90 protein-coding genes and 2 pseudogenes (1 of these 92 running past the window's edge) are annotated in these 115343 nt (G+C 44.2%); 41 read left to right on the forward strand and 51 right to left on the reverse strand.

Going from position 1 to position 115343, the window contains the following annotated elements:
• The 3 genes from CWO08_RS12870 to speA all read right to left on the reverse strand — a co-directional run.
• On the reverse strand, positions 1 to 3799 hold a 3799-nt coding region (locus CWO08_RS12870; RefSeq protein WP_146161767.1), incomplete at its 3' end, for a retention module-containing protein.
• A gap of 664 nt (positions 3800 to 4463) precedes the next feature.
• Positions 4464 to 5393: an agmatinase gene (gene speB / locus CWO08_RS12875; RefSeq protein ID WP_108020584.1), complete on the reverse strand. Its 930-nt coding sequence runs from the start codon at positions 5391 to 5393 to the stop codon at positions 4464 to 4466.
• On the reverse strand, positions 5393 to 7300 hold the full coding sequence (speA, locus tag CWO08_RS12880; protein ID WP_108020628.1) for a biosynthetic arginine decarboxylase: 1908 nt from the start codon (positions 7298 to 7300) through the stop codon (positions 5393 to 5395). The genes speB and speA overlap by 1 nt, the downstream gene beginning before the upstream one ends.
• A gap of 561 nt (positions 7301 to 7861) precedes the next feature.
• On the opposite strand from speA, the gene CWO08_RS12885 reads away from it, so the two are divergent.
• From CWO08_RS12885 to CWO08_RS12905, 4 genes are all read left to right on the forward strand, one after another.
• A complete protein-coding gene (locus tag CWO08_RS12885) occupies positions 7862 to 9298 on the forward strand; it encodes a coniferyl aldehyde dehydrogenase (protein WP_108020585.1) in 1437 nt (478 codons plus the stop codon).
• Entirely contained in the window at positions 9295 to 9873 is a 579-nt protein-coding gene (locus CWO08_RS12890; protein WP_048669358.1) for a TetR/AcrR family transcriptional regulator, read from the forward strand. Before CWO08_RS12885 ends, CWO08_RS12890 begins: the two co-directional genes overlap by 4 nt.
• Positions 9874 to 10351: 478 nt before the next feature.
• Positions 10352 to 11926 (forward strand): ABC-F family ATP-binding cassette domain-containing protein, encoded by a 1575-nt coding sequence (locus CWO08_RS12900; RefSeq protein ID WP_108020586.1) that lies wholly within the window; start codon positions 10352 to 10354, stop codon positions 11924 to 11926.
• 114 nt (positions 11927 to 12040) lie between these two features.
• A complete protein-coding gene (locus CWO08_RS12905; RefSeq protein ID WP_108020587.1) occupies positions 12041 to 13279 on the forward strand; it encodes a leucine-rich repeat-containing protein kinase family protein in 1239 nt (412 codons plus the stop codon).
• Positions 13280 to 13383: 104 nt separating this feature from the next.
• Here CWO08_RS12905 and CWO08_RS12910 read toward each other — a convergent pair whose 3' ends face one another.
• The 7 genes from CWO08_RS12910 to CWO08_RS12940 all read right to left on the reverse strand — a co-directional run bounded on the left by CWO08_RS12910 (position 13384) and on the right by CWO08_RS12940 (position 18709).
• A complete protein-coding gene (locus tag CWO08_RS12910) occupies positions 13384 to 13821 on the reverse strand; it encodes a hypothetical protein (RefSeq protein WP_108020588.1) in 438 nt (145 codons plus the stop codon).
• Between the two features lie 40 nt (positions 13822 to 13861).
• The gene (gene yqfB, locus CWO08_RS12915) at positions 13862 to 14179 is read right to left on the reverse strand and encodes a N(4)-acetylcytidine aminohydrolase (protein WP_102480633.1); all 318 of its coding nucleotides are present in this window, start codon (positions 14177 to 14179) and stop codon (positions 13862 to 13864) included.
• A 225-nt stretch (positions 14180 to 14404) separates the two neighbouring features.
• On the reverse strand, positions 14405 to 14758 hold the full coding sequence (gene rplT / locus CWO08_RS12920) for a 50S ribosomal protein L20 (RefSeq protein WP_004733517.1): 354 nt from the start codon (positions 14756 to 14758) through the stop codon (positions 14405 to 14407).
• A gap of 42 nt (positions 14759 to 14800) precedes the next feature.
• Positions 14801 to 14995 (reverse strand): 50S ribosomal protein L35, encoded by a 195-nt coding sequence (gene rpmI, locus CWO08_RS12925; RefSeq protein ID WP_004738430.1) that lies wholly within the window; start codon positions 14993 to 14995, stop codon positions 14801 to 14803.
• Positions 14996 to 15099: 104 nt separating this feature from the next.
• Positions 15100 to 15651, reverse strand: a complete 552-nt coding sequence (infC, locus tag CWO08_RS12930; protein WP_076654893.1) for a translation initiation factor IF-3 — start codon at positions 15649 to 15651, stop codon at positions 15100 to 15102.
• Positions 15652 to 15653: 2 nt separating this feature from the next.
• A complete protein-coding gene (gene thrS / locus CWO08_RS12935; RefSeq protein WP_016768282.1) occupies positions 15654 to 17582 on the reverse strand; it encodes a threonine--tRNA ligase in 1929 nt (642 codons plus the stop codon).
• A 383-nt stretch (positions 17583 to 17965) separates the two neighbouring features.
• Entirely contained in the window at positions 17966 to 18709 is a 744-nt protein-coding gene (locus CWO08_RS12940) for a sporulation protein (protein ID WP_102530446.1), read from the reverse strand.
• 181 nt (positions 18710 to 18890) lie between these two features.
• Between CWO08_RS12940 and hutC the strand changes: the two genes are divergently transcribed.
• From hutC to CWO08_RS12970, 6 genes are all read left to right on the forward strand, one after another.
• Positions 18891 to 19604, forward strand: a complete 714-nt coding sequence (gene hutC / locus CWO08_RS12945; protein WP_048659529.1) for a histidine utilization repressor — start codon at positions 18891 to 18893, stop codon at positions 19602 to 19604.
• A 113-nt stretch (positions 19605 to 19717) separates the two neighbouring features.
• Positions 19718 to 20968, forward strand: coding sequence for an imidazolonepropionase (hutI, locus tag CWO08_RS12950; RefSeq protein ID WP_108020589.1), 1251 nt, complete (start codon positions 19718 to 19720; stop codon positions 20966 to 20968).
• On the forward strand, positions 20955 to 22001 hold the full coding sequence (gene hutG, locus CWO08_RS12955; protein WP_108020590.1) for a formimidoylglutamase: 1047 nt from the start codon (positions 20955 to 20957) through the stop codon (positions 21999 to 22001). The genes hutI and hutG overlap by 14 nt, the downstream gene beginning before the upstream one ends.
• Positions 22002 to 22085: 84 nt before the next feature.
• Entirely contained in the window at positions 22086 to 23780 is a 1695-nt protein-coding gene (gene hutU, locus CWO08_RS12960; protein WP_108020591.1) for a urocanate hydratase, read from the forward strand.
• A gap of 14 nt (positions 23781 to 23794) precedes the next feature.
• Positions 23795 to 25327: a histidine ammonia-lyase gene (gene hutH / locus CWO08_RS12965; RefSeq protein WP_048669282.1), complete on the forward strand. Its 1533-nt coding sequence runs from the start codon at positions 23795 to 23797 to the stop codon at positions 25325 to 25327.
• A gap of 226 nt (positions 25328 to 25553) precedes the next feature.
• Positions 25554 to 26279 (forward strand): DUF3581 domain-containing protein, encoded by a 726-nt coding sequence (locus tag CWO08_RS12970; RefSeq protein WP_108020592.1) that lies wholly within the window; start codon positions 25554 to 25556, stop codon positions 26277 to 26279.
• Positions 26280 to 26372: 93 nt separating this feature from the next.
• Here CWO08_RS12970 and CWO08_RS12975 read toward each other — a convergent pair whose 3' ends face one another.
• The 4 genes from CWO08_RS12975 to CWO08_RS12990 form a co-directional block, all read right to left on the reverse strand.
• Positions 26373 to 28028: a trypsin-like serine protease gene (locus tag CWO08_RS12975; RefSeq protein ID WP_102530450.1), complete on the reverse strand. Its 1656-nt coding sequence runs from the start codon at positions 28026 to 28028 to the stop codon at positions 26373 to 26375.
• A gap of 389 nt (positions 28029 to 28417) precedes the next feature.
• Entirely contained in the window at positions 28418 to 30052 is a 1635-nt protein-coding gene (locus CWO08_RS12980; protein WP_108020593.1) for a trypsin-like serine protease, read from the reverse strand.
• Between the two features lie 153 nt (positions 30053 to 30205).
• On the reverse strand, positions 30206 to 30667 hold the full coding sequence (locus CWO08_RS12985; protein ID WP_108020594.1) for an isoprenylcysteine carboxylmethyltransferase family protein: 462 nt from the start codon (positions 30665 to 30667) through the stop codon (positions 30206 to 30208).
• Between the two features lie 67 nt (positions 30668 to 30734).
• Entirely contained in the window at positions 30735 to 33770 is a 3036-nt protein-coding gene (locus CWO08_RS12990) for an FAD-binding and (Fe-S)-binding domain-containing protein (protein WP_108020595.1), read from the reverse strand.
• A gap of 222 nt (positions 33771 to 33992) precedes the next feature.
• Here CWO08_RS12990 and CWO08_RS12995 point away from each other — a divergent pair, with 222 nt between their 5' ends.
• The 8 genes and pseudogenes from CWO08_RS12995 (at position 33993) to CWO08_RS13025 (ending at position 40052) form a co-directional block, all read left to right on the forward strand.
• Positions 33993 to 34676, forward strand: a complete 684-nt coding sequence (locus CWO08_RS12995) for a DUF3334 family protein (RefSeq protein ID WP_017059770.1) — start codon at positions 33993 to 33995, stop codon at positions 34674 to 34676.
• Between the two features lie 209 nt (positions 34677 to 34885).
• Complete coding sequence (locus tag CWO08_RS13000) at positions 34886 to 35575, forward strand: DUF2786 domain-containing protein (protein ID WP_017059769.1); 690 nt, start codon at positions 34886 to 34888, stop codon at positions 35573 to 35575.
• Between the two features lie 113 nt (positions 35576 to 35688).
• On the forward strand, positions 35689 to 36354 hold the full coding sequence (locus CWO08_RS13005) for an OmpA family protein (RefSeq protein ID WP_108020596.1): 666 nt from the start codon (positions 35689 to 35691) through the stop codon (positions 36352 to 36354).
• A gap of 157 nt (positions 36355 to 36511) precedes the next feature.
• Positions 36512 to 37079 (forward strand): annotated as a pseudogene (locus CWO08_RS24415) (tetratricopeptide repeat protein); the annotation flags it as partial.
• A gap of 83 nt (positions 37080 to 37162) precedes the next feature.
• Positions 37163 to 37597, forward strand: a pseudogene (locus CWO08_RS24420) (hypothetical protein); the annotation flags it as partial.
• 165 nt (positions 37598 to 37762) lie between these two features.
• Positions 37763 to 37951, forward strand: a complete 189-nt coding sequence (locus CWO08_RS13015) for a hypothetical protein (protein WP_004733419.1) — start codon at positions 37763 to 37765, stop codon at positions 37949 to 37951.
• 364 nt (positions 37952 to 38315) lie between these two features.
• Positions 38316 to 38723, forward strand: coding sequence for a SulA-like leucine-rich domain-containing protein (locus CWO08_RS13020; protein WP_017055178.1), 408 nt, complete (start codon positions 38316 to 38318; stop codon positions 38721 to 38723).
• A gap of 225 nt (positions 38724 to 38948) precedes the next feature.
• Positions 38949 to 40052, forward strand: coding sequence for a phosphoribosylaminoimidazolesuccinocarboxamide synthase (locus CWO08_RS13025; RefSeq protein ID WP_108020598.1), 1104 nt, complete (start codon positions 38949 to 38951; stop codon positions 40050 to 40052).
• Positions 40053 to 40192: 140 nt separating this feature from the next.
• On the opposite strand, the gene CWO08_RS13030 is transcribed toward CWO08_RS13025, so the two are convergent.
• A complete protein-coding gene (locus CWO08_RS13030) occupies positions 40193 to 40570 on the reverse strand; it encodes a hypothetical protein (RefSeq protein WP_019821854.1) in 378 nt (125 codons plus the stop codon).
• A gap of 203 nt (positions 40571 to 40773) precedes the next feature.
• A complete protein-coding gene (locus CWO08_RS13035; RefSeq protein ID WP_108020599.1) occupies positions 40774 to 43152 on the reverse strand; it encodes a helicase-related protein in 2379 nt (792 codons plus the stop codon).
• Between the two features lie 184 nt (positions 43153 to 43336).
• Between CWO08_RS13035 and CWO08_RS13040 the strand changes: the two genes are divergently transcribed.
• The 3 genes from CWO08_RS13040 (at position 43337) to CWO08_RS13050 (ending at position 47587) form a co-directional block, all read left to right on the forward strand.
• Positions 43337 to 45025 (forward strand): NAD-dependent malic enzyme, encoded by a 1689-nt coding sequence (locus CWO08_RS13040; RefSeq protein WP_019821850.1) that lies wholly within the window; start codon positions 43337 to 43339, stop codon positions 45023 to 45025.
• Positions 45026 to 45218: 193 nt separating this feature from the next.
• On the forward strand, positions 45219 to 46019 hold the full coding sequence (locus tag CWO08_RS13045) for a vancomycin high temperature exclusion protein (RefSeq protein WP_108020600.1): 801 nt from the start codon (positions 45219 to 45221) through the stop codon (positions 46017 to 46019).
• 197 nt (positions 46020 to 46216) lie between these two features.
• Complete coding sequence (locus tag CWO08_RS13050) at positions 46217 to 47587, forward strand: DASS family sodium-coupled anion symporter (RefSeq protein ID WP_048607137.1); 1371 nt, start codon at positions 46217 to 46219, stop codon at positions 47585 to 47587.
• A 222-nt stretch (positions 47588 to 47809) separates the two neighbouring features.
• Here the strand turns inward: CWO08_RS13050 and CWO08_RS13055 are convergent, their stop codons facing one another.
• Positions 47810 to 48160: a GlpM family protein gene (locus CWO08_RS13055; protein WP_048659546.1), complete on the reverse strand. Its 351-nt coding sequence runs from the start codon at positions 48158 to 48160 to the stop codon at positions 47810 to 47812.
• Positions 48161 to 48283: 123 nt separating this feature from the next.
• Positions 48284 to 49579 (reverse strand): GGDEF domain-containing protein, encoded by a 1296-nt coding sequence (locus tag CWO08_RS13060; RefSeq protein WP_048659547.1) that lies wholly within the window; start codon positions 49577 to 49579, stop codon positions 48284 to 48286.
• 302 nt (positions 49580 to 49881) lie between these two features.
• Here CWO08_RS13060 and CWO08_RS13065 point away from each other — a divergent pair, with 302 nt between their 5' ends.
• Positions 49882 to 50706 carry a DUF2797 domain-containing protein gene (locus CWO08_RS13065; RefSeq protein WP_017063586.1) on the forward strand — a complete coding sequence of 275 codons (825 nt, stop codon included), beginning with the start codon at positions 49882 to 49884 and terminating at the stop codon, positions 50704 to 50706.
• Positions 50707 to 50816: 110 nt separating this feature from the next.
• Here the strand turns inward: CWO08_RS13065 and CWO08_RS13070 are convergent, their stop codons facing one another.
• Together CWO08_RS13070 and CWO08_RS13075 are read right to left on the reverse strand one after the other, a co-directional pair.
• Positions 50817 to 52109, reverse strand: a complete 1293-nt coding sequence (locus CWO08_RS13070; RefSeq protein WP_048669273.1) for a sensor domain-containing diguanylate cyclase — start codon at positions 52107 to 52109, stop codon at positions 50817 to 50819.
• Between the two features lie 309 nt (positions 52110 to 52418).
• Positions 52419 to 53303 (reverse strand): LysR family transcriptional regulator, encoded by an 885-nt coding sequence (locus CWO08_RS13075; RefSeq protein ID WP_107898982.1) that lies wholly within the window; start codon positions 53301 to 53303, stop codon positions 52419 to 52421.
• 211 nt (positions 53304 to 53514) lie between these two features.
• Between CWO08_RS13075 and CWO08_RS13080 the strand changes: the two genes are divergently transcribed.
• Positions 53515 to 54186, forward strand: a complete 672-nt coding sequence (locus tag CWO08_RS13080; RefSeq protein ID WP_108020601.1) for a type 1 glutamine amidotransferase domain-containing protein — start codon at positions 53515 to 53517, stop codon at positions 54184 to 54186.
• A gap of 148 nt (positions 54187 to 54334) precedes the next feature.
• On the opposite strand, the gene CWO08_RS13085 is transcribed toward CWO08_RS13080, so the two are convergent.
• Positions 54335 to 55570 (reverse strand): cysteine desulfurase-like protein, encoded by a 1236-nt coding sequence (locus tag CWO08_RS13085; protein WP_108020602.1) that lies wholly within the window; start codon positions 55568 to 55570, stop codon positions 54335 to 54337.
• Entirely contained in the window at positions 55554 to 56210 is a 657-nt protein-coding gene (locus tag CWO08_RS13090) for a 2OG-Fe dioxygenase family protein (protein WP_029405418.1), read from the reverse strand. Before CWO08_RS13090 ends, CWO08_RS13085 begins: the two co-directional genes overlap by 17 nt.
• Positions 56211 to 57132: 922 nt before the next feature.
• Here CWO08_RS13090 and CWO08_RS13095 point away from each other — a divergent pair.
• The 5 genes from CWO08_RS13095 to CWO08_RS13115 all read left to right on the forward strand — a co-directional run bounded on the left by CWO08_RS13095 (position 57133) and on the right by CWO08_RS13115 (position 66350).
• Entirely contained in the window at positions 57133 to 59772 is a 2640-nt protein-coding gene (locus CWO08_RS13095) for an SIR2 family protein (RefSeq protein WP_108020603.1), read from the forward strand.
• A gap of 306 nt (positions 59773 to 60078) precedes the next feature.
• Positions 60079 to 61038: a thioredoxin-disulfide reductase gene (gene trxB / locus CWO08_RS13100; protein WP_004733400.1), complete on the forward strand. Its 960-nt coding sequence runs from the start codon at positions 60079 to 60081 to the stop codon at positions 61036 to 61038.
• 161 nt (positions 61039 to 61199) lie between these two features.
• On the forward strand, positions 61200 to 62984 hold the full coding sequence (gene cydD / locus CWO08_RS13105; RefSeq protein ID WP_108020604.1) for a cysteine/glutathione ABC transporter permease/ATP-binding protein CydD: 1785 nt from the start codon (positions 61200 to 61202) through the stop codon (positions 62982 to 62984).
• Positions 62977 to 64698 carry a cysteine/glutathione ABC transporter ATP-binding protein/permease CydC gene (gene cydC, locus CWO08_RS13110; protein WP_108020605.1) on the forward strand — a complete coding sequence of 574 codons (1722 nt, stop codon included), beginning with the start codon at positions 62977 to 62979 and terminating at the stop codon, positions 64696 to 64698. Before cydD ends, cydC begins: the two co-directional genes overlap by 8 nt.
• 245 nt (positions 64699 to 64943) lie before the next feature.
• The gene (locus CWO08_RS13115; RefSeq protein WP_102480652.1) at positions 64944 to 66350 is read left to right on the forward strand and encodes a hypothetical protein; all 1407 of its coding nucleotides are present in this window, start codon (positions 64944 to 64946) and stop codon (positions 66348 to 66350) included.
• An 85-nt stretch (positions 66351 to 66435) separates the two neighbouring features.
• Here CWO08_RS13115 and CWO08_RS13120 read toward each other — a convergent pair whose 3' ends face one another.
• The 9 genes from CWO08_RS13120 to CWO08_RS13160 all read right to left on the reverse strand — a co-directional run bounded on the left by CWO08_RS13120 (position 66436) and on the right by CWO08_RS13160 (position 78380).
• Complete coding sequence (locus CWO08_RS13120; protein ID WP_108020606.1) at positions 66436 to 68319, reverse strand: methyl-accepting chemotaxis protein; 1884 nt, start codon at positions 68317 to 68319, stop codon at positions 66436 to 66438.
• A gap of 296 nt (positions 68320 to 68615) precedes the next feature.
• A complete protein-coding gene (locus tag CWO08_RS13125; protein WP_048659559.1) occupies positions 68616 to 70187 on the reverse strand; it encodes a BCCT family transporter in 1572 nt (523 codons plus the stop codon).
• A 256-nt stretch (positions 70188 to 70443) separates the two neighbouring features.
• A complete protein-coding gene (locus CWO08_RS13130) occupies positions 70444 to 72042 on the reverse strand; it encodes a BCCT family transporter (RefSeq protein ID WP_108020607.1) in 1599 nt (532 codons plus the stop codon).
• A 188-nt stretch (positions 72043 to 72230) separates the two neighbouring features.
• On the reverse strand, positions 72231 to 72869 hold the full coding sequence (locus CWO08_RS13135) for a response regulator transcription factor (protein ID WP_108020608.1): 639 nt from the start codon (positions 72867 to 72869) through the stop codon (positions 72231 to 72233).
• Complete coding sequence (locus tag CWO08_RS13140; protein ID WP_048664744.1) at positions 72862 to 74217, reverse strand: cache domain-containing protein; 1356 nt, start codon at positions 74215 to 74217, stop codon at positions 72862 to 72864. The genes CWO08_RS13135 and CWO08_RS13140 overlap by 8 nt, the downstream gene beginning before the upstream one ends.
• Before the next feature lie 104 nt (positions 74218 to 74321).
• Complete coding sequence (locus tag CWO08_RS13145; RefSeq protein WP_029235146.1) at positions 74322 to 75605, reverse strand: TRAP transporter large permease subunit; 1284 nt, start codon at positions 75603 to 75605, stop codon at positions 74322 to 74324.
• 9 nt (positions 75606 to 75614) lie between these two features.
• Entirely contained in the window at positions 75615 to 76145 is a 531-nt protein-coding gene (locus CWO08_RS13150) for a TRAP transporter small permease subunit (RefSeq protein ID WP_048659564.1), read from the reverse strand.
• A 209-nt stretch (positions 76146 to 76354) separates the two neighbouring features.
• On the reverse strand, positions 76355 to 77449 hold the full coding sequence (locus CWO08_RS13155; RefSeq protein WP_017060957.1) for a TRAP transporter substrate-binding protein: 1095 nt from the start codon (positions 77447 to 77449) through the stop codon (positions 76355 to 76357).
• Between the two features lie 538 nt (positions 77450 to 77987).
• Positions 77988 to 78380 carry a hypothetical protein gene (locus tag CWO08_RS13160; protein ID WP_004740184.1) on the reverse strand — a complete coding sequence of 131 codons (393 nt, stop codon included), beginning with the start codon at positions 78378 to 78380 and terminating at the stop codon, positions 77988 to 77990.
• A gap of 220 nt (positions 78381 to 78600) precedes the next feature.
• Here CWO08_RS13160 and CWO08_RS13165 point away from each other — a divergent pair, with 220 nt between their 5' ends.
• On the forward strand, positions 78601 to 79401 hold the full coding sequence (locus tag CWO08_RS13165) for a DUF2982 domain-containing protein (RefSeq protein ID WP_102432396.1): 801 nt from the start codon (positions 78601 to 78603) through the stop codon (positions 79399 to 79401).
• Positions 79402 to 79520: 119 nt separating this feature from the next.
• Here the strand turns inward: CWO08_RS13165 and CWO08_RS13170 are convergent, their stop codons facing one another.
• The 15 genes from CWO08_RS13170 to nrfB form a co-directional block, all read right to left on the reverse strand.
• Positions 79521 to 80174: an MBL fold metallo-hydrolase gene (locus CWO08_RS13170; RefSeq protein WP_102432395.1), complete on the reverse strand. Its 654-nt coding sequence runs from the start codon at positions 80172 to 80174 to the stop codon at positions 79521 to 79523.
• A 100-nt stretch (positions 80175 to 80274) separates the two neighbouring features.
• Positions 80275 to 80823: a YcbK family protein gene (locus CWO08_RS13175; protein WP_102432394.1), complete on the reverse strand. Its 549-nt coding sequence runs from the start codon at positions 80821 to 80823 to the stop codon at positions 80275 to 80277.
• A gap of 197 nt (positions 80824 to 81020) precedes the next feature.
• A complete protein-coding gene (locus tag CWO08_RS13180; RefSeq protein ID WP_102530454.1) occupies positions 81021 to 82559 on the reverse strand; it encodes a murein L,D-transpeptidase in 1539 nt (512 codons plus the stop codon).
• An 80-nt stretch (positions 82560 to 82639) separates the two neighbouring features.
• Positions 82640 to 83728, reverse strand: a complete 1089-nt coding sequence (locus tag CWO08_RS13185; RefSeq protein ID WP_108020609.1) for a DUF1513 domain-containing protein — start codon at positions 83726 to 83728, stop codon at positions 82640 to 82642.
• The gene (locus tag CWO08_RS13190) at positions 83718 to 84779 is read right to left on the reverse strand and encodes an imelysin family protein (protein ID WP_107898972.1); all 1062 of its coding nucleotides are present in this window, start codon (positions 84777 to 84779) and stop codon (positions 83718 to 83720) included. The genes CWO08_RS13185 and CWO08_RS13190 overlap by 11 nt, the downstream gene beginning before the upstream one ends.
• 142 nt (positions 84780 to 84921) lie before the next feature.
• On the reverse strand, positions 84922 to 86310 hold the full coding sequence (locus CWO08_RS13195) for a di-heme oxidoredictase family protein (protein ID WP_108020610.1): 1389 nt from the start codon (positions 86308 to 86310) through the stop codon (positions 84922 to 84924).
• 113 nt (positions 86311 to 86423) lie between these two features.
• Positions 86424 to 87683 (reverse strand): imelysin family protein, encoded by a 1260-nt coding sequence (locus CWO08_RS13200; protein WP_048669253.1) that lies wholly within the window; start codon positions 87681 to 87683, stop codon positions 86424 to 86426.
• 176 nt (positions 87684 to 87859) lie between these two features.
• Positions 87860 to 88456, reverse strand: a complete 597-nt coding sequence (gene ribA, locus CWO08_RS13205) for a GTP cyclohydrolase II (protein WP_009848836.1) — start codon at positions 88454 to 88456, stop codon at positions 87860 to 87862.
• 248 nt (positions 88457 to 88704) lie between these two features.
• Positions 88705 to 88881, reverse strand: a complete 177-nt coding sequence (locus CWO08_RS24005; RefSeq protein ID WP_017063565.1) for a hypothetical protein — start codon at positions 88879 to 88881, stop codon at positions 88705 to 88707.
• 89 nt (positions 88882 to 88970) lie between these two features.
• Positions 88971 to 89411, reverse strand: coding sequence for a heme lyase NrfEFG subunit NrfF (gene nrfF, locus CWO08_RS13210; RefSeq protein WP_048669252.1), 441 nt, complete (start codon positions 89409 to 89411; stop codon positions 88971 to 88973).
• Entirely contained in the window at positions 89408 to 89962 is a 555-nt protein-coding gene (locus CWO08_RS13215) for a DsbE family thiol:disulfide interchange protein (RefSeq protein WP_108020611.1), read from the reverse strand. The genes nrfF and CWO08_RS13215 overlap by 4 nt, the downstream gene beginning before the upstream one ends.
• Positions 89943 to 91865 (reverse strand): heme lyase CcmF/NrfE family subunit, encoded by a 1923-nt coding sequence (locus CWO08_RS13220; protein WP_108020612.1) that lies wholly within the window; start codon positions 91863 to 91865, stop codon positions 89943 to 89945. The genes CWO08_RS13215 and CWO08_RS13220 overlap by 20 nt, the downstream gene beginning before the upstream one ends.
• 124 nt (positions 91866 to 91989) lie before the next feature.
• A complete protein-coding gene (nrfD, locus tag CWO08_RS13225) occupies positions 91990 to 92964 on the reverse strand; it encodes a cytochrome c nitrite reductase subunit NrfD (RefSeq protein ID WP_048607198.1) in 975 nt (324 codons plus the stop codon).
• 2 nt (positions 92965 to 92966) lie between these two features.
• Positions 92967 to 93653 carry a cytochrome c nitrite reductase Fe-S protein gene (gene nrfC, locus CWO08_RS13230; RefSeq protein WP_060982429.1) on the reverse strand — a complete coding sequence of 229 codons (687 nt, stop codon included), beginning with the start codon at positions 93651 to 93653 and terminating at the stop codon, positions 92967 to 92969.
• Positions 93654 to 93656: 3 nt separating this feature from the next.
• A complete protein-coding gene (gene nrfB / locus CWO08_RS13235) occupies positions 93657 to 94241 on the reverse strand; it encodes a cytochrome c nitrite reductase pentaheme subunit (protein WP_017101427.1) in 585 nt (194 codons plus the stop codon).
• A 481-nt stretch (positions 94242 to 94722) separates the two neighbouring features.
• On the opposite strand from nrfB, the gene nrfA reads away from it, so the two are divergent.
• Both nrfA and CWO08_RS13245 read left to right on the forward strand, forming a co-directional pair.
• Positions 94723 to 96153 (forward strand): ammonia-forming nitrite reductase cytochrome c552 subunit, encoded by a 1431-nt coding sequence (gene nrfA, locus CWO08_RS13240; RefSeq protein WP_181360049.1) that lies wholly within the window; start codon positions 94723 to 94725, stop codon positions 96151 to 96153.
• 125 nt (positions 96154 to 96278) lie between these two features.
• Positions 96279 to 96623: a rhodanese-like domain-containing protein gene (locus CWO08_RS13245; protein WP_102431252.1), complete on the forward strand. Its 345-nt coding sequence runs from the start codon at positions 96279 to 96281 to the stop codon at positions 96621 to 96623.
• A gap of 120 nt (positions 96624 to 96743) precedes the next feature.
• Here CWO08_RS13245 and CWO08_RS13250 read toward each other — a convergent pair whose 3' ends face one another.
• Complete coding sequence (locus CWO08_RS13250) at positions 96744 to 97373, reverse strand: tetratricopeptide repeat protein (RefSeq protein ID WP_102480660.1); 630 nt, start codon at positions 97371 to 97373, stop codon at positions 96744 to 96746.
• Between the two features lie 173 nt (positions 97374 to 97546).
• Positions 97547 to 100207 carry a DNA topoisomerase (ATP-hydrolyzing) subunit A gene (gene gyrA / locus CWO08_RS13255; RefSeq protein WP_102431254.1) on the reverse strand — a complete coding sequence of 887 codons (2661 nt, stop codon included), beginning with the start codon at positions 100205 to 100207 and terminating at the stop codon, positions 97547 to 97549.
• A 258-nt stretch (positions 100208 to 100465) separates the two neighbouring features.
• Between gyrA and ubiG the strand changes: the two genes are divergently transcribed.
• The 4 genes from ubiG (at position 100466) to yfaE (ending at position 105515) form a co-directional block, all read left to right on the forward strand.
• Positions 100466 to 101209, forward strand: a complete 744-nt coding sequence (gene ubiG, locus CWO08_RS13260; protein ID WP_181360050.1) for a bifunctional 2-polyprenyl-6-hydroxyphenol methylase/3-demethylubiquinol 3-O-methyltransferase UbiG — start codon at positions 100466 to 100468, stop codon at positions 101207 to 101209.
• Between the two features lie 508 nt (positions 101210 to 101717).
• Positions 101718 to 104000 (forward strand): class 1a ribonucleoside-diphosphate reductase subunit alpha, encoded by a 2283-nt coding sequence (gene nrdA / locus CWO08_RS13265; protein WP_102530465.1) that lies wholly within the window; start codon positions 101718 to 101720, stop codon positions 103998 to 104000.
• A 103-nt stretch (positions 104001 to 104103) separates the two neighbouring features.
• Complete coding sequence (gene nrdB, locus CWO08_RS13270; RefSeq protein WP_048664730.1) at positions 104104 to 105237, forward strand: class Ia ribonucleoside-diphosphate reductase subunit beta; 1134 nt, start codon at positions 104104 to 104106, stop codon at positions 105235 to 105237.
• Positions 105237 to 105515: a class I ribonucleotide reductase maintenance protein YfaE gene (yfaE, locus tag CWO08_RS13275; protein ID WP_048664729.1), complete on the forward strand. Its 279-nt coding sequence runs from the start codon at positions 105237 to 105239 to the stop codon at positions 105513 to 105515. The genes nrdB and yfaE overlap by 1 nt, the downstream gene beginning before the upstream one ends.
• A 125-nt stretch (positions 105516 to 105640) precedes the next feature.
• On the opposite strand, the gene napF is transcribed toward yfaE, so the two are convergent.
• A complete protein-coding gene (napF, locus tag CWO08_RS13280; protein WP_102431256.1) occupies positions 105641 to 106156 on the reverse strand; it encodes a ferredoxin-type protein NapF in 516 nt (171 codons plus the stop codon).
• Positions 106156 to 106722 carry a molecular chaperone TorD family protein gene (locus CWO08_RS13285; RefSeq protein ID WP_107898966.1) on the reverse strand — a complete coding sequence of 189 codons (567 nt, stop codon included), beginning with the start codon at positions 106720 to 106722 and terminating at the stop codon, positions 106156 to 106158. The genes napF and CWO08_RS13285 overlap by 1 nt, the downstream gene beginning before the upstream one ends.
• Positions 106723 to 106921: 199 nt before the next feature.
• Here CWO08_RS13285 and CWO08_RS13290 point away from each other — a divergent pair, with 199 nt between their 5' ends.
• Genes CWO08_RS13290 through CWO08_RS13300 form a run of 3 tightly spaced genes read left to right on the forward strand, consistent with a single transcriptional unit; the run spans position 106922 to position 110839 of the window.
• Positions 106922 to 109360, forward strand: coding sequence for a DmsA/YnfE/YnfF family dimethyl sulfoxide reductase (locus tag CWO08_RS13290; protein ID WP_048659585.1), 2439 nt, complete (start codon positions 106922 to 106924; stop codon positions 109358 to 109360).
• Positions 109361 to 109371: 11 nt separating this feature from the next.
• Complete coding sequence (locus CWO08_RS13295) at positions 109372 to 109992, forward strand: DMSO/selenate family reductase complex B subunit (protein WP_004733360.1); 621 nt, start codon at positions 109372 to 109374, stop codon at positions 109990 to 109992.
• A gap of 1 nt (position 109993) precedes the next feature.
• Entirely contained in the window at positions 109994 to 110839 is an 846-nt protein-coding gene (locus CWO08_RS13300) for a DmsC/YnfH family molybdoenzyme membrane anchor subunit (protein ID WP_108020613.1), read from the forward strand.
• Between the two features lie 161 nt (positions 110840 to 111000).
• Here CWO08_RS13300 and CWO08_RS13305 read toward each other — a convergent pair whose 3' ends face one another.
• The gene (locus CWO08_RS13305) at positions 111001 to 112239 is read right to left on the reverse strand and encodes a CinA family nicotinamide mononucleotide deamidase-related protein (protein ID WP_102432888.1); all 1239 of its coding nucleotides are present in this window, start codon (positions 112237 to 112239) and stop codon (positions 111001 to 111003) included.
• Positions 112240 to 112449: 210 nt separating this feature from the next.
• Here CWO08_RS13305 and CWO08_RS13310 point away from each other — a divergent pair, with 210 nt between their 5' ends.
• The 3 genes from CWO08_RS13310 to CWO08_RS13320 all read left to right on the forward strand — a co-directional run.
• Complete coding sequence (locus CWO08_RS13310) at positions 112450 to 113358, forward strand: DUF3943 domain-containing protein (protein WP_102432889.1); 909 nt, start codon at positions 112450 to 112452, stop codon at positions 113356 to 113358.
• 254 nt (positions 113359 to 113612) lie between these two features.
• Positions 113613 to 114125 (forward strand): glycine cleavage system protein R, encoded by a 513-nt coding sequence (locus tag CWO08_RS13315; RefSeq protein WP_019820630.1) that lies wholly within the window; start codon positions 113613 to 113615, stop codon positions 114123 to 114125.
• Positions 114126 to 114316: 191 nt separating this feature from the next.
• Positions 114317 to 115343 carry the 5' portion of a DUF1566 domain-containing protein gene (locus CWO08_RS13320; RefSeq protein ID WP_108020614.1) on the forward strand. It continues 614 nt past the right edge of the window, so 1027 of the gene's 1641 nt are visible here — the first part of the coding sequence; it begins with the start codon at positions 114317 to 114319; its stop codon lies off the right edge, out of view.

Genomic DNA, 115343 nt, shown 5'->3' on the forward strand with positions numbered 1-115343 from the left:
TGTCTCCACTTGTGTGGTCGAGGTTACGGTTTGGTTCAAAGCGCACATCACCTTGCAGCGTGACATAAAGCGAACCTTCAGCAACCACAAACTTCTGCTCTCCCGTATTGCTCTGGTCAAGCGTAAACACTGTGCCGTTGTCATAATTGATTTGGGTGATGGTCGTGCCGTCCGCCCCTTCTAGATCAAGAACATTCACAGTCGTAGTTGTCGGCGTACCCGCTGCTAAATCAGCCACAGTTGGCTCTTCAATCGTAAACGCGCCATCTACCATGACTTGGATATCATCGGTAATCGTCACAGCAAGTGGCGACATTAGAGAATCATCGCCATCGCTATCAACCGCGTACACTGGCAAGTTGAACGTTAGGTCGTTATTACCTTGAATTGGTGTGTGGTCAATCGCTTCTATAAGCGTGAAGGTGTATTCACCTAAAGTCGTGCTGCTAAATTCAAGCGTGAAGACTGTAGTCTCGACATTTGAAGTATCTGTGGTGAAACCAATGTAGTTACCCGAACCCGAAGGCTCTTCTCGAATCTCAATCACTAAGCCATCAGATTTCAGAGTACCGTCGGTATTAAACTCACTCGGCTCTAAACGGAATTTCTCCACATCATCACTTTGATTGGTGAAAGTGATGGTTTCTGTTTGGCTAACCGCACTGCCGCTTGGAGCAGAGCCATCGCTCAGATTCGTTTCAGAAAGCGAAACGCTCGGAATAACGTCAATCGTAGGGTTATCACCATCGGTAATGGTCAGCGTTACGGTTGAAGTCAGAGAGTCATTATCGAAGTCGTTTGAGGTTATAACAATCGATTTCACGATGTCTTCGCTCACCGAGTGGTCTAAATTTCGGTTTGGCTCAAAGCGCAATTCCCCTTCAAGAGTGATATATAGCTCGCCTTCGGTGAAGCTGAATTGCTGTTCACCTGAAATGCTTTGATCCAGTGTGTTTACGACACCGTCATAAGTAAACTGAGTAATCGTCGCGCCATCAGCACTTTGGTTTGGCATCACATCAATGGTGTTAGTGGTCACCGTGCCATCAGCTAGGTTAGGCTCAACAATATCTAACGTGCCATCTTGCATGATTTGAACATCATCACCGATAGTCACATTCAGTTGGGACACAACAGAATCATCGCCATCGCTGTCTACCGCATAAACTGGAAGATCAAAGCTTAGATCGTTTTTATCTAGGCCATCCACATGGTCCAACGCTTCTAACAAAGTAAAGGTGTATTCGCCTAGTGTGGCTGCCGAGAAACTAATGGTGAACACTGAAATTTCAGCATTCGAGCCATCAGTGATAAAACCGATATAAATGCCCGGATTAGCAGAGTCTTCTTTAATCTCTACCGTAAACCCATTGGACGTCAGAGCACCACCGACATTGAACTCGGTTGGTTCAATACGGAAATTCGCCACGTCATCACTACCAGAAGTAAAAGTGATCGTGTTGGTTGCACTTACTGCACTTCCACTTGGTGCAGAGCCATCAGCTAGGTTGGTTTCAGATAAAGTAACAGGTGGAATCAGATTGATTGCCGGGTTTTGACCATCGGTAATACTTAACTCAAGCGTTGATGTATCAGTGTCGCCATCACCGTCTTCGGCTAAGAATGAAAACTGTTTGATGATAGTTTCGCTACTTGAATGATCGATATCACGAGCAACTTCAAAACTGAAATCACCGTTTAGCGAGATAGTAACCACACCCTCAGTAAAACTGAAGGTTTGTGGGGCATCAGGCAGTAAGCTTTGATCTAATGAATAATCAGAACCACCGTAGTTGAATGATTGAATTGTCGAACCATCCGCGCCTTCGAAATTAAACAGGTTATACGAAACCACGGTATCGCCCGCTAGAGTCGGCTCAGTGACAGATTCAACCTTATCGACTAACTCAACAACATCATCTGTGACATTAACGAGAATCTCAGCAGCTTCTGGTGTGTTCGAACCTCCAGATAGTGCAGAGCGGTCGCCATCTGCATCAACGGCATAAATTGGCAATGCAAAGGTCAACAACGCGTCTTCAGCGCCTTGATGAGAAAGCTCTTCATACAGATTAAATTCGTAGCTGCCTAATGAAGGGCTATCGACTTTAACGTCAAAGACTGTAATTCTCGAACCATTGACCTCAACATAACCTTCGTAAGTTCTTACACCGTTGGTTTCATCAATCAACTCAAGTAGCACAGCCTCGCCATTTGAAACCAAGCTGCCACCAGTATTAAACTCTGCTGGTTCAAGTTCATAATGGTCAATGATATCACTTTCAAAAATGTCCGCGGTGATACTGCCGCTGCCTGAAACTGGCGCCGTGCCCTCTTGTGAGCCGCCAACAATGCCCGCTTCATCAACATCAATACTGTCAACATTAGTGATAACAGGGCTATCACCATCAGTGATGGCAATGTTGATGGTATTGGTTACAACATCTTGGTCAAAATCGGTAACCGTGATTGGTAATGCAAACAAAAGAGTGTCGGAGCTCACTTCTTCGATTGGCTTAAACTGTTGGAAATTGTACGTGCCATCGGTATCAAGCGAGATAGTGAGAACAACCTCACCTCGGCCTTGGATGGACAGAGTAATCGTTGTTCCATCATCAGAAAGTCTGGCAAGCGTGTTTTGATTATCACTAAGCAACCCATCAAACTGGTCCAGAGCACTAGCATCAAAGACTGCCGATTGAAGATGATCACTTCCAATAATCGAAAAGGTCCCTTCGATAGCTGCACTACTAGTTTCAACGTTAGTGATAGTCACGCTTTCTGCTGACGGGTCCTCCCAGTCAAACACCGTAACTTGTGCGCTGATTGGTGCTGCTATCGGGTTTCCTGCGGAATCTTCACCTTGAACATCAAAGGCAATATTAATTTGATCGCCAGTATAAGAAACCTGGCCACCACCAATAGAAGGCACATGGTCAATAGGTTGAGAAACTGTTGTGGTCAGCGATAGTTCAATGTTATTTCCAACACTGATAGCTTCAATATCAATGCGTAGTACTTCGTCCGAACCTAGAACACCGACGATAGAATTGGTCGCCGCATCATAAGTGAACGTAACGGGCTGACCACTTGAGGTAATATCACTGTTTAGTTCATTGAGTAGTGAAGCAAGGGATAGTGCTTCTGGAGCGAAGGAATCAGGAGAGAGAGCCAAACTACCAGCAACAATCGTTTCGATAATCGTTAAGGATTGAGGATAGGTATTGCCTGATATCGAGCCTTCATGGAGCTCTTCACTAATAGATTGACCACCAGCTGAACGGGTTATCGTTCTGAACTCTTCTCTGTCTTCATCAACGGTTTGTTCTGCTAGACCAGCGGTCTCAAAGAATGTCGATGGCTGAGTTTCGGTGTAGTTATAATCAATCGTCACAAAGCCAGCATTTGCAGAACCTAATCCGCCACCAGCAGCCGTTGCCTCTAAGATTTGAGTCGGATCCGCACCACCTAAAATGGCTTCTTGAATTGCAGCAAAGTCGTCTTCGGTGAAGGTTTCTGCGTCTGTTTGCTGTAAGTCAAAATTAACCTCACCGGCGACTGGAGCGTCTACCCATGCGGCAGTCTCATCAACACAGCCAACACAATTCTCTCCAACCGGAATCGAATCATTCTGAACGCCTAATACAAGCTCTGACTTGTTGGCCGTAATCACGATCTCATTTTCACGGATGATATCGCCAACTGAAATCTTTCTTGCGCTGCCGTCAGGCTTAACTACGACGACATCTCCACTAGTTGCTTCAACTACCGCAACCTGGCGCGAAACTTCGATATCCATATATCCCCCGTTGTCACAAAGCACTATTCTCTAGAGCTGTGAAAATTATTTGTAATAGCAATTTCAGGTTTTAATTAAACACATATTTAGCTCTCATCAATGGCAATCCATTGTTATGCCCAATCGGCTTGAAAAGAGAGAAGTATTTCACCTGTTTTTTTATAGTTTACTTACCCTTAAGCCTAGTCTTCCCCATAAAAAATGCCATGTCTGTGCGACGAGACATCTTTTCACAAATCTAGGTATTGTGGCTGGGATTTGAAAACCTGAGTTAAAAGTTAGTAGGATGCTGATTTATATGCAAATAAACGCACAATGTAATTGCACCTCTTCGTTTTATAAATATATACAGTAATAAGGTTGATAAATCATTAGCGAATATGGGGTATTAATAGAGGTGAGATATGCGTTAACAGCAAAGCAGAGGTAAGTCCCACATTTGAGACAGCAACCAGAGTAAAGATGATGTATTTCTATCCAGAGTCAATTAAACGACTTGCATAAGGCACACCTGATAGCGCATTAGTTCATAACAGGGAGAAACTGCTCATTTCCAACGATGAGTTACTCTATTTGTCCACCACCAAAAACAAAAAGCCCACTAAGTTGAACCTTAGTGGGCTTTAAAATCAGTATGTAGCGTTACGATTTTAACAATCAAACACTATGATTTAGCAATGCGATTTGCCGTCCAAACATAAAGCAGCTCAAGTGCGATAGTTGCACCTGCTAGAGCGGTAATTTCGCTTTGGTCATAGGCTGGAGACACTTCTACCACATCCATACCAACCATGTTGATACCTTGTAAGCCACGGATGATTTTGAGCACTTTATCTGAATTCAAACCACCACACACTGGCGTGCCGGTACCCGGTGCAAATGCAGGGTCCAGACAGTCAATATCAAACGTTAGGTAAACTGGCTTATCACCAACAATGCCTTTCACTTGAGCAATTATCTCGTCCACACTCATGTCATTCGCTTGCATCGCATTGATTACGTTGAAGCCGTGACCTTCCTGTTTATACTCAGTACGGATACCAATTTGCACTGAATGCTCAGGCGAGATTAAACCTTCATTTGGCGCATGGTAGAACATGGTACCGTGATCGTAGCGGCTACCTTGGTTGTACGTGTCAGTATGAGCATCGAAGTGAATCAACGCCATCTCACCGTACTTCTTACCATACGCTCTTAGCAAAGGCAGTGTAATGAAGTGATCGCCCCCTAAACCTAGCAATGTTTTACCACTGCTTAAGATCGCATCAGCCGCCGCTTCTAAACGCTGAGTTAGGTCTTCTGCATCACCACAATCAAACACAAGATCGCCAGCATCAATTACCGAGGTGTGTTCAAATACATTGAAGTCCCAAGGGAATTTTTTGCCTTCCCACGCCAGGTTCACAGAAGCACGACGAATCGCATCAGGGCCCATGCGAGCACCCGGACGACCAGATGTCGCCATATCTAATGGCGCACCTAATACAACCACATCAGCATCGTTGTCGATTGGGTTTTGCACCAAAGGACGACGCATAAACGTCATCGCATTGGAGTACAGCGAGTAATCTGGTTTCGTAAATAGATCGTTCATTAAAAATCCTCAAGATAGGTGTAACCCATCAAGCCTTGCTCTAACTCTTCAAGTACGCTTTGCTGCTCTTGCGCTGGTACTTTCGCCGTTACCAATTCTTTGTAGTTTTGACGAATTAGGTCCATATCAATGTGAACGTAACGCATCATGTCTTCAACTGTGTCGCCTTCGTTGATGTAGTCAATGTTCGCTTCTCCGCTCTCATCAACATTCACCACAACACTGTGCGTATCACCAAATAGGTTATGCATATCGCCCAAGATCTCTTGGTACGCCCCTACTAGGAAGAAGCCCATTAGGTATGGTTCATCAGGGTTCCACGCTGGCACTGGCAATGTTGTTTCAATGCCTTGACCATCAACATACTGGTCAATCGTACCGTCAGAGTCACAGGTGATGTCCAACACTACAGCACGACGCTCATCCGCATTGTCTAAACCGCTCAGTGGCAATACAGGGAACACCTGATCAATACCCCATGCGTCTGGCAATGACTGGAACAGTGAGAAGTTCACGAAGAACTTGTCCGCTAAACGCTCGCTCAACTCATCCAAAATTGGACGGTGGTAACGGTTCTTTGTGCTCATACGAGTGCTTAGCTCGTAGTTGATGCGCAAAGACATCTGCTCAGCCCAAGCACGGTGCTGAAGGTTCAGCATGCCTGTGGCAAATTGGTTGTGTGCTTCTGCGATATCACTTTGCGTATCGTTGTAGATCTCGATCAACGCGCGGTCATCATTGCCTGCATCTAACTCCAAGAAGTTCTTCCACATGTTGTTTAGCAACAGTGGTGCGTCGGCTTCTGGTGCTGCCATGTCTTCCGGCGAGTAGCTTTCAGTACCAATCACGTTGGTGATTAGCACGGCATGGTGCGCAGTCAGTGAGCGACCAGACTCCGAAATGATCACAGGTTGTGGCTGATTGTAGAGCTTACAAATGTCCCCTACTGTCATCACGATGTTACGAGCGTACTCAAGCAAGCTGTAGTTCATTGAGTTTGAAGACTGACTGCGTGTGCCGTCGTAATCCACCGCCAAACCACCACCAACATCTAAGTACTTCAATTGAGCACCGATATCGCGCAGTTCACAGTAGAAACGAGCCGCTTCGCTCACACCATTTCGTACATCACGAATATTGGCCATTTGTGAGCCAAGATGGAAATGCACTAACTCTAGAACATCGAGTTGGTCTTCTGTTTTTAAACGTTCAATAACAGTCAGCACTTGTGATGCAGACAAACCGAACTTCGACTTCTCACCACCACTTGCTTGCCATTTTCCTGCACCTTGAGAAGCAAGGCGAATACGCAAACCTAAACGAGGTTTAACGCCAAGCGCTTTCGCTTCAGAAAGAACAAGATCAAGCTCAGACAATTTCTCTAGAACGATAAATACTTTGTGGCCTAGCTTTTCGCCAATAAGCGCAAGACGGATGTATTCTCTGTCTTTGTAACCATTACATACGATCACAGAGCTCGCTTTTTGAGCCAGCGCCAATACCGCTAATAGTTCTGGTTTGCTGCCCGCCTCTAGACCTAGTTGCTTCTGCTCTAATTGAGCTTGGCTCGCTAAGATCTCGTCAACCACTTCTTTTTGTTGATTAACTTTAATCGGGTAAACAAGTAGGTAACGGTTGTCGTACTGATATTCGTCGATCGCTTGGTTAAATGCGTTACAGATATTGTGCACACGTTGATGCACTATTTGAGGAAAACGCACAAGAGCAGGTAAACCAATATTTCTTTGCTCTAACTGTTTTACGATCTTACTTAGGGGAACTTGATGATCCGTTTCGCTCGGTGAAACATACACTTCACCGTTGTCATCAATTCCATAAAAACCTTGGCTCCAGTGCTTTACATTATACTCAGCACGGATGCGTTCCAAATTAACCGAATTTTCCAATTCTAGAGACCTCACACTATAGGGCCATCGACAGAAGATACCTCTTTGGAATAGCGAGGTATAACCCAACAAAAAACGCTCAAAAACGATTTGTTGGCTGCATTAACCGATATTATGAAGAGCGAGTCCAACCATAGATATTTGTGGTTACGATTACGTTTTTTTATCGACCGATCGACTTAAAATGACAGATAAGGAATTACAAGGTTTTAGGGCAAAAAGCAGGCTGAAGCGCATTAAATATAAAGCACTTTCTCATAAAAAATTAGGTGAATAAAATAGCATTTGCACCTAAAATTCTTGGCTAATTTGGTGATGTTAAGTCAGGTTTGTGACAAACATGCGCACTTCCCGATCACAACTCTCGCTATCACCAACACGGCTTGTATCCCTCGATTCGATGCCTACTAATACTTCATTCTTCCTACTAAAAATCGCCCAGTTCAATGTTGTAGCCGCTCAATTATTGAACTTTTCTTGCGCGCATCTTGTATTCGGTTGGATATTCTTGTAATTTTAACTGACCAACCAATCGGTCAGCCTTCGAATTTAGGGGATACTATGAGCCATAATCTAGACCTTGAACCAAACACGTCGAGCACCAACGACATGGATCAAATATTCAACCGACAACAAGATCACTACCGTAACAACGTTAATCCAACACTTGAGCAGAGACGAAATGATCTCTCAGTCTTGAAAAAACTATTAATGCGCTACCAAGAGCAGTTAATTGAAGCGGTATCAGAAGATTATGGCCATCGAGCAAAGCACGACAGCTTAATTGCTGACATCACCCCTTCCCTACACCAGATCAATTACAGTGATAAAAACCTTAAGAAGTGGTTGAAGCCTTCACGTCGAAAAGCCGGCTTGATGCTAACCCCAGCCAAGATTACTGTGCATTATCAACCGGTAGGTGTGATTGGCATCATCGTGCCTTGGAACTTCCCAGTTATGCTCTCTTTGGGTCCTCTAATTACAGCATTGGCAGCAGGTAACACAGCAATGCTCAAGATGTCTGAGTTTACTCCTGCAACTAACCGTGTTTTGAAAGCGATGTTGGCCGAAGGTTTCAGTGAAGAACAAGTGGCGATCATCGAAGGTGAAGCCGACGTTTCTGCTAAGTTTAGCCAGCTGCCGTTTGACCATATCCTGTTCACAGGCTCAACCGCTGTTGGTAAGCACGTAATGAAAGCTGCAGCCGCGAACTTAACGCCAGTGACACTTGAGCTAGGCGGCAAGTCTCCAACGATTATTGCCCCAGATTTCGATGTCGCTGACGCCGTTGAACGTATCTTGTTTGCCAAGAGCTTAAACGCAGGTCAAATCTGTGTCGCGCCTGACTACATCTTGCTGCCAAGAGAAAAAGTCGATGCATTTATCACGGCTTATAAACGCTACTTCAAGAAGCTGTATAAAGCGGGAATTGAGAGCAAAGACTTAACCTCAGTGGTTAACATGCGTCAGTACAATCGATTAAAAGGTGTGGTTGAAGATGCGCAGTCAAAAGGTGCTGTAGTACATACTGTCACCGAACAAGCGCAAGACGACGTGAACCACAGAATGACGCCACACCTTCTCACCGAAGTGAATGACGACATGGTGGCAATGCAAGAAGAGTTGTTTGGTCCTGTGCTTCCTATCGTGCCTTATGATTCTATTGAAGAAGCAATCAGCTACATCACAACAAGAGAACGTCCACTTGCCCTGTACCTAATGAGTCACGACAAACAGACTCAAGACCGATTCCTATCGGACACTCATTCAGGGGGTGTTTGTATTAACGACTCTCTAGTACATGTCGCAGCAGAAGACGCGCCGTTTGGTGGTATTGGTCCGTCAGGCATGGGACACTACCACGGTATTGAAGGCTTCAGAACCTTCAGCCATGCGAAAACCGTATTGACTCGAGGCAAAATCAATTTCACTAAGTTGATGCACCCTCCATATAACAACCCAATCAAAAAAATGATGTTCAAAGTACTGAATCGATGATTACAAAAAGGCAAAAAATCCTAGATGCTGCGCTCCTACTCTTCTCTCAACAAGGGTTAGAGGGCACATCTACAGGTCAAATAGCGAAAACCGCAGGGGTAGCAAAAGCCACGCTGTTTCATCACTTTGAGAACAAATCTCTACTGATTGATGAACTGTTTCGTGAACTGAAAATAGAGCTATTTTCTACCCTTGTTCAGCACACAGAAATCGCTGAACAAAATCGCTATCAAGCCTTTAAATTCATGTGGATGACAGGGATTGAGTGGGCATTAGAAAACCCAGTCGCCATGAAGTTTTTCACCAATGTGCATTTTGACCCAACGACTCAAACTCGCGAAGTCATTGTCTCGCAGATGTTCGCATCACTCGATGATATCATTTTGAAAGGACAGGAAGCCGGTGAGTTAATGGTGTTAGACATTAATCTCGTTAGGCACTTCATCCACAGCCACTTTTTGATCTGCGCGAACTGGCTTGTTGATCAACAAGAGCCCCAGCCAGAACAATCAGAAAAGTACATTAATGATAGCTTTGATATGTGTTGGCGAGCTATCGGCGGACAAAACCTGTAATTTCCACATTATTTAAAGCTCTTGCTTTCAAAGAACACTCTAAAGCGCCTCATGGTTATATAGGCGCTCTAATTATTTGGATACATTTTAATCAGGTCATCATATTGACTTTAAGCACTCTCTTTCAGTAACATCACTCCATCATTTCAAAAGAGAATAACGCCATAATGAAGTACTAACATCCTGACATCCGATTTATTTTTATAAAAATCATTTGGACACTCGGGGTTAGTGGGCGTTACTTCGTCATCTATTTTCGCTACAAATCAAGTTCTTAAAGATCCGTCTTTTGACAACATGAGTCTTGCAGAACTGTACCTCAAAGACAGAATTCATCTCATCACAGATTTTCTATCTTTGATTGGTCATCTACCTAAGTAACGTCTTTGGCGATTTATTGTTAGAGTCCTGCATTGGAGTCTATGTAGAAAAGCGCCTCACCCCTTTTACTCGTTTACACGTAAAGGGAGGTATTCTTATGCCTACTATATTAGCCAATAATCTCTCATTTCAGCTTGATACTGGCGAGTGGTTATTCAAAGACATCACCTTTAATTTGAGCACGCGCCTTACAGGACTAGTTGGGAGAAATGGGGCTGGAAAGTCATTGCTACTTTCGTTACTCACAGGGCAAACACAGCCAACATCAGGTAGTGTTTCCAGACAAGGTTCGATCGGCTTTTACTCACAATTACCTTCAGAGCTTTTGGATAACGAAATCAACATTGCTGACTTCTTAGGTATCAACGAAAAGCTTAATGCCTTGCGAGCTATCGAACAAGGTAGCTGCGAACTTGAGCACTTCAATATCGTTGGCGACGATTGGGGTTTGCAAGAAAGCACTGAACAGCTTTTAGCTACATTGAAAATAACCAGTGAGTTAACCACACCGTGCAACACATTAAGCGGTGGCCAACTTGCCCTCTTGCAACTTCATCGCTTATTTACATCAAATAACGACATACTGATTCTCGATGAGCCGTCGAATCATTTAGACAATGACGGGCGTAGCTGGTTAATAGAACAGTGCCAACAATTTGAAGGCAAAATACTGATGGTTAGCCATGACCGAAACCTGTTGAGGCACATGGAAGGGATCTACCACCTCCACAGTTTGGGGTTACGTTTCTATAAAGGAAACTACGATGACTACTTCAAACAAATGTCGAGCCAAAATGAAGCATTGGACAAGCAGATTACGCATCACCAATCCGAAAAGAGACGACTTGAACGCCAAGCTCAAGCCAATAGAGAAAAAGCACAACAGCGAGAGGCGCAAGGAAACCGACTGCGAAAGTCAGGCAGCCAACCCAAGATATTATTGGATGCGATGAAAGATAAAGCCGGACGAACGCAAGGAGCATCAGCCATTAGTCAAAATAACTTAAAGGAGCAAAATCAAGATAAGCTTCAATCTCTTAAAGAACAAAAAGAGCAACTGAAACCGCAGGCCTTGTATCTCCAACAGAGTAATAGCAAGAAAAAGAACGCGCTATTAACAGTTGAAGATTGCCGACTTGAGTATGGGGCTGGTACTACTATCCACTTTTCTCTGTCACAAGGTGAACGCTGTTATCTAACCGGTGCAAACGGTTGTGGTAAGTCGACACTGTTGAAAGCGATTCACAACGAGCACTCGAACTACACTGGCACCATCAAACGCTTAGGATCTACGGTGTACCTTGATCAACACTTTGGTTTGTTGGACACCAATGACACCATGTTCGATAGCCTGATGGCACATAGCTGTAGCATGACGGAAAGTAACGCACGCACCTTGTTAGCTGGCATTGGATTTAGGCGTGACTCCGTGTACCGCAAAGTAGCTCACCTAAGTGGTGGAGAGAAAATGAAACTGGCGATGTTGATCGTCAGCCATAAACAGGATTCGCCATTACTGCTGCTCGATGAACCAGACAATCACCTAGACATCGACTCAAAGCAAATATTGGCGTCGGCTTTACGTGACTATCAAGGTGCGTTCATCCTAGTCAGTCATGATACCGATTTTGTTGAGGAGGTTGGCGTAAGCCAAAATCACATACAACTTTAAGCTTCGTAAATTCATTCGCTAAGCTTAGTTAAACGAGCATCGTTCCGGTGCTCGCCTTTCTCACTTGAGACAAGTACACTACGCGCCTCGAACATCTATTCATAAGGCTAAGGTTTGCATACTCTAGAACAATTAAAATCAGGGCAACTAAAAGGTATTAAGCGCTTAAAACTGTCAGAAGGTCTCACCGAGTTTCCATTAGAGATCTTAGAGCTCTCCGATTCGCTAGAGATTCTGGATCTTTCAGGGAATCAGTTATCGGAGCTTCCACAAGAGTTAACACAGCTAACTAATCTACGTATTATCTTTGCGTCGAATAACCTATTTACGCACCTTCCTGATGTTCTTGGGTCACTTCCTAAGCTTGAAATGATCGGTTTCAAGACCAACCAAATCAAAACAGTGAGTGAAGAGTCCCTACCCGCTCAATTGCGCTGGTTAATTCTGACAGATAATGCCATCGAAGTTCTGCCTAACTCACTGGGTGAAAGACCAAGACTGCAAAAGCTAGCACTCGCAGGCAACCAGCTTCGCGCTTTACCTGAGAGTATGGAAGACCTATCCAACCTCGAACTGGTCCGCTTGTCTGCAAACCAACTGACTGAATTCCCTGAGTTCCTTATTAAGCTACCAAAACTTGCTTGGTTAGCCTTTGCGGGCAATCCATTTTGCAAACACCCGAGCAGCTTAGATAGCGTGCCTGCAGTAAGCTCGCAATGCTACTCATTGAATCAAGTGCTTGGTCAAGGTGCATCAGGCGTGATATCTCATGCTAATTGGTTAAACAGTGATTTTGATTTCCCTCAAGAAGTGGCGGTTAAAGTATTCAAAGGCGAAGTGACAAGCGACGGTTACCCACATGATGAACTAGAAGCGTGTCTTCAAGCTGGTCACCATAGCAACTTAGTGAAGTCTATCGCGCAAGTGGACGAACAAGATTACCTTGCGTTGGTAATGGAGCTTATCCCAAGCTGCCATTACAACCTAGGCTTGCCACCGACACTCGATACTTGCACGCGTGATACTTTCCCAGAAGGTTTCGAACTTCCAATCGCGCAAATCGACAACATCGTTACTCAAATGATTGATGTATTTAATCACCTGCATGACAACAAGGTTTGCCACGGTGACTTGTATGCGCACAACACCTTGGTTAATGAACAAGGTCAAATGATCTTTGGTGATTTTGGCGCGGCGACTATCTACGGTTACCTGACTGAAGAGCAGCAACAGGGTATTCGACGCATCGAAGCTCGCGCTCTCAAGTGTTTTATTGAAGATCTATTGACAGTTTGCTCTACTGACGAGATAGATTCAGAGCTGTACAAGAAACTTGAAAACTATCACGCATAAGGGCTACCAAGCCTAAGTAGCCAATCAAGGTTCGATAGAAATGCAAAAAGCTAACGTTTGACGTTAGCTTTTTTGCTTTTGGAGCTTGATGAGTCAAATCCGAGTTAACTAGCTTCCACATGAACAAGCTTAAGGTAGGAGTGAAGCTCTTGGTTTTTATATTCCACCGCCGAGTGGATATTCAAGTCTTTACACGCAACCGCATCAAACTGGTAACGATTGTCACCTTTACTGATTTCAACTTGCAGCAACCCGCTTTTCAACAGCCAATGACCTTGAGTTTCAAACCGATCAAACAAGCGGTATTCCGTTAGACTGCCATCCGAATGAAAGTGAACCTCAGTAATATACCCTGCTGGGCAACTTTTTACCCAAGTACGCCCTAAGACATCTTCTTCAACAAAGTTTCTTTTGCTCTCGCACCACTTTAAATAATCGGCACTCTCGCTCAGTTCACTATCAAGGTCATTCTTAGACAGTAACGTTTGGTCTTGCTGTTCACGACAGTAAAGCTGAAGTAGTGTCTGCTGGTTATTACTCATAAATCGCCATCCCTAGCTAGTCAATCTAATCCAATCTGGCTTAAGCTACCAACTCATAAGAGACAACATACAGCTGAGAAATACCTGGGTAGATGTCTTGAATCACATCTTTCAGAACTTGCAGCGACATGTTCTCTTGCTGAGCATGGAACTCACCTAAGTCATCAAACAGGATTGGTTCAACGCTAATGATCTTAAGATTACAGAATACACGTCCCTGCTCTAGCGTGGATACTTCTACAACACTGCCCGGCTGGTAATCGCGCTCAGATTCATCGCGAATAGTAATGGTCTTTTTGCCTGAAAGGATATCGGTTTCAAAACGTTCGAAGAACGTCATGGTAGTAGGTGCGGTCATTTATCTCGGTCGCTTAACATTTAAAGGTTAGGTAAATGTTTATATATCAGAATGCTTGTTCAAGCGAATAAAAAATTAGATGCGAGATGCGAGATGCGAGATGCGAGATGCGAGATGCGAGATGCGAGATGCGAGATGCGAGAAAATATGGCAAAGCTAAATTACAGGCAATAAAAAAGGAGAACCGAAGTTCTCCTTTTCTTAAACCTTTAAGCTAACTCTAAATTATAGAGATGCTTTCGCTTTTTCAACTAGAACAGCAAATGCTGCTTTGTCGAATACTGCGATGTCAGCAAGAATCTTACGGTCGATCTCGATAGATGCTTTCTTAAGGCCATTGATGAAACGGCTGTAAGATAGACCATTTTGACGAGATGCCGCGTTGATACGTGCAATCCAAAGTTGACGGAATTGACGTTTCTTGTTGCGACGGTCACGGTAAGCGTATTGACCAGCTTTGGTAACTGCTTGGAAAGCTACGCGGTAAACACGTGAACGTGCTCCGTAGTAACCTTTAGCTTGTTTTAGAACTTTCTTATGACGTGCACGAGCTTGTACACCACGTTTTACGCGAGGCATTATGCTTCTCCTAAACTAAACGAATTTATAAACTAAAAAGAATTAAGCGTATGGCATCATACGTAGAACTTGAGCAACTTCACATTTAGGAAGGATCGAGTTCGGACGTAGCTGACGCTTGTTCTTAGTAGTACGCTTAGTCAGGATGTGACGTTTACCAGCGTGCTTAAACTTAATACCACCAGCAGTTTTCTGGAAACGCTTAGCAGCACCTTTGTTGGTTTTCATCTTAGGCATGATGAATAACTCCGCATTGTTGAGTTGTTAATAACATAGTAATTAGGGCGAATAAAACCCCGCAACCTGAGGCTGCAGGGTTCAATTACTTGCAAAGCCGTTAATTACTTCTTTTTAGGGGCCAACACCATGATCATCTGGCGACCTTCAATTCTCGTTGGGAAAGATTCGACTACTGCAAATTCTTCAGTATCCGCTTTCAAACGATTAAGAACGTCAACACCGATTTCTTGGTGAGCCATTTCGCGGCCACGGAAGCGAATTGTTACCTTCACTTTGTTGCCGTCTTCTAGGAAACCAGTCAGGTTGCGTAGTTTTACCTGATAGTCTCCAATATCAGTTCCAGGTCGGAATTTAATTTCCTTGATCTGAACCTGCTTTTGCTTCTTCTTCTGCTCTTTCGCAGCTTTGCTCTTCTCGAAGAGGAACTTACCGTAGTCCATCACACGACAAACTGGCGGCTCGGCGTTAGGGCTGATCTCTACAAGATCCATACCAGCTTCATTTGCAGCTTCCATCGCTTCAGCGATTGATACTACACCAACAGCTTCGCCGTCTGCGCCAGTTAGACGCACTTCACGAACGCCACGAATGTCACCGTTTAAACGGTGCTGGTTTTGTTTGGCCGGTTGTTGGCCACGTCTTCCGCCTTTAATAGCTATTCCTCCAGATTGAGCTTACGGCTTGAAACCTCGGCTTGGATGTATGAAATAAAGTCATCCACTTTAAATTTGCCAAGGTCCTTACCTTTACGTGTACGTACTGCAATTTCGCCGGCTTCCATTTCTTGGTCACCACACACAAGCATGAACGGTACACGTTTCAAAGTATGTTCGCGGATTTTAAAGCCAATCTTCTCATTTCTCAAGTCTGCTTTGACTCTAAATCCACTTTTTTGCAGTTTTTTCGTAATTTCTTGTACATATTCAGACTGTTTGTCTGTAATGCCCATTACAACTGCTTGTTCTGGCGCCAACCACGTTGGGAAGAAGCCAGCGTATTCTTCAATAAGAATACCGATGAAGCGTTCTAGTGAACCTAAAATCGCGCGGTGGATCATAACTGGCGTGTGACGCTCGTTATCTTCACCTACGTAAGTCGCACCTAAACGTTCTGGTAATGCAAAATCGAGCTGCACTGTACCACATTGCCAAGCGCGGTCCAAACAATCATGCAAAGTAAATTCAATCTTAGGTCCGTAGAACGCACCCTCGCCTTCTTGAATCTCGTATGCAATGTCCATTGCCTCTAGCGCTTGCTTAAGGTCAGCCTCTGCACGGTCCCACATTTCGTCTGAACCTACACGCTGTTCTGGACGAGTAGATAGCTTAACAACGATGCTTTCGAAGCCGAAAGTTGTGTAAGTATCGTAAACCATTTCAATACAAGCTTTCACTTCTTGTTGAACTTGGTCTTCAGTACAGAATACGTGAGCATCATCTTGAGTGAAGCCACGAACACGCATAATACCGTGAAGTGCGCCAGACGGCTCGTTACGGTGACATGAGCCGAACTCAGCCATACGTAGCGGTAGATCACGGTAAGATTTCAAACCTTGGTTGAAGATTTGAACGTGACCAGGACAGTTCATTGGCTTGATAGCGTATTCACGGTTCTCAGAAGAAGTTGTGAACATCGCTTCAGCGTACTTATCCCAGTGACCAGAGCGTTCCCAAAGAACACGGTCCATCATTAATGGGCCTTTAACTTCTTGGTAATCGTACTCAGTCAGCTTCTGACGAATAAATACTTCTAGCTCACGGAAGATAGTCCAACCGTTATGGTGCCAGAACACCATGCCTGGTGCTTCTTGCTGCATGTGGAATAGGTCAAGCGCTTTACCGATTTTACGGTGGTCACGTTTAGCCGCTTCTTCTAGGCGCACAAGGTGAGCTTTAAGCGCCTTCTTGTCGTGGAATGCAGTGCCGTAGATACGTTGAAGCATCTTGTTGTCACTGTTACCACGCCAGTATGCACCTGCTACGTTAAGTAGAGTGAAGTGCTGGCAGAAGCTCATGTTAGGCACGTGTGGACCACGACACATATCGATGTATTCTTCGTGATGGTACAGGCCTGGACGATCGTCTTTAGAAACGTTCTCGTCCAAGATTTCAATCTTGTAAGTCTCGCCGCGAGCTTCGAATGCGTCGCGCGCTTCCTGCCAGCTAACTTTCTTCTTAACAACCTGGTACTTGGTCTTCGCTAGCTCTTTCATGCGCTTTTCAATCTTTTCTAGATCTTCTTGCGTTAGAGAGTGCTCAAGGTCGATATCGTAGTAGAAGCCGTTATCGATAGTAGGACCGATCGCCATTTTCGCTTCTGGAAAAAGCTGCTTAACCGCGTGGCCTAAAAGGTGAGCACAAGAGTGACGAACGATCTCAAGGCCATCAACTTCATCTTTAGCTGTGATGATTTCTAGGCTTGCATCGTTTTCGATAAGATCACAAGCATCAACACGCTCGCCATCTACACGACCAGCAATGGTTGCTTTCGCAAGACCAGGACCGATTGATAGGGCAACATCTAGAGTTGATACAGGGTTGTCAAATTGACGCTGACTACCGTCAGGAAGAGTAATAATTGGCATTATTTGTCCTTTACAGTGGTGTTGCACACCAAGCAACACATGAAAATGTTTAATATATGTCTTTCAATCAACTAGTACGCTGATTGGGGATATATGCATAATAAATATACCCACATAGAAGCAAATACAGATGCCCCATTTGTGAGTAGCCGAACATTGTAACGAAATAATATGAAATGACAATGTTAGTCCCGCAGCACCACAAAACTATATGACTGAAATGTCTCTTCTATATAGATCCTTCTAACGCCTAACCCATAGCTCAATCAGTAATTCGTTGGCTTTATCTACAATACAAAAAAGCCGAACGGATAAGTTCGGCTATAGAAATCGTACTGTCTTGTCTCTATTAATAGAAAAAGCGACTACTAACAGAAAGGGAACTATGCACTCATGATTCTTGATACAGCGTTGCGAATGTCTGAGTCTGCCGCGTTTGCAGGCAAGCTGAATGAGATGTATTGGTCGCCACGAAAGCTCATTGAGCGGTCGATTTCTGCTAAGCAGTGAACCATAGAACCATCTACGATGAATGACAGCTCGATCTCTTTGTTGTTCATGAAGCCGCCGCTGCGAAATTCAATCTCTTGGTAACAGCCAGAGCGTGAAGCAAAGCTATTGCCTTTTAAGAAGCCTTTCTCTACGTCTGCTTTCACCATTGCCATGCCCGATGCTTCTATACCTTGGATGATTTTAGCGACCGTTGGCAGTGGGTGTACGGAGATGAAGTCGCGGTCTTTAGGATCAATCGCGAAGCCGATATCTAGATTGGTTTCGACCCACACATGGCATTGGTTCATTTGTGCGTTCAACGCGGTGACTGGCGTTTCATCATTCAGTTTAAGACGGAATGGAACCAGTTTGGCTTCGCCCGGTTGGATAACGAAAGGCTCTACGGCTTGAATACGACCGAGTGAAAAAGTTTCATAGCTAGTGCTGTCTTCTGTTTCGACTTTTACTTCTGTGTTGAGAACCAAGTTAATCAGGTCGATTTGTTGCTCAACGTCGCCACCAACAATGTGAACATTGCCTGACAACTCGCCACCTTGGAAAACTTCAATATTATCTAAGACGGTATCAACCTTTGCTGCACCAATGCCCAACGAGGCCTTTAATTTCTTAAACATATTATTTCTCTTTCTAATTATCTGATTTACGAATAGTTATTGCGTGACAATTTGCGACACTTACCTCACAGAATCAAGCAATTTGCCCCATCTATGTTGAATAAGGTCACATTGCCCGAGGAAATGTTGAAATCGTGAAAAATTCCGTTACTCTATTTGTATAGTCAAATAAGGTTTCATTATGTCGAAAGCGCCGCTCTACCTTCAGATAAAACAGTTCATAGATGACAAAATTACCAATGGTCACTGGCCGGTGGGTTATCAAATTACCACCGAACTCGAACTCACAGAACAGTTCAACGTGAGTAGAATGACGGTGAATAAAGCCATTCGAGATCTTGTGTCTGAAGGCAAGCTCATCAGGAAGCCAAGGCTCGGTACTTTTGTTTGTGAGCCCGACGAAAAAGCACAATCTCCGCTACTTGATATCAACAATATCGCGCAAGAGATCAAAGACCGTGGCCAAACGTATACTAGCCAAGTGATCAAACACGATAGCATCAAGGCTGATGAAAGCACCGCCACACGGTTAGGCGTGATGATCAATGCAGAAGTATTCTATAGTGAAATCATCCACTTTGCTGACAATACGCCGATACAACTGGAAGCTCGTTGGGTGAATTCTCAAGCCGCTCCAAAATATCTAGAGCAAGACTTTTCAATCTCTACCCCCAATGAATATCTTTCAAAAAGCTGCCCGCTAAGTGCTATCGAGCACACGGTTGAAGCCATTATTCCAGACTCTCAAATCAGAACATCACTAAAGCTTTCTGAATCAGAGCCTTGCCTTCTTTTGAATAGAAGAACATGGAGCAAAGAACGGCTCATCAGCTTTGCATTGCTCTATCATCCTGGCTCTAAATACAAATTAAGCTCCAAGATACTCCTAGATTAAAGAACATCATCCCGATCGCCGATCACATTTTTGCAACATCAACTTGATTCGGGTCAGCGTTTAGCCTATTTATTTGTATATACATTTAATGTTTAACAAAGATCTAGGTGATTATGAATTTGATCCTCAAAAACGCACGAGTGGTCTCCATGAGTTCGGGAGTCGACGGTTATCAGCCCTCTTCCCCTCGAGATATTGTTATCGAAGACGGTAAGATCGTGTCCATCTCTTGTTCAAACCAAGGCACACTTGCTTCTGAGTTAGAACAAGTAAGTGTTGATGGTTCTTTGGATTACACCACCTATGACTGCAAAAACAAGCTCGTCACCCCAGGGCTAATTGATTGCCACACTCACCTCGTATTTGCAGGTAATCGCGCCAACGAATTTGAACAGCGTTTGAATGGTGTCTCTTACACCGACATCGCCAAACAAGGCGGTGGGATTCTAGCGACAGTCACGGCCACACGTGCAGCGCAAGAATCTGAGCTGGTTGAAATGGCGTTACCGAGACTCGATGGCCTACTAAGAAGTGGCGTAACCAGCATCGAAGTAAAATCTGGCTATGGTTTAACACTTGAAGATGAGCTCAAGATGTTACGTGCTGCTAAAGCGTTAGAGAATCATCGCCGAATTAAGATCAGCACCACTCTCCTTGCAGCACATGCTGTACCACCAGAATATAAAGAACAACCCGATCGTTACATTGATCTGGTTTGCCAAGAGATTATCCCTAAAGCTGCAGAGCAAGGGTTAGCTGATGCAGTTGACGTGTTCTGCGAATCTATCGGCTTCAACCTAGAACAAACCGAACGAGTCTTTGCAGCGGCCAAAGAACATGGGTTAGCGATCAAAGGCCACACAGAACAGCTTTCTAATATGGGTGGTAGCGCGCTTGCAGCGAAGTACGGCGCACTCTCTGTCGACCATGTTGAATACCTTGATGAAGCCGGAGTAAAAGTACTGGCGGAATCAGGCACAGTTGCCACCTTGCTTCCCGGCGCTTTCTACTTCTTAAAAGAGACTCAACAGCCACCTATTGCCCTACTTCGCGAACACAACATTCCGATGGCGATAGCGACCGACTTAAACCCCGGTACTTCTCCTTTTGCTGACCTAACGCTAATGATGAACATGAGCTGCACCCTGTTTGGCACGACGCCTGAAGAAGCGTTGCGCGGTGTGACTTGTCATGCTGCCGCTGCCATTGGCGACTCACAAACCAAAGGCAAAGTCGAAGTGGGTTATGTCGCTGATTTAGCGATCTGGAATATCGAGCACCCTGCCGATCTAAGTTATCAAGTCGGTGTTCCTCATCTGCATAAACGCATTGTTAATGGCGAGGTGTGTCATGACTCAATCTAAATCCAACGGTATTCAAGAAAACGTAGAAACCGTGCATAACTTCGTGTGGACGGGACGCAATGATCTTGAAGATGGCGCACTCGGTACTCGCGTTCATCACATCACCAAGCAAGTGCAAAGTAGTGATCTAAGTGACGAGCTTAAGGACAGCGCTATCGCCTTAGTTGGCTTTGCCAGCGATGCAGGTGTTGCAAGAAATAAAGGACGCGTGGGCGCGAAGCAAGCACCTAACCTGATTCGTCAAGCGTTGGCGAATATGGCTTGGCACAGTGACACTCATATCGCGGACCTTGGTGATATCGAGTGCAATGATGGCCAGCTCGAAGTCAGCCAAAAACAGTGTGCTTCTGTTATTGCTAATGCTTTATCAACAAACAAAGTGATTACCCTTGGCGGTGGTCACGAAGTGGCTTGGGCGTCTTTCCAAGGTCTCGCTGAGCATTTACATAAAGCGGAACACCTAAATAAAATTCAATCAGAGCACAAACCTAAGATAGGCATCGTTAACTTCGATGCTCACTTTGATCTTCGTGAATTTGAAAGCGACATTGCTGATGTTAAACCCAGTTCAGGTACACCTTTTAACCAGATAAGTGACTACTGCCACAAGCATCAGTGGCCGTTTCATTACGCTTGTCTTGGCGTTAGTGCAGCCAGCAATACCAAAGCACTGTTCAACAAAGCCGACCAACTGGGTGTGTGGTATGAACACGACCGCAACATGACCCAAGTAAACCAAATCGCTCAATTGGTTAAGTTGCAAAAATTAATCGCTGAGTGTGATTACCTCTATCTCACCATTGATCTTGATGTATTCCCCGCTGCGACAGCACCGGGTGTAAGTGCACCAGCGGCAAGAGGCGTGAGCTATGAAGCACTCGCTCCTTTTCTAGAACAGATTTTTAAACACAGTGAAAAACTCATTATCGCGGACATTGCGGAATATAACCCAGACTACGACGTCGATGGCCAAACGGCTCGATTGGCGGCTCGTTTGTGTTGGGATATTGCCTCTGCAATGGCCAACGACTAATCCAGATATACCGATAACTACAACTACAACTACAACTACAACTACAACTACAACGATATAACGTGAAACAGAAGGAATTCCAAAATGACGGAACACCACAACAGTGACCCTCGTCTCGACACGACTCGCGAAATTCGCGCACCTCATGGCACCACTTTGCGCGCTAAATCTTGGTTAACAGAAGCACCACTGCGTATGCTAATGAACAACCTAGACCCTGATGTGGCAGAACACCCACATGCACTGGTTGTGTATGGTGGTATTGGTCGCGCAGCGCGTGATTGGAAATGTTATGACAAGATTGTTGAAGTATTAGAGCGTTTAGAAGACGACCAAACGCTGCTTGTTCAATCAGGTAAACCTGTAGGCGTGTTCCCGACTCATAAAAACGCACCTCGCGTGTTGATCGCTAACTCTAACCTTGTTCCACATTGGGCCAACTGGGAGCACTTCAACGAGCTCGATAAAGAAGGCTTGATGATGTACGGTCAAATGACCGCAGGTAGCTGGATCTACATCGGCTCACAAGGCATCGTTCAAGGTACTTATGAAACCTTTGTCGCGATTGCGAAGAAACACTTCCAAGGCGAAGCAAACGGCAAATGGGTACTCACAGGCGGCCTTGGCGGCATGGGCGGCGCTCAACCTCTTGCGGCAACAATGGCTGGTTTCTCAATGATCGCGGTTGAGTGTGATGAATCACGAATCGACTACCGCTTACGTACTGGCTATGTAGACAAAAAAGCCACCAGCTTAGATGAAGCAATGGCTATGATTAAAGAGTCAGACACGCCAATCTCTGTTGGCTTATTAGGTAACGCCGCAGACGTCTTCCCAGAGTTAGTCGAACGTAACATCACGCCTGACGTAGTGACCGACCAAACATCTGCCCACGATCCACTGAACGGTTACTTGCCGCAAGGTTGGACAATGGAAAAAGCAGCGCAAGAGCGCACCATTGATGAAGCAAAAGTGGTGAAAGCCGCGAAACAATCGATGGCGATTCAAGTTCAAGCGATGCTCGACCTACAATATCGAGGTGCTGCGACTGTAGATTACGGTAATAACATTCGCCAAATGGCACAGGAAGAAGGCGTAGAAAACGCATTTGATTTCCCAGGTTTCGTTCCTGCCTATATTCGTCCTTTATTCTGTGAAGGCATCGGTCCGTTCCGTTGGGCAGCCCTATCTGGCGACCCAGAAGACATCTACAAAACAGACCAAAAAGTAAAAGAACTGATTCCAGATAACCCACATCTACATAATTGGCTAGATATGGCGCGTGAACGCATTCAGTTCCAGGGCCTACCAGCTCGTATTTGTTGGGTTGGCTTGAAAGATCGTGAACGTTTGGGCCAAGCATTCAATGAAATGGTTAAGAATGGCGAACTTAAAGCACCCGTTGTTATCGGTCGTGACCACCTAGATTCAGGCTCAGTAGCAAGCCCGAACCGTGAAACAGAAGGCATGATGGATGGATCAGATGCCGTATCAGATTGGCCTCTATTGAACGCCCTTCTAAATACTGCAGGCGGCGCAACATGGGTTTCTTTACACCACGGTGGTGGCGTTGGCATGGGCTTCTCGCAACACTCAGGTATGGTGATTTGTTGTGACGGTAGTGAAGATGCATCACAGCGAATTGCTCGCGTACTTCACAATGATCCTGCAACTGGCGTAATGCGTCATGCTGATGCGGGTTACGATATTGCCAAGCAGTGTGCGAAAGAACAGAAGCTTGATTTACCTATGTTGAACGAAGAACTTCGTCGCCTTTAATGTCTGGAGATAACATGTTGAATTTATTACTTAAGCCAGGACTACTAGGCCTATCTGAACTGCGTAAAATCAGCCGTAGCCCTGTGAACCTGTCACTCGACCCTGCAGCTATCCCTGATATTGAAGCGAGCATGCAGGTTGTCGAGCAAGTGATTGCTGAAGATCGCACGGTATATGGCATCAATACAGGTTTTGGCTTATTAGCGAATACTAAAATAGCCCCTGAAGATTTAGAAGTACTACAGAAAAGTATCGTGCTTTCTCACGCGGCGGGCATTGGTAAATTCATGTCTGATGAAACTGTGCGCTTGATGATGGTGTTAAAAATTAACAGCTTATCTCGCGGTTACTCTGGTATCCGCCTCAAGGTGATCAATGCACTTATCGATCTTGTGAACGCTCAAGTTTACCCATGTGTACCACAGAAAGGCTCAGTAGGTGCATCTGGAGATCTTGCTCCCCTCGCCCACATGAGTACCGTTCTGCTAGGTGAAGGCCAAGCACGCCACAACGGTAAGATCATTACAGGTTTAGAAGCGATGCAGATCGCTGGCCTTGAGCCAATCACACTTGCTCCTAAAGAAGGTTTAGCGCTGTTAAACGGTACTCAAGCATCGACGGCCTTTGCATTAGAAGGTCTATTCGCAGCGGAAGACTTGTTCGCTTCGGCAACCGTGTGTGGTGCAATGTCTGTAGAAGCCGCGCTGGGTAGTCGTCGTCCGTTTGATCCGCGTATTCATCGCGTTCGTGGTCACCGTGGCCAAATGGATGCAGCACTTGCTTACCGTCATCTGCTCGATCAAAAGAGTGAGATTGGTGAATCACACACTTGTTGTGAAAAGGTTCAAGACCCTTACTCACTGCGTTGTCAGCCTCAAGTGATGGGTGCTTGCTTACAGCAGATTCGTAATTCAGCTGAAATTTTAAATGTTGAAGCGAACTCGGTATCGGACAACCCGTTAGTTTTCGCTGACGATGGCGACATTATTTCAGGGGGTAACTTCCACGCAGAACCCGTCGCAATGGCTGCCGATAACCTTGCATTAGCAATAGCTGAAATCGGTAGCTTGTCAGAACGAAGAATGGCGCTGCTGATTGATAGCGCGCTAAGCAAACTACCGCCTTTCTTGGTCGATAACGGCGGCGTAAACTCAGGCTTTATGATTGCTCAAGTAACATCAGCAGCATTAGCAAGTGAGAACAAAACCTTAGCGCATCCTGCGTCAATAGACAGTCTTCCGACATCAGCAAACCAAGAAGACCACGTATCAATGGCAACCTTCGCAGCACGTAGACTTAGATACATGGCTGAAAATACCCGTGGGATATTGGCTGTAGAATATTTAGCAGCAGCACAAGGGCTAGACTTCCGCGCTCCGAATCTATCTTCTCCTCGTGTGGAAGAAGCGAAACAGATTTTGCGTGAAAAAGTCAGCTTCTACGACAAAGACAGATATTTTGCACCGGATATTGAACAAGCGAACTTATTGCTCAAATTATCCGTTCATAATCACCTAATGCCAGAAGGCACTTTGTGTAGCTTTTAAAGCAAAAACATTCTGAACAACACTCATTAGAGTGTCATATAAACAAGGGCTATCGATTAGCCCTTGTTGCATTGAGCCAGAGGCCATATCTCTCTTAAAATCGTCACATACCATCCAATGTATTTATCTAATTAACTGATATATAAGCAAAGTTAACTGGATAGACCATTAGAACGAAGTTAGTTAGCTATAATCCACCCCAGATTTGATGACTAATAGCGATACTATGTTTCTGACACCTTACTTTTCTACTGAAGGCAATCAATTTCAATTCACTCGTGAACAGGCTAGCCACTTTGCTAAAAAAGTAGCCGCTGACTTCAACCCAATTCACGATGAAGACAACAAGCGCTTCTGCGTGCCTGGCGATCTTTTGTTTGCAGTTCTTCTGCAGAAAGAAGGCATCAGCCAAAAAATACGTTTTGATTTTTCAGGTATGGTTGGTAACGGTATTGCGCTTAGCGTTGACAACAAGTGTGAAAAAGAAAGCTCATTGGTTGACGAGAAAGGCAAAGAGTATCTACACATGTCTTGTGAAGGTGAGAAAAGCCACGATCAAGCATTCATCGAACACGTAGTAACAAACTACGTTAAGTTCTCTGGTATGAACTTCCCACACATCATGGTTCCTCTTATGGAAGAGCAACAGATGATGATCAACTGCCAACGCCCTCTTGTTATTTACGAGAGCATGGAAGTTGAATTTACTCGCCTAGACCTATCTCACCCAGAAGTTGAATTCTCTGGTGCGACTTTTGATGTTGAAGGCAAGCGTGGCATCGTGACACTGAACTTCGATTTCAAAGAGGACGGCGAAGTGGTAGGTAAAGGCGTGAAACGCATGGTAGCAAGTGGCCTTAAGCCATACGACCAAGCTTCTGTCGATGACCTAGTAAACCGCTTCAACGAACGTAAAGAGATGTTTCTAGCTCAGTTCGCAGCTGCCGCTTAAGTAAGCCAACACAGAATTAAAAAGCCCAACTTGAGGTATCAAGCTGGGCTTTTTTCATTCTAAACAATAGATATTAATATAAGTCACCGGTATTTACTGAGTACCTTTCCTCTTCAATGACGAAAGTGACTTACGTATCATCGTGCCACCTAACAGCATCGCCAGCCAATACCAACCCATTGAACCACCTGTCTTTTTGATGATTGGGTCTTCAACCAAGCTTAACTCTTTAATCTCATTACTATAAGCAAAGTTCTTAATGGTCACTCTGTCATGCCCTGCGGTCCCCACCTCATCTTTGCTGTACGCAATCATGAAGCTATTGTCTTTAGCTCTCGCCATTGGCAGTTCAACAGTCCCAGATAATTGCCCCGCAAACGCGCCGACTTCAAAGCCGTTAATGTAGATCTCCATATAGTCACGATCTTCTTCAGAAAAGACGGTGAGATCCAAAGACACGGTACCAGCTGGGATTCCGTCAACAATGAATGCGGTGGACTGGCTATTACTAATATCCGGTGAAGCTATCGTATCCCCTTCAACATCCCAAGCTTCTGTGCTGTAAACTGCATTCTTAGGTATCGTGACGAGTGAATTCACTGCATCAGAAACCACATTCGCGCCAATAGCATATGCCTTTGATGTCACCACACCGGCTAATGAGTCGGTTGACAGCTTGATACCAAAATCATGATTACCCACTGAATCTATGTTGTAGCTTACAACCACATCACAGCCTTCATTCGGCGATAGCGTCGTACAACTATTGCTCTTTATGATCGCAGTACCATTGTAGGTTATGGGATCGTCTGTGGCGACAGCTAAAGATACGTTGGTTACTTTAATCTCTTGATCAGATTTGTTCGTAAATTCAAACTTGTGTTCAATTGGGCCCAAAGATCGAGCACCAAGCATCGCTTTAGTTTGGTAACTAAAACCTGCCGTCTTCTTACCTATCCAGTCAGCAAAGTGGCTTATGTTGGTGTAGACACCGTATGCCCTTGGCTGTGCACAACCTTCTCCCCAACTCACAAGACCTAGCTGTTCGTAGTGACCATTGGTGGACAACATGATTGGACCGCCGCTATCCCCGCTACATGAATCGCGTCCGCCTTCTTTGTAACCGGCACAAAAAGCATCAGAGCCAATATCTGAATATCCGTCTCCTTGACCAAGGTTACATTCTCGCTGACTAACTAACGGAACATTCACTTGATGTAACTGACTCGTGGATGAGTATTGCTCTTCTGATGAATTCTGGTTACCCCAACCTATGACAGTTAACATCTGACCTGTATTCAAGTTATCACGAGCATAACCATCGACCAGGTTAACCGCAGACTCCGTGGGCTTATCATTAAGCTCAATAATAGCGATGTCATTACTCGCAGGCTCTTGAGTATAACTTTCATGGGCATAAATTTGCTCAACAGAATAGCGATGCTGCTCTACGTCGGGCGAAGAAAGATCAGAGACACCAATGACAACCTCAAAATCTTGGTTGCTGCTTGCTTCGATACAGTGCGCTGCGGTGAGTACATATCGCTCACCAATGAAACTTGCGCCGCAGAACTGCCCTTCGTAGGCATCCATGTTTTTTGAAACAAGCGCGACCATGAATGGCCAACTACCTTTTGCCGCTTGGTTACCATTGATAATTTGAGGGGAGATATCTGCCAACACCGGCATTGAAGAGAGGCCAACCGCATAAATACTTAATGGCAGCCATTTTGTTTGGATAACTTTCATTACCTAACCTTTCATTTGTTTTAATAATAACGGACAGGTTATTTGATAAAAAATAAATATAAATGGTAAGCACACCAAAATATGGCTTACCTTGAATAGGTTTCAAACATTAGTGAATAGCTAGCTTATTAACTGCATTAACAAATCAAACCTAGCGCCTAACCTTCTGTTTGTAATCAACATATTCAGCACTGAATAATTGCCTAGTACTCGCTCTTCTGGTTTGATTTGGCACTGATTGAAACCAAGTTAGAAACGGAAATCGGAGTTAGCTATAACCGTGAATTCAGATCAATAAAGCCCAGCTGATTTCATCCAGCTGGGCTTTTCTCGTTTAACTAAAGGTGATAGGTTGGCTATCAGTCTTAAGTTAGCGTTAGTGGTATAGCTTACTGATCACCTTTCATCTTCAGTGGTGAAAATGACTTACGTACAGTCGCACCGCCTAAAAGCACAAATAACCAATGCCAAGACAGCGAGCCGCCGCTACCGCCCCCTGAGCTTTTTGCGTTTTGCGTTCCTTCAGACTTAGATATCTTTATCTCATCTGTATAAGAGAAGTTGTTGACCGTAGCTTTGTCATTTCCGGTGGAACCAAACCAATCTTTCACATAGGTAATCATGAAGCTATTATTGGAATCTCTCACCATCGGTAGGTTGACCGAACCAGAAAACTCACCAGAGACACTATCAAGTTTTTGACCATTAATATAAACCTCAACAAAATCATAATCAGCTTCAGACGATGCAGTTAGGTCAAACGAAACTGTACCAGAAGGAATCCCCTCAACAATAAGCGCTGTAGATGTACCGTGGCTAATGGACGGTGAGGACAGCGAATCACCTTCTGTAATCCAAGCTTGTGTGTTGTAGACGCCACTGTTTGGTATGCTTACATATGAACTCACCGTATCCGTTACAGATCTCGCTCCGATTACAGAAGCAGTTGAAGTAACCGTACCTACCAATAAATCAGTGTCAACATTAATACCAAATTCATGTTCACCAATTGAGTTTAGGTCGAAACTAACCACAACTTCACAGCTTTGCCCTGCAGTTAAAATGCTACATCCGTTGTCTGTTATAACAGTATCATTACCTGAAATTGGATAAACACGGTTTACTGCAATGTTTTGATCAGATTTATTTGTGAATTCAAAGGTATGTGAAATAGGCGCCAATAATTTTGCACCAAGCATTTCAATTTGACGGTAACTAAGCCCTGATTGCTGCTCATCAATCCAATCATCAAAGTAGCTAATATTGGTATAGACTCCGTAGGCGTTGGACTGTGCACAGCCTTTACCCCAGCTTACAATGCCCAGTTGCTCATATGTTCCATTTGTCGACACAACGATTGGTCCACCACTGTCACCCTGGCAGGAGTCATAACCACCATCACTGTATCCCGCACAGAATGCATCACTGCCAATTGACGCATAGCCACTGTGAGGAACGCTATTACATTCATACTGATTAACTAAAGGAACGTTGACTTGATATAGTTCACTCTTAGATGCATAACCATCTGATGCGTCCTGATCTCCCCAGCCCATCACCGTTAGCATCTGACCATCATTTAGGTTACCTCGAACATAACCATCAACGAGATTAACCACAGACTCAGCTGGCTTTTCTGCGAGCTCAATAATGGCGATATCATTGCCTGTCGCTGCAGAGTTGTAATATTCATGTACATAAATATTATCAACAGCGTATCTATGTTGTGCGGCTTGAGAGGCAGAAAGGTTTGATACGCCAATCACCACATCTAGATCTTCACGACCATTACCTTCCACACAGTGAGCGGCAGTTAATACATATCGCTCACCAATGAAGCTCGCACCACAAAACTGACCGTCATAAGCGTTCACGTTCCTTGAGACTAGCGCAGCCATAAATGGCCAATTGCCTTGTGTTGCTTCTTTACCGTTGATAATTCGAGCTGAAACATCTGCCAACACCGACGTTGAAGACAGACTCACTGCATAGATACCTAGCGACAACCATTTAGCCTGAACCATTTTTATTACCTAGCCTTTTATATAGTTTAATAATGATGCGCAGGCTATTTTATAAAAACGCAATATGAAACATTGGTTATATTTTTTTGTGATGAAGCTCAAACTAAATGATAATAGTTCTTATCTAATTACTTAATTGTCTTTGAATCCACATCAGATCCAACGCCTAACCTTTTGTTTGTAATCAACATATTCCGCACCGAACAATTGCTCTAGTGCTCGCTCTTCGGGTTTGATTTGGAACTGAGTCATGTACATTACAAATACAAAACTGAGTAAAACGCTGAACAGGTTTTGGAAGAAGTAGCCAAAGCAAAACAGTAGGATGAATAGCCCTAAGTACATTGGGTTACGGGTGTAACCGAAAATACCGCTGTCCACAACTGCCGAGGCGGTTTCGACTTTGATCGGATTAACGGTGGTGTTCTGTTTTCGAAATTCCAATATGCCTGATATTCCAATCACACCACTCAATACAATCCCGATACCGAGTACAACCATTCCATAAGGCAGTGCAATTGCTCCTAGGATCAATTGCTGCGCACAGAAGTACGAGGCTATAAATACAATAATGAAAAGTGCAACGGGTGGTACTTTTAACTCAAGAAATCTCATAGCTTTCCTTATTAACAATTCCATTGTTAGTTTAGAAAAAAGCCCAGCAATTGCTGGGCTAAATGTATTAAATAATTTTTGCGAGCGCTTGTAGTGGGTGGGCAAGCTTCTCACCCTCAAAACGCTTCACTTGGCTTCGACAGGAATAACCCGTCACTAAGCAACGCTCTTTCGGTAAGTCTTGCATCCTTGGCTTCCAACTTAGACCGTATATGTCTTTCGACATTTGCAGCTTATCGACTTCGTGACCGAAAGTACCTGCCATACCACAACAGCCGACAGGAACGCTGGTTAAAGCAGCGCCAAAGTGTTTGAAGATAGCGCCCCACTCTTTTTCAGCGTTTGGCATTTTGGTCTTCTCCGTACAGTGAGCAAACAAGTACCACATTTCTTCGCTTGCAGAACGCGCTTCAAAATCACCGAGCGACGGCATTAACCATTCATGTACGGTAAGCACATCAAAGTCGCCACGCTTGTCACCTAAAATCTCGACGTATTCATCGCGGTAACAAAGCACAAGAGCAGGATCAACACCGACTAAAGGAATACCAATATCAGCCACCATCGATAAGAAATCAGACGTCGATTTCGCCTCACGAGCGAAACGACTTAAGAAGCCTTTTATGTGCAGCGCTTTCCCATTAGGTTTGAACGGCAGTAGTACCGGTGTTTTGCCAAGCTTTTGAGCCAAAGTGACGAAGTCTTCAATCACCTCTGCATCATAGAAGCTAGTAAACGGGTCTTGGACGATCAACACATGCTGTTTCTTCTCTTCAGAAGAGAGCCCTTCTAGATATTGGATATCGAATAGTTGCAGCTCTTTGCTCGCCAGACGATTCTTAAGCGTAGGGACCGACATAAGCGGTGCATCAACATAACCGACTGTTTTCGCTGTTGCGGTTTGTATCCACTTTTGACCCAAGGCAGCATTAACAACCTTTGGCGCTTTCGCCATTAGCGGCAGCATGGTTTCAATGTTGGCGACTAAATAGTCTTTTGCAGGGCGTTGGTAGCGTGAGTAATAAATGTTTAAGAATCGAGAACGGAAGCTCGGAACATCAACTTTAATCGGACACTGGCTCGCACACGCTTTACACGCAAGACAACCGTTCATCGCTTCGTGAACTTCATGCGAGAAATCGTATTCATGGCGTTTGTTCATTGTATTACGAACACGTTCCACCATGGTTTTAACCGGAGTATTGTCCTTCAGCGCTTCTTGCTCTAAATCGAGAATATCGACGCCTTGCTCTGTTAACTGGCGTAACCATTCTCTGACTAAGCCTGCGCGGCCTTTTGGTGAATGACGACGGTCAGCCGTAACTTTCATTGAAGGACACATTGGCGAGCTCGTGTCGTAGTTGAAACATAAGCCGTTGCCGTTACATTCCATCGCTTGCTTGAAGCTGTCACGAACTTGTACTTCGATCTGACGGTCGTAGAAACCACGCTTAGTATCGGTGACTTTCACCAATTCAGCGTCACTTTCTAAAGGCGTACAGATCTTGCTAGGGTTCATCTTGTTATGCGGGTCGAATGCCGCTTTAACGCGTCTTAATTCGGTAAACAGCTCTTCGCCGAAGAAGTCAGGACCATACTCAGAACGGAAGCCTTTACCATGTTCACCCCACATTAAGCCGCCGTATTTCGCCACTAGCTTAACCACTTCATCAGAGACTTCATGCATCAAGGCTTCTTGCATCGGGTCACACAGATCCAATGCTGGACGAACGTGTAATACGCCCGCATCCACGTGACCAAACATGCCGTAATTCAACTCTTTTGAATCGAGTAACACTCTAAATTCAGAGATAAAGTCCGCGAGGTTTTCTGGTGGTACACAAGTATCTTCAGCAAAAGCGACTGGCTTAGCTCGGCCTTTCGCCGCACCTAATAAACCCACCGCTTTCTTACGCATGTTGTAGATTCGGCCAATACTCGCCAAATCGCTACACACTTGGAAACCGATCACACCCGCGTCTTCGGTTTCTACCATGGTTTCAAGTTTTGCGGTCAGCGCTTGAACTTGTTGTTCAACTTCCGCTTCATCTTGGCCTGCAAACTCAACCATGTTGATGCCAAGCATCTCTTTGTTAGGAACATCGGTCAGCAGGTCGCTCACGGTGTGCCAGACGATGTCTTGCTTCGCTAAGTTCAATACTCTTGAATCAACCGTTTCAACAGACAATGCTTTCGCTTCCACCATAAACGGTGCATTACGCAATGCAGAATCAAACGTGTTGTATTTCACGTTAACCAGTGTGCGCGCTTTTGGAATCGGCGTTAGGTTTAGCTTAGCTTCCGTAATGAATGCTAACGAACCTTCAGCGCCACATAGAACGCGAGTCAGGTCAAAGCTATCGTCTTGTTCGTTGATTGCATTCTTTAGATCGTAACCAGTTAAGAAGCGATTCAGCGAAGGGAATTTATCAAGAATTTGAGCGCGCTTGTCTCGACAAACAGCCTCAGTCACCGCAAGGGCATGGTGAGCGAATTCACCTTCAACGGGTAAGCCGTGTGATAAATCAGATTCTAAACATGAACCGTCTGCGAATACCGCTTGTAGCGATAATACATGGTCAGACGTTTTTCCGTACTTCAATGACCCTTGGCCCGAAGCATCGGTATTGATCATGCCACCCAAGGTTGCTCGGTTACTTGTGGAAAGGTCTGGAGAGAAAAAGTAACCATACGGGCGAACAGCGTCGTTCAATTGATCTTTAACGACACCAGACTGAACTCTTACCCAGCCTTCTTTCTCGTTAATCTCAAGAACCTTATTCATGTATCGCGACAGGTCAACCACGACACCTTTTGTTAAAGATTGTCCGTTGGTTCCGGTACCGCCACCACGAGGGGAAAAGGTCACACGTTCGTAAGCAGATTTAGAAACCACTTTACCGATAAGCACAACATCTTGCGTTGTTTTAGGAAGGATGACCGCCTGCGGCAATTGCTGATAGACACTGTTATCAGTCGCCACAGCCAAACGGCTAGAATATTGAGATTCAATGTCGCCAGTAAAGCCCGCTGTTTTTAGTTCATCTAAAAAGCGTACGACAACTGGATCGACATCAGCATTGAGTTGAAGTCTTGGTAACATTTGCTTCCTGCCCCTACTTCGCTGATCCTATCAGCATTGGGTTATCTGAGATTTTTAATAATTTTCTTTGAATTTCGTCACTTTACTACTATTAAGATCATATAAAAAGGTGATCAAATCAGAATCTCAGTGCAAGAATGGAGAAATAGTCACTTTCGTCTTATTTCAGTAGTAATATACTGAATAACATTTTGTTTAAGACATCTCCACGAGCACATCACAATGAAAAAAAACAAAACAGTCACAACTGAAGATATCCTTCTTAAACTATGCCAATCAGTCTCAAGCGTACTTACTTCAGCGACGGCTTCTCAGGTGTCCTATTCAGCCATGGTGCAAAAGATCAACAAAACAAGCCTAAAGCCAGACTTTGGTTGCTTCGTTCTGTTTGACGGCGGCTTTTCTGGTCTTGTTGTTATCAATTTTACGTCCAAAGCAGCGTTAGAGATCTACACCAATTACATGCGCAATATGGGCATGCCTGAAAACGAGCTCGCTGTGCTTCATACTTCAGACGAAGTGGGTGATGTATTGGGTGAGTTGATGAACCAATTGGTTGGTGACTTCACCAATAAAATCCGCAAAGAGCTGCAAACTAACATCACCCAAAACCAACCAAAAATGCTGGCTCTGAACAAGCAAGTAAACCTTTCTGTTGATACCAATCTCGATCGTCCACAAGCTCGTCGTGTGACCTTCTCTACCGCCAATAACAACATCTTCTACCTTGAGCTTGCGATGGATAAGACCGAATTCATTCAATTGGAAGAATTTGAAATCGCAGAAGACGAATGTCCAGATAGCATTCTTGAGGCGACTCAGAAAAAAATGCAAGAAGCGAACAAGCCAGCTCAAAGCTCTGGCAATGACTCTGCAGCAGATCTACTCGATGAACTGGGTATCTAGTTTGCGAAAGCTCTAGTCATTCTAAAAAATCGAGTCACCAACGCCATCAATACTCTTGATGGCGTTTTTGTTTGTGTCACCAAGCCGGCTCGTGCAGTCCAATGTTCACCACCTCACTTGTTCATCAAACCAGTTTTGCCTTTCTGTTACCCGCGAAAACATGTAAAATGTTGGACTTTTAAAAATTTGCGGTACTGATTAAATTGTCGATGGATAAGAAAAAAGCCCTAAAGAAAATTGCCAAGTGTCTTGAGCTTGGAAATTCTGCGAACGTCAATGAAGCTGCCAATGCGATAAAAATGGCGCATAACTTGATGCTGAAATATGGTCTCGAAAAAGACGATATTGAATTTATCAAGATGGGGAAAACTCAGTCCAGTCACCTGTTACCTGCAAATATCAGTTCTACACTGCTGCGCGTTATTCGCGGTATCAACACCAAGTTTGGCGTAGAAGCCGTGTTACTGAATCACAAAGGCCTCAAGCGCGTTGAATTCATTGGTGAAGCCGACCGCGCGATCTTCGCAGCCTTCGCTTTCGATATCATTTATCGCGAGCTGAATGAACACACCGGCCAATTCAGAAATAGCTTTGCTGGCTCTGGCACAGGATCATTAGAAGTAACACGCCGCGTGAACTCGTTTGTTTCAGGCTGGGTTGAAGGTGCACTTGAAAAGCTGCCAACCATTACTCCAGACGACGAATCAAACAACAAGATCAATAACTACATTGATAAAGAATTCAAAAATATCGACCGTGAAACGTTCAAACAGCAACTGAGAGAAGCGATGAAAAACCTCACCGCCGATTATGAAGTTGGTTTGAAGAAAGGTCGTAAATTGTCTGTTAATCGACCAGTTGGCGGTACCCAGGCAGCTAAAAAGATAACTAAATCATAGAGCCACTTTACATTACTTCGGCGTATTGATAAAAACCATCAATAAGATTTACAGGACTATGTTTGTCACTCGGATTCATTCGTTTGATAGAAGTACATGATGGAGAAAATACGTTGAAAAAAATCACACTAGCCCTAGCGCTTACTATCGCTTTAACGGGTTGTCAGGCAACTCAACGCCAAAACGCGACAACTGGCGAATCTGAGACTAACTCTGCAACTCAAGGCGCTCTAATTGGTGCACTTGCTGGTGCCGTTGCTGGTGCAGCTACCGGTGACTCTAAAGACCGTGGTAAACGTGCACTTATTGGTGCGGCAGGTGGTGCGGCTGTTGGTGGTGGTATTGGTTACTATTTTGACCGACAAGAAGCAGCCCTTCGTGAAGAACTAATGAACTCTGGCGTTCAAGTAGAACGTGTTGGTGAGAATCAACTTCTACTTCGTCTGGAAAACGGCATTGGTTTTGATTCTGGTTCTTACGCTTTAGAATCAAGCATTCACAACACACTTCGCGGCGTTGCGCGCATCCTAGTTGAATACCCAGACACAAGCCTAGTGATCGAAGGTCACACGGACAGCACTGGCAGTGAGTCGACTAACCAAATCCTTTCTGAGCGTCGTGCTGAATCTGTTCGTGCATTCTTGATCTCTCAAGATGTAGCAGCAGGCCGTGCCATTGCTCGTGGTAACGGTGAGCGTTACCCTCTATGTGACAACAATACCTCTCAAGGTCGTGCTTGTAACCGTCGTGTAGAAATTCAAATCTTGCCGATTAAGTAGCACGATTAAAGCCCAGTCCGTCTTTATCTATTGAATTAACCTCTATATAGTTGTTTATCAGTTATGTTACTCAATTAACGTAATACTAATAACCAACAACCATAAAGCGTATTCATACTGACATATCGACTCTGGGCTTTTTTACGAGACTTATCTTTTGCTTATCCAATCCAACTTTTTGTCATCGTCACTTCTTAGAACTCTATTTCTAGCCCTCGTTTTTTCCTCGATACTGTTGCCCACCCCACATTTCGTGCACGCAGCAAGTAGTAATGAGTTTTCACTACAATCACAACCTCAAGATCCCATTTCTCAATACCAATTAGCGCAAGCGTATGAATTGGGAACGGATGTGCCTGAAAACATCGACGACGCATTCTATTGGTACTCTCAATCTGCAGATAATGGCAATGCAGATGCACAATTTAAACTCGGCAAGTGGTACTTGGCAGGAACAAGTGTCGAGCAAGATAACAAAATGGCCCTAGAGTGGTTCATCAAAGCTGCACTGCAAGGTAACAAGAGAGCTCCAGTGGAAGTAGCAAAGATCTATGAGTCCTCACTTGAAAAGGAACTACTCCAACCATTAGATGCCGCGCAGCTATGGTATGAAGCTGCCTTAAAAGACAACCCTAATGCAGAAGATGGCTACACCCGTGTTCTACAAGCGCAATTCAACCAGCAGCGCGCAAAGCAGATCTCTTCAATAGAACAGCTCGATGACAGCATCGACTCTGAAATCGACAGCAGTCAGGGGCTATGTCAGCAAGTGCAATCTAGCCAAGCGACACGCTCTAAGCTCTCCAGTTCTAACCTAACCAGCTCTGAATATATGATTGGTGCTGCGTTGGCCGTGTTGATTTCAATCATCAGCATTATTGCGACTCTCGTTATCTCAAGAAAAAGACAAGCTCTAAAGTCGGGTGATTCACGACAGCAACAACAATCACTTGAAGCGCAGCTTAGCTCGAAGGACCTTACGATTAGGCAACAAAAACGCCAGCTGCACACTATGTTTCACGAATTGAAGAAGCAGAAAAACAGCAAAGGTCTGAGTAATTTGCAGGTCGCTTGTGCTCTTTTTGGGTACACACCGAGTTCAATACCTGACCAGAAAAGCATCAAAATTCGATACAAACAACTGTCGAAAATCTATCACCCTGATGGTCATGGATGTGACGAAGAAATGAAACGTTTGAACAATGCGCTAAAAACCATTTTACAAAATGTTACAAAACCGTAAACAAACACACATCTTCATTTTCCTATATCTCAAAGATATCGATTTTATTGGTGTTGCAATCGATCCCCCTCTCAAAAACGGGTAACAAACTATTAACTAATGGGTCTTACTTGTGTCATAATTTGCGCCGAAAATACACCTGACTTAAACAGGTGAGGAGAGAATATGTTCACAATAGAAGGCGTTTGTGATTGGTGCAAAAAGCCAAGCCTAGTTAAAAAACACGACTACCTAGATGGTAAGTGTCATCATGCATGTAAAGAGTGCAATGATATTGCAACCATTGATGTTCGCCAGTTCAATATTGGTGAAATGGAAATGAGAGCAAAACTCTCCCAAGCGACATTGAGATAAGCAACACCGTGAAATATAAGAAAGCGCCTAAGGCGCTTTTTTTGTGCTTGTGGTTTTCTCTCTTCTCTCTTCTCTCTTCTCTCATCTCTCATCTCTCATCTCTCATCTCTCATCTATACAGGTATATACAGTACTTTTCTGTCAAAACCACTGTATACACCTGTGTAAAGCTCACATTTTTTCAACTTATGAGACAAAACAGCAAATTCATTCAAATTTAATTTATCAAATAATTTCAATAACTTAATTACATTTCACCCATAATTCCAGACGAAATCGTCCAATAATCCCGCAAAAAACGCTTGATCTTATAATCAACTAAAACTACTGTATACACATACAGCATGTATATAAGGACAGCAAAATGATTCAAGCACACGTTAAAGCCCAACACTCTAGCCCGCTAGTTCACTGCGCATTTACATCAGTTTCTCGTAAAAGCAAAAATTCAAACGAGGAAGCATTGTTTGCAAGAATGGCGTTGCTGTCCAATCAACACCAGTGGCTACTTTTTACGGCTCAAACACCAAGACCATCGGCTAAGCAGCTTAAGCAACATAATGTTTGCTGCGACCGTGTTATTCATATGAAAGCCTCTCATCAAATGACCGAAGTAGAAACCGTCGAGAAAGCAATCCGCTCTAAGAATGCGAGTGCGATTGTTGCAAGTGCATCGATTGATCAGTTCAGCCAACAGTACCTAAGAACATTAGGATTGCGCTTTCAGTGTGAAGTCTTCTTTATGGATGCAAATTCAGAGCGCATTCACTAATCTAACGTCGCTCAAAAACACAGTCCAAACATACTGCCTTCCCCTGCCCTACAATTCGCCAATTATTCAGCGGATAGTTAGGCGGGGGTTTTTATTTGATCAATAGATTTAGCAATCGTTTGCTTTTTCTCTGGAAGCAAACAGTAGATTGGGTATAATGCCCGTCTAATCATGTGCACACCGCACTTCTCTGTATGACGTTTGATAAAAGATAGGAATGTCTAAATGAGCCTTGCTGATCAAGTTCTTGCCGTAAATGATGACCTACCAATCCGTACTGACAAACCTGTCCACAGTGGCAAGGTTCGCTCAGTCTACTGGTTAACTAAAGAAGATAGCCAACGACTAATTAAAGAGAAAGGCTACGATGTAGCACCAGATGCGCCTTTAGCAATCATGGTGATCAGTGACCGTATCTCTGCATTTGATTGTATCTGGCGTGGTGAAGGGAATCTGAAAGGTGTTCCAGGTAAGGGAGCAGCTCTAAATGCTATCTCTAACCACTGGTTCAAATTGTTTAAAGACAACGGCCTTGCTGACAGTCATATCCTTGATATCCCTCACCCATTCGTATGGATTGTACAAAAAGCTCGCCCAGTCATGATCGAAGCGATTTGTCGTCAATACATCACAGGCTCTATGTGGCGTGCATACGCGAACGGCGAACGTGAATTCTGTGGTATCGAGATGCCTGAAGGCCTAGAGAAAGACAAGAAGCTACCAGAGCTGCTTATCACACCTTCTACTAAAGGGATTTTGAAAGGTATTCCTGGCGTTCCAGAAGCTGATGATGTGAACATCACACGTAACAACATCGAAGACAACTTCGCAGCATTCAACTTCACTCAGGCAAGTGACATCGCGCATTACGAGAAGCTGCTAAAAGAAGGCTTCAACGTGATTAGCCAAGCACTGGCGAAAGTAGACCAAACCTTTGTCGACACTAAGTTTGAATTTGGTTACGTCAACGATGCTCAGGGCAAAGAAAAACTTATCTACATGGACGAAGTTGGTACTCCAGATTCATCTCGCATTTGGGATACTCAGGAATACAACAACGGCAACATCGTTGAGAACTCAAAAGAAGGCTTCCGTCAGTTCCTGCTTAACTACTTCCCTGATGCCGACATTCTATTGAACAAAGAACGTATGCCAGAACGTGAAGCACTAGCTCGTGACAATGAGCTGCCTCTTGATTCGCTAATGTCTCTTTCTCGTACTTACCTTGATATCGCTGCGAAAATCACAGGTGCTGAGATTGTCTTGAGCGAAAATCCTAAGCAAGAGATCATTGATGTTCTGCGCGCTGACTATGGTCTAATCGACTAGTGGCTTAATCGCTTTATCTCAAAGTAGAAAGCTAGAAAGCTCGTAAACACAGGTTTTAGATACTAAAAGGGCCTCAATATTGAGGCCCTTTTTACGTGTGCGTTTTACTAATCCTGAGAGAGGTTATAGGCGAACTGAAGTTACAGCCTAATCGTGAACTCTTCTCCAGAATTACCCGCAATCACTAAATGACTGCGCGATTCAATATACTCGATCTGCTCTTCTTCAAGAGAATATGGCATCACTACTTTGAGCTCATTGATTCCTTCCAGCTTCGCGAGCTTGAGTAAGGTCACAATATTCGACTCATCACTTTTACGCGTCGACATTGATTTCAATGCCATCTGCCATAAACGATCTTCAGGGCTTGCTAGCTCTTTAATGCTATCTCGCCAGACGGTACTGAATACTGGCGCAATTGTGGTGAGTGCTTCCAGAAAAGTCCATTTTTTACTGCATGAGGCGCCAAGAAATGTTGTGTAATCGAACTCTACACGCGTCTCTTCCTGTTTATCCATGATGTCCCCCGACACTTTGGCAACACAATATACTCAATATCTATCAACTCTTTCTTTATAGCAATAGGATATAGAAGAATAGTCTTTTATGACCTTTTGATTGGTTAAAAAGGCATATAAAAATCAAACTTGTAACAAAATAAGCACTGAAAAATCATATATGCACCTATTTGATTAATATTTTAGAGATAAAACTTATCCATCTATTTGATATCAATTATTCGGCTCGCTTTTTTGTACTGAATGCGCCAGCCTGACCATGTCGGTAGCTCCCAACGTTTTGGCGATAACTTTCGACTACCCGATTGATAGTGAACGTAAATCAGCTTTCTCGCGGGCAAGTATTCTACATCGAGTTGCAAGTCGGCAAGGCTCAATGCAAACGGGTATTTTTCCGAAAATTCTGAATAGAGCCAAGTTGGAATGCCATCGAACGGTATGTCTGAGTGGTCAAACATTTCCAATTCGCTGACATCAGTAACCCCTAACACTTCAAGCTGCTCTATAAACCATAGCTCAAAGTTAATGTTCTCAATTTCTGGTGTGTATTGTGTTTGCTCATCGAGACCGAGTTTCACATACAGCTGCCAATGCTTAATCTCTTGAGTGCGAACCTTTGCAAAACCAGGAAGTTGAGCACCACTTACCACGAGATCGACGATAGGCTTTAATGATAGTTGCCCTTCAGCCGCGACAAGCTTGGTTGTAATCGTGCGGCCTGCGTACATCAACGCCATCTCGGTAAAGACGCCATCATCATTCACAACGGTTTCACCTTGCTCCCAATCTCCTAACTCAGCATCAACTATAAGCTCAAGAGGAATAGGTGCAGTGACCGTCGCTAAGGTCAGTGTTTGCTTAACCCCTCTTCCCGGCAAGCTGTGGGTGTCTAGCACCAACATAGCTTGTGCATTGTCCGGGAAACGGTTCTGGCGACCAAGTACCACCTCTAACACTCCATTAGCAAAGGCCTCTTTCCTTTTCAGCCGGCGCACAAACACCAGTTCAGGATGAAGATCCACAATAGTCTTAAGTAGTTCAATGCGTTGAAAACGTGACGCGACTTCTAGCTGAGGAAGTTCAAATACCTCACGCATTTGCTTAGCTAGACCTTGAGCTTCATTCAGTGCCTGTAGGTCTATTTCTAAATGCGGATATTCGCGACCACGCACAATCTGAATTAACAGGCTTAAATCACACCCTTCTTTCTCCTGTTGCGCCAGTGCTTCCAGATGTTCTGCACTGTTCGGTAATTGATACAAGCGAGCAGGCACAGACAACGCCGCTGTGAGATCGACCATCGCTTCTTTGAGTGCTTTGGTTTTGATGCGAGTTACAATGTCTGCATACAAAGCATCAATCGGCAGTGGATACAGCTTTTTGCCGTGCTCGGTAATTTGATGGTCGGCGTTAATCGCTTCCATCGTCAGCAAGATTTGAGTTGCGCTATTTAGCGACTTCTCAGGAATAGGGTCGAGGAAAGATAAACTATCAAGAGTCGCACCACAACATGCCGCCGCCAACATAGGTTCGGTCAGCTCTTCACGCTGCAATTCAGGAGGCGTAACCAATTCTAACGCTGCGTGTTCGCCATACAAACGAACACAAACGCCGTCCATTACCCTACCCGCACGACCCGCGCGTTGTTTGGCACTAGCGCGTGATATGGATTTCAACATTAAGGTGGTTCTGCCGTTGCGTTGAACGGTGCGTCTTTCTAATCCTGAATCTATCACCACACCAATATCAGGAATGGTTAATGAGGTTTCCGCAACGTTTGTAGCAAGGATGACCTTTCTCTGGCCATCACCTTCAGTATTGGTATTCCGACCCGATAACGCTAAATCTCGCTCTTTATCACTCACCGAGGCATGCAATTTAACGACTTGGATATCTGGATTTTTCGCTAAAGCTTGTTCGCATTGCACGATCTCTTTTTTACCCGGCAGAAAAACCAACATATCGCCAGAAGACGCTATCAGTTGATGATTCACCTCTTCCGCGATGCGCTGTTCTAGATGTCGACTATCAGGCAGTGTTCTGGATTCATTCGCTCGGTGTTCAATCTCGACTTGATAAGTTCGCCCTTCACAGCTAATTCGATTCGCATCCAAATAATGAGCAAGGCGTTCACCCTCAATGGTTGCTGATGTGATCACTAAACGATGACTCGCTTTTTGTTTCAGAATCGCCACCAGCAAGTCGATATCCCAGCGCCTCTCGTGAAACTCATCCACCACAACTACATCAAAGCCAGCGAGTCCATCTTCTGATAACCAACGCAGCGCGATACCGGGCGTAACAAAAACAACGTCAGTTTGCTCGTTATATTCCGATTCGAGCTTAATCGCATAGCCCACTTTGCTACCAAGCTTCTCGCCCGATTGTTGTGCGAGATATTTAGCCAGTGAAGTACACGCGATGCGTCTTGGTTCAACCACCAGAACTCGCCCATGTTGGGAAGCCCAAATTGGCAACCGCGTAGATTTACCTGATCCGGTTTCAGCCTCTACTACAAGGTGAGAATTAACGATTTGTTGGTGAAATACATTTTGATAAGCATCGATGGGAAGTAATGACATAAAAAGGGAGCGTCGCGAAAAAGTGTGAGCAAAGTATAACGAATTATCGTGTTGAAATTCGATAAGTGTGGGGCAGAGGTAAGAATATCATTTTGTTTGCTCAGATCGTGGAGAAACTATTTACAATTGAATAACTAAACCGTTATCATTTTTCAGTTACCCTTTCTCCCATATTAGGCATCCAATGAACAACGATAAACGCCCTCTATATATCCCTTATGCAGGTCCTGCTCTACTAAGTACCCCTCTTCTAAACAAAGGCAGCGCATTCTCTGCTGAAGAGCGTAGTTCTTTCAACCTTGAAGGTTTGTTACCGGAAACAACCGAAACAATCCAAGAGCAAGTAGGACGTGCATACAAACAATATTGTAACTTCGAAAGTGATATGGATAAGCATATCTACCTTCGTAACATCCAAGACACTAATGAAACGCTTTTTTATCGTTTAGTTCAAAACCACATCTCTGAAATGATGCCTATCATTTACACGCCAACGGTTGGCGCAGCATGTGAGAACTTCTCAAATATTTACCGTCGTGGTCGTGGTCTGTTTATTTCATACCCGAACCGTGACCGTATCGATGATCTACTGAATAATGCGACAAACCACAACGTTAAAGTTATCGTGGTTACGGATGGTGAGCGCATTCTTGGTTTGGGAGACCAAGGCATCGGTGGCATGGGTATTCCAATTGGTAAGCTAGCACTTTACACAGCGTGTGGCGGCATTAGCCCAGCTTACATGCTACCAATCGTGCTCGATGTGGGTACCAACAACCCTCAACGTCTTGCTGACCCAATGTACATGGGCTGGCGTCACCCTCGTATCACAGGTGCTGACTACGATGCATTCGTTGAAGAGTTCATCCAAGCGGTTCAACGCCGTTGGCCTGATGCATTAGTTCAGTTCGAGGATTTCGCACAAAAGAACGCAATGCCACTGCTTGAGCGTTACAAAGATCGCATCTGTTGTTTCAACGATGACATCCAAGGCACAGCAGCCGTAACGGTTGGCTCTCTACTTGCAGCATGTAAAGCAGCAAACAGCAAACTGTCAGATCAGCGTATTACCTTCTTAGGTGCGGGTTCTGCAGGTTGTGGTATTGCTGAAGCTATCATTGCTCAAATGGTGTCTGAAGGTATCAGCGATGCACAAGCTCGCTCTCAAGTTTACATGGTTGACCGTTGGGGTCTGCTACAGGAAGGCATGCAAAACCTACTTGATTTCCAACAGCGTCTTGTTCAAACCAACGAAAACACTAAAGACTGGGAAAGCGACGGCACTGGTTTCTCTCTACTGGACGTTGTTCGCCACGCGAAGCCAACCGTATTGGTTGGTGTATCTGGTGCTCCAGGTCTATTCAGTAAAGAAGTCATCAAAGAGATGAACCTGCACTGTGAACGCCCTATCGTGTTCCCACTGTCTAACCCAACAAGCCGTGTTGAAGCGACACCAAACGACATTATTCGTTGGACTGATGGCCAAGCACTTGTTGCGACAGGTAGCCCATTTGAGCCAGTAGTTCACAATGGCACGACTTACCCAATCGCTCAGTGTAACAACAGCTACATCTTCCCAGGTATTGGCCTTGGTGTATTAGCTGTGAATGCTTCACGCATCACTGACGAAATGCTAATGGAATCAAGCCGTGCACTTGCAACGTGTTCTCCACTAGCAATCAATGGCACAGGCGCTCTACTTCCACCATTAGAAGAAATCCACACTGTATCGAAGAAGATTGCTCTTGCTGTTGGTAAGAAGGCGATTGAACAGGGCGTTGCTCTAGAGATCACTGAAGAAGCACTGCAACAAGCGATTGACCAGCACTTCTGGCAGCCAGTTTACCGTCGCTACAAGCGCACGGCATTCTAATAAAGCGTGCTGTACTTTGAATAAAGCGTACTGCGCTTGGAATAAAGAGCGTTAACGACTCTTATATGAGCCTCTGCCATTGCAGGGGCTTTTTTCTTTACACTGTCTTGTCTTTTTAACTGATTTTTCTCATTTTTATTTGGTATTATCGAGCACTCAAAAATTAATGCTCAGTCAAAGGACCATACCGAGAGTGAAATTTGATTCTCACATTATCCGTAGCTACTTAAATAAAGCTTACAAAAAACTGCAAGGTTTTCTGTTTGGCGCTTTCCTCGTGTTCTTAGTAGGCAGCGCTGCGGTTATTGCGATCGATTATTGGGTTTCATGGCAAGCGGAAGATCGCATCATCTACGATATTGATGAAGTGCCCGAGCTTGAGGTCGCTGTTGTGCTTGGCACGAGCAAATATTTGGGTCGAACACTCAACGATTATTATAAGCACCGAATCGAAGCCGCGATTGAGCTCTTCGATCGTGAAAAAGTCGACCAGTTTCTGTTAAGTGGTGATAACGCTCATCGCTCTTACAATGAGCCGTGGACGATGAAACGCGACTTGTTGAAAGCTGGCGTCCCCGATGAACGTATCAATCTAGATTATGCTGGTTTCAGAACCTTAGACTCGATTGTTCGCGCCAAAAAGATATTCGATACTGATAACTTTCTGATCATCACCCAAAAGTTCCACTGTGAAAGAGCACTGTTTATCGCCAATTCTTACGATATTCATGCGCAGTGTTTAGCGGTTTCAGGACCGACTCATCACTCGGGAACCTCAATACGTTTACGTGAAGTGTTTGCACGCACAAAAGCATTCCTTGATCTGTATATTATGGGGACAACGCCAAAGTTCCTTGGACCTAAAGAGCCGATTCAACCCAGTCCAAAACCGGAATCATTTCCGATTCCAAATCCTATTACTGATCCCACTATAAACCCTGATGTAGACCCTACAGCAAGCCCGATTACAGGCCCAACAGAGACCGATGTGTAGAAAACTACACATTTTGAATTTGTTGCCTCACACTTCCCCGTTGTTAAGCAAAAACACACCAACACTCCTTTATTAACTTGAGTAACATTCTTCCAACAAAGTCTGACCCTACATCAAGCTATATACCTCGAAAATAATAAGCACGACTCAACGAAGTCGTGCACCAATAAAACGAGGATAAACAAAAGGAGCGTCTTATGACGGCACTTGTTACTACACTGAAACACTGGTTGTTTACCCGCAACAGCATGATATTAATTGGTAATTTCACGCTATTTGCAGTTTTGCTCAATACCCTGCCATTCGAAGCGCAAGTGAATACAGGTTTAAGTATTCTCGTGTTCGTTGCCATTCTATGGTTAACAGAAGCGATTCACGTCAGCATCACCGCTTTGCTCGTTCCCCTATTGGCTGTCTTGTTTGGTGTATTCAACACGCCCGCAGCGCTAGCTAACTTTTCGAACCCAATCATCTTCTTATTCATGGGTGGTTTTGCATTGGCAGCCGCACTGAACAAGCAAGAGCTAGACAAAGCAATTGCTGACAAAGTACTGCTGATAGCAAAAGGCAGAATGTCGGTCGCTGTGTTCATGTTGTTCGGTGTGAGTGCGGGTCTATCCATGTGGATTTCAAACACGGCAACCACTGCAATGATGCTTCCTCTTGTTCTTGGCATCATGAACAAAGTCGACCAAAGTGAAGACCGCAACACCTACGTGTTCGTACTGCTGGGTATCGCTTACTGTGCTTCAATCGGTGGTATCGCAACCTTAGTTGGTAGCCCACCAAACGCAATTGCAGCGGCAGAAGTTGGCTTGAGCTTCACAGAGTGGATGGCACTTGGCCTACCAATCTCAATGATCTTACTGCCAATCGCGATGATTATTCTTTACGTGATGACTAAGCCAAAGCTTGACCACAAATTCGAGCTAGACCACGCTCCCGTTGAGTGGACAAACAGCAAGAAAATCACACTGTCTATCTTCCTTTTAACGGTAACGCTTTGGATATTCGGTAAACCAATCAACGCAATGATCGGTGGCTTCTCGAAGTTTGATAGCTTGGTTGCGATTGGCGCGATTGTATTGCTTGGCGCTTCTAGAGCAGTCGAATGGAAAGATGTTGAGAAGACAACGGATTGGGGCGTATTAATCCTATTCGGTGGCGGTATCTGTTTAAGTAACATTCTTAAAGCAACCGGAACCAGTGTATTCCTAGCACACTCTCTAAGCGGTTTCTTAGAAACAGCAGGCGTACTGCTAACGATTCTAGCGGTAGTAGCGTTCGTCGTATTCCTAACGGAATTCGCAAGTAACACAGCGAGCGCGGCGTTGCTTGTCCCTGTATTTGCGACCATTGCTGAAGCGCTGGGTATGTCGCCGGTTATCTTGTCTGCACTGATTGCGGTTGCAGCATCTTGTGCCTTCATGCTGCCAGTAGCAACACCACCTAACGCAATCGTGTTTGGCTCAGGTCACATCAAGCAGAAAGAGATGATGCGAATCGGTATGGTGTTGAACCTAGTTTGTATCCTAGTTCTGACACTGTTCGCTTGGATTTTCTGGTAAGGATAACGCCTTATAGGTCGTGATCCCCTAGACTGGTTGCAGTTCCCCCGGCTCAACCAGTACAAAAATACCCGCTCAGTGTGAAGCTTTCAGTTACTTGAAGCTATCACTGAGCGGGCATCCAAAAAAACAATAAAACGCTTTTCCCTTTTGGTGGCTCTTCGCCACCTTTTTTGTATCAGCTCGCCATCAACCTATCATTACCGCTCTAAGACCTGGTTCTCACGCCACACTTGGCACCAAACGCGTCCAACCTAGCAGCAACATCGAAGCACACAATACCCACACTACGGTCGCTAACGAGAGTGTCGACACCAAATTGTATCGATAACTAAACACATACACAGCGCCAAGATAAGCCGCGTATGGCACAAGCGAAAACAAGCCAAACAAGGCTGTGGTGCGTAACTCCACCATGGTTTGTTCAGTGCCGACAATGTAGTGAGCAATCAAAGCAAAAGTAGGAAACAGAGGTACAAGACCAGAGATATAAAAGCTCTTACTTTTCGACAACAGCGCAATCAATAAAACAGCCGCAGCACCCAACAAGCATTTAAAGAACAGGGAAATCATTTCAATACGTTATCCAAACAAACCAACAAAAGCTTTAGAGGTTAAACTCATCTAGCGCCCATAAAAACGCCACACGTCACATATGTACGTGTGGCTTATAAACTAATCAAAACAATTTTCAGATTAGTGACTCAAGATCACCTGATTTCGACCTGAATGCTTCGCTTGATATAAAGCTTCATCGGCACGAGCAATGGTCTCAGTCACCCGCTCTTGTTTCATCTCAGCGATACCAATACTGCATGTCAGTGGATCGCCATGAACCCAAAGGTGCTGGCTAACTAAGAGTCGGATTTTCTCAGCCTTTCTTTGTGCTTCGCCAAGATCAGTCTCCGGGCAAAAAACAATAAACTCTTCACCACCCCACCTCACCAACTTGTCGGTAGCGCTAATCGAACTGCCGACCACCATGCTAAACTCGCGTAAAATATGGTCACCCATTTGGTGTCCGTATTTGTCATTCACGCTCTTGAAGTAGTCAATATCGAGATACAACATACTTAGCTTTCCATGCCCCTGCTTAACCTGCTGAGACTGCATTTTTAGCCAATCACGAATCGCGTGTCGGTTTAGTATTCCGGTCAACTCATCACGGTGTGCCATTTCAGAGAATTCAAAGTTTTGCTCTCTCAGTGCTCGGTTGACGTTCTTAAGGTGATGGTGTCTTTTTTCGGCAATCAGCATACGTTTTCTTGAACTGTTTAATTCAGAAAGCAAGAACACCGTGCCGGTTCCGACCCAAACAAACAGTAAAATAAGGAACAAGCTCTCGCCTGTGATGTAAGAGCCTTCAAACTCGATGCTACGGATAACGATTCTATGATGGCCAAGCTTCGCACCAGATGCGGTAGCAAACTCAACCATATTCACATTCGAATACTCGGGTGCTGAGTGCTCTAGCGCAATGTCGTTATCAGCTAACCACCATGTCATTACTTGCAGGTTTTTGATCGGAATCTCAATCACACCACCATCAACGCCCGGAGAAAACTCCATCCCGTTGTACTTATGTGTGTACTCGTTATCCGGAACTGAATAAGCAGGGTTATAGTTACGTAGGTAGGTTCTCAAACGGCCGCTTGAGTCAGCCTCAGCATGGTAATCGATGTTCACTCTAAAAGTGTGATACTGGGAAAGGTCAAGACCTGTGGTTATATCTGGATCGATACGAATCGATAAGCCGCAGTAAGGCCAAGGATACTCTGATTCCTTTAGCTCACAGTTAAGAACATATTGGCCATTTTCATAGGATAATTGAGAGGTACTGACACCCCTGTCAACTTGATCGCTGGTCGCGATAAACTCATATTTATCTGGCGTAATTGCCGTTATCACACGATTTCCGCTCACACGGTAATACTGCACAATGGCAAGTGTTGCGATAACTAGAAAGATAACAATCTTATGGATCCACTTCACGTCTAAGCTTCCGGCTTATATCCCTAGAGTTGGGATTTTACGATATAAAATAAGTTACGTGAATTAGTGAGCTTAATACCAATAATCCACTAAAAAACGTTATATCACGCCTGAACAAAATGTCATACTATATTTTTATGCTTACATTTCATGCTGATTATTTACGCCGAGAATCAAGTATTATTGCGTATAAAAATAGGCTCCATTTGTTATACTCATCGCATAATCATCGTTAACCGAACAGGCTGCTTACAGAGCATTCGAGTCGACGAAATAATAATCAAAATACAACGAGTAATGTCATGTCTTTATTAGCGAAAGGAACACTCAAGAAGATGAGTGCTTCCCTTGATGGTGCGGTAACCTACCGTTTGCCTGTAGGCGAAGAGTTTGTAGAACTAAACCCTCTGATTGGTAAAACCATCAACCTCACTCACACGGGCAATATTTTTTGCTGCTCGTGTGGCAAGAAAACCAAGAAGAGCTACTCTCAAGGCCACTGCTTTGTGTGCATGAAAAAGCTAGCCAGCTGCGATATGTGCATCATGAAACCGGAGACTTGCCACTACGATGAAGGCACATGTCGTGAGCCTCAATGGGGTGAAGAGAACTGCATGGTTGATCACTTCGTTTACCTATCAAATACATCAAGCCTAAAAGTAGGTATCACTCGTCATACACAGATCCCTACCCGTTGGATTGATCAAGGTGCGACTCAAGGCCTACCAATCTTGAAGGTAAAAACGCGTCAGATTTCTGGCCTTATCGAAGTTGAATTAGCAAAACACATCGCCGATAAAACCAACTGGCGCACGCTGCTAAAAGGCGACGGCGACGATATGGAATTGGTAGAGAAAGCAAAAGAGCTGCTACCACTGGTTGAGGATAAAATCCAAGAGATCAGAGCAAAATTTGGTGACGATGCGATCGAAATTCTAAGTGAGAACATCACTTCATTGAGCTACCCCGTTGAACAGCACCCTGTGAAGATTGTATCGCACAACTTTGATAAGAACCCTGAGGTGACCGGTGTACTTCAAGGCATTAAAGGCCAATACCTTATCTTGGATACTGGTGTGATTAACATCCGTAAATTCGGTTCTTACGAAGTTGAGGTTTCTGCTTAATAAGCTGAGCGCCATCACAAGTGAGATACAAAAATGCCCTGACGCTTTAGCTTCAGGGCATTTTTCATTTCAGATGAGACGATCAGCTTTAATAAAGCAACGTACAAATACTAGAGCGCAACCACATCTCCGTCGACACAATTCTTGCCATTGGCTTTCGCGCGATAGAGAGACTGATCGGTTAAATTCACGAGTGCGTCAATAGTGACACCGTCTTCACAAGCTCGACTATCACTGATTCCGATACTGACACTCGAATTAAATCGAACCTGTTCATCAATTTTGAACTCAACGTGATGGAACTGTTGGCGAATCTCTTCTGACACCTCGTATGCTAGTTCAAGAGACGCATTTGGGATAAAGATAATGAACTCTTCACCACCCCAACGGCCTGCGACTCCACCCACTCTATCGGCATTGCGCTTGGCAATATTAGCCAAAGCACAAATGACCTCATCACCGACCATATGACCGTAAGTGTCATTAATCGACTTAAAATCATCGATATCCAACAACATACACACAAGGTAATTTTCAGAGATAATATGCTCTCTTAGCCATTCATAAATAGCCCTACGATTGAGCAAATCCGTCATTTCATCGTAATTAGCTTGGTGAACCAACTGCTTTTCCAACATCACCTTTTGCGTCACATCTTCGAGCACAACCTGAACCGCAGGCTGACCTTTCCACGTAATCGCATTGTCGTAAATATTGAAAAATCGATGCACACCGTCAAACCCAATGTTTTCGACCACAGTGCTCGTTCCAGACAACTCACCAGACATAAGCGCATGATAATGCTTATTGATGCCATCAGTGTTCTGCTTGGGTACCAACTCAAGGATCGAATCCAGCGCTAATACTTGCTCTATGGACGATCCACCTTGTAATTTGACCCACGATTGATTGACCATCAAAGGTTTAAAATCTCGGTGAACCAAGATTCCCTGCCCTGATTGCATGATCATGTCGTGATACATCTTATCTTGCTCACGCACCGCATTTTGCAGCTGAATCGCAGGGGAAAGATCGATAACCGTTACTTGCAGTGCAGGCCTTCCCTGCCACTCCGTCACATGGTCGATAGAAAACACGGTGAACTCTCTGCCATTACGATCAACATTGGTATAGGTATGAACCTGAGGGTCTCGTTGACCACTCACCGTTTCAAGGTAATTTTGATAAGCTAGAACATGGTAATCTTCTGAGATTAAATCTAGAAAGCTATCGATATTAGAAAGTAGTTCTTCGGGCGATTGGTATCCATAGATGCGAGCGTAGTTAGCGTCAACACTAACTACATTCATATCTTGAATAGTTATCACACCGTACGTGGATTCGAAATTTATTGAAGACATTGCCAACTCCGCACTCTCGCTACACTTCATAAACTGGAGCATAACAACACATCCTGCCAACGCTTCCACAGAATCTTTCACGCGTTAGGGACATTAATATGGTATCTAGTATATCGTACTGTTGCGGGCTTCTCTACAATTCAATCACTAACACGAGTTATCAAAAGTAGACAAGCATCTCAATCCTATTACGCGCGTCAAAAAACAAAAAAAGATAACGTATATCTATGTAAGCATTAACTTTTCTGTTTTCGGCTTTAAAGTACGTAGCTAGAGTTAATCACGACTCTTTTCAAATCCCGTTCAGTATTAACTTCTGTCTTGTTGGCTGCCAGCTTGACACCTTGTCGCTTATTCATTCCAATCCGAAAAGTAAGCGACTAAGAAGTCGATCGCCAGTCGTGCTCTTTGGGGTAAAAAACGACGGTTTTGGTATACGACCCAACTGCTGGTTCCTGCTCCCCAATATTCTTCAAGCACCGGGACCAGCTTTCCATTAGTCAGACCGCCATTGAAACTACTTTTAGGAAGATAAACAATCCCAAGTCCCTCTTCACATGCTTTGAGTACTGCGCTCGAATTGTTACTGCGCCAGCGCCCATGTACTCGTACTGCATTTAACGATTTTCCCTCTTTCTCAAATAACCACTGATCACTGTTAGCGATAATACAGCTATGCATTTTCAACTGCTCTGGATGAGTAGGCGAACCAAATTGCTTTATATAGTCTTTACTGGCTGCAGCCGCCATTGGACGATCGACCAACTTTCTTGCCACCAGCCCTGAATCGTCTAATCGACCATAACGAATGGCAAAGTCGATACCATCTTCGATGAAGTTCACCATCTTAGTATTGAAGTTCATTTCTATGGTGAGTTCAGGATGATCTTTGGCAAATTCCATCAGCGCTGTCGCAACATGATTTTCTGCAAATGCACCCGCAGCACTAACACGTAATGTACCGCTAAGCTGAGTTTGTTGAGACGTGACTTGTTCATTCGCTTGTTGCAGCCCAATGACCAAGTCTTTGCACTGCTGATAATAGGTATGACCCGATTCGGTCAGGCTCACCATCCGTGTTGAACGCGCAAGCAACGCCACGCCAACTCTCTCTTCCAACCTTGAAACTTGGCGACTGACATGACTAGTACTGCAACCCAACTGTTTTGCTGCTGCAGAAAAGCCGTGACACTCGGCTACCGCAACAAACTCATTAATACCTTCAAAGCTGTCCATACTTAATCTACCCGTATCTTATCTTTGCTATATAGCAACAATGTTTTGCCTGTTTAGTATATTATCACCTAATTGGTTTGGAACTAGTATTAGATACAACAAGACGGCGATAGCTAAGTAACAACACGATACCTAGCGCTTAACAAAAAGCGTCAGCATCTAACTACAGGCATCGTTTCTAAATAAAAAACAGCAGCTCAAGGGATGAATCATGAAAAAAATACTAATTCCAGTAACGAACCACGCAACACTTGGCGATACAGACCAAGCTAACGGAACTTACGCTCCAGAACTTACCCACGCTCTGAAAGAGATCATGGCTGCTGGATTCGAATACGACATCGCTTCTATCAATGGTGGCAAAGCGCCACTCTACGGAACGGATATTGAGGGAGACGTGGTTAACGCTGATATCTTGGCGGATGATGATTTCCAAAACCGCATTAACAACACGATTCCAGTAAGCCAAATCAATGCAGAAAGCTACGATGCTATCTTCTATCCAGGTGGTTTTGGCTTGCTTTCAGACTTAGCAACCAACGAACAGTTCGCTAGCATCGCAGCAAAGCATTATGAAGATGGTGGTATTGTCGCGGCGGTATGTCACGGCCCTGCAGCCCTACTTCCTATCGTACTGAGCAACGGCGAGAAGCTACTAAGCTCTAAATCAGTGACAGGCTTTACACGTGAAGAAGAGATCGACTTTGGCACCATCAACGACATTCCATTCCTACTGGAAGAGTCGCTTGCTCGTAGCGCAGCGCGTTTCAACAAGGTTCAACCTTGGCAAGAGCTTGTGATTGTTGATGAGCGAGTGATTACAGGCCAAAACCCGACTAGCGCACACGCGGTGGGTGTAGCCATTGTTGAGCAGCTTTCTTGATTAAAAGCGGTCTTAATCGAATCACTGGCGTTACGTAAATAAGTAATAAGCGCTGTGAAACGAAAAAGAGCATACTTCCTACTCAATGTTCATGAGAGAAGTATGCTCTTTTCTAATTCTTTAGCTATTAAGTGCTAGTGACTGCTTGCTAATGGCTTCGCAAGATCCCTTCAAGCACATTGAACAGCAAGTCGATCTCTTCAATCGAGTTGTAATGCATACAACCAATACGCACCACGCCCTGCTCTTCGATACCCAGCTGCTTCACCAAACCTAGCGCGTAGAAGTGTCCATTCCACACACAGATATTATGCTCGCCCAGCTTCTTAGCGATAAACTCTGGAGAGTGATTATCAAAGGTGATGGCAAATGTTGGCGTTCTTAGATTCGAGTCAAACTCTGTTTTCCCGTAAAGCTTTGCCCCTTCGAGATCAGACAAGCGTTTAAGGAAGTACTCACTAAGCTGGCTTTCATGCTTGTTATAAAGCGCGTAGCTTTGCTCTAAACGAGAACGCAGTGAATCTGTTGGCTCACCAAACTGCGCCAAGTAATCAACCGCCGCAATTACACCGGCAAGGCCTTCAAAGCTTTGCGTACCCGTTTCAAATCGGCCTGGGCCAATGTTAGTGGCAGGCTCTACCTTGTATGGCTTTAACGTATGCAGCCATTGAGGTGCAATGTAAGCAATACCTACATGCGGGCCGAAGAACTTATAAGCCGAACACGCTAAGAAGTCACAATTCAGTTGTTGAACATCGATCAAGTGATGAGGAGCGTAATGCACAGCATCAACATAAACCTGCGCACCATGCTGATGTGCAAGCTCAATAATTTTCGCCATATCAACAATCGAACCCGTGGTGTTCGAAGCAAACGTCACCGCGACAAGCTTGGTTTTCTCGTTAAGCAGCGATTCAAAATGCGCCATGTCTAGGCTGCAATCCGACTCGTCGACACGAACTTGTCGAACAATCGCACCTTTGTCGTCTGCCGCTTGCTGCCAGCTCGACACGTTCGAATAATGATCTAAAGCAGTGACGATAACTTCATCGCCCTCTTTCCAATCGCGACTGATCGCTCGGCTCAGTTGGAAGGTCAACGACGTCATATTCGCACCGAACACAACGTTGCCAGAAGACTCAGCATTGAGTAGCGCTTGTGCCGCTTCTCTCGCTTGCTGCATTAAGCTTGTAGTCTTTTGGCTAGAAAAGTAATGACCGCCTAGGTTTGAATTAAAGTGCCCTAGGTATTCCGTCATGGATGCTAAAACATTTTCAGGAACCTGAGAGCCACCCGGCCCATCAAAAAAGGTCACCGGCTTACCGTTATGGTATTGGCCTAGCGCGCTAAACTGCTGGCGCACATTATTAAGAGTGAAGGACATTACGCGCATCCTTAGCCGTTAGAACAAACACATCCATATAGCCCATCTCATCGTGGTCTATGGTACGAATCGGCTGTGCGTTGTGCCAAAGCTTGCTGTCGGCCAGCATTGCGACTTCACCGTCTTCAAGCACTTTTCTAAAGAATGGTGCTTCATGGGAATCTTGGTACAGCATGATCTCGCCACCCACAATGTTATGACGGTTAACACCAATTAAAGCGATGTGGTCGAAGCCGTCTTGGTGAACACCTTCTGGCGCAACCTGCGTCTCTTCAAAAATGGCAGCGATACGGATTTGGTGGATTTCGATTTCTTGTCCGTCTTCAAGCCCATTGGTTTCAATAAACAGTTCACACATCTCTTGCATGCCTTCGCTGCTTAAGATTGGTGCTTCAATTGGCTCGAACTGACGAACAACGTCACCTTGAAAGTGATTAATGTCTTCAGACTGAACAAAGTTATGTTTGTCTAGCTCTACGACTTGTCCATTACTGAATTGAACCACCGAGTACCTTCTCAATCGAAACTGACCATCCGCATGCTCTGTGCTTGGAAGCTTAGAGAATGACGGTGACAACTCCTCAACTGCGTGGTTACTGAGGTGGGTAATATGTAGGGTATTTTCGTGAGCATGTAACATCATCGACTCCTTAATGATTGTTAATTAACTTTCGATATTTAACGTTTTGTTTACATAAAGGATACTTGAAGATCTTGCCAAATCAACATTAAACAATCATTTATCCCGTCAGATTTAATAATTCAGATACTAAATCCAACTTTAAATTCAAAAGCAGTGCATTACACCAGAATGAAAGATGACCAACTCTTAAAACTAGCACACTCCACTAGCTAGTTATAAATCCCTGAAAATTTAAATTTAACGATATCATTAACTAGCAAGTGGTGTTTCATATTGTGTCAGCCCTTTAGCTTCAATACGCCAGCCTCCTTGCATGAGTTCAGGCATTACATTCACCATCATTCATTTCTATACTTTTGCACAGCGAAATACGACCTACCTATCAGTTGGCAAGCTATTGATTATTTACACAACAAACTGAAATTGGTTAATTTATGAGTACGCCAGAAACCAAACGCCTTTGCTTGCGCGTCTGGAACAGGTCGAGTTCGGGGGGAACTCGGCCGCCCCAAATGGTTCATTTCTTTTAAGAGAGCGAGTTGATTGTTCTTTTGGTCCCGAGGTGCTTAAGGTGAAATCACGTGAGAGATAGTTACATAGGTTCTTCGTACTGCTAAAACTTTTTTAAAAGTCACAACAACGGGCGGAACTATAACATCAGGCATTAGTTAAGAAACTCTGGTTTAACACGTGGATACAACGTCATCTATTAAACCTTTTGTTATTCACGTTCTACACCTAAAAGTATCAATAGCTCTAGTACTTTCTTTGTGAGCCAAAGTATTGTGCCTAGAGGAAACTAAACTAATTATCAGACAAGTAGCTCCGATTTCTTTTATATTTTGCGCTTTTGATCTCTATCATATTCACTTAGGCATACAGTATAATATTCCGAGTTATAATAGCCTAGAGATGCATAATGCGATTTGAAGATTTAAGAAAAGAGTTGTCTCATAAAGAACGTAGTGTAAAGGATTTAACTTCATACATAAGTACACGCGTCAGTGATACATGCCCAAATTACAGTTTATTGCTTGGAGCTGGTGCATCAGTCACTTCTGGTATCCGTAGCGGACAAGCTTTGGTTCGAGAGTGGAGGAAAGATTTATTTGAAATGTATAGCAGGCTTCCTTTTGAATCGGATGAAAAAGCAAAAGAATACCTGATATCTAATGAGGGGGCTTGGTATACTGAAGCAAATGAGTACTCTGCTCTATTCGAAAAGAAATTTGACCTTCCTTCACAACGAAGAAGGTTTGTTGAAATGGAAGTAGATAAAGCAACTCCATCAATAGGTTATGCTTATTTAGCTTCTCTAGCTGACAGCAACAATCGTTACTTTGATACAATTTTTACAACTAATTTCGACGACTTAATCAATGAGGCCTTCTATCAATTCTCTCACCACCGGCCTTTAGTTTGCGCGCATGATTCTAGTGTTCAATCATTGAGCATCAGCTCTACTAGACCCAAAATCATCAAATTACATGGTGACTATTTATTCGATGACATTAAAAGCACTTTACGTGAAACTGAGTCATTGGAATCTAACATCAAGAATAAGTTTATAGAATTCTCTAAAGAGTATGGATTAATCGTTATGGGTTATGCTGGCCATGATCGTTCAATCATGGATGTCATCAACCACTTATTGAAATCTGAAGAGTATTTTAAGAACGGTATTTATTGGTGCGTAAGAAAAGGAGATCAAATAAGCCCAGAACTAAGAAAGTTACTGTGGCGAGAGAGAGTTTATTGGGTGGAAATTGAAGGGTTTGACAACATTCTCGCAGAGCTTCATCACAATATTAAAGGGGCGCTACCTATAAAGGATAACCTATCCGAATCTAAGCAAGAGCGCATAGTTGAGAGCTTTACTAAAGATAAATCTGGGTTGGCCGCCTCTTCGGTACACATATCTAAAGACCTCGCTAATTTAAAAAAACACAAGAATGAGCTTGATATATCTAACTCAATAAGGGAGTTAAATAACACTGATGAGAATGATATTGGCCACATCTCAGAGTCCGAGTTTAACTTTCTTCTAAAAATCGATACTTTAGTAAAATCAGAAAAATATGAACACGCAAAATCATTGGCTGAAAGTCACTTATCAAATGCTGATAGTACATATTTAAAAATTAGATACTTGAGAAAGCTTGTCTATATTTGTGATGTAATGAATCATAGAAAGGAGGCTTTAGACTACTGTGACAAGCTCATTGATTTAGATGAGTACAATAGCGAGTACTATATTCTAAAGGGAAGCATTTACGAAGGTGTTAACGAAACCTGTCAGTTCCTGAAACCTTTTCTTGATCGTTTTAAAAACATATCGTCTTTTAACAACCATGTTGTAAGAAGAGCTATAAAAGATATTAATAGCTCTGATGCACCAACATTTAACATTAACGAAGTATTAGACTTAGTTGAGCGAAGCTTAATTCTTAATCCATCTTTAGAAAACAGTGCTTGGTTGTTAAAACTTGATGTGTTGGCAATAAAATATAACAATAAAAACGATCAAAAAGCCGTTAAAGACTTAAAATCTATAGTAAAAGATACTATCGATAAAGCTAAATTGATCAACCCCAATCACATAAGCTGTTATAGGCTAAGAATAAGCTCATTAGCTAAGCGTTTTATTGAGAATTCTCTAAAAGACTCTCTAAATGATATGGTAACTAGTTACTCCTGTTCAAGACTACGTAGGAAGCGAATACTAATTGATTTCATATGCCTAATTTATATTGAGTTATTATCTAAGCCCGATAAAGAAACTGATCACAAGAAAAATCTGTTAGAATTGTTTAACTCCCCCTCAATAGTAGGTTTTGAAGACAAGGAACGAACTGCAAGTTACAGAGTCCTACAAGCAATAATTAGCTTTAATATTGATAGTGATTACAATGCATTTAAAGATCATCTAATTGCAGCTAGCAAGTGTAAAGATGCATATAATTTAGCAAAGAAAATCACTAACATGGGTATAAAACATCTTGGTGACGCAAACTTCTGTAGAGACTTTCTAGAAAGTGTTAAAAGTATGATTTCATCTTCAGAATACCAATCTATCTACTGTGATATTTTAATATATGAGTCCAAGTTAGATGAAGCTCTTGATAGTTGTGATGCAGGGCATAAATCTGGGATGACAACAGATGAATATATTACAAATAAAGCATTCATATTGTTACTACAAGAAGAGTATTCAAAGTTAAATGCTTTTGTCGAAAATCATATCGACAAAATTGATGATCAAGATGATAAACATATTGTTATTGTTAATGCGCAAGCTGGTATAAAGTTCTCAGGAAAAGAAGTAGACAAAGTAAAATTGAGAACCGTTGTGGCAAATGACTCTAGTGACCACGTAAAAATATGCGCATATATTCTACTTGGCCAAGAAACTGACGCTAAAAGAATCATTAAGGCAAATATTGAACATGACCCTATGAAGTTACGACTTTTTAAATCTTGGCCAATCGTTGACTCAAGTTATCTAACCCCGTTTGAAGATATAGCCGAAAAACAAGTAACTCTTACGTCTGTGGCATAAACAATTAGAAACACGTGTTTTTGCCCGTATAACATATCGTTTTTCAAAAATACCACTTCTCCAACGAGCCGGAGAAGTGGTGTAGCAACACTAAAAGACCCTGCACTCCAAAACCCTAAAGCCTAAAGCCTAAAGCCTTTAAGTTTTTTCACTGAACTTCCAGCCACGAAAACGTTTGTCTCGATTAAGTTCTAAACTATAACGATTAATTACACTTCAGCCCTTGTTTACACTTTTATTGCCTCCATATTTTCCATACAATCCTAAGCGATTATAAATAAAAACAATTTCAATTTCGGAGTCCTCATGAGCGACGTAAAGCACTGTAATTTATTGATTCTTGGTTCTGGCCCTGCTGGCTATACAGCTGCAGTTTACGCTGCTCGTGCAAACCTAAACCCAGTACTGGTTACAGGTATGCAGCAAGGTGGTCAGCTTACAACCACAACAGAAGTGGAAAACTGGCCGGGTGATGCTGAAGGTTTAACGGGTCCAGCTCTAATGGATCGCATGAAAGAGCACGCAGAGCGCTTTGAAACAGAGATCCTGTTCGACCACATTAACGAAGTCGACCTTTCAAACCGCCCTTTCCGTCTTAAAGGCGATTCTGGCGAGTACACGTGTGATGCGTTGATCATCTCAACGGGTGCATCAGCTAAGTACTTAGGTTTAGATTCTGAAGAAGCATTCAAAGGCCGCGGCGTTTCTGCTTGTGCAACGTGTGATGGTTTCTTCTACCGCAACCAGAAAGTAGCGGTTGTTGGTGGTGGTAACACAGCAGTTGAAGAAGCACTTTACCTATCTAACATCGCGTCTGAAGTTCACCTAGTTCACCGTCGTGACACGTTCCGCGCTGAAAAGATTCTTGTTAAGCGTTTAATGGACAAAGTCGAGAACGGCAACATTGTTCTTCACACTGACCGCACACTAGACGAAGTTCTAGGCGACGACATGGGCGTAACGGGCGTTCGTATTAAAGATACTCAGTCTGATAAGACAGAAGATATCGAAGTAATGGGCGCGTTCATTGCTATCGGTCACCAGCCAAACACTGAAATCTTCAAAGGCCAAGTCGACATGAAAGATGACTACATCATCGTTCAGTCTGGTCTTGAAGGTAACGCGACACAGACAAGCATCCCTGGCGTATTCGCTGCGGGTGACGTAATGGACCACAACTACCGCCAAGCAATCACTTCTGCTGGTACAGGTTGTATGGCTGCACTGGATGCTGAACGCTTCCTAGATGGCCTTAACGATAAGTAAATCTGAGATTGCAGATTTGATTATCGGTGCTCTCGCCTCAGTAGATGCAGGGCGTCATCACATTTTGTTGTAAATCCCTAGAGCCCAGTGGTATATCCACTGGGCTTTCTTTTGTATACTAGCCGCCCTCAACAAATAATAATTATCATTAAGCCTTCATAATGGATAAGAAAAAACAACGCAGCTTGAACAAGTGGCTTAAGCAACAGAGTAAGTTAGCGAAACGCTGGCTTATGATTGCGATTAGCCTTGGCGTACTTTCAAGCGTGTTTTTAATTGCTCAAGCAGCTCTTCTCGCCTCTATTCTTCACCAGCTTATCATCGAGAATGTCGATAAATCTGAACTGGTTGGTCATTTCGCAGGCTTGGCATTATCGGTCGTTGGCCGTGCTGGCTGTACATGGGGACGTGAAATCGCAGGTTATCGCTGTGGTGAACAAATCCGTGTCTACATCAGGCAACTCATCCTTGATAAGTTACGCGAGTTAGGCCCTGCTTACATTAAAGGTAAACCTGCCGGTACGTGGGCAACGCTGTTGCTAGAGCAAGTAGAAGACATGCAAGACTTCTTCTCTCGTTACTTACCTCAGATGTCTCTGTCGGTAATGATTCCATTCATTATTTTGGTCGTGGTGTTCCCAGTTAACTGGGCAGCAGGTCTGATCTTCTTGATTACTGCGCCACTGGTGCCGATGTTCATGGCATTGGTTGGTATGAAAGCAGCCGATGCAAACCGTAAAAACTTCAAAGCACTGCAACGTCTTTCAGGTCACTTTTACGACCGTTTGCAGTCAATGACAACCATTCGTCTTTTTGACCGCACTAGCTCTGAAACAGAAGTATTGAAAGGTGCATCTGAGGTGTTCAGAACGCGTACCATGGATGTATTGAAGATCGCTTTCTTGTCTTCTGCTGTGCTTGAATTCTTCACGTCTATCTCTATCGCAATGACGGCGGTTTACTTTGGTTTCACCTACATTGGTGAGCTGAACTTTGGCCACTACGGTGCAGGCATTACGCTATTCGCTGGTTTGTTTATCCTTATCTTAGCGCCAGAGTTTTACCAACCTCTGCGTGACTTAGGTACTTTCTACCACGCGAAGCAACAAGCGGTTGGCGCAGCTGAAAGTATTGTCGAGTTCCTAGAAACAGACATCACTAAGGTTAAATCAGGCGACACTCAGCTCGACCCGGCTCAAGGCATCAATATTGAAGCTCAAGATCTCAAAGTGTTAAGCCCTGAAGGTGTTCAATTGGTTGGTCCTATCTCGTTCGCGCTTAACACTCGACAGTCGACTGCGTTAGTTGGCCCAAGTGGTGCGGGTAAAACGAGTTTGATCAACGCTATTCTTGGTTTCATGCCTTATGAAGGAAGCTTGAAAATCAATGGCATTGAACTGCGTGATTTAGACTTGGTATCTTGGCGCAAGACGATCAGCTGGGTTGGTCAAAACCCACTGTTGCTTCACGGCAGCATTCGTGACAACGTCACTCTAGGTAAGCAAGATATCACTGACCAAACTGTTCAAAACGCACTAGAGCAATCTTTTGCTAACGAATTTGTAAACGAGCATGGCTTGGATTACATGATTTCTGATCGTTCAGGTGGCCTATCTGTTGGTCAATCTCAGCGTTTAGCTTTGGCTCGTGCAATGATTCAAGACGGCCAATTCTGGTTATTAGATGAACCTACTGCCAGCCTAGATACTCGCAGTGAACAGCTCGTGATGAAAGGCATTAACAGCAACATCGAAAGTCGCACTGCCCTGCTTGTGACGCACCAACTTGCTCCTCTTCAATCGGTCGATAACATTCTGGTTATGCGCGATGGTGGTCTTGTGGAACAAGGTCATTACTCTCAGCTTTCGACTGCGGGTGGTTTATTCGAAGAGATGCTTAACGCGAACTTAGCTCAACAAGACAATAAGGGTAATTTAGATGCGTGATTTACTGCCTTACCTGAAACTCTATAAAAAGCATTGGTTCGGCCTATCGCTAGGCATGCTATTGGCTTTTGCTACTCTGTCGGCTTCTATCGGCTTGTTAACGCTATCGGGTTGGTTCATTTCAGCTTCTGCGGTTGCTGGCCTTACGATTGCACGTGAAACCTTCAACTACATGCTGCCGGGTGGCGGTGTACGTGGTTTGGCAATGAGCCGTACTGCGGGTCGTTGGGGCGAACGTGTTGTGAGCCACAATGCGACATTCAAGCTACTGACTGATCTGCGTATCTTCTTCTTCAAGAAGCTGGCTCCGCTGATCCCAGGTCGTATTTCAAACCTTCGTGACGCCGACCTACTAAACCGCTTGGTTGCGGATGTCGACGCTATGGACCACGTGTACTTGCGCTTAGTAAGCCCAGTGACGGTTGGTGTGTTGGGTATCTTCTTCCTGACGCTGTTCTTGATGTGGTTCGATAGTTCGCTTGGTTTAATCTTAGGCTCTATCCTTCTGATCATGCTGCTAGTTTGGCCTATCTTGTTCTACAAGTTGGGTAAACGTAACGGTGGTGAGCTGACACAGAACAAAGCAGACCTTCGTGTTACCACTCTGGATTGGATTGAAGGCTACAGCGAACTGACTCTGTTCGGTGCAGAAGAGCGTTACCGTAATGCGATTCTAGAAACACAACACAAGCTAATGGCGAATCAGTTTGTGAACGCTAACCTAACCGGTATGGCTTCAGCTGCGCTCATGCTGTTCAACGGTTTGACGCTGGTTCTTATGCTTTGGCTTGCGGCAGATGGTGTGGGCGGCAATGCTCCAGACCCGTTCATCGCGCTAATGGCGTTCGCTACTATGGCAAGTTTTGAACTATTGATGCCTATTGCAGGCGCGTTCCAGCATTTAGGTCAGACTCTGTCTTCTGCACGTCGTTTGAATGAAGTAATTCTGTCAGAACCTGAAGTTCAGTTCGCGGAAGAGAAACTCGACATCAACAAGCCGCTTGATATTACGTTCTCGAACGTGACGTTCAACTACCCTGACTCTGAGCGCAGTGTTCTGAACGCTGTTGACCTAACTATCCCTGCTACGAATAAAGTCGCAATTGTGGGCCAAACGGGTTCTGGTAAATCGACACTGATTCAGCTTCTAACTCGCTACTGGGACCCGAAAAAGGGTTACATCTCTATCGCGGGTATTGAGCTAACACAATGGAATGAATCACAACTGCGTGAATCGATCAGTGTGGTAAGCCAGCGTGTCGACATCTTAAATGGCACTCTGCGTGACAACTTGCTGATTGCAAAGCCAGATGCCAATGATGATCACCTAGCTAACATTCTTAAAGACGTTGGCCTAGAGAAGCTGCTTGAGAATACTGCACTTGATAGCTGGTTAGGTGACGGTGGTCGTCAACTGTCTGGTGGTGAGAAGCGCCGTATTGGTATTGCACGTGCAATCCTTCATGATGCCCCTATCCTGCTTCTTGATGAGCCAACAGAAGGCTTAGATAAGCAAACTGAGCAGAGCATCATGGCTCTGTTCGAGAAGCACTTTGAAGGCAAGACGGTTATCTTCATTACGCACCGTTTGATTGGTCTGGAGTCGATGGATTCTATCGTTCTGATTGAACAAGGCGAGATTGTTGAAAACGGCTCTCATGAGACACTGTTAAACGAAGAAGGACGTTATTTCCAACTTCGTCAGGCAATCTAGCCCCTTTATAGCTTCTCTTTAAGCTATAAAGAAAACCATTCAAAGCCCGAGTTCATACTCGGGCTTTTTTATGCCTGTAATTCTAGTCCGAACAACCCTCAACCAATAACCTAAACAAATAACAACCCACTAATTTGTAAGTCTTGCTAATACATTGCTTACAAAAGCTTACTAAAGCTTACTAAGAACAAATGCCATTTCTTGTAACATGCAGGCTTTATAGCTTGCAGATAACTTGGTCCCCTATGGTATACAAACTCACAATTCCAACTCTTGTTCTGACTACGATGCTCACTGCATGCGGCGGCAGCGACAGCAATAACACTAGCGCGTCAAAGAATGTAATCGATGCATCAAGCGCTAGCTCAGTGGTTAGTTTAGGAAGCAATTACTCACTACAATTCAGCGTAAAGTCGATTAAAAATGGCGCAGACAAAAACGTGAACGTTGATATTACTCAATACGGTAATAATCTAAAATCAAGCGGCAGTTTTGCTCAAGTTCATGGTGTACCAGAGCGCAACTATAAGACTCAAAATGACGCAGACATTACGTTCACAGTAACAGCAACAAACTCGTCTGGTAAAACGTATGACGTTGAAAACTTTAATATTTACTACGAGAACTTCAACTCAACCACAACACCAGAAAAACTTGCTGTTGCGAAAGTCGAAAACAACATCAAGAACATCATTCTTTGGAAAAAAGCCGACACCGTAACCATCAACAAGCAATTCATCATCGATAGCACTGGCGACAAGTTTAATATCGACCAGATGAGACCGATGAACCTTTACGTTCGCGTGGGTAACACCCTAAGCAACGCTATCCAATTTGTTCCAAGCTTTGCTCAAAGTGCTTCAGAGACGTTCGCTCGTGTACCAACGAGTGATTGTTCTGTTATTTCAGACACAACAGGCGACTTGCTTAACAATGGCATCAAGCAACGCAGTTGCGTAGAAGCTCATGGGTACAAGATCCCGTTACTGATCGAAGACAAAACACAGAATGACGGCACGGCCAAAGTTGCGCACGTTAAGAAGATCATGCAGTACTACCTTGATAACTTCCCAGCTGAAGTGACCAAGGCGATCTACGACAGCAAAGCTGCGATGGCGTTCTTTTACGATGATGATTGGGCTAACAGAGGTGCGGGCGATTACTTAGATGAAAACTACCGCTTCCAAGATCTATTCGCCACTGAGACGACAGATACTACAGCAGGCGAAAACAAGCCGGGCTTAGCAAATCAACGAGACGCTGCGTTTGAAGAGATCATTCACTTTGTACACGACTACGGTGTGATGAATTTAGCGGTGCAATCACCTTCATCAAAGTGGGGTGTGATGCAAAAAGAACTCGATGAGCTGAATGAAAAAGCGATTCTTGCGGGCTCTTACTTTCCAAATGGGAAAGACTCAACGATTGTCGAGGCTGATTTAGATGCTGAGTCATACGATCAAGAGTATTTAGCTTACTCTCTGTATGCCTACTACGACGTGAACTACAAAGGCTATCGTGCTCAAGAGCTAAGTTCTGCAACCTTCACAGAGCTTCAAGCGAACGACCCTGAGATGGTGAAGTTTATGGAGAAATACTTCCCTACTCGCGCGAACCTTAAAGCAAAGTTCCCAGGTTACCCGAACAACTAGTTCTTGGTGCCTAATCCTCTAACGAATAAGCACAAAAAAGCCGAATGTGACAATCACATTCGGCTTTAAATTTACGTTTTAGTGCTTACAGCTTGAAGCGGCTAATTTCACTCTCTAGCTCGTGAGACAGTTCAGACAGCTGAGCTGCTTGCTCTGCCGCTTGGTGTGCTTCGTCTGCTAGCTCGTTAGACACGTCACGGATTCCTTCAGTGTTGCGAGTAATCTCAGACGTTACAGACGCTTGCTCTTCTGCAGCAGAAGCGATCTGTGTTGCCATGTCACTGATGCGCTCAACAGCAGCATGGATTTGCGTTAGGCTTGCAGCCGCTGAGTTAGCATCATCAACACTGGTTTCAGCAAGTGTACGGCTATCGTTCATGATGTTAACCGCTTTGCCTGTTGTACCTTGTAGCAACTCAATTGTTTGTTGAATCTCTTGCGTTGAGCCGTGTGTACGTTGGCTCAGAACACGAACTTCATCCGCTACGACTGCGAAACCACGACCTTGCTCACCAGCACGTGCTGCTTCAATAGCGGCGTTAAGTGCAAGTAGGTTCGTTTGTTCAGCGATACCTTGAATGTTCGACAAGATAGCGTTGATGCTGTTGCCGTGCTCTTCAAGTTCTAGAATCACGTTGGTTGCGATTTGAACTTCTTGAGCAAGGTTTTGGATAGAGCTTTGCGTCTGTGTTACTTGACCAGTACCGTGCTCACACGCGCCAACCGCTTCAGATGAATTCTGTGCCGTGTGGTCTGCGTTACCCGCGATCTCTTGTGTTGCTGCAGCCATTTCGTTAACGGCTGTTGCTACCATGTTGATCTCGTCTTGTTGCATTTGGATACGAGCACTACGTTCTTCAGCTTGAGAAGCCGTTTGACGTGCTTGATTGCCTAGCGCCGCAGATACTTCGCTTAGCTTGATCACCATAGTGTGCATATTGCCCACAAAACGGTTGAAGTTTTCAGCAAGCTTACCGATTTCGTCGTCACTCTTAGGCTCAAGACGTTGAGTAAGGTCGCCCTCACCTGAAGCAATTTCTTCAAGTGCTGCTGAAACGCGGTTTAGGTCGCGGAATAGGAAGCTCACTAACCAAGACACGAGTACGATTACGATTAACGTAATTACGACAGCCGTTGTGATTAGCTGAGTAAGCAGTGTTGAGTGGTTCGCTTCTTCTGTTGCTTTGTCCATTTGAATAGCGAAGATCCAGTTGGTGTTAGGAACCTTCGTGAAGTAAAGCAGCTTCTCAGCACCACGCTCTTTAATGATCTCGATGCTACCAGTACGCACAGCGTTCTCGATAATAGGCATAGAGATGTCATTAGAAAGCTGGCTTACTGGCTTCAGGCTTAGTGCTGAATCTGGGTGCGCTAGGAATGTGCCGTCAGACGCATCGATTAGCATTGCGTGAGCGTTGTCACCCACATCTAGGCTGATAACGTCATTAACCAATTGATCGATAAGTACGTCAGCACCTACCACACCAACAAGTTGACCATTGTGGCGAACTGGCTCTGCAATCGTTACTAGAAGTGCTTTGGTGATTGCATCTTGGTAAGCAGTAGTAATGATTTGCTTACCTGCAGCGTTTGCTTCTTGGTACCAAGGACGTTGACGAGGATCGTAACCAGCACGGTTACGTTCAGGGTGTGAGCGGTACATGCCACCTTCTGGAGTACCTAAAAAGATATCGTCAAAGCCACCCGCTACACGAGCTTGCTTAAGGAAAGGAACAACATCATCCTCTCGTGAAAAGTCGTTGAATGCTGAAGCGATATCCGTACGAATATCAATCCAGTTTTTAATACCTTCAGATGCTGCTTCTGATACGCTTTCAGCTCGTAGGTATACGCCATTACGAGTCTGTTCAAATAACTGGTTTGCTGATAACCAAGTCAGTGCTGTAGCCATAACGACAACAGCAGATAGGCTCGCACCTATTAACTTCTGTTTTAGTGTTAGTTTCATGTCAAAGTTTCACGAGTGGTGGGAAATCCCGCGCATACTACCCAATATCAGTATTAAATTCGAGCGATTTCACAATTTAATATTGGAATATATTTTTATGTAAACCATAGCCTTAGCTTATGCCAATTAGTTGGCATATCGCCAAATTTAAGGCGCTATTTACTATGTGATTATTAGAAATAATGTCAGATTTAGTACGGTAAAAAAACAAAAAGGCAGAAGAGTTTCCTCTTCTGCCTTCATATTATTTACCGCTCTACTGCGTATAAATTGCAGTAGATTTTAGCTTAGAAAGCCTAGCGTTTTTCTGTACGCATACCCATTAGCAAGCTCACACACATCAGTAATAGAATGATGGTGAATGGCAATGCCGTCGAGATTGCACCCGCTTGCAGAGCTTGTACTGCTTCAGTACCACCAACCCACAATAGAGCGACAGCAATCGCACCTTCAAGGAACGCCCAGAACACACGTTGAGGCACAGGCGTATCAACTTTACCACCCGCGGTGATGCTATCGATTACTAGAGAGCCTGAGTCAGACGATGTAATGAAGAAGACTAAAACCAATACAACCGCAATGATTGAAAGCAGAGTACCAAATGGTAATACATCAAACATTTGGAACATCGCTAGCGATACATCGGTTAAACCTTCTTGACCAAGAATACCAATGTTATTCACGATTTGGTCAATCGCCATACCACCAAACACTGACATCCAAATGATAGTCACGGTAGTCGGTACAATCAGTACTGCTGTGATGAACTCACGAACCGTACGACCTTTAGAAACACGAGCGATAAACATACCTACGAATGGTGACCATGAGATCCACCAAGCCCAATAGAATACCGTCCAACCGTGTAGCCAAGCTTCATCTTCACGGCCGTGAGGGTTACTCAGCGGAATGATGTTTTCGATGTATGCCATCAATGTTGTTGGGATTGACCCCAGCGTCACTGCATAACCGATTAGCGCAACTAAGATCAGCAGTAAGAAAGCTACTAGCATATTGATATTACTGATAACTTTAACGCCACCATCAATACCACGAAGTACGGAGACAACCGCTAATAAAGTCACCACTGTAATAACAATGACTTGCAGCCCTAAGCCCGCTTCAATACCGAATACATGCTGAATACCACTTGCCGCTTGTTGTGCACCTAGGCCAAGCGATGTCGCCAAACCGAATAGGGTTGCAAGAACTGCAAGAATATCAACAATGTGACCTGCCCAGCCCCAAGCTCTATCACCTAAGATTGGGTAAAAGATAGAACGAATTGAAAGAGGTAATCCCTTGTTGTAAGAGAAGAAAGCAAGTGACAATGCCACTACACCATAAATCGCCCAAGGGTGCAGTCCCCAGTGATACATGGTTGCACCTAGTGCTAGCTTAGCCGCTTCTGGTGTATTCGCTTCAACACCTAACGGCGTTTCATACCAACCTGTGTAGTAAGCAGCTGGCTCCGCCACACTCCAGAACATCAAACCGATACCCATACCTGCAGCGAACAGCATGGACAACCAAGACATGAATGAGTAATCAGCGGTTGCATCAACGCCACCTAGGCGGATTTTACCAAATGGAGAAACAATCAAGCCCAAGCAAAAAATAACGAAAATGTTACCGGACCAGATGAACAGCCAATCAAATGAATTGATAATTTGCCATTTAACACCATCTAGTGCTGCCTTTGCTGAAGCGGTATCTGTAAGTAGAACACCGATCAAGAATAAGGCGATAAGTCCCGCACTGATACCAAATACTGGGTTATGTACGTCGAAACCCCATTTTTGGACGTTATCCTGACCAACAGTGTAATCGGTACTGTCGATACTGTATTTATCTATACCTTTAGTCATTATCCCTCTCTACGGAATACTACTAATATCCCTTACTTACCTGTGACCCAATCACAAACTCGAACCTACAATCCAAGTAGTACAAGCTGTTGTCACAATAATTCAAATACTTGGATGTCTGAAGTTTAGCAGGTTAAGTTGTTGTTTTCAGTAAACCAGAATCGGTTCGATGAAATTACAAACAAAATCCACGTAATTACTCAAGTTTATGACGAAAAAAAGGTCGACCATGCCGACCTTTTTATCAAAAATACTTTCAACTCAAAGCATTTTGATGCTTAACCAATTGATTTTCAGTTCGTAAACCTAACAATAAGCTTAGGCACATAAGCAATAATATGAAGGCAAATGGTAGCGCCATTGATACCGTTCCAGCTTGTAATGCTTGAATAGATTCCGTACCACCAACCCACAATAGAACCGCTGCAATCGCACCGCCCATCAACGCCCAAAATACGCGTTGTGGAACAGGGGCATCGACTTTACCGCCAGAGGTAATACTATCGATAACCAATGAACCTGAATCAGACGAGGTGATAAAGAACACCATAATCAACCCAATCGATACCACTGAAAGCACAGAGCTCATTGGCAGTGCATCGTAAGTATGGAAAAGAGAAAGTGTAATATCTTGCAGACCATTCACACCAATCTCACCCACCTTGTTCGCCACTTGATCAATCGCGATACCACCAAAAATAGCCATCCAGATGATGATTACGGTCGTTGGGATGAACAATACAGCAACGATGAATTCACGAATCGTACGACCTTTAGAGATACGAGCGATGAACATGCCTACGAATGGAGACCAAGACATCCACCACGCCCAGTAGAATACCGTCCAACCTTGCATCCACGTTTCATCATCACGACCATGAGGATTACTTAAAGGAATGAAGTTTTCAATGTAGCCCATTAGAGCGGTTGGGATAGCTTTAATACCCGCCATGCCACCAGCGATGGTTACGAAGATAAGCAAGCCCAAAGCAACCAGCATGTTGACGTTACTTAGTACTTTTACGCCACCATTGATGCCACGAACAACGGACATTGTAGCTAAGAAAGTGACCACTGCGATAACAACCAGTTGCATTCCAATACCGCCATCGGTACCAAATACATGGTTAATACCACTTGTTGCTTGTTGAGCACCTAAACCCAGTGAAGTTGCAAGACCAAACAGTGTTGCAAGCACAGCAACGATATCAACAATATGACCAAACCAACCCCAAGTTCTATCACCTAAGATAGGGTAGAAAATAGAGCGAATTGATAGAGGTAAACCTTTATTGAAGGTGAAGAAGGCAAGCGCCAAAGCAACAACAGCGTAAATCGCCCAACCGTGAAGACCCCAGTTGTAGATGGTCGCGCCGAGCGCTAACTTCGCCGCTTCAGGAGAGTAAGCTTCAACACCTAATGGCGTTTCATACCAGCCAGTGAAGTAAGCCACTGGTTCAGCAACACCCCAGAACATTAGGCCAATACCCATTCCCGCGGCGAATAACATCGACATCCAAGATAGGTTTGAGTGCTCTGCTTTGGCATCATTGCCACCAATACGTATCTTGCCATACGGGGAGACAATGAGGGCAAAACAGAAAATAACGAAGATGTTTGCTGCCCACATGAAGAAACCATCGAAGTTACCGATGACTTTCCATTTGATTCCATCAAGCGCCGCTTTTGCGGTTTCAGGGTCTGAGACTAGAAGTGCCAACAGGAAGATAATGATCGCCCCTGCACTGATTCCAAATACTGGGTTATGAACATCAAAACCCCATTTCTGAACGTTATCTTGTCCTACTGTATAATCGGTATTTTCAATACTATACCTATCTTTTACAGGCTCCATGCTTCCTCTCTAATTTGCAGCGCACTGTTTGCAACATTGCATTCGGCGCTTAAATTTCGAAATGAAGAATATCAACCTGTCGCAAAAATACTAAAAAACCTCCATAAAGGAGGCCTAAATTGCACATTTAGTAATTAAATTACACATTTAGTAATTAAATTACACATTTAATGTAATTTAGCGTAAGATCAGTCCACAAGCCCGGAGCTGACTGCGTATTTAGCAAGCTCTGCTGTAGAGTGAATGTCCAGCTTATGCTTAATATTCTGCCTATGGGTTTCGACCGTTCGATAGCTGATATTCAGTGCCTTCGCGACCTCTTTACTGCTCTCCCCTTTTGCGACTAATTTCAGCACAGCCTCTTCACGTCTGCTCAATGGATTCTTCATAGATGGCGTCGGAGTAATCGGCTGAGTAAACAAATTCTGCGTTACTTTTTCACAGAAATAGGTTGAGCCTTGATTGACCGTTTTGATTGCCTGCACCATTTTTTCAGCCGAAATCTCTTTCAACATATAGCCGACCGCCCCCGACTGCATCACCTTCATAATGTATTCACGGTTGTTATGCATGGTCAGCATCAACACCTTGGCTTCAGGGTCTTCTTCTTTAATCAGGTGGGTCGCATCAATACCATTCATGATGGGCATGCTGATATCCATCAACACCACATCAGGGCGCAGCGTTTTCACCATCTCAACCGCTTCTAATCCGTTACTGGCTGTGCCTATCACGCTAATATCAGGCTCGAGTTCTAATCTCGCCATAAAGCCATCCAGTACGACTTGGTGATCGTCAGCAATCACAACTCGAATAACTTCACTCATTCACTAATCCTTCTAGTGTCAGTAACACCGTAATTTCCGTTCCGAAACCAATCTCACTCATCAACTCAAAATCACCGCCAATGAACTCCACTCGCTCTCTCATGTTACGCAGCCCGATCCCTCGTTTTTCCATCGCTTTATAGGTATTGAAACCGACACCATTATCTTGGATAAGCAGTTGCAACACGTTACCAATTTGCTGGGCGATAACCGTTACTTTGGTCGCTTGTGCGTGTTTCTCTATGTTATTCAGGGACTCTTGTACCACTCGATACAAGGTCGTTGCGGCTTCTGATTTTAACTTACCCGGTTGAGTGCTAAATAAAGTTTCCACCTCAATGCCGGAGTGCGCCTGAAAATCTAATAACAACGAAGACAATGCCGCTTCTAAGCCTATGTCATCCAGTGAACTTGGGCGAAGTTGATGTGAAATGTGCCTCACCTCTTCAATCGCTCGCATCAGTGAATGCTGTGACTTATTCAAATGTGCTTTGAGATCCTCACTCTGTAGCTTATTACCGAGTAGCTCTAAGTGACAACGACTCGACACTAATAATTGGTTAATACCATCATGTAACTCACGTGCTAGGTGTTTCTTCTCGTCTTCTTGGAACATCACCGTCTTATGCGCCAGTTCTTTGAGGTTGTTATCGGCAATACGATGTTCATGCATGTTGATGGCTAAGGTAAGCACGATAATAACCGCCACCGTCACACTCAAAATCACCACAATAGAAAAGAACGTGGTTTCAATATTCTTGTTTATCTCAGCCTGCATTGAAGCCACTTCTTGGTGCACATCTTCAATATACAAACCGGTGCCAATCATCCAATCCCAGCGTTCTAGCCATGCGGCGTAACTCAACTTAGACACCACTTCACCCGTCGATGGCTTTTGCCATAAATACTGGTGAAATCCTCCGCCCGTTTGTGCCTCTCTTAGCAGGGCTTCTATCAGAAAGTCGCCATCCTCGTCTTGCAGTTCAAGTAGGTTTTGACCAATCAATTCAGGCTGAATCGGATGAACTAAATTGGTTCCGTGGCGATCGTAGGCAAAGAAATACCCGTCCGACCCGTATCTAAGTTTAGACAATATGGCTCGAACTTCCGTTTTGGCTTGAGCTTCTTGGATGTCAGGGTCGTTGTAGATGTGCTCAATGGCATCGAATGCTAGGTCTACTGTGTCTTTGAGGGCGTTTTCACGTGACTTGATTAAGCTGTCTCTGAAGATTTCGACCTCTTTCGCGCCCAACGTTTTAGTTTGGTGTAACGAGATCCAACTAATACTCGCCGTTACCAGTAGCAACGGGAGCAGCGTCAGCAAAATCAGCTTGGCTTTTAGAGGCATTCCTTTTCCTCACAAAAAACGGCTTACTGAACATCAATAAGCCGTTTTATTTTAGCAATTTATCGTTAACCCTTGAAACATATCATTCACATTCTTGGCTTCACTCACATTCCATAGAAAGATGGGAAAGCGAGAAGTGATCCAAGTACGAGGATTTGAATCAGAATGAACGGCATCACACCTCGGTAGATGTCCTTAGTCGTCACGCCTTTCGGTGCTACGCCTTTTAAATAGAACAAACTAAAACCAAATGGCGGCGTTAAGAAGGAAGTTTGTAGGTTCATCGCAATAAGGATAGCGAACCATGTCATGTTGATGCCCATCAGTTCAGCAACTGGCGCAATGATCGGCACGATGATGAAACAGATCTCTACGAAGTCGATGAAGAAACCCAGAATCAGAATCACCAGCATGGTAATGATCAGGAAGCCCCATTTTTCACCTGGCAGTTGTAGCATCCACTCTTCAACCAGATAGTCGCCACCAGTGTAGGTAAACGCCATTGAGAATGCCGTTGCACCCAACAAGATAGCAAATACCATCGCCGTTACTTTCACCGTCTCTTTCGACGCCTCGTACACCATCGACCAACTAAATTGACCGTAAAGCAGTGCAAGTATCATCGCACCCGCGCCACCTAATGCGGCTGACTCTGTTGGCGTAGCAACACCTGCGAAGATAGAGCCCAGTACAACAATGATTAACGCTAGAGGCGGAAGAATCGCTTTCAGCGCATTAAACACTTCCTGCTTACGGCTGATGGAGTCATCACGTTCAATAGGTTGAGCCGCTTCAGGGTGTAGCTTTGCGTATATCAAGATATAAACGATGTACGCGCCGACCAGCATCACGCCTGGCCAAATCGCCGCTTGGAACAAGTCGCCTACAGGAACACCTAGAACATCACCCAATAGAATCAATACGATGGAGGGTGGAATGATCTGCCCTAGCGTACCAGACGCACAAATAGTGCCGCAGGCTAAGCCTTTGTCGTAATTGTACTTGAGCATTACAGGTAGGGAGATAAGTCCCATAGCAACAACAGAAGCACCAACCACGCCAGTAGAAGCCGCAAGTAGTGAACCTACTAATACGGTTGAAATCGCGATACCACCACGAACGCCGCCAAACAGTCGCCCCATAGACTCAAGCAACTGCTCAGCAAGCTTGGTCTTTTGTAGAACGAGCCCCATAAAAACAAACAATGGAACGGCCATCAGCACCGTGTTTTCCATAATGGATTGAATTCGATATGGCATGAAGGCAAACATTTCAATGCCCTCAGCCCAAACACCAAAGATTAACGCGATACCACCAAAGGTAAACGCCACTGGGAAGCCAAGTAAAAGCGCAAACAAGGCTACGAAAAACATTACTATTCCAATCATGTTTAGCCTCTATTTGTTATTGGCATGGATGAGATGGGGATTAAAAATCTTGTTCAGTGAATGCAGGATCAAACCTACGCCACTGAGTGCCATTAAGAAGAATGACAGTGGGATCATGGCTTTGATGATCCAGCGATACGGCAGGCCACCGGGATCGCCTGAGGTTTCACCCAGTTCATAGCTCTCTTTGGCAACATCGATACCAAACCAAGCCACCAGCAAACAAAACGGCAGTAAGAAGATAAGTGTGCCTAGCAGGTCAATTATCGCTTGTGCTTTAAAGCTCAGTTGCTCGTAGAACACGTCAACTCGAACATGACCACCCGCTTTGATGGCATAAGGAACACCTAATAGGAAAACGGCTGAGAAAAGGTGCCATTCCATCTCTTGGAAGGCGATAGAGACATCGTTGAATGCATATCTCATGACAACGTCATACACGACGTTGGCGATAAGTAAAATAAACAACATACTGGAAAGCCATCCCAGTGCATCACCGATACGATTAAACAGGCGTTCAATATAAATTAGACTTCGCATTCCCGACTCCATGGAATTTGAAAAGACATCTTGCAGTACAGCTAACCCAACTAAAAACGATTCAGTTTATAGCTAGCAATAGGCACGACGTAGAAAGGGTTCTTGAGCATTTAATTATTATGTTTTAAATAAACCCGCCACTTGCTCACTCTTAGCTGCCTAATATGGGAAGCTTTGGGTTCATTTAGATTCAGTTCAACAACTGTCGACTATTTCGCTTGGCTATTTAAGTAAGCTCTATGTGAAATATCCGTCCATGAACGAACTTGCTCTAGGTAGCTTGCTTGTGAAGCTTGAATCTCTTTTGCTAACTCATCTTTCTCAGCATGTGCAGCAAGTAGGCGATCGTTCGCTTCTTTCAGTGCAGACATAACCTCTGGCGGGAAATCTTTCACTTGTACATCTGGGTATTCTGTTTTCATTGAAACCCAGTTCTTACCACTTTCGTGCGTTGCTTGTGTGTACATGTCGTAAGCCGCAGTACGCATTGCAACACGCAAGATTTCTTGTAGGTCTTCAGGCAGCTTGTTCCATGTGCGTTTGTTCACTAGGAATTGAAGCTCTGAACCCGGCTCATGCCAACCTGTGTAGTAGTAAGGCGCGATTTTGTGGAAACCCATACGTAAATCCAGTGATGGACCTACCCACTCTAGTGCATCAATCGTTCGGCGCTCTAGAGACGTGTATAGCTCACCTGGGGCAATGTTGGTCGGTTTAGCACCTAGCTCAGCAAGAATCTCGCCTGCAAATCCTGGGATTCGCATTTTAAGACCTTGTAGATCTTCAACACTGTTGATTTCTTTTTGGAACCAACCACCCATCTGGATATCCGTGTTACCACCTGGGAATGACATCAAGTTGTGTGGAGAGTAAACCTGCTCCATCAACTCCATACCACCACCGTGATAGAACCACGCGTATTGTTCTGCCGGCGTCATACCGAAAGGCATAGAAGTGAAGTAAAGAGTGTTTGGAACTTTACCTTTCCAGTAGTAAGAGCCTGAGTGACCCATGTCGTATTGACCAGACTTAACCATGTCAAAAACGCCAAGAGGGGCTTTGTGTTTGTTTGCTGAATCGATTCTGATTTGCAGTCGACCATTCGACATCTTCTCAGCCATCGCCGCCATGTTCTTCGTAGCATCACCGAAAACTGGGAAGTTTGGTCCCCACGTTTCTGCAAGCTTTAAACGGTAAACCTTATCAGCGGCTGTAGCACCAGTAGCGACCAAAGCTAAACAAGCCGCAGCGGTTACTGCAACGTTTTTAAAAACTCGTGTGAGGGAGTTAGAAATGAGACTCATGTTCACGTCCTTTGTTGGGTTAACACTCTTTCTATGAGCATTTTTTATGATTCAACATAAGAGTGCACCGTGATGAGGCAACAAGATATCAGGGAGAGCACGCACGCATGGCGTGAGCAAAGTTACGTATTAGACCAAAGGATTAAGTAGAACTACGTAGGAGATGATTGAATAGTGTCGATTTTAAAGGAGTTTGGATATTCACCAAGGGAATGCGTATTGATAAATACCTAAGTAGTTATAATGAACCGCGATTAACAATTGATTCCCATTTCGTGATGAAGCTCTATCCATTGCTGCATTTTAGGGAAAGTCACCCGCGCTTTTTAGTAAGGCGCCCTACTTTAGGGCTTGCTGATGAGAAGCAAAGCTAGAAGTTAAAGTGAACAAGTTAAACGGTAGATTGGAATGGGAATAACCAGTAAATGAGAATAAGCGATAAATGAGAATAAGCGATAAATGAAGTTTATGACAGATACAAAAAAGCCTCGATAATCGAGGCTTAAAAACTTAACGAAGCGAATATAATCCCGCGGGATTAGATAGCTTTGTAGATAACCTTGTTACCTGCAAGTTGCTCTTTCGCTACTAGGTTTTCTTCAAGAAGTTTTTTCAATGCGCCTGTTGCCCATGAAGCTGCTTTCGCGTCTTCTTGACCAGCTGCTAGGCCGATACCTTTAGGGTTAATGCCTTCAGCATTGCTAACAACGATGTCTAGAACTTGTTGTTGCTTAGGAGTCAGTGCTACTGCAACTTCTTTAGTTGCTGCTACTGTTTTCTCTACCGCTGGTTTTGCTGCTACAGTTTTTTCTGCTACAACTTTCTCTGCGACAGGCTTCGCTTTTTTCGGCGTTGCCACTGCTTTAACTACAGCCGCTTTAGTGCGTTTCTGCAGTTTAGCCTGCACCTTACGCTTATGAGCAAGTCTCATTGAATATTTCTCCAGTTCACTGCTCTTTTCGCAGTGGTGAAAATTTGAAGCGCGATTTATACCAAAAAACAGGAGCTATTTGTAGAGTGAAGCGTCGAAAGTCGACGAAAAATACCGATATTGTCTACTAGCGTCTATTATTTAAACATCGACTTATCAATTCAGGGTCATATACACTGGTTATCCATCCAGACAAAAATATGAAAACTTGGTGTTGCCTATGGACACTCGTCACCTAACAAATTTCTCTTTGCCCTCGTTCACACGTTCGTACCGTATTCTCGCCGTTATTTTAGGCTTCGTTTGCTTGATCATTGCACTCTACAGCGACAATCCAAAGTTACTGATCGTGGGTGCATTTTGCATTATTGCCCTACTAGGAACTGGCTATTATTTAATGTTGCGCAGCAGAGTGATGTTCACCCTCACACCGACTCATTTTCAACAACATTTTTATAAAGGGGGCTGGGTCTTAAAGTGGAACAACATCCAAAAAATTGGCCTTTGCACCTATGAACAAGATGGTTGGCACCAACCTCTGCCTTGGATTGGTATCAAGGTTAAAGATTACTCGCCCTACCTCGATTCGATCTGCCCCAAAATCACCTGTGAGTTATTGCTGAGCCAACGAGCACTTTTGTATCTAGGTGCTAAACAAGCGGGAAAAGAGTCAAACTTTGAAGATATGGTTTTAGACTCATCGCACTACCACACTCGTTGTACCGAAAACGGGTGTGTTGAATTGAGCCAATATAAAGAATCAAAGAGTAATGACGAGGTGCATTTCAACGCTCAACAAGCACAAATGGATGCGGATTCACACGATGAAGCAAATAATCAAAATGCGATAATCAAAGACTATTCAGGGTTACAGGCGATGCTCGCCAACAGGATGAAGTACCAAAGAGGCTTCCACGGTTATGACATTTTCATATCAACCCATGATTTGAATATTAGTGGAGAAGAGTTTGTTGGCCTGGCTCGACGCTACTTGGCGGCTGCCGAGCGTCTTTCTGATTAAAATTAAACAGGTTTAAAAATAAACTCGCACGCTAATCCACGATGAACCATAAAAAAAGCTTAGTTTTCATAAGAAAAGCTAAGCTTCATTTTCAATCGTTCTTCTATTAAATCATAGACCTAGTACAGAGGCATTTCATCCGCTACGAACGGGTTTGATGCACGCTCACGACCGAATGTCGATTCAGGGCCATGACCCGGAACGAATGTTACGTCACTGCCTAGCGGCCAAAGCTTAGTCTTGATTGAAGCGATAAGTGTATTGAAATCACCTTGTGGGAAATCAGTACGGCCAATTGCACCGTTAAACAACACGTCACCTACAAATGCTATACGTGCTTGCTCACTGAACAGTACAACGTGACCTGGCGTGTGGCCCGGCGTGTGAATCACATCGATAACTTGGTTACCAAAAGTCACTTTGTCGCCCTCTTCTAACCAAGTGTTTGGTTCAAAGGCTTTACACAGTGGGAAACCAAACATTTGGCTTTGATTCTCTAGGCCTTGCAACCAGAAATTATCAGCCTTATGTGGGCCAACAATTTCAACGTTCAACATCTCTGAAAGTGGCACCGTACCACCAACATGATCTAAGTGACCATGAGTCAGCACCAAGTTCACCACCTTCACACCCAGCTCTTCAATGATCGCAGCTAGCTGTTGGATGTCGCCACCTGGATCAACAACGATGCCTTCCATGGTTTCATCACACCACACAATCGAGCAGTTTTGAGCGAAAGAGGTAACAGGTACAACTTGATACTTAAGAGACATATACAAACCTTAGAGGGCAAACTGAAATTTGGGCAAACTATGACATTGGATGTCTACTTTGACAAGTGCCTACCGCTTCAGTTCACCACAGAGCCTAGAGCTACCAGCTTCGTACTGGACCAGTATCAATATGGATAAAGTTGCTACGCGCATAATAACCCACACCACCTGCGTTCAGGCTTTTAGCTACGTCTCTCAGCTCTTTCAGATCAACACCATCAATACGGAAGTCGATTGCTTTACCTAACATATGGTAACTCTTTTTAGCCACACCACTCGACTTAGAACGAAGTGCTTCATTGGTCGCTGGAGAACGGTAACCAGAGATGATCTGAACTTCTTTTTGAATACCCAACACGTTTTGAATCTGAGTGATCTGATCAAACAGGTTCTTGTCCATTGGGTGAATTTCATTACGACGGAAATCGCGACATAGTTTGCTAAGGCGTGCCATTTCGTCACCGACATAGTTAGTGCCATCGAAATAACAAGTCTCTAAACGTTCACCAGTGTGAAGATTGTTCATGCTAATCGTTCTTGGTTGATCAGGGTATGAAGCAAAAGCGATAGAAGGAGTAAGAGAGGCGACAACAGCAGTACCACCAGCGTAAGTCAGAAACTGACGGCGTGAAAATAAACTTTGAGACATACAGCAAAAAACCAATTAGATCGAACGAAAAATGCACGATACATAATGGTATTTGCTGCGTCAACGTACAAAAACCGCGCAAAACGTTAGTATTTGTAACCTTTGTACGGTTAGTTATTGATACTCATTATAATTTTATCAATAGAAGCTTGGTTGTCATTTTTTGGTCAAGATCACCTTAGTTGAACTCATTTCAATCAACCACCCTCTTTATCATATTGGTAGATATCACCGCGGTACTGTATGCCGCCCTCTTCAAACAACACGGTTTGATAGATGATATGCACTGGAATCCGCTTCTTGAGGCGAACCTTAGTATTCGGAGCGAGGTCAGCATTTTGGTTCGGGACTTTCCTTACCTTAGTGGCAAACAATAACTCAGCCAGTTCTTCTGCGTGTTCAACACGTATGCAACCTGAGCTATAAGCACGGAAGTCGTCATTAAACAGGCCTTTACTTGGTGTATCGTGCAGGTAAATGGCTCGCTTATTAGGTGTGTTGAACTTATACAAACCTAATGCATTTCGCGAGCCAGCCTGCTGACGCATCCGATATGGAAACGAATTGAAGTTGATTGTCTGCCAATCGATCTCTGTGGTGTCGACCGTTTCCATTGAACGCCAACCGTCAATCACTTGGAAGTTGTTCGTTTCAAGGTAGCTTTCGTCCGCTTTTACTTTAGGCAGTATGTCTTTGACCATGATTTTCCATGGCACATTCCAAGTCGGGTTTAGAATGACAGAATCTAGGTTTATCTCTAAAAGCGGTGTTTTTCGCGATTTTCTTCCCACGACGACTTTAGACTCAAACACCTCTTCGCCATCTTCCCAGTACTTCATGTCAAAACTCGGCACGTTAACGACGATGAGAGAATCTCGGTCTCTTGGCCACAAACGAACACGTTCAGCATTCAGAGCCAATGAGGTTAATCGATCATCAAAGCCCATGTTGATCCACTTTATCGTGTCAGGGCCGATGATCCCATCGTCTGTAAGACCGTGCATACGCTGGAAGGACTTAATCGCCGTTTGCAGATCTCGATCGAACTTAGGGAAATCGACCGCGATCATCGAAGTATCAACACCGACCAAGGCAATACGTTCAACAAGAATGGCTTTATCTGAAAGCTGGTCGCCCAAGCGTTTCAAGCCTTTCTGTCTGTACCGATCAATCTTGAGCTCGGACGCGGTTTCTAATACTGAATAAGTCGCCTTGAATTGGTCGAAATCCCCCACTGGCGGTGCGTAAGACAACACCATCTCCAATAAGTAATCATTGGCGACACTGCTTTTCAGTCTCATCAGAATATGGGGCGAAGGCGCTGGTAATTTGGAATGTAGCTTACCCGAAAAGTACCACTCCTTACCGGCAAGTGGCGCATTTTCAACGTAGCTTAGGTAGTAGATAAAGGTATCGGTAAGTAATATGTCCAACTCTTGCCATTGAGCGTAGGATTGATAGTGACGGATTTGCTTAAGTTGTCGTTCAAAGAGCGGTGCCATTTGAGCTTGTTCGAGAAGCGACAATTGAAATTCAAACGCTTTAACCAGTTCTGGCGAATCCCAAAGGATAGGAAGAGAAGTGTCTTGATAAATACTCTGGGTAAGCTCTGGATAAATCAGCATAAAAGAGAGCTCTGAATCAGCCGGAATGAAACGGCTCTCGTCAGAACTCGTATAGCTCCATGCGTGCACAGAAACTAACACCAATAATCCACAGAAGTATTTCGCTAACATGCTTAACTCCATCCCCATAATCTAATAAGTATGGCAAAGAAATTCGAGTAAGCATGTTAATTTTTAAGGTGCTATATGCATCAAATTGACGACCAGTGGTTATCCCACTGAACCGTAGATTGCTGGGTCGATTTCTCATGAGGCTTTCGCTGGCTAACCACACTCCCCGCCCCAGAGCTGAGTCGAAACTCTCCATCAAGTAACACGGCACCAGAGGCATCAGATAGCGCAGAAAGTTCGACTAACTCTTTACTCTCTTTGGACCAAATACCGTAGCAGTTGCCTCTTGGCGAAGTCGCAATAATCCAATCATCTGACGCCGCAATACTGGCGATATAGTGATTGAACCTTGCCCATTGCTCTGGCTCTGCGTTCAGTGATTCAAACTGCCCGCCTTTAGTATGCATCGCCAATAGCGAAGGATACTCATCTGGTTCACCACGATATTGCTGGCCACAAAGCACGGTTTCAGCACCATCATGGGCTAAGTGTCGAATGCTCAGCTTCTTATCCAACAATTCAACCTGATCAAGCAGCGCACCTTCAGGAGAAATATAACTCAAGCTCGGCTGCATCGAATCTAGGTTTTTCGGTGTTCTACCATCAGTATGAACGCCACCAACGCCGATCGCGAGATTACCATCCGGCATGATGATCACTTCATGAGGCCCAATACCAAAACCGCTGAACTCTTCGACCTTACGATAGCCTTGCGCGACATCGTAAACGCCAATCACACCTTGGCTTCTGTCCGTTTTCCCTTCAGTGGCATACAGTAACTTACCATCTAATGAGTAAACGCCATGACCATAGAAGTGACGGTTCTTACCTTTCACGACCATTTTGATCTGCTGACCGTTTTTATAGTCAAACACCATAAAATAGTCACCAGGACGACGAGCAAAAACCACCGCATGTGATGAGGTTGGGCAAATCGCGACGCCATGACCACGATCTGGAATCGGCAGTTGACTCAATGGCATTCCATATTCGTCAGCCACAACCGCTGAATATTGACCTCGCCCATTCAGCGCACATCCTATCAGTTGAGGATCATTAGATGAGCTCACAGCACCAGAGCGACTAGCGCAGCCAAACGGAAGCAATGGAACAGCTGCACAACCCAGTGCAGCCTTGAGTAGCGTTCTTCGCGTAGTATCAGTCACCATCGGTAGCATTAAATCCTATTACCACGCCAAGCTCTATCGCCACTTCTTCATGAATCAGGTACTTCAAACGTTCTAGTTTGTTGTATTGAGTCAGCACATCTCGGTAGCCCTCTTTACTCTGCAATAACTCAAACAAGCTTGAGTCTGTAGGCCAAGTATCTAGCGTCAATGTGAACTGGTCAGCAACACGGTCAGCAAGATCGTTTAAGCCCTTCTCTCTCAACAAGCCGTCTAGGCCATTGCCATCGGCAAGGTACAAATTCTGAAGTGCTGCTACATTCGCTTTTAGTTGAGTCATCGAGGTTTGTGCACGCCATGATTCTGAGAAGTAAGGACGCGGATGACCAATTTTCGCCATCGGGCGACTCAGCTTTTTCATGCTGTAATCAAGCTGGTTAGTCAATAGAGCGATGTATTCAGATTCCCAACGCATCTCGTCTAGCGCTAGCCACGGGTTAACCTGCCAAGCTTCAGCAATAGAGGCCGATTTCATTGCCAAGTTTTGTGCGATAGCTGGTGAAGATAGACAGCCTGAAGCTTTGTCTTGAAGCAGTGGAGATTGCTCGTCGTACAGAGACCACTCCAAGGCGCCAAGCCCCTGAACGGTCACACTTTGCTGTGCAATTTCGTCTTGTGACCAAGCTTTATCTTGCTGAGTCAGCTGACGCATTTTTAGACCTGTGGTGTTCTTTTTGTCTGGCCAAAACTGAACATTCCAGCTCTCTTCCAGTGCCGCTGTTGGGCCTCTTTCTTGACCTTGTAGTGCCATCCAACTGTTCATTGTAAGCTGCCACTGAGCTTTCAACGTATCAAGCTCAACACTATTGGTTTGGCAGTAACCCTGCATCAAGACTTCTAGTTCACTGGCTTGCTTGGCAAATAGAACTGCAGAATCAAACTCTTGTTGATAGACACTGCGACTAATATGATTTGCCGTGTCGGCTTGATAGGACACACCGTTAACCTCAGATGAAGCAGTCTGCTCACCCGATGATTGACAGCCTGCCATGATTAATACCGACAAAGGCATTAACAAAAATTTATGTGTCATGCTGTTACCTTACTTCCTAATTTTTCTTTTAATTATATGAGTTCACTAAATATGAAACGACCGCTGAGCTCGTATTCCTACAAGTTCAGCGGTTGTGTTCTTTAGGTTAGCTGAGTAGTTAAACCGCTAAATCTCAGTCCGACTACAGCGAGTTCAAAAACGCCAGCAGTGCTTCACGCTCAGTCGCATTCAAAGACAGTACGTTTTGTTTTGCCATTTCTGCTTCACCGCCATGCCAAAGTACCGCCTCCATAACGTTTCTTGCACGACCATCATGAAGCAGGAACGTATGACCATTCACTTCTTTGGTATAACCTAACCCCCACAATGGCGTGGTGCGCCACTCTTGACCGTTAGCCAGATACTCTGGGCGATTATCCGCTAGGCCTTCACCCATATCATGCAGCAGCATATCGGTGTATGGGCTAATTAACTGATTAGATAATGCTGGCAGACCTTCTCGCTCTGCCGTGCGGAACTCAGCTTGATGACAGCTTTGACAGCCAACGTCTTTGAACAGTTTTTTACCTTGCACGACAGCAGGGTTATCAACGTCACGACGAATAGGTACTGCTAAGTGCTGCGAATAGAACTCAACAAAATCTAGGATGTTGTCGCTGACTTCTGGCTCACCGCCATTTGGGAAATCATCACAAGTCGATTGTGCAGATGTGCAGTTTTCGTTCGGGAATAAGCTGCTTGTTAGGCCTAAGTCACCATTAAATGCCGCTGCATTTTGCTGCATCAGGTTTGGCTGACCAGCTTTCCAACCGAAACGTCCCAGTGCCATTTCATTGGTGCGAACATCAAGAACGTAATTGGCTTTACCCGATACGCCTTGGTTATCCGCTGCTTGTTGCTTAGCGAAACCAAGAATCGTCTCTTGAGGAATACTCTCGAGCAGACCCAAACCGATCATTGGTGGAGCAACACGAGCTGAGAATTCTGTTTTAGGGTGCATTTCACCGAAAGCAAGTTCAGTGATCTTCAAAGAAGGTTTACGCAGAGTAACAACCGTGCCGTCTTTAAAAGTAACAGGCACATCTGTGTAACTGATGTTCACCTTGCCCTCTGGTTTTACCCCTTGGAGTGCAAAATCTTGCAACTGACCGCCGTATGTAGGCTCAGGAATGCCACCATCGCGAATAAAGGCTTGTCTTTGCTCTGGCGTTTCAGCCGGAATGCTCAAGCGAACCAACATGGATACCGCGTTCTCATCGCCCTTTTCTGGCGCGTGACCACGACCATCTTTGATGTGGCAGTTTTGGCAGCCGTTGGTGTTAAATAGTGGTCCTAATCCATCACGAGCATCAGTTGATGACGGTGCGGGAACCCAAGGGTTTCTAAAGAAACTGTTGCCTACGCTGAAATCTAAGCGTTTACTCATTGGTAGGTTGGCTGCGGGAAGGGAAAAAGCGTTCGCCCCCTCTTTCTTAACGGTCGTTTTGCCGCCAGAGTAAGTTTCATGGGCATGTAATGGCGATAAGACAAACAGTGCGGTTAATAGTGAGGCTGATAGATACGACTTCATACATTGCCTTGCTGTGTTTTTTGGTTTTAGTTTTTATGTGGGTGTGGCTTTCTTGAGGATCAAACAATTAAGGGCTCAATGAGAGCCCTTATATTTATTTTTGGCTCAGGTTCTTAGAACTCGTGATCAGCCGTGTCTGGGTTTAGGCTATCAATGCCAATCACACCAGCAGCACGCTCAATTGCAGCTGTTTGAGATACTAGAGCAACAATTGTTTTGTTTACTAATGCATTACCTGCAGCGTTGTCAGCAGCGATTAGCTGGTCAAAGTGCTGGTTGTTTTTCTCAGCCGATGTTACTAGCTGGCCTACTTGTGCACGTGCTAGGTCAAACTGCTTTTGAATCTCTTTCGCAGCTTGCTCGTCTTTTTGCTCAACTAGGTCAAACAGGCTTGGACCTGAAAGCAGAGTGCCGTCTTCACGCTTATATAGACCCGTGTAAACGTTGTAGATGCCTTGCTCGTTGTAGTAGTGAGAGTTGTGCGTGTTATCAGAGAAACAATCGTGCTCGTCTTCAGTAGAGTTTGCTTCTAGTGCAACCTTCATACGCTCACCCGCTAGTTCACCTAGAGACAGTGAACCCATGCCGAATAGCATTTTACGTAGGCCATTTTCGCTAGATTCAGAAAGCAGTTCTTGACGGTAGTTACCTTTCTCACCTTCAGCCCACTGCTTTTCCATCCACTCTAGGTCTTGGATAAGCAGCTCAGCAGATGCTTTTAGGTATGCGCCACGACGGTCACAGTTACCGTTAGTACACTCAGCACCAACAACGAAATCAGTGTAAGCACGCTCACCTGCGCCGCTGTTTGTACCGTTTAAATCTTGGCCCCAAAGTAGGAATTCAATTGCGTGGTAGCCAGACGCTACGTTCGCTTCAGAACCGCCGATCTCGTTCAAGTCTGCGATTAGCTCTGGAGTAATGTTAGTTGCATCAACCGTAGTCTGACCAATTTGGAAAGTCTTATTAGCCACGATGTTTGCGCTAGCGCCTTCGTTACCAAGCTCATATTGGTAATCAGAAGATACGTAGTCAATCAGACCTTCATCTAGTGGCCATGCATTCAGTTGGCCTTCCCAATCATCAACAACAACGTTGCCGAAGCGGAATACTTCTGACTGTTGGTATGGTACGCGAGACTCAAGCCAAGCTTGTTTTACTTGTTCGAAGTTGCTAGCAGAAGGAGAAGCTAAAAAGGTATCAATAGAAGAGTTCAACGCTTTTGCTGTAATTACTGAATCGGCAAACACGGCATGAGCAATATCTGCATAGTGTTCTACAACTTGATCTTGAGTTACTGCTGCAAAAGAAGAAGCAGAGGCAAAAATGAGTGACGAAGTTACTGCTTTTGTCACTAAAGATTTAATGGTCATGAAGCATCCTTGTTGAGCTTTAAATTATTATTCGTAGTAATAGTGCAAACCATTATCATTTGCACTACGGATTGGAATAATACAAACTTATAATTTTATTGCAAGATAAATACAAAAAAACCTCACATATGTGAGGTCTTTAAACATTTTTATGTTAAGCGCAACAAGTAAGCGAATCAGATATCCAGGTTATGCTTACCGTGTGAGACTTTCGCTTTCAGGTAGCTCTCATTACCCGATTTGATATGAGCAGAGGTATTCACCACTTCTTCAATCTCAATACCAAAGGATTTAAGTTCATTGATTTTCTTAGGGTTGTTGGTCACCAAACGGATTTTTGTAGTACCTAAAGCGCGTAACATTTCCGCTGCTTCAGTAAAATCACGTAAGTCATCACCAAAGCCTAGGTGGTTATTGGCTTCGTAAGTGTTCATACCTTCGCTTTGCAGGCGGTATGCATCGATTTTGTTGTATAAACCAATACCACGACCTTCTTGGCGTAAGTAAAGAATCACTCCACCCGTCTCACCCATAATTCTAATGGTTTCGTCTAGCTGCTCGCCACAGTCACAGCGAGATGAATGGAAAACATCACCAGTCAAGCACTCAGAGTGCATACGAACAAGAGGTATATCTTGTGTCTTATCTGCTGATTTAAATATCACAGCAACATGCTCTTTGTCTGTTTTCAATCCATGAAAAGACAGGAGTTCAGCATCAATACTGCTTGTTACCCCTACTTTGAAATCTATTCTGGCACGCACTTCCGCCATAACTATACTCACTTGAAAATTCGATGTATTTAACAACACTACATTATATGTCTAGGCAATATTTTGTAGCTAACTATCTAATGATAGACACTATGAGGCTGTTAACAATTTTTTTCAAGGTCGACCATGCTCAAATTGTTATATTATAACAATAATTTTTCAGGTAACAAAAAACCCCACATTGGAATGACCAACATGGGGTTATAAATTAATCAGTTGCGGCTGAAGTTACGATTTTTACAGAACGTTCAGCTTACTTGGGTTTGCTTCCAGATGACAAGTTGAACCCAAGCGTTCTCTAATTCAGTTAACTCTTCTTGAGTAAGCGTAGAAATGCTCGATTTTGCACTGTATTTTTCTGCCCATTTGTCAGATCGGACATGAGTATGGAACTCTTTCTTTAAATTTGAGATTACGTTATCCACAGACACATCCTTATATAACAGTGCTTAGCCTTTATAATCCTTTAATGTTACAAAATACAGGTCAATTGGTAAACAGTAATACATAATTTTTATGAGCTCTTTCTAACACTTTTTACTGATAAATATATAAATAAGAGAAATAATAGGCTTGGAAGTAGCCAAAGTAATAAGTTTGAAACACTCATTGCAGGTTTATAGAGCACAAATTCGCCGAACCTTTCTGTCATATATTGAGTGATTTCATTATTACTCTGCCCTGCTTTCACCATTTTGAATACAACGAGACGTAAGTCTTTTGCTATCGGAGAGTTCGACTCAATCAGGTTTTGGTTCTGGCATTGCGGGCAACGTAGCGTTTTAGCCAATGTAATTGCGCGCTGCTGCTGTTCAGGGTTTTCAAACTCGAATAGTTCAACTTGAATACTCGTGTCTTTATTACTGGCTGTAAACAGGTCTTCCGCCAAAGTCGGAAAACTAACAAACATAAGCGTAGACAGCATAACGAGTGTTTGTATTAAAGACTTCATCATCCATTCGCACCATCAAAATACATCGCAAGTTCTTCTTGCCATACAGATTCATTGACCACGCCCAGTAACTTCTTAATGATTTGGCCTTCAGCATCGACTAAATACGTCTCAGGAGTACCGATTACGCCCAACTCTAACGCTAGCTTACCTTGAGGATCACTGATCACAGTAGAGTACGGATTGCCATCGCTCAATAACACATTGATTGCTGCCGCAGAGTTATCTCGATAATTGAGCCCAATAATTGGAATACCTTTATCATTAAGTTTGAGTAAAAAAGCATGTTCGGTTTTGCAGATACCACACCACGACGCCCATACATTCACTAGTTGATAAGGGTGCTGAGTGACATCAGTCAACGTAATTTCCTGTTTGCTACTGATGCCTTCGCTATTGACTAACGCAGCAGACACGAATTCAGGAAATGCCCTCTTCTGCTCCGACACAGTCGTAGATTGCTGCTTATTATTGAGTGCAAAGGCAAAACCCAACACCATCACTAATGCCAAGACAATTAACGTGATGAGCTTGTTACGAACGCTGGTATGCATACTGTGACGCCTTAACGGTTTTCTTTCTACGATGAGTTAATGAGAGTAAAGCGCCGAGAATGGAGAACAACCCACCAAACCAAATCCAGCGCGCATACGCTTTGTACTGAACACGGAATACATAGGCTATTGAGTCTACTTTCTCTCCCATGGTGATATAAACATCGCCATGCCAGAACCACTTCATTGCAGGCTCACTCATGTTCATAACACGAACTTGGTAGTGTCTTCTTTCTGGCGCGATGGAAAAGCTTTGCTCGCTAGCATCTAATTCGAGTATCGCTTTTTCTGCAGTAAAGTTGGAGGCGACATAGAGCTCGGTATCACGATGAGAAAGCGTCCAATCCATGAATTCCACCTGTTCACCTGGGCTTAATTTATAGCTACGCTCAAACGAGTGGTAACTGTTCATAGCAGCACCGACAGCCAATACCGCGACTCCAACATGCGCAAAGGTCATCACCCATACTTTACGTTGGAACTTGGATCTTCGCGTAACCACTAAACCATAAACGTGCGTCAATAAAACCCAGAATGCCAGCCCCCAAGTCAGCAGCACCATCACTTGTAGATGTCCCTGTTCCACTTGCCAAGAATAACAAATGTACCCAAGCACAAATGACACCACAGCTAACGAGGCAATCACGCCTTTAGTTGCTTGAGGTTTGATACTGAGCAATGGAGCTAAGCCAACCACGCCAAGGGCGAGTAACGCTAAAGGTGCAATCAACAGATTGAAGTAAGGCGCACCGACCGATATGTTACCCAATCCAAGTAGTTCAAATACCATTGGATAGAAAGTGCCGAAAACAACCACGGCTGTTGCCAGCACAAAGATAAGTACCGCAACTAAGCTCAAAAAGCTTTTGCTGGCGAAGCTGGTAATCGGATTAGATTCAAAAGATTCACCTCTGACGATAAACAGAGAAAATGAACTTACGAGTACCAGAACTAATATAAGCAGCAGTGCAATACCTTTAGTTGGGTCGACAGCAAAAGCATGTACCGATGTTAGTACTCCAGAACGAACAATAAAGGTGCCTAAGATACTCAGGCAAAACGTAATGAAAGCAAGGCTGAGAGACCATTTTAGGAGCTGTTGTTTGCCCTTTGCAACACCTAGGCTGTGCAGTAATGCGGTCGAAGTAAGCCACGGCAACAAACTGGCATTTTCAACAGGATCCCAGAACCACCAGCCGCCCCAACCTAATTCGTAATACGCCCACCACGAACCAAGAATGATCCCTGCAGTTAAAAAGATCCAAGCGACGAGACACCAACTGCGACAATGGGAAACCCAATCAAACTCAATAGGATCAACCAATAAGGCCGCAACAGCAAACGCCAGCACCACAGAAAAGCCGACATAGCCAAGGTAAAGTAATGGAGGATGAAAAATCAGGCCGACATCTTGCAGCATTGGGTTTAGGTCACGCCCTTCTAGCGGCAAAATCGAATTCATTTCAAATGGGTTTGATGCGAATAAGGTGAACCAAGCAAATATCGCGAGCAGTAGATTCATTACCCACAACACACGGCTTTGGTATTCATTCGAATAGTGTTTTTGTAGGGCAATCACGCCAGACCAAACGCTAATCGTAAGTACCCAAAATAACAAGGAACCTTCATGGCCAGCCCATACGGCTGCTAGCTTAAAAAATGAGGGTAATTGAGTATTTGAATGTTCAGCGACATATAAGATAGAGAAGTCATCACTGACAAAGGCATAACCAAGCAATACGACAGAAGTGAGAGAAAACAATGCACTTGAAAGAGAGAAACTACGGATTAAACCTATATTTTGCGTCCGTTTGTTTAGCATTTGATAAAACGAATGCACACCAATAATGCTGCTAAGAACAGCGACCAACACCAAACTAAACAGCCCCAAAGAACCGACCATATCACCTCAATAAGGCTCCGCTTGAGCAGAGCCAAGTTAAACAATTGTTCGCTTATACTGTTCCAATAAACAGGAACCAAGTAAGCAGATGACCAGTATCCAACATCTGCTTACTTGAGCAAAATTAAGCTATCGTTAACTGCCCTGCGTAAAGGACAAACGTTCGCAGCATTAATACACCCATTAGGCTTAGCGAAGTCACTGAAAAAATATACACCGAGCTATGGCGGATTGAGGTTGGTGTCACTGCATTCAGCAACAACGGTAAAACCATGCCGACACCGATGACGCCGTACCAGAACCAACTCGCCCAGAAACCACTGCCAATTGCGTTCCATACTGCTTGCTCACTTTGACCACCAGCGAAGATAAGCCCAGTAAAGAAAGTAATAAGAACAAACAACTCAAACATCACGACCGGACGTTCGAATCCGTGGATCCATGAAATACTCGGGCTATGAGGTGATTCCTTAAAGACCAACACACCAAATAAAATACACGCCGCCGCTCCTGAGGATAAGCTCGAGAATAAGAACAAAATCGGCAACACTGGGTTATTCAATAGTGGGAAAGTATTCAAAGCTGACAACAAGAATCCGGTATAAGCGGCAAGCATCAGAGCAAGAACAGCTAAGAAGATTTCCAAAGCATTCTCAAACACTTCCAATTTGCCAATCCAGTTACCGACAAAATCGAGTCGCCCTTTTAACCAAGCTTGGTCATTCAAGAACACGACAATTTGATCTCGGAATATAATGCCGATCCAAAGGAATAGGATCACCATATACACTTGGAATAAGATCACACCCATCGACATCACAGACGTTGGGTTATAGAAGATCATGATCTTCCAAAAGGATAACGGTTTTGTCAGGTGGAAAACCAAGATAAGCAGACCTGAAATGATCCCGAATGGCGCGAGAAAAGCCGTGGCCTTTAACACCCCATTATGAGCAGGATCGCCTTCAATGACCTTACGTTTTAGGTAAATGGAGATCATTACGGCACCTGCCGACATCCCCGCGAGAAATAGATAGATTGCTATAATCCAGTCCCATACCACAGTACCAGACTGAAAAGCTGTGTCCCATGCACTCATAATCAAATCTCCCCTTTTTGGTGTGGCACTTTGTAGAGTTTTGGCTGAGTGCCTAGATAAGCTTTATCCCTGTAAACCACCTCAGATTTAAGCACCTGGTTTATCTCACTCTTAGGGTCATTTAGATCGCCAAATACTAGCGCCTTGGTCGGGCAAGATTCGACACAAGCAGGCAGCTTCCCTTGTGCAAGATTGGTATCACGACAGAAGTTACATTTATCAGCCGATTTGTTCTCAGGGTGGAAGAAGCGCACTTGATACGGGCACGCTAACAAACAGTAACCACAACCGACACACTTCTCTTTATGCACATCAACGATGCCAGTTTTTTCATCTTTGTAGGCCGCCCCTGTTGGGCAAACCATCACGCAGGGTGCATTATCACAATGTTGGCAAGAGTTACGAGTAAAACGGTAATCAACATTTGGATATTCGCCTTGGGGTTCGCTCTTAATAATTTCTAAGCGCGACACGCCTTCAGGCACTTTGTTTACTTCACGACATGCTTCTGTACAAGCGGTGCAACCAATACACGCGGTCTCGTCATGAATCATTCCATAACGTTTAGCCCCGTCCTCTTGAACATTGGCTAGCGTTTTACGGCTTGTTACCGCCGCCGTTCCCGCAACACCTGTAGTAAAAATAACGGCACCAGCGCCAGCTAAAAAGTTTCTTCTTGAGCAGCTCATAGATTACTCCTCTTCTTTCTTCTGGTTGAAGTCTGAATGGCAATCCACACACAGCTTGATGGTTTGCTTTTTATCTAAGCCCAGCACCTTTGCTTCAGTCGCATGAACATCATGACAGTTTGAACACGTTAAGTTTTGCGCGTGAACATCGTGGGTCCAACTCGCTTCGCGCAGATCATCCGGTTTGTGACAATCTATACATTGGCTATTGGCATCTAAAATTAAGCTAGGGTCTAGGAAAACCTTCTCGGTTCCCGGTTGTGATTGAGCCGCGCGATACTTCACCACTTCAGGTGCACCTTCACGGTGATCGGGGCTAATAGAACTATGACAGTCGGTACAATTTACTTCACGACCAAGTAAAGCGTGTGCACTTTCACCATGTGAACCCAATACCGTTTCTTTTGAATCTTTATGGCATTGAACACACTTGTAGTCTTTGTCACGTATTAATTCGACTTCATGTCTTGTTGATTCTCCTACTGGCGTAACAGCAGGCTCAGCAACAGCATGAATGGAATAACCATAGAGGCAGAATGCTAGAAGGGATTTAAGCATTATGACTATGGCCAATTTAATATTGCCCATTTTATCCTTTCCTTATACCGGCATTATTTAACTCTCAACTAAATAATATTCCGGTTAAACAAAAGTACCCTTAAACGATATTATTACCGCTTAAATGATATCAATTCTTATTTTGGATAAGCCACAACGCTTTCTATAGTTAGAATATACCTCTAATTGGGTAATACGAAATTTGAATGGGTTAATCTGTGAACGCAATCACCCTATTTATATCATGGTCAATCTAGGTAATTGATTGTTATATATGATAATAATTATCAATTGAACTTTAATATCCCTACCCAGCAATACCCCTTTAGGGTTATATAAACTTCAACGTGATTGAAGTCACTACCATTAATTGATCTAAGACAAGCTATATCCAACACGTAACAAAATGTGTTTGTTTATGAATTAATATAAACAGGAATTCTCCAGTTCTTAATTTGAATAGCAAACTCACAACGCTTGGTATAAGAATCAGTATATTGGAGATATCACTGTGAAAAAGCATTGGATACGTAATTCGGTCACAGCACTATTAATGGTTAGCGCATCACTAGCAAGCGCAACCAGTTTTGCTGCGTCTGAACAAAAAGAAATTGGCGACCCTCGTAACGACCAGTTCGAGCAAAACCACCCAGATCAATATCATTCATGGAGACAGACTTCAGAAAGCGAAACCATTGAAGACGCACTAAAAGAAGATCCCAACATGGTTATCATGTGGGCTGGCTACGGCTTCGCAAAAGATTACAACAAGGCACGTGGTCACTTTTATGCGATTGACGATGTACGACAAACCCTTCGTACTGGCGGGCCAACGGACGAAAGCTCTGGCCCAATGCCAATGGCGTGTTGGAGCTGTAAGAGCCCAGACGTGGCACGTGTGATCGAAGAGCGTGGCGAAGACGGTTACTTCGAAGGTAAGTGGGCACGTCTTGGCAACGAGATTGTGAACCCTATTGGCTGTGCCGACTGTCACGATACCCAAAGCGAAGGCTTTAAAAATGGTGAGCCAGCACTGAAGGTGACGCGTCCTTATGTTGAACGTGCGTTCGATGCGATTGGTAAGAAGTTTGAAGACCAAGGTCGCTTAGATCAACAAGCTTCCGTTTGTGCTCAATGTCATGTGGAATACTACTTCACAGGGCCAACAAAAGGCGTGAAATTCCCTTGGGACAAAGGGACTCGTGTTGAGCAAATGGAAGAGTATTACGATGGAATCGGCTTTAAAGATTGGACGCACAAAGTATCTAAAGCGCCAATGCTAAAAGCACAGCACCCTGGCTATGAAACGTGGCGTGAAGGCATTCACGGCAAAAACAAAGTTGCTTGTGTTGACTGTCATATGCCGAAAGTGACCAAAGAAGATGGCACCGTTTATACCGACCATAAAGTGGGTAACCCATTCGACCGCTTCGAAGATACGTGTGCAAACTGTCACACTCAATCTAAAGAAACCATGCGTAACATCGTTTCAAGCCGTAAAGCTCAAGTGCTAAACATGAAGCTGACCGCTGAGAAACAAATCGTTGCCGCTCACTTTGAAGCAGGCGCGGCATGGGAAGCAGGTGCGACAGAGCAAGAGATGGAGCCTATCCTACTGGATATCCGTCACGCTCAATGGCGTTGGGACTACGCTATTGCATCTCACGGCGTTCATATGCATGCACCTGAAATCGCTCTAGAAGTGCTAGGCACTGCCGTTGACCGCGCAGCCGATGCTCGTACTAAGATTGTTCGTCTACTGGCGAAGAAAGGCATCACTGATCCAATCGAGATTCCAGACATCTCAACCAAAGAGGCGGCTCAAAAAGCGCTTGGAATGGACATGGATAAGATGAACGCTGAAAAACAACACTTCTTAGACACAGTTGTTCCTAAATGGGAAGAGCAAGCTGAAAAGCGTGAAGCCAGCTACGAATACTAGTTTCTTCAATTAGACCATTACGTAAAAACCAGTCACACTATTATTGTGTGGCTGGTTTTTTAGGTTTGGGGCAATACACATTAATATCTCCTCCCCAATCCACTCGCCAATTCAAGGAATATATAATGAAAACCTTACTTTCACTTTCAGCATTATGTATCGCACTACTCAGTTCAGGCGTTTACGCCTCTGAGCGTGCTGAGACAGGGTGGGAATTAATAGAGAAAGGCGCATTAGTGGTTGATGTCAGAACACCTGCAGAGTTCGAACAAGGGCATCTGGACAACGCCATCAACTACCCTCTTTCTGAAGTCGCTACTCACTTCGCCAAGATAGATAAAGACCAACCGATCGTTTTGTATTGCCGCAGTGGTAATCGTTCAGGACAAGCCTATCAATTCTTGCGAGCTCAAGGATTTACTCAAATCCACAACGCAGGTGGGTTAATAGAAATGCAAGAAAGCCAATAGCTTGAGAGATTAATGGCTTTAGAGGCTAAACGCTTCAAAGGTAAGTCGTTTCAAAGGCTAATCGTTTCAAAGACAAATAGCTTCAAAAGCTAATCAGGAAGAACAGCCTATTGACCAAGCTTAGCGGATCATCTGTTTGGCTTGGTTGATCGAGTGAATAATCGAAACGCGATCAATCCCCTTTTGATTGGAGTCGAGGATTTGAGTCCACGCATCAATCGCTTGTTGGTAGCGCATGCTGATGAAATGATCGGTCGCAATCAGCATCAATGCCGTACGATCATTGGGATCAAGCTCCATTGAGTGATCCAATAACGCATTCACTTCATCACTCATAGCTTGAGAGCTGAGGTAATAAAGTGCGGTTGCTTTGGCCGCATAAAGGCCCGATGGTGCTTGAGGATCCAACCGAATCGCGTAGTCATAACAGGTGAACGCTGCATCAAACTCCCCTTTCTGCATATACACACCACCCAGCTTAAACCACAAATCGGATTGATTCGGATCTTGTTTGAGGCTTTGTTGAAGCTCACCTTCGAAATCTGTTGCCGTGTAACCATTGCTATCATCCAAAGGAAGTTGGGGTGTCTCCTGTTTCATTTGAGACCAGACAAGCACACTCAGAGCCACTGCAGTAAGGGAAATCACCACATTGCCTTTTAGATGACTACCATTGTCGCTCGCGGCAATAACGACCACGATCAAAAACAGGCTAATTAGTACTAACGCAACCAACAACCAGATGTCCATTCCACACTCCTTTATCAACCCTTTAAGTTTACCACTTTCCCAATCAGGCAATATTGATCGAGACTTAGCTATTAGGATTTACGCCAATCAGAATAAACGAGCAGACAATAAAAAACCGAGCACTTAGGCTCGGTTTTTTCAATGGTAAGCTTAATTACTTAACGTAATCGAGATTACTCAGTGTCTTGCTCGCTATCACTTTCAGAGTCAGAAGCATCTGATGCTTGCTCTTCACTTGATTCAGCAACTTCAGCGTTGATAGTTTCAGCATTTGCTTCTTCAGCTTCGCCTTCTACAATCTCAGCTTCTTCTACTTCGTCGATACGTTGTAGACCTACAACATTCTCGTCTTCAGCAGTACGAATCAGTGTTACACCTTGAGTGTTACGACCAACTTGGCTTACTTCCGCTACGCGAGTACGTACTAGTGTACCTGCGTCGGTGATCATCATCATTTCATCGCCTTCTTCAACTTGAACAGCGCCAACAACTGGGCCGTTACGTTCAGAGACTTTGATAGATACTACACCTTGCGTTGCACGGCCTTTCGTTGGGTATTCTGCTAGCTCAGTACGCTTACCGTAACCATTTTGAGTCACAGTTAGGATATCGCCTTCGTTAGAAGGAACAATCAGTGAAACCACTTGATCGTCTTCTGGAAGCTTCATACCACGAACACCAGAGGCAGTACGGCCCATTGCGCGTACTTTGTCCTCGTTAAAGCGAACAACTTTGCCCGATTTAGAGAACAGCATGATGTCGCTATCACCGTTAGTGATGTCAACGCCAATCAGTGAATCGTCGTCACGTAGGTTAACTGCGATTAGGCCGTTAGCACGTACGTTTGCGAATTGATCCAGAGATGTCTTCTTAACTGTACCGTCACCTGTTGCCATGAAGATGAATTTCTCGTTAGAGAACTCAGAAACAGGCAGGATAGCCGTGATACGTTCACCTTCTTCTAGAGGAAGAATGTTCACGATAGGCTTACCACGAGCAGTACGACTTGCTAATGGTAGTTGGTAAACTTTCAGACGGTATGTCTTACCACGAGTAGAGAAACATAGGATGTTATCGTGAGTATTAGCAACAAGCAGACGCTCAATGTAATCCTCATCTTTCATCTTAGTTGCACTCTTACCTTTACCACCACGACGTTGAGATTCGTAGTCGCTTAGGATTTGGTACTTAACGTAACCTGCGTTAGAAAGCGTTACTACAACGTCTTCTTGAGCGATCAGCTCTTCCATGTCGATGTCATGAACTGCAGCTGTGATTTCTGTACGACGCTCGTCGCCATAGATTTCACGTACCGCTTCAAGTTCTTCACGGATAACTTCCATCAAACGCTCAGTGCTTGCAAGGATGTGCATTAGCTCAGCGATTTCTTCTAGAAGTGCTTTGTACTCGTCTAGAATCTTCTCGTGCTCAAGGCCAGTTAGGCGGTGAAGACGAAGTTCTAGAATAGCTTGTGCTTGTGTTTCCGTTAGGAAGTATTGGCCATCGCGGATGCCGTATTGGTCTTCCAACCAATCAGGACGAGCCGCATCAGTACCAGCACGCTCAAGCATTGAAGCAACGTTACCAAGATCCCAACCGCGTGCAACTAAGCCAGCTTTTGCTTCAGCTGGTGTTGGAGCGTTACGAATAAGCTCAATGATTTCGTCGATGTTAGCAAGTGCTAGAGACAACGCTTCAAGGATGTGTGCACGATCGCGCGCTTTCTTCAGTTCGAAGATAGTACGACGTGTAACAACTTCGCGACGGTGGTCTACGAAGCACTTAAGCATGTCTTTGATGTTGAACAACTGTGGTTGACCGTTGTTCAACGCAACCATGTTGATACCGAAAGTCGTTTGCAGTTGAGTTTGAGCGTATAGGTTGTTTAGAACCACTTCGCCTACTGCATCACGCTTACATTCAATAACAATACGCATACCATCTTTATCAGATTCGTCACGCAGTGCACTGATGCCTTCTACTTTCTTATCTTTAACCAGTTCAGCAATCTTCTCGATCAAACGAGCTTTGTTTACTTGGTAAGGGATCTCAGTAACGATAATAGTTTCTTTACCATTCTTCTCTACTTCGATATCCGCTTTTGAACGCATGTAAACCTTACCGCGGCCAGTCTTATAAGCATCGACGATGCCTTTACGACCACTGATAAGTGCTGCTGTTGGGAAGTCAGGACCAGGAATGTAGTCCATTAGCTCATCAATAGTGATCTCTTCATTATTGATGTAAGCCAAACAGCCATCAACAACTTCACCAAGGTTATGTGGTGGAATGTTGGTAGCCATACCTACTGCGATACCAGAAGCACCGTTTACCAATAGGTTAGGAATTTTTGTAGGAAGTACTGCTGGAATTTGTTCTGTACCATCGTAGTTCGGTACGTAATCCACAGTTTCCTTATCAAGGTCAGCCAGTAGCTCGTGAGCAATTTTCGCCATACGAACTTCGGTATAACGCATTGCAGCCGCGGAGTCGCCATCGATAGAACCAAAGTTACCTTGGCCATCAACTAGCATGTAACGCAGTGAGAACGGTTGCGCCATACGAACAATTGTATCGTATACAGCACTATCACCATGCGGGTGGTATTTACCGATTACATCACCTACTACACGAGCAGACTTTTTATATGGTTTGTTCCAATCATTACCTAGTACATTCATCGCGAACAAAACGCGGCGGTGTACTGGTTTTAGGCCATCACGCACATCTGGAAGGGCACGACCAACGATGACGGACATCGCGTAGTCTAGGTATGAACCTCTAAGCTCATCTTCAATATTTACGGGCGTGATCTCTTTCGCTAGATCGCTCATAGAGCCATTTTCCCTCTATAGTCAGATCGTATTTTTGAATACGTATAAGACCGAAAAATATAACACAAATTTACCTACGGAGGCATCACTTTCCCTCTCCTTTTACCATCTTGTGACCCTTGTAGCCAATCAATTGATGAGAAATTGCACCTCCGCATCATATCTTGCTGAAACATGGTCACTTTACATCCAATAAACTAGCAAAATTGTAGATCTTCTGGTCAGCGCGAAAAGGCAAGTTATAATGCCTGCAATTTCATGGATGCATTATTTAACTTGGAAATGCCGATTATGACTAAATCACAGAACGTAGACCCAGCAGAAATAAAGAAATTCGAAGACATGGCGTCACGCTGGTGGGATCTAGAAGGCGAATTTAAGCCGCTACATCAAATCAACCCACTGCGCCTAAATTACGTGTTAGAGAAGACGGAAGGCCTGTTTGGCAAGAAAGTCCTCGATGTTGGCTGCGGCGGCGGTATTCTTGCAGAAAGCATGGCGGTTGAAGGTGCGATAGTGACTGGCCTAGACATGGGTAAAGAGCCGCTAGAAGTAGCGCGCCTTCACGCATTGGAAACTGGCACCAAGCTCGATTACATCCAGAGCACTATCGAAGACCACGCAGACCAGAACCCACAGACGTACGATGTGGTAACGTGCATGGAAATGCTTGAACACGTTCCTGATCCGCAATCTGTTATCACTGCCTGTTCGAAATTGGTGAAACCGGGCGGCCACCTGTTCTTTTCTACATTGAACCGTAACTTCAAATCTTACTTGTTTGCGATTGTTGGTGCAGAGAAGCTATTGAAGATTGTTCCTGAAGGCACTCATGAACACGAGAAATTCATTCGCCCTGCTGAACTTATCAAGATGGTTGATAACACGCCGCTGCAAGAATTAGGGATCACAGGACTGCACTACAACCCTCTTACGGACACTTACCGTTTAGGCACAAATGTAGACGTAAACTACATCGTCCACACGCAAAACTTCGGCTAAAAAATATCGGTAGCCCTACCGTAAAACCTTTTGTAAAAAAGACGAATGAAAAGAGTTGCAATTACCATAAGTTTGCGACTTTTTTCAGTCTAAATTTCGTGCGCTAGCTTCCATTTTGACCACCTCGATTTAAATTTAATCGCCCAAAATCCATCGCCTATTTTGGTCAAAGATCAAGGGATTTTTTTTTATGGGCGTGCAAAAATAAAGCATCATTAAAAGCCGACTTTTATACAATCAAGTCACATCTAACCTCATCAGTTAGTGGTCACTTACAGTTTTTTTTCAATCCACCACTTATCCACAAGCAACCCAATTTCTTTACCTTGAAAAATATCAGTTGTAGCACTATCTTGTAACCCAACAAACAAATGACCCCTATATGTTGTGTTTGAACTACAATATATGGGTAGACCAAGATCACAAAGCCGAAACGTAATTTACAAAAGTTACACAGAAATACACAAAAACACGGCCTTGTTCAGTTTTGTTAGGGAAATTAAGCAGAATGAACCAACAACTTACTGTTACCAAGCGTAACGGGCGCAAAGAAACGATCGATCTAGAGAAGATCCATCGCGTGATTACATGGGCAGCTGAAGGCTTGCACAATGTTTCTGTATCACAAGTAGAATTGAAAGCTCACATTCAGTTTTACGATGGCATCACCACTACTGACATTCATGAGACTATCATCAAGTCGGCAGCGGATTTAATCTCTGAAGAGACTCCTGATTACCAATATCTAGCAGCACGTCTGTCTGTATTCCACCTACGTAAAAAAGCGTACGGCGAATACGAGCCGCCTGCACTGTATGACCACGTTGCAAAACTGGTTGATATGGGTAAATACGATAGCCACCTTATGGAAGACTACACGAAAGCTGAGTTTGACGAGCTTGACGAGTACATCGACCACAAACGTGACTTAGACTTCTCTTACGCAGCGGTTAAGCAGCTCGAAGGTAAATACTTCGTGCAAAACCGTGTAACGAAAGAAATCTACGAGAGTGCTCAGTTCCTTTACATTTTAGTTGCTGCGTGTTTATTCGCTAAGTACCCGAAATCGACTCGTCTTGACTACATCAAACGTTTTTACGACGCATCGTCTACGTTTAAGATTTCTCTACCTACACCGATCATGTCTGGTGTACGTACGCCTACTCGTCAATTCAGTTCTTGTGTACTGATCGAGTGTGGTGACAGCCTTGATTCTATCAACGCAACAGCAAGCTCAATTGTTCGTTACGTATCTCAACGTGCTGGTATTGGTATCAACGCAGGTCGTATCCGTGCGCTTGGTTCTGAAATCCGTAATGGTGAAGCGTTCCACACTGGCTGTATCCCTTTCTACAAATACTTCCAAACAGCAGTAAAATGTTGTTCTCAAGGTGGTGTTCGTGGTGGCGCAGCAACAGTGTTCTACCCACTATGGCACGGTGAAGTTCAGTCTCTATTAGTACTGAAAAACAACCGCGGCGTTGAAGAGAACCGTGTTCGTCACATGGACTACGGCGTACAGCTGAACAAGCTTATGTACTCTCGTCTTGTTCAAGGTGGCAACATCAGCCTGTTCTCACCTTCTGACGTACCTGGCCTTTACGATGCGTTCTTCGAAAACCAAGACCGTTTTGAAGAGCTATACGTTAAGTTCGAAAACGATCCATCAGTAAAGCGTGAAACAGTAAAAGCTGTTGAGCTGTTCTCTCTGCTAATGCAAGAGCGTGCTTCTACTGGTCGTATCTACATTCAGAACGTTGACCACTGTAATACACACAGCCCGTTTGATTCTGAAGTTGCACCTGTTCGTCAATCGAACCTATGTCTAGAAATCGCGCTACCAACTAAGCCGCTTTCTAACGTAGAAGATGACGAAGGCGAAATTGCACTTTGTACGCTTTCAGCATTCAACCTTGGCGCAATCAATGAACTAGACGACCTAGCAGAGCTTTCTGAACTGGTTGTTCGTGCACTAGATGCACTTCTTGATTACCAAGACTACCCGCTTCCAGCCGCATACAAGTCGACAATGAACCGTCGTACTCTAGGTGTGGGTGTAATCAACTACGCATACTACCTAGCGAAGAATGGTGTTAAGTACTCTGATGGCAGCGCCAATGGCCTGACTCACCGTACTTTTGAAGCGATTCAATACCACTTGCTAAAAGCATCTGTTGAACTAGCGAAAGAGCAAGGTCGTTGCCCATCTTTCCACGAGACCAACTACGCGAAAGGCCTACTGCCAATCGATACTTACAAGAAAGATATCGACTTAGTATGTGAAGAGCCATTGCACTACGATTGGGATTCTCTACGTGAAGAGATCATGGAGCACGGTCTGCGTAACTCTACGCTAACAGCGCTTATGCCTTCTGAGACATCGTCTCAAATCTCGAACGCGACTAACGGTATCGAGCCACCACGTGGTTACGTATCAGTGAAAGCATCGAAAGACGGCATCCTGAAGCAAGTTGTTCCAGATTTCCTAAATCTAAAAGAAAACTACGAGCTACTTTGGAACATTGGTTCTAACGACGGTTACCTACACCTAGTAGGTATCATGCAAAAATTCGTTGACCAAGCTATCTCTGCAAACACTAACTATGACCCAAGTGTTTACGACAGCGGTAAAGTACCAATGAAGAAGCTGCTTCAAGACCTACTAACAGCGTACAAGTACGGTGTTAAGACGCTTTACTACCATAACACTCGTGATGGTGCTAAAGACGACCAAGGCGATGCAGTTCAAGTGCCGGAAGAAGATTGTGAAGGCGGCGGTTGTAAGATCTAAACCGCAATAAACATTAAGACCCCAGAGAAGAGTTATCTTCTCTGGGTTTAAAGCATTAACAGGGTCCGTTTTATTACGGGTCTTTAAAGGATTTGAGGCATTTATGGCTTACAGTACTTTTTCTCAGCAAAAAAATGACCAACTAAAAGAACCAATGTTCTTGGGTCAGTCGGTAAACGTTGCACGTTACGACCAACAAAAATTCGAAATCTTCGAAAAGCTTATCGAGAAGCAGCTTTCTTTCTTCTGGCGACCAGAAGAAGTAGACGTGTCTAGCGACCGTATCGACTACAACAAGCTTCCTGAGCATGAAAAGCACATCTTCATCTCTAACTTGAAGTACCAAACGCTTCTAGATTCTATCCAAGGTCGCAGCCCTAACGTTGCCCTACTTCCATTGGTATCACTACCTGAAGTAGAAACTTGGATTGAGACATGGTCTTTCTCAGAAACGATTCACTCTCGTTCTTACACGCACATCATTCGTAACATCGTGAATGATCCAGGCGTAGTATTCGACGACATCGTTGAAAACGAAGAGATCCTGAAGCGTGCTAAAGACATCGCTTTCTACTACGACGACCTAATCAAGCTGACGGCTGACTACCACCGCTACGGTGAAGGCAACCACAGCATCAACGGCGAAGACGTTAAGATTTCACTTCACGATCTGAAGAAGAAACTTTACCTATGTCTAATGTCTGTAAACGCACTAGAAGCGATTCGTTTCTACGTAAGTTTCGCATGTTCATTTGCATTCGCTGAGCGTGAGCTAATGGAAGGTAACGCGAAGATCATCAAGCTAATCGCTCGTGATGAAGCACTTCACCTTACTGGTACGCAGCACATGATCAACTTGTTACGCAACGGTCAAGATGATTTCGAATTCATGCAGATCGCTGAAGAGTGTAAACAAGAATGTTTCGACCTATTCAAAGAAGCGGCTGAGCAAGAGAAAGAGTGGGCAGAGTACCTATTCAAAGACGGCTCTATGATTGGTCTGAATAAAGACATTCTTTGCCAATACGTTGAGTACATTACCAATATTCGTATGCAGGCTGTTGGTCTAGGTACCGCTTACCCAGAAGCAACATCGAACCCAATTCCATGGATTAACGCTTGGTTGTCTTCAGACAACGTGCAAGTTGCTCCACAAGAAGCAGAAATCAGTTCTTACCTAGTTGGTCAGATCGACAACGAAGTAAAAGCTGACGACTTTGAAGGATTTGAGCTGTAATGCCAACAATCAAAATCAACAAGCTGACTTCAATTGAATCTAACCCTTCAAACACTCTGTTGGAATCAATGGAACAAGCTGGGTTAGAGCCAGAATACAACTGCCGAGATGGCCACTGTGGCGCTTGCCGCTGCACGTTGGATTCTGGTGAGGTCGAGTACGTTGGTTTTGCTATGGCTTACACGCAAGGTAATGAAATATTGCCTTGTATCTGTAAAGCAAAGACTGAGCTATCGCTGAGTAACGTTATTCATAGAAGCAAGCAAAAACGCGCATAAGCCAACTGGCTTTAAGTCACCTTGTTCGAATATCGTCAATAAGAATTAAAAAGGGTCCGCTTCCTTTAGGAATGCGGACCCTTTTTCTATTCGTGTCTTAAGTTCTCAACCACCTAACCAAACGTTTATTGCTGAGTCAGGTTTAGAGTCACCGAGCCAATATAACAAGCGCTTCGGCACTCTCCACAACCATTACACTTATCTTTATCCACTGTAGGCAACTCTCCTACTTCGATGTGTAGCGCACCTGCTGAACACGCAGTTTGGCATGCTGAGCAATCCATTTGCATGTAATTGTTACAGGTATCGGCAAAGCTTGGCTTGAGGTCGATATAAGGTGTGACCGTTGGATGAAGTGCGCCAGTCGTACACACTTCAGTGCATTTGTTACACATAGAACAACTGTTGTAATCCAAATTCAGCAGTGCACTTCCCTCTAACATCTCAATAACGCTATTCGGACACGCTTGCTCACACAGCCCACAACCTTCGCAAAGACGCTCAAACAGCACCTCATCAACCGCTCTTGGCGGTCTTGAATGCAAGCGCTGTGAGATCTCTTCGTAATTCGCGGCTGCTTTAACCGGTTTAGAAAGTCGAGTTAAGAAACCGCGTCTATTTGAATTTATTTGTTCAGACATTAGTCGATATATAACTTTTTAGTAGCAACGTTTAAATTATATTCAGACGTTAAATACTTAAACCAATCTATTACATCACTTGATAGCTGCTTATAAAATGATAAATCTGATGCTGTATTTAATTTATCCAAATAAACAGAAGACCAAGGTAATAAATGACACTCAAGTAATTCATTAGCTGAATTGATATTATTATTTTCTAACAAATATGCATGGGCGAATAGCATTAAACCAAACTGATCCTCTGGCTCTCTTAATCCAGTGTCTAACTCAATTTGATTCAATTCTAAGAATTGGCGATATTCCACAGTCGACGCGCCGAATACAACACGGTCTTTATCTAGGTATACAGAGCCCCAAGGTGGAGCTGGCATGTCTCCAACGCCTTCAAACAAGCGACTAAATTCCGCAGACAAGGCGATTTCCTGCTCACTTCTCAGTGCCAGCAGACATTCTTCTGATAGAACTTCACTCTCAACCAAGGCTTCGACAATGGTTAACAACTGTTCTTTATTTATCGCTTTATAAAATAGCGAACCCAACAGTTTGTGCGTATCGATAATCATTATTATTTATACCGTAATAGGTTTTAAAGATAATTATATTAATTAAACCATTCCATTCTTTGATCTAATTTATACATTCAATTCATAAGATTTAAATTTCATACTTATTTGATACCTATCAATCAATATTTAAATATTAAAAGACAAAAACAAAACTACCTATAAAGTGCTATACATCAATAACAATAGGCATCTTAGAATGACGAATAAGAAAGAATCTGGGGTAATGAACCTTACTCGAAGAGGCTTCATGAAAGCTTCTTCTGCGGTAGGTAGTGCAGCCGCACTCGCGGGCGGTATCGCTTTACCTTTCAAATCCAAACCAGTAGCGGCTGCAGTTGCTGAGAATGTGGATGAGAAAATCGTATGGAGTGCATGTACTGTAAACTGTGGCTCTCGCTGCCCTTTACGTATGCATGTACAAAACGGTGAAATCAAATACGTAGAAACAGACAACACAGGTACTGACGAATATGGTCATCACCAAGTTCGTGCGTGTCTACGTGGTCGCTCTATGCGCCGCCGTGTTTACAACCCAGATCGCCTGAAATACCCAATGAAACGTGTTGGTAAACGTGGTGAAGGCAAATTTAAACGCATTAGCTGGGAAGAGGCTTATGATGAAGTCGCTGGTACTATGCAACGCCTTATCAAAGACTACGGTAACGACACTATCTACCTAAACTATGGTACAGGCACCCTTGGCGGTACGGTTACTAAATCTTGGCCACCAGCACAAACGCTGATTGCTCGTCTAATGAACCTAAGTGGTGGTTACCTAAACCATTACGGTGACTACTCAACAGCGCAAATCGCGAAAGGCTTGAGCTACACCTACGGTGGTTGGGCAAACAACAACTCTTTCTCTGACCTAGAGAACACAAAGCTTAATATCCAATTTGGTAACAACCCTGCTGAGACTCGTATGTCTGGCGGCGGTCTGATCCACCACTACGTAGAAAGCAAAAACAAATCGAACGCAAGAACGATCATCATCGACCCTCGCTATACCGATACTGCAGGTGGTCGTGAAGATCAATGGATTCCAATTCGTCCTTCAACTGATGCTGCATTGGTAGCAGGTCTTGCACACGTGATGATCACTGAAGACCTTGTCGACCAACCGTTCCTAGACAAATACTGCGTAGGTTACGACGAGAAGACTCTGCCTGCATCAGCGCCTAAAAACAGCGACTACAAATCTTACATCTTAGGTTTAGGTGAAGATGGCGTAGAGAAGACACCTGAATGGGCCTCTAAGATCACAGGCATTCCAGTTGATACTATCGTTAAGCTTGGCCGTGAAATGGGCACAGCAAAACCATGTGCAATCCACCAAGGTTGGGGCCTACAACGTACAGCGAACGGTGAACTAGCTTGTCGTGCAATCGCGATGCTGTCGCTACTCACTGGTTCTGTGGGTGTATCAGGTGGTTCAACAGGTGCTCGTGAAAGTGACATCAACATTCCGTTTGTTCGCTTCCCTACTGTGCCAAACCCAGTTGAAACGTCAATTTCAATGTTCATGTGGACAGATGCGATTTACCGTCACCATGAAATGACCGACATCACTGATGGTGTTCGCGGTGCAGAGCGCCTTAAAAACCCAATCAAGATGATCTGGAACTATGCAGGTAACTGCATCATCAACCAACACTCAGACATCAACAAGACTCACGCGATTCTTCAAGATGAAAGTGCGTGTGAAATGATTGTCGTGGTTGATAACCATATGACTTCTTCTGCGAAATACGCCGATATCATCCTGCCAGACTTAACGACGTCAGAGCAAGACGACTGGTGTATGGATGGTAAAGCATCGAACATGCCTTACTTCATCTACGCGCAAAAAGCGATCGAGCCTCAGTTCGAAGCGAAATCTATCTACGAGATGTGTTCTCAACTGGCGAAACGCATGGGCGTAGAAAAAGAATTCACAGAAGGCCGTACTCAAGAGCAATGGATTGAGCATCTTTACGCTGAAACTCGTAAGAACGATCCAACACTGCCAACCTTCGAAGAGATGAAAGAGCTGGGTATCTACAAACGTAGCTATGACCACCACTACATCGCTTACGAAGATTTCCGCAAAGATCCTGAAGCGAATCCACTGACCACACCAAGTGGCAAGATCGAGATCTACTCAGAGCAACTGGCTGATATCGCGAAGACTTGGAAATTGAAAGAAGACGAAGTGATTCACCCTCTTCCGATTTACGCCGATTCTTTTGAAGGCCACAACGACCCACTAGCAGAGAAGTACCCACTTCAGCTAACTGGTTTCCACTATAAGGCTCGTACTCACTCGACTTACGGCAACGTTGCAGAAATCAAAGCAGCAGCACCGCAAGAGTTGTGGATCAACCCAATTGATGCGAAAGAACGTGGTATCGAAAACGGCGACATGGTGAGTATTTTCAACGACCGTGGCGAAGTACACATTCCAGCGAAAGTGACACCAAGGATCCTTCCTCGAGTTGTCGCGCTAGGCGAAGGTGCATGGTACGCACCAGATGGTCAGAAGATCGACCATGCAGGCTCTATCAACGTGCTGACCACTCAGCGCCCGAGCCCACTTGCTAAGGGTAACCCTCAGCATACAAACCTAGTTCAAATCAAAGCGCTAAAGAAAGCATAAGGTAGGTTGGAATGAAACAATACGGCTTTTACATTGATTCAAGTAAATGCACGGGTTGTAAAACCTGTCAGCTTGCTTGTAAAGATTATAACGATCTCGACATCAAAACGAACTACCGTCGCGTATACGAATACGCAGGTGGTGGCTTCACTCAAGATGGCGATACCTGGGTTCAGAAAGATGTTTTCTCTTACTACCTGTCTATCGCTTGTAACCACTGTACTAACCCTGCGTGTGTGAAAGTGTGTCCTTCGGGTGCAATGCACAAACGTGATGAAGACGGCTTGGTTGTGGTTGACGAAAGTGTGTGTATTGGTTGTCAGCACTGTAGCAATGCGTGTCCTTACGGCGCACCACAATACAATGCTAAGAAAGGTCACATGACCAAGTGCGATGGTTGCTACCAACGTGTTTCAGAAGGCAAACAGCCTATCTGTGTTGAGTCTTGCCCACTTCGTGCATTGGAGTTTGGTGAAATCAATACGCTTCGCGAGAAGTACGGCTCTGGTGCAGATGTGGCGCCACTGCCATCTTCAACCGAAACACTGCCAAACATCGTGATTAAGCTGAACAAAAACGCGAAGCCTACTGGCGATACCAGTGGTCACCTAGCAAACCCGAAGGAGGTGTAAGATGATTTTTCATGAGTGGTCTTTAATCTTCTTTACGGTGCTGGCGCAAACTGCGGTTGGTGGTTACTTACTGATTGGTGCTCGTGCACTGGTACTTGGTCACGATGAAGAGAAACTAAACAGCTATAAGGTTCCAATGTTCATTCTGTGGGCATTCATGGGTCTTGGCTTCATGTTCTCGACAACGCACCTGGGTTCTCCACTGCGCGCGTTTAATGCCTTTAACCAACTAGGCTCGGCTTGGTTGTCTAACGAAGTGTTCTTCGGTGCGGCATTCTTCGCAGTAGGCGGCCTGCAATGGCTATTGTCTGTGGTTAAGAAAGGTGGCGTAGCTATCCAAAAAGCACTGGTGGTCGGCGCTATGGTGCTGGGTGTTATCTTCATGTACGCGATGATCAACGTATACATGATCAACACAGTACCGACATGGGACAACATCTACACACCACTAAGCTTCATCATGACGATGGTTGTGGGTGGCTTGCTGCTGTCTCAGTTCGTGATTGTGTTCGCAAACGACAGCCGCTTTACGGTTGACCGTAACATCACCATGCTGGCTGTTATCGCAGTTGCTATCAGCTTGCTTGTAACAGTAGGAAAACTGAACCTAATCGGTGAGATCCAAACTTCAGCAGCAAAAGCGTCTGAGTTAGTCGATGGTTTAGGTAGCTATGTGATTCTTCAAGTGGCACTGCTAATGGCAAGCTTGTTGATTTGGATTCTACCTATGCTGAACAAAGCAAAAGTGAACCCAGTGAACCTTGGCTTAGCACTAGTATTGTTCTTGGCTTCAGAGTTAATCGGCCGTGGTTTGTTCTACAGCTTACATATGACAAGCGGTTTGTAATCAAGTTCTTACAGACATGAGTTACGTGTAAACGTCGCTGCTTGTTTAGTTATCTAGAAGGCTAGATAAACAAAAGGCCCAACACCTATTTAGATGTTGGGCCTTTTTATTGCGTTTTTTCTAGCGTTTTTAGTACAGACTTTGCGATTTCGCTTACATAGTTACTTAATGATAGCCGCTGGAATAAACATGTCTTTCAATCGCTTAACCGAAGAGTAAGTACCAAACATCGGTTTGTTGTCTAGATGCCTTCTCAGCATATCGGCGGCAACGGTCTTAATCACGTTGCGTTGGTCTTCACGCGAGTACTGACGATAAAACTCAAGCACCTGCCCCCACTCGCCTGCTTCAGTCGACAATGCAACGCTGAATGTGTTGCCTTCTAACTTACCAGTCACCAAAGCCAATTCGGTTTCGCACTTCTCTCTTGTTGCGCCAGCCAGAGCAAAGGTGGCGGCTAATGGATCGCTCTTTTCAAGCTCACTCTCTTTGGGTTCAGCCATCACCCAAGAATGCCCAAAGCAATCTTCAAGCTGCTCATTCGATTGTAGCCAAGCTGAAAGCGCACCTTTGGTCGACACTTCAGATACAGACAAGGTTTTCTTTCTCTCTGCCATGATATGCCCAATATGGTCAATCATCGGCTCATCAACGCTGACTACGTTACTCTCTAGCAGCTTGTACACCATTTGCAGAAGCTTAACGCGAGTTTCTAAGTCTGCCTTAGGACCAAACAGTTTGACCTCAATGAAAGGCAAATAAGAGCGATAACCCAACTCATAACCTTCTGGCAGCTTAAGCTGGTCTAACACATCCGAGATACCCGATTCAGACAAACCAAACGTAAACAGTCGACTGCATTCAGAGGCAACCACTTGAGGGTAGGTACGCGACAAGTCAGGAAGAATCTCAAACGTCACCATACGTTTGAACTCACTCGGTACACCCGGCGTGAAATAGAAAGTCGCATCGTTGATTTTCAGCTTGAAGCCACATGCAGTACCGACAGGGTTATCGACAATCTCAGAGCTTGCTGGCAACAAGGCTTGCTTAAGGTTGCTGTCAGGCATCGGCATACCGCGTCCTGAGAACATCTCTTCCATACGAGCCAGCCATTCAGGGAACATGACGAGTTTCTGCTCTGAAGCAGTTGCAGCGGCGGCTGCACTCATATCATCGGTTGTCGGCCCTAGACCACCATTAACGATAACCACATCATAGTTAAAGCTCAGCATCAGCAGTTCTTCAACAAGAGCATTCATTTGATCACCCACAGTTGAGCGCTTAGCAAGAGCAAAACCATGCTGATAAAACTCACCAGACATCCAAGCTGCGTTTGTATCTACAATGTCTCCATGAAGAACTTCTTCACCTGTACTTAACATTGCGATTTTCGTCATATTTCTATCCCTTGTTGTCATAAAAAGACACTGCATTATTTACAAACTGGTCTATGGTTGAATTTGGAGCAATCCGCCTTTTCACTAATATTAATAATGTTAAACCTAAGGTTTTCTTAGGAAAAGCTATAAATTATTAGTTCCCTAAATCAGGCATTTAATAGATAATTGTGACCCTGATCAATTCCAAACTTTCTCATGGAGACCCTTGTGGCCAAATCACCGTTACTAGCAAAGGTTACTGCTGCATTTACAATGCTAATGTCAGTTAACTCGGTTGCAAGCCAATACGACTTCGACCAGCCAATCAACCTTTCTTATTCGGATGAATGTGCTCAAGATTACTGTGTTAATGATAGCTTGTACACCTACAAGCCTAGTACCAATTACGCACTGAGCGAATCAAGTGATGAGTACGACTTCTCAATCCAACAACCAAAACACCTGTTGGTGAGTCAGGAGAAGGATTGGGATTACCTAATGGGTCAAACCTACACCATTCTTGGCCTGAGTGTCGCGACGGTGGGTTTGATGACTCTCCTACCTGAAAGTATCACTAAGTGGGATGATGACCAACGTGACATCAGCTCATTAGGTAAAAAGTGGAAAGATAACGTGTCTGATGGCCCAGTATGGGACCGTGACGAACACTTCCTAAACTACGTGATGCACCCATATTTTGGTGGTGTTTACTACACTGCAGCTCGACACGCAGGTTACGACGAGTTTGAGTCTTTCTTATACTCTTGGACTATGTCGACGTTCTTCTGGGAATACGGCGTAGAAGCGTTTGCTGAAGTACCTTCATGGCAAGACCTCTTTATCACTCCTTTCTTTGGTGCTGTTGTCGGTGAAATGATGCTAGAAGCAGAGCAAGACATCGTTGCTTCAGGTGGCGAAGTGATGGGATCTCAAACTATGGGTGATGTGTCTCTATTCTTCCTTAACCCTGTTGGTCACATCCACTACTGGGTAAGTGATGCATGGGGCGGTGACGCAGAAGTTAATCTGAATACTAACCCTTGGTGGGATAACCAAGACGCAGCACGATTCGCCTATGATGCAGGGGCACGATACGATTCTCAATTTGTTGGTATGAACTTTAAAGTAACGTTCTAAGTAAGCTTTCAGTCTCTAAGTTTTAAGTTACTGCATTCCCAATAAAAACGACAACTCATCCCAAAAGCGGCTCTCTAGCCGCTTTTTTTTGTGCCCTACTCTTCATTCTCTTTTTTTGCATCACAGCTTAGTTTCAAAAATTGACGTAGGTCAAACATTGTTCGATGTAACCTTCTACACTGAAATTAAAGAACTTTATCGCGTGATATCAAACATTTAATTCGCAACAAATCATTGAAACTTTGGGGGCTGATATGAACAGTACATTTATCGTAAACTTTATCGGAAAAGCATCACCAACAACAATCAAACAGCTTGCTGCGGTTACTCACGAAAACGACGGAAAATGGCTCATCAGTAAAGTGAACTTTATTGAAGACCAAGTCGCAGGCGTACTCAAGGTTCAACTTCCAGCCATCAACGAATCGATTGTTAAAGAGGCTTTCAGCGCCAATCCAGATCTCATCGTACAGTTTGTCGATTCAGATCATACGCATAATGTCCAAGACACAATCCATCACCTAAGACTCGATTCTAACGACCGAGCAGGTATCGTCAATGAAGTGACACATGTATTAGATAGACAAGGGATCAGTATTCTAGACATGGACTGTCACCGAGTCTTCATTGCAGGCGGCGGCGGTGTAAGCTCAAGCCTATTCACTTCAAAAATAGCGGTTAAGCTGCCAATCGAAGTTCAAATCGATGATGTAGTTAATGAACTCGAAACACTCAGTGAAGACACTCGTGTGATGATTGAAAGCTAATTTAACTTACCTCCTGACGATACCTTGATCGTTGGGAGGTCACCTAATAAATAAGACCTCTCTTACATTACTTACAAAAAAAAACCATCAAAACACCTAAAATACATAGCGAAAGCATATGAAATTAAGCATTTATATAATTTTTTTGATACGATAGATATCTTATATAATTTAGTAGCTTAGGTTCACACATGGAAAGAAAAAGGTCGAGTTGGCAGCTCAATGTCATCTCAGCAATCCTTCTTACGACACTGTTTAGCGGTTGCAAAAGTGGTCATGAAAATAACGATAGTGGAACAACGACTACGGGAACAACTTCAAGTACGTCATCTTCTCCTATTACGCTTAGCATCCCAAGTAGTGTCTCATTTTCTGAACCACAATCAGGGTCGAAAACAGAATCCATTACCGTTTCTCTTTCCGAAGCATTAGCTCAAGAACTCACCTTAACTATCTTAACTAGTGACGTGACAACTCACTCTAATGGCACCTTCAAAAACTACGATGCTATATCAAGTCAAAACGTCAAAATTGCGGCAGGTGCAACCAGCGCAGCTCTACCACTAAACCTTATACACAATAATCTGTATGAGGGCAGTAAAACACTTCATTACTCTATTAGCGCAGATAACGGTACAAATTACACTCTTTCAAACGAACGAACTGTAGTAACCATTGATGATAGCGATACTCAACCAACAGTTAGTTTTAGTAACGACTTAAGTACCGTTGTAGAAGGTGACAGCATTATTCAACAAGCTGTTTTGAGTCATTACACATCTCAAGATGTAACACTTACCTTAACTCAAACTGGTATTGCCGCGCCTGAGGACTTTACTGTTGATATATCAGAGTTAACTCTTAAATTGCCAGCAGAAACCCTATCAACAAATATCACTTTTTCTGCTCGTGATGATAGCTTCGATGAAGGTGGCGAATCGGTAATCTACACGATAGCTTCCGTTGGTAACGCGACTATCGATTCGAGTAAAAACACTCTCGCGTTCTATATTCCGGGGCAGAAAAGTTTTAATGATACTGGGTATGTCACTTATTTTGATGGAACAGACTACGACAGCGTCACTCCTCCAGTATCACATCCAAATCAAGATGCCGATTTTGGTTTAGATGTCACAAATGGAAGTGAACATTCGGATGGGGAATATGGCTTCCGCTACACCAAGCTAGATGCTCACGGGAACCCTCTAATACCTAGCT

This window comes from Vibrio sp. 10N.286.48.B8, from assembly GCF_003050085.1.
Taxonomy (GTDB): domain Bacteria; phylum Pseudomonadota; class Gammaproteobacteria; order Enterobacterales; family Vibrionaceae; genus Vibrio; species Vibrio crassostreae.

Excerpts from the sequence above, each read along its gene's own strand:
- CWO08_RS13215 (WP_108020611.1), bottom strand. The coding sequence starts at position 89,962 with ATGCATACCAGCGTTCGTAACAAGCTCATCACGTTAATTGTCTTGGCA.
- CWO08_RS13315 (WP_019820630.1), top strand. The coding sequence starts at position 113,613 with ATGAACAGTACATTTATCGTAAACTTTATCGGAAAAGCATCACCAACA.
- ribA (WP_009848836.1), bottom strand. The coding sequence starts at position 88,456 with ATGGCGGAAGTGCGTGCCAGAATAGATTTCAAAGTAGGGGTAACAAGC.
- CWO08_RS12985 (WP_108020594.1), bottom strand. The coding sequence starts at position 30,667 with ATGAGATTTCTTGAGTTAAAAGTACCACCCGTTGCACTTTTCATTATT.
- rplT (WP_004733517.1), bottom strand. The coding sequence starts at position 14,758 with ATGCCTCGCGTAAAACGTGGTGTACAAGCTCGTGCACGTCATAAGAAA.
- CWO08_RS13070 (WP_048669273.1), bottom strand. The coding sequence starts at position 52,109 with ATGCTCCAGTTTATGAAGTGTAGCGAGAGTGCGGAGTTGGCAATGTCT.
- CWO08_RS13305 (WP_102432888.1), bottom strand. The coding sequence starts at position 112,239 with ATGACGAAAATCGCAATGTTAAGTACAGGTGAAGAAGTTCTTCATGGA.
- CWO08_RS13295 (WP_004733360.1), top strand. The coding sequence starts at position 109,372 with ATGAAACAATACGGCTTTTACATTGATTCAAGTAAATGCACGGGTTGT.
- hutH (WP_048669282.1), top strand. The coding sequence starts at position 23,795 with ATGTTGAATTTATTACTTAAGCCAGGACTACTAGGCCTATCTGAACTG.
- CWO08_RS13120 (WP_108020606.1), bottom strand. The coding sequence starts at position 68,319 with ATGAAACTAACACTAAAACAGAAGTTAATAGGTGCGAGCCTATCTGCT.
- CWO08_RS13180 (WP_102530454.1), bottom strand. The coding sequence starts at position 82,559 with ATGTTAGCGAAATACTTCTGTGGATTATTGGTGTTAGTTTCTGTGCAC.
- CWO08_RS12995 (WP_017059770.1), top strand. The coding sequence starts at position 33,993 with ATGAAAAAAAACAAAACAGTCACAACTGAAGATATCCTTCTTAAACTA.
- nrdA (WP_102530465.1), top strand. The coding sequence starts at position 101,718 with ATGAACCAACAACTTACTGTTACCAAGCGTAACGGGCGCAAAGAAACG.
- CWO08_RS12910 (WP_108020588.1), bottom strand. The coding sequence starts at position 13,821 with ATGAGTAATAACCAGCAGACACTACTTCAGCTTTACTGTCGTGAACAG.
- CWO08_RS13040 (WP_019821850.1), top strand. The coding sequence starts at position 43,337 with ATGAACAACGATAAACGCCCTCTATATATCCCTTATGCAGGTCCTGCT.
- yfaE (WP_048664729.1), top strand. The coding sequence starts at position 105,237 with ATGCCAACAATCAAAATCAACAAGCTGACTTCAATTGAATCTAACCCT.
- CWO08_RS13190 (WP_107898972.1), bottom strand. The coding sequence starts at position 84,779 with ATGACACATAAATTTTTGTTAATGCCTTTGTCGGTATTAATCATGGCA.
- CWO08_RS13185 (WP_108020609.1), bottom strand. The coding sequence starts at position 83,728 with ATGGTGACTGATACTACGCGAAGAACGCTACTCAAGGCTGCACTGGGT.
- CWO08_RS12970 (WP_108020592.1), top strand. The coding sequence starts at position 25,554 with ATGTTTCTGACACCTTACTTTTCTACTGAAGGCAATCAATTTCAATTC.
- CWO08_RS13160 (WP_004740184.1), bottom strand. The coding sequence starts at position 78,380 with ATGAGACTTGCTCATAAGCGTAAGGTGCAGGCTAAACTGCAGAAACGC.
- cydC (WP_108020605.1), top strand. The coding sequence starts at position 62,977 with ATGCGTGATTTACTGCCTTACCTGAAACTCTATAAAAAGCATTGGTTC.
- nrdB (WP_048664730.1), top strand. The coding sequence starts at position 104,104 with ATGGCTTACAGTACTTTTTCTCAGCAAAAAAATGACCAACTAAAAGAA.
- nrfF (WP_048669252.1), bottom strand. The coding sequence starts at position 89,411 with ATGATGAAGTCTTTAATACAAACACTCGTTATGCTGTCTACGCTTATG.
- CWO08_RS13030 (WP_019821854.1), bottom strand. The coding sequence starts at position 40,570 with ATGGATAAACAGGAAGAGACGCGTGTAGAGTTCGATTACACAACATTT.
- ubiG (WP_181360050.1), top strand. The coding sequence starts at position 100,466 with ATGGATGCATTATTTAACTTGGAAATGCCGATTATGACTAAATCACAG.
- CWO08_RS13290 (WP_048659585.1), top strand. The coding sequence starts at position 106,922 with ATGACGAATAAGAAAGAATCTGGGGTAATGAACCTTACTCGAAGAGGC.
- nrfB (WP_017101427.1), bottom strand. The coding sequence starts at position 94,241 with ATGGGCAATATTAAATTGGCCATAGTCATAATGCTTAAATCCCTTCTA.
- CWO08_RS13165 (WP_102432396.1), top strand. The coding sequence starts at position 78,601 with ATGGACACTCGTCACCTAACAAATTTCTCTTTGCCCTCGTTCACACGT.
- cydD (WP_108020604.1), top strand. The coding sequence starts at position 61,200 with ATGGATAAGAAAAAACAACGCAGCTTGAACAAGTGGCTTAAGCAACAG.
- thrS (WP_016768282.1), bottom strand. The coding sequence starts at position 17,582 with ATGCCAATTATTACTCTTCCTGACGGTAGTCAGCGTCAATTTGACAAC.
- CWO08_RS13245 (WP_102431252.1), top strand. The coding sequence starts at position 96,279 with ATGAAAACCTTACTTTCACTTTCAGCATTATGTATCGCACTACTCAGT.
- CWO08_RS13300 (WP_108020613.1), top strand. The coding sequence starts at position 109,994 with ATGATTTTTCATGAGTGGTCTTTAATCTTCTTTACGGTGCTGGCGCAA.
- yqfB (WP_102480633.1), bottom strand. The coding sequence starts at position 14,179 with ATGACCGCACCTACTACCATGACGTTCTTCGAACGTTTTGAAACCGAT.
- trxB (WP_004733400.1), top strand. The coding sequence starts at position 60,079 with ATGAGCGACGTAAAGCACTGTAATTTATTGATTCTTGGTTCTGGCCCT.
- CWO08_RS13155 (WP_017060957.1), bottom strand. The coding sequence starts at position 77,449 with ATGAGTCTCATTTCTAACTCCCTCACACGAGTTTTTAAAAACGTTGCA.
- CWO08_RS13090 (WP_029405418.1), bottom strand. The coding sequence starts at position 56,210 with ATGTTACATGCTCACGAAAATACCCTACATATTACCCACCTCAGTAAC.
- gyrA (WP_102431254.1), bottom strand. The coding sequence starts at position 100,207 with ATGAGCGATCTAGCGAAAGAGATCACGCCCGTAAATATTGAAGATGAG.
- CWO08_RS13115 (WP_102480652.1), top strand. The coding sequence starts at position 64,944 with ATGGTATACAAACTCACAATTCCAACTCTTGTTCTGACTACGATGCTC.
- hutG (WP_108020590.1), top strand. The coding sequence starts at position 20,955 with ATGACTCAATCTAAATCCAACGGTATTCAAGAAAACGTAGAAACCGTG.
- speB (WP_108020584.1), bottom strand. The coding sequence starts at position 5,393 with ATGAACGATCTATTTACGAAACCAGATTACTCGCTGTACTCCAATGCG.
- CWO08_RS13000 (WP_017059769.1), top strand. The coding sequence starts at position 34,886 with ATGGATAAGAAAAAAGCCCTAAAGAAAATTGCCAAGTGTCTTGAGCTT.
- CWO08_RS13035 (WP_108020599.1), bottom strand. The coding sequence starts at position 43,152 with ATGTCATTACTTCCCATCGATGCTTATCAAAATGTATTTCACCAACAA.
- CWO08_RS13080 (WP_108020601.1), top strand. The coding sequence starts at position 53,515 with ATGAAAAAAATACTAATTCCAGTAACGAACCACGCAACACTTGGCGAT.
- CWO08_RS13075 (WP_107898982.1), bottom strand. The coding sequence starts at position 53,303 with ATGGACAGCTTTGAAGGTATTAATGAGTTTGTTGCGGTAGCCGAGTGT.
- CWO08_RS12990 (WP_108020595.1), bottom strand. The coding sequence starts at position 33,770 with ATGTTACCAAGACTTCAACTCAATGCTGATGTCGATCCAGTTGTCGTA.
- CWO08_RS12980 (WP_108020593.1), bottom strand. The coding sequence starts at position 30,052 with ATGGTTCAGGCTAAATGGTTGTCGCTAGGTATCTATGCAGTGAGTCTG.
- CWO08_RS13195 (WP_108020610.1), bottom strand. The coding sequence starts at position 86,310 with ATGAAGTCGTATCTATCAGCCTCACTATTAACCGCACTGTTTGTCTTA.
- nrfD (WP_048607198.1), bottom strand. The coding sequence starts at position 92,964 with ATGAGTGCATGGGACACAGCTTTTCAGTCTGGTACTGTGGTATGGGAC.
- CWO08_RS13055 (WP_048659546.1), bottom strand. The coding sequence starts at position 48,160 with ATGATTTCCCTGTTCTTTAAATGCTTGTTGGGTGCTGCGGCTGTTTTA.
- CWO08_RS13130 (WP_108020607.1), bottom strand. The coding sequence starts at position 72,042 with ATGGAGCCTGTAAAAGATAGGTATAGTATTGAAAATACCGATTATACA.
- CWO08_RS13065 (WP_017063586.1), top strand. The coding sequence starts at position 49,882 with ATGTCTTTATTAGCGAAAGGAACACTCAAGAAGATGAGTGCTTCCCTT.
- hutC (WP_048659529.1), top strand. The coding sequence starts at position 18,891 with ATGTCGAAAGCGCCGCTCTACCTTCAGATAAAACAGTTCATAGATGAC.
- CWO08_RS13175 (WP_102432394.1), bottom strand. The coding sequence starts at position 80,823 with ATGTCTCAAAGTTTATTTTCACGCCGTCAGTTTCTGACTTACGCTGGT.
- CWO08_RS13220 (WP_108020612.1), bottom strand. The coding sequence starts at position 91,865 with ATGGTCGGTTCTTTGGGGCTGTTTAGTTTGGTGTTGGTCGCTGTTCTT.
- CWO08_RS13095 (WP_108020603.1), top strand. The coding sequence starts at position 57,133 with ATGCGATTTGAAGATTTAAGAAAAGAGTTGTCTCATAAAGAACGTAGT.
- CWO08_RS13200 (WP_048669253.1), bottom strand. The coding sequence starts at position 87,683 with ATGACCATTAAATCTTTAGTGACAAAAGCAGTAACTTCGTCACTCATT.
- CWO08_RS13150 (WP_048659564.1), bottom strand. The coding sequence starts at position 76,145 with ATGCGAAGTCTAATTTATATTGAACGCCTGTTTAATCGTATCGGTGAT.
- CWO08_RS12900 (WP_108020586.1), top strand. The coding sequence starts at position 10,352 with ATGCCTACTATATTAGCCAATAATCTCTCATTTCAGCTTGATACTGGC.
- hutU (WP_108020591.1), top strand. The coding sequence starts at position 22,086 with ATGACGGAACACCACAACAGTGACCCTCGTCTCGACACGACTCGCGAA.
- CWO08_RS13050 (WP_048607137.1), top strand. The coding sequence starts at position 46,217 with ATGACGGCACTTGTTACTACACTGAAACACTGGTTGTTTACCCGCAAC.
- CWO08_RS13285 (WP_107898966.1), bottom strand. The coding sequence starts at position 106,722 with ATGATTATCGATACGCACAAACTGTTGGGTTCGCTATTTTATAAAGCG.
- CWO08_RS12885 (WP_108020585.1), top strand. The coding sequence starts at position 7,862 with ATGAGCCATAATCTAGACCTTGAACCAAACACGTCGAGCACCAACGAC.
- napF (WP_102431256.1), bottom strand. The coding sequence starts at position 106,156 with ATGTCTGAACAAATAAATTCAAATAGACGCGGTTTCTTAACTCGACTT.
- CWO08_RS13020 (WP_017055178.1), top strand. The coding sequence starts at position 38,316 with ATGATTCAAGCACACGTTAAAGCCCAACACTCTAGCCCGCTAGTTCAC.
- CWO08_RS13135 (WP_108020608.1), bottom strand. The coding sequence starts at position 72,869 with ATGAGTGAAGTTATTCGAGTTGTGATTGCTGACGATCACCAAGTCGTA.
- CWO08_RS13085 (WP_108020602.1), bottom strand. The coding sequence starts at position 55,570 with ATGTCCTTCACTCTTAATAATGTGCGCCAGCAGTTTAGCGCGCTAGGC.
- hutI (WP_108020589.1), top strand. The coding sequence starts at position 19,718 with ATGAATTTGATCCTCAAAAACGCACGAGTGGTCTCCATGAGTTCGGGA.
- CWO08_RS13145 (WP_029235146.1), bottom strand. The coding sequence starts at position 75,605 with ATGATTGGAATAGTAATGTTTTTCGTAGCCTTGTTTGCGCTTTTACTT.
- CWO08_RS13125 (WP_048659559.1), bottom strand. The coding sequence starts at position 70,187 with ATGACTAAAGGTATAGATAAATACAGTATCGACAGTACCGATTACACT.
- CWO08_RS12940 (WP_102530446.1), bottom strand. The coding sequence starts at position 18,709 with ATGTTTAAGAAATTAAAGGCCTCGTTGGGCATTGGTGCAGCAAAGGTT.
- rpmI (WP_004738430.1), bottom strand. The coding sequence starts at position 14,995 with ATGCCTAAGATGAAAACCAACAAAGGTGCTGCTAAGCGTTTCCAGAAA.
- CWO08_RS13025 (WP_108020598.1), top strand. The coding sequence starts at position 38,949 with ATGAGCCTTGCTGATCAAGTTCTTGCCGTAAATGATGACCTACCAATC.
- CWO08_RS13250 (WP_102480660.1), bottom strand. The coding sequence starts at position 97,373 with ATGGACATCTGGTTGTTGGTTGCGTTAGTACTAATTAGCCTGTTTTTG.
- CWO08_RS13015 (WP_004733419.1), top strand. The coding sequence starts at position 37,763 with ATGTTCACAATAGAAGGCGTTTGTGATTGGTGCAAAAAGCCAAGCCTA.
- CWO08_RS12975 (WP_102530450.1), bottom strand. The coding sequence starts at position 28,028 with ATGAAAGTTATCCAAACAAAATGGCTGCCATTAAGTATTTATGCGGTT.
- CWO08_RS12890 (WP_048669358.1), top strand. The coding sequence starts at position 9,295 with ATGATTACAAAAAGGCAAAAAATCCTAGATGCTGCGCTCCTACTCTTC.
- nrfC (WP_060982429.1), bottom strand. The coding sequence starts at position 93,653 with ATGAGCTGCTCAAGAAGAAACTTTTTAGCTGGCGCTGGTGCCGTTATT.
- CWO08_RS13140 (WP_048664744.1), bottom strand. The coding sequence starts at position 74,217 with ATGCCTCTAAAAGCCAAGCTGATTTTGCTGACGCTGCTCCCGTTGCTA.
- CWO08_RS13170 (WP_102432395.1), bottom strand. The coding sequence starts at position 80,174 with ATGTCTCTTAAGTATCAAGTTGTACCTGTTACCTCTTTCGCTCAAAAC.